Source organism: Dehalobacter sp. MCB1 (assembly GCF_003590275.1).
Classification (GTDB): domain Bacteria; phylum Bacillota; class Desulfitobacteriia; order Desulfitobacteriales; family Syntrophobotulaceae; genus Dehalobacter.
In genome coordinates, this window is record NZ_LXPC01000012.1 from 230,686 (window position 1) to 346,028 (window position 115,343).

The following is a 115,343-nucleotide window of genomic DNA, read 5'->3' on the forward strand; positions in this document are numbered from 1 at the left end:
GGTCGAATATTATCCATTATCAATTCCGCAAAGAGGCATTTGGTATTTAGAGAAACTTCATCCAGGCACAAGCATCGGCAATATTGCTTCAACCTTGAAAATTAAAGAGAGCATAGATCTCCGGCTTCTCGAAAAGTCCATCAACCTTGTGATCGAAAAAAATGAAGCGCTCAGGTTCAGGTTTCGGGAAAAAGACGGACAGGTATTCCAATATGTTGCCGAATTTACATATTCGAAAATAGATTTCTTTGATTTCAGCGAGGGTGGTCTCAAACGGCTGTATGTCTGGGACCAGGATGAGACCAAAAAACCATTTACCATTAATGACAGCCCGCTGGTTTATTTTTCTATCATTAAAATCAACGAAAAAGAGAATGTGATATACTGCAAAATCCACCATCTCATTTCTGATGGGTGGACTGTTGTTTATATAGGCAATAAAATTATGGAGTATTATAACATGCTGAAAGAAGGCGTTTCCTTTAATCAGGAAAATGACCCTTCTTATTTGGAATATGTCCATAGTGAACTTGAGTACATGCATTCTCCTAAGTATATCAAAGATAAGGAATACTGGGAAAATGTCTTTGCGGATACACCGGAAATGACCACACTGAAAAGCAAAGCAGCCAAGATAAACCATACCGAAGCTGTTAGAAAAACGTTTAAAATTCCCAATAAATTGTCCGGAAAAATTTCTCAATACTGCCTGGAAAATAAAACATCGATTTTTACCCTTTATATTTCCGCGCTCTGTATCTATATCAATAGAATATCCAATAAAGAAGATATCGTTCTTGGGGTGCCTGTACTGAACCGCGCCAATGCTCGGGAAAAGAAAACAGTCGGAATGTTCATCAGCACGATACCGCTTAGGGTCAATATCGATAACGATACAAATTTCCAGGATTTCTGCCATAAGCTGACTAGAAACTGGATGGATATCCTGAGGCATCAAAAATATCCGTATGATGAGATTTTAAAACATGTTAGAAAACACAACAGAAGTATCGAAAAATTATATGAAATTGCCGTATCTTACCAAAATGCCAAATTTGTTAAAAACAGTGATATTAATAGCTGTGAAGGCAGATGGCATTTTTGCGGTCACCAGACAGAATCACTTTATATTCATATTAACGAACGCGAAGACGACGGCAATATCATTATTGACTATGACTATCTGACGGATCTTTTCTATAGCAAGGAAATTGAATTTATTCATGACCATGTGCTGAGAATTCTTTGGCATGCATTAGACAATTCTGTAAAAAAAATCTCCAAACTAGAGATGATTTCAGAGAAGGAAAAGCAGAGAATCCTGTGTGAGTTCAATAACACCGGATTATTCTTCCCTCACAACAAAACGGTTGCCCAGTTATTCGAAGAACAAGCAGAAAGAACGCCGGCCAAAACAGCATTGATTTTTGAGGAGAGTAGTATCTCCTATTATGAGTTGAATCAAAGAGCGAACCGGCTTGCCAGAGTACTCAGGGACAAGGGCGTTGGGGCTAACAAATTTGTAGGAATTTTTGTTCCACGTTCTCTGGAGATGATTGTATCGATCCTGGCAGTACTGAAAGCCGGCGGTGCTTACCTGCCAATTGATCCTGACTATCCTTCCCAGCGAATCGATTATATGCTTGAAGACAGCCATACTACGATTCTGTTAACCTGTCAGAAACTCATGAAAGAGATCCATTTCAGCGGGGAAGTTATCGATGTTTTTAGTCACAATGAACAATTGGCTGGATTAGCTAACCTGCCGAAAGTCAATACACCACAGGATATCGCCTATCTGATTTATACATCCGGTTCGACTGGAAAGCCCAAGGGTGTCATGGTCCAGCATTCAGCCATTGTGAATCTGATTTCGGGAATAACGGCAAAGATCGACTTTTCTCCCGAGAAGGTCATGCTGTCGGTCACAACGATTTCTTTTGATATTTTTGTCGCGGAATCTTTATTGCCTCTCAGCAGGGGGCTCACAGTCGTAATCGCGAACGAAAAGCAGCAAATTATTCCGGAAGAACTTAATAAAGTAATGTATAATCATGATATTAATATATTTCAGGCCACACCTTCAAGGGTTCAGCTGCTGCTGAGTAGCGATCTGGAGCTTACGGGGATCAGAAATCTTACTGATATTCTAGTAACTGGAGAAGCAATGTCCACTGCGGTATTGAACGATTTAAAAAGGGTCGTATCGTCCTCAGCAAAAATATATGATTTATATGGGCCGACCGAAACGACGATTTGGTCGACTATGGCCGATGTTACTTATGAAAGGAAGCCCCATATCGGCAAACCTATTGCTAATACGCAGGTTTATATCCTTGACCACTATATGAATTTACTGCCAATTGGAATTCCAGGGGATTTGTTTATCGGTGGAACGGGTGTCTCGAAAGGCTATTTTGGAAAAGACGATCTAACCGCTGAACGCTTTATTGCCAATCCTTTTCTTCCTGGAGAAAGACTTTATAAAACAGGGGACCTTGCTAGGTGGTATCCAGAAGGAGATATTGAATACCTGGGGAGGACTGATTATCAAATAAAAATCAGAGGATACCGAATTGAGCTTGGTGAGATTGAAGACGAACTTCTTCAACATCCTAACATTAGGGAGGCCGTTGCGGTTGTCAAAGAAAATTTAAACAATAGTAAAGTAATATGTGCTTATATTGTTGCAGATACAGAAATAGGCAGTACTGAGGTAAAGGCCTATTTAGCACAGTATCTGCCTGATTATATGATCCCAAGCTATATTATCCCAGTTGATTTCATTCCTAAAACTCCAAATAATAAGATTGACAGGAATTCACTACCTGAGTGTGAGGAAAATGCAGCAAAACCTATTCTACCAAGAAATTCATTAGAAAGGACAATTGCGAAAGTCTGGTGCTCTTTACTGGGTAGAAAATCTGTCGGTATTGATGATAATTTCTTTGATCTAGGCGGAGACTCACTTACGATTGTCCAGCTTCAAGTCCTGTTGACGAAAAAAGGTATTGATATAGAGATTCAGGATCTTTATGAATATCAGACGATCAGACAAATATCCGAGAATATGGAGGCTCAAAAAGACAGTGCTCAAAGTGGTTTGATTAGTGAAAACCCGATCGAGGAGATTAGTCTTGATTATGATGTACAGCCTAGCCTGAAGAGGGCGCAGCACATCTTGCTGACCGGAGCTACTGGTTTTTTAGGGATACATTTGCTGGAACAGCTGTTTAAGCAAAAAGACTGTAATATTTACTGTTTATTGAGAGGAAAAACGATTCGGGAAGCGGAAGATAAACTGCGAAAACAACTGGACTTTTATTTCAATGGAAGATACAGTCAGGAGTTAAACCAGCGGATCATCATTATTCCTGGTGATATTGCGCAGGACCAGTTTGGACTGGATGGCAATATTTATCAATATCTTCTGGGAAAGATCGACCTAGTCATTCATTCAGCTGCAATCGTAAAGCATTACGGGTTATATAGGGACTATCTGAATGTCAACATTAAAGGCACAGAAAGAGTAGCTGAATTCTGTCTACAGGGAGATATTCGTCTGAACTATGTTTCTTCGATTACTGTGTCGGGAAACTATCTTACAAATAACATCCACGAGGAAAGGGTAGATTTTACAGAATCAGACTTGTATATCGGACAGGATTACAGCGGCAACGTTTACGTAAAAAGCAAGTTTGAATCGGAACGATTTATTTATCAGAACGTCAAAAATGGTTTAAAGGCGGATGTCTATCGCATCGGTGTTTTGACCGGTCGTTACAACGACGGGCAATTTCAGAAAAATATTCAGGAAAATGGTTTCTATGAGAGGATTAAAGCAATTATTGAGCTTGGTTTTGTTCCGAAAATCTGGACGGATGAACAGTTAGAATTTACTCCGGTCGATTATTGCAGCGAAGCGATAGGCAGGTTAATCAATTTATCTGCAGGAACACGTATCTTCCATTTGTTTAATCATAAAACGGTCAGCCTTGCCAAAGTAGTTGAGATGTTAAACAATTTGGGCATCCATATTGAAATTGTTCCTAATGATGTTTTTGTTCAGATTGTTGAAAAGAATATGAAAAAGCATAACGTCAGTCCTGCCGTTAACGAGCTGCTAAAGGGAAAGTTTTCTGCTTATTTTCAGACGGTGAATGTTAAATCAGAGATTACCCGGAATGAATTGAACCTAGCAGATTTTGACTGGCCGGATATTGACCAGGCTTATATTTCAAAAATTATTTGTTATATGAGCAAGATCAATTATCTAAATGAAAACCAGGTTAGAAGGAACATTGTATGTTAAAAAAGATGAAAGAGTCTTTTCAAAAGAGAATAAGTCTGCAGATAACACTTATCTATACACTCGTTATTCTTTGTACGGTACTCGCATTATATTTTATCATTCCGTTTGTATTCAACTATCCACCAGGATCCATCAATACCAGCTTTGATGTTGACGTATCCTATATATCCTACAATACTCAGTTTATTATTATTACGTTTTTGATTATCATTCCGAGCTTCATATTTTTTAAATTGTCGCTTTCCAATATTGATCAGTGGGCTTCTTTAGTAGCGGAAAATTCTGAGGAGTCACGTTTGAAACTGCACAAGATCAGGAAAAAATGTATTAACATACCCTATATTATTTATTTCGGACAAATCATTGTATCGCTCATTGTCTTGTTTATCATTCTATTTATCACAGGTAGTCATCCGTTAACCTTGATCTACCGAATTGTCATTCTGGTATTTTCTTTCGCAACGCTGGCAGCACTTTTCTCCTTCATTTTCTCCAAAAGAATGTTTACCAATATCCTATTAAAGACTTCCGCCAATAATGAGCTTCAAGGAATAAATCTAAGCATTCGAAGAAAAATCATACTTCACGTCTTGCCAACAATTATCATCGCCATTTTATTTACATCTTTAGTTGGCTATTCCAGATTGATTACCGAAAAAGGCGATCTTATTTATAAAATGTATTCAGAACAGCTAAAAACGAATGTTGTCATGGGGACTTATGATGAAAAAAAGGTAATAGAGGCTCTAAGTCGCATTGTCTTGGTGAATAAAGACCATGATTCGAGGTTTATTATTACACCAGAGGGAGATTATATTTCTCTTGATAATAAAAATGCAAGTAATTTTTTTATTAAATATGCCATTGAAGTATCGAACAACTATGACGGAAGAATCTATGAAGACTATACAGTCGAATCTCAGGGAACATCTGTAAGAGTTCCAGGCCCTAACGGCGATTATATTATTGGTATTAAATATGATATTTCTTCCTATAATACAATTGTTTATTTTTCTGTAAGCTTCATCCTGCTGTTCATGATTAACTTTATTGTCTTAAACTACTTCTCCAGGTCCCTCGGTGAGGACGTTTCGAGGGTTGCTAAAAACCTCTCGGACATCTCGCATGGCGTTAACGTTGATCTTGATCAGAAGCTGGCAATTACCTCCAATGATGAAATTGGGGATCTGATTATTGCCTTCAATAAAATCCAAGAAAAAGAAAAAGCAAACATTGAATCGATGAAAGAAAACCAGGCCATCATTCTGGAACAAGAAAGGCTGGCTTCGCTTGGCCAGCTGATTGGCGGAATCGCCCATAACCTGAAAACACCGATCATGTCGATTGCCGGAGGTATCGAGGCACTCAAGGATTTAACGAATGAATACAAGGAATCTATTGAAGATAAAGCTGTATCACCTGCCGATCATTACGAGATTGCAAAAGAGATGCAGGAATGGCTTGATAAGATGAAGCCATACTGTTCCTATATGACAGATATTATCAGCGCAGTTAAAGGTCAGGCAGTACAGATGAACTACGCCGGCTCAGATAAGTTCACCGTGGAAGATTTGGTCAAAAGAATTGACGTTTTGATGAAGCATGAGCTGAAAAAATACCACTGCAAGCTTAAACCTGATTTCCAAATTGATCTGCAGACAGAAATACGAGGAGAGCTGAACAGCCTGGTACAAGTATTTGACAATCTGATCATCAACGCAATGCATGCCTACGAGGGACAAATAGGAGAGATTGGTTTCAGCATTTACAAAGAAAGACATAACCTCGAATTTGTTCTAAGCGATCATGGTAAGGGTATTCCTGAGGAAGTGCAGAAAAAACTGTTCAAGGAAATGTTTACGACCAAAGGTAAAAATGGCACAGGTCTTGGACTTTACATGTCGTATTCTACAATTAAAGGACGATTTTCGGGTAATATGAGGTTTAAATCGCAGGAAGGCGTCGGCACTACATTCTATATCACAATTCCTTATCTATTCGCACACGTACAGGAGGCTAACGATGAGACGTTCAACTAATCGCGTTAATCTAGACTACAAAATTTTAATTGTTGATGACGAACAAGGAATTATTGATTCGCTGTCTGTTGTCCTAAAAAGAAGCGGCTACCAATTTGTTGGCCTGACCGATCCGTTGGAGGCTATTGAAAAAGTCCGTGAAGAGAAGTATGATTTGTTGATTCTTGACTATTTAATGTATCCGATCCATGGAGACAAGGTCGTAGAGAGAATCAGAGAGTTCAACAACGAACTGTATATTCTTTTGCTGACAGGCCACAAGGATCTTGCTCCGCCGCTGGAAACCATCAAAGCACTGGAAATCCAGGGTTACTGCGAAAAAGGTGACCGTTTTGACCAGCTGCTCCTGCTCGTTGAATCTGGAATCAAATCGATTTCCCAAATGCGGACGATCAAGAAGTTCCAGGAAGGCCTGAATAAAATTCTGCAGTCTGTTCCTAAAATATATCAGCTTCAGCCGATAGACAACATTCTGGAGGATATTCTGGCTGAAATCCTGCCTTTGGTCAACAGTAAAAATGCTTTTATTCTGGTCGATGATATCACCAGGATTAGTTCCGGCAATAACAGCATATTTAAAGGGATTGGGAAATATAAGAAAAAAGTGGCCGATTTTATGGAAATGCTTGATCCGGAACTAATGGAGTTTATTGGCAGCGCCAGAATCAATAAAAAGGTCGTTAAGCTTGATAAAAAAGTAATTATTCCTCTGATTAACGAATATCTTCAGGACATTGGCATCATTTTTGTAGAAGGGGACGATCTTGAGGATGGACTGAAACTGCTTGAGATCTATTCCAACCAGGCCTCCTCATCTATCAATAATGCGTTTCTACATTCCTTAGTGAATATTAAAAATGATGAGCTGAACAAAACGTATGATCAGCTCAGAGAAACCTACATGGATACGATTGAAGCCCTAAGAATGGTCGTCGATGCAAAGGATATTTATACCCGCGGTCATTCCGACAGAGTAGCCTATTTTGCCGTTAAAATCGGTGAGGCTTTCCATTTCTCCAAGGAGGAGCTCGAATTGCTGCGGATCAGCGGTATTTTCCATGATGTTGGGAAAATAGGTACTTCAGATGATATTCTGTTTAAGTCCCAGAAGCTAAACGAGAAAGAGTATGAAGAAATTAAAAAACACCCGTTGAAAGGGGCAAGAATTTTGTCGGCCGTATCGATGTTTAAAGAGGTGGTTCCGATTGTCAAATGTCACCATGAACGCATCGATGGCAAAGGATATCCAGAAGGGCTGACGAAAGATGAAATCCCGTTCCCGGCGAGAATTATTTCTGTTGCCGATGCTTTTGATGCGATGATTTCCGACCGGCGCTATCGCTCCAGACTGAAGTTTGAGGAAGCCAGGAATCAGCTCATTCAGGGATCCGGGACTCAATTTGATGCGGAAGTAGTCGAGAAATTCATTCACCAGCTGACTGATTTCGAACAAATGGCTAAGGAGGTTGCTTCAACGTTTGAATGAAATTCATAAAATCGTAATTGAAAGTTCACGTAACGGACATAATGAACCCTTACAATCGTAGATATCATCGTGCAGTTATGTAAGGAGAGAATCTGATGACGATACTTATACCGGCCTATGAACCGGATGAACGGCTTCTAAGGTTGATAGAGAATATAAAAGAAAAGTGCGATTTTCAGATTGTGATTGTAGACGACGGCAGTGGCAAGCCTTATGAGAGGATATTCAAAGGCGCAGGCAAATTGGGCTGCACCGTGTTAACACATCCGGTCAATCAAGGCAAAGGGGCTGCCCTGAAGACGGGATTTCGATATATTAAGGAAAAAGGTGAAAAAGAAGGGGTTATCTGTGCCGACAGTGACGGACAGCATTTACCTGAAGATATCATCAGAGTTGCCCAGGTTGCCAAGGAACACCGCGGATTTATCGTTCTTGGCTCCCGGAAGTTTTCCGGCAAAGTTCCTCCACGCAGCCGTTTCGGAAATACGGTAACCCGGGCAGTATTTTCTGTCTCTTCGGGTTCGCATTTGACCGATACGCAAACAGGTTTAAGAGGATATTCAGCTGATATGTTCGACTGGTTAGGCGGCATCCAGGGGAAAAGATTTGAATATGAAATGAACATTCTGCTCGAGGCGAAGGCAGCGGGCTATTGGTTCTACGAAGTATGGATCAATACAGTCTATGACGAAAAAAATAGATCCTCCCATTTCCGGACCTTTTCAGATTCGGCCAGAGTATATTACCCGATTCTTAAATTTTGTACCTCTTCTTTGATGTCCGGAGCGCTTGACTTTGCTCTGTTGCTATTGTTTCAATTCTCCACATCAAATCTACTGATCGCTGTAGTTGGGGCAAGAGTCTGCAGTTCCATTTTCAATTACAGCATGAACCATTACTTTGTCTTTTCCCGGAACCAAAACACGGAACATTATAAATCTGTCCCGAAATACTTTTCACTCGTCGTATTTATCATGGCATGTAATTACGGACTGATGTATCTCTTCCACATTCTGATCGGTACACCATTGGTTTTTGCCAAGATTATCACAGAATTAACACTTTTCTTATTCAGTTACTGGTTGCAGCGTAACTTTGTATTTAGTTCGAAAAAAGCCCCTGATCACGGCAAATAAAAAAACAAAAAAGATGATTTGCTCTGTAGTCCGTGGCCACGCCCGGCTTTTTTGTTTTTAGTGCAAGGTTCGATACCATATTGGGCATTGGTTTGGACATAGGTTCCTAATTCAGCACGCAAATAGGAATAAGTAGGAATGAATATGAAGAAATACGCGATGTATCCCCCCCACCAGGATTGTAAAAATTGAAGCGTAATTTATAATTGATCTAAGCAGTCCATGAAAAATTTACAGAAATATGGAGGTGCTGTAGAATGCATATGGCAGATGCTTTGATTTCGCCGGTAATTGGTGGAACCATGTGGGTCGCTACCGCAGGGGTAGCGGCTTATTCGATAAAAAAAATTCAGGATGATTTGGAGGAAAAAAAGGTTCCTTTGATGGGAGTTATGGGAGCTTTTGTTTTTGCATCCCAGATGATCAATTTTTCGATTCCAGGAACGGGTTCCAGTGGACATCTTGGAGGAGGGTTGATTCTAGCTGCTATGCTTGGGCCGTACGCTGGGTTCCTGGCCATGGCATCAATATTGTTGATACAGGCCTTGTTTTTTGGCGATGGCGGGCTTTTGGCTTACGGCTGTAATGTATTCAACCTGGGATTCTATACTTGTTTTATTACTTATCCTCTGATATTCAAGTGGTTTGTTAAAAAAGGGCTTTCGGCTAAACGCATCATGGCCGGCTCGATGATTGCAGCGATTGTCGGGCTTCAACTGGGGGCTTTCAGCGTTGTTTTGGAAACGTTCTTTTCTGGAAAGACGGAGCTTCCGTTTTCAACTTTTGTGCTCATGATGCAGCCTATCCATCTTGCAATCGGGATTGTAGAAGGGCTGGTTACCGCCGCAGTGCTTACTTTTGTATGGAAAGCGCGGCCTGAACTTATTGAAAAGCAGGTATCGGGGAAAATCTCAGACAATACTTCCCTCAAACGGATCATATACGGACTTGCTATTACAGCAGTCATTATCGGTGGGGGACTTTCCTGGTTTGCATCGTCAAATCCGGATGGCTTGGAATGGTCTATGAAAAAGACGGCCGGGATCACGGAGCTGGCAGAGTCTGGTGGAATTTATGGTATATTGTCAGATATTCAAAGCAAAACAGCATTTTTGCCGGATTACAGTTTTAAAAATGATGACAGTGTGAGCGAAGAACAGGCCTCAGAGACAAGCACTGAGGCAACATGGCCAGCTGTAGATGCAGGAACAACAGTATCCGGATTGGTGGGCGGTGCGATGACACTCGTATTGGCAGTCATGATAGGTTTTTTTATCCGCTACGTAAAGAAAAGAAAGAAGAAAGTTACTGCATGAACCATCTTACGGTGGGAAACGATATCAAACGATATCCTTGAATTATTATATTCCGGAAGTAGGCTTGAAAAGCAATAATGGCTGACTTTACAAGTTCGTTGTACAACATGAGGCTCATGGATGAGCTGGCCTGTAAGGACACGTTTGTCCATAAGCTTCATCCGCTGATTAAGATATTGACGACGATCGCATACTTATTCGTCGTGGTCTCCTATGACAGGCATGAAATTATCGGTTTGCTGCCCATGCTTTTCTACCCGGTGGTGGTTTTTTTTCTTGCAGAGCTGCCGATCAAACAGGTGCTGGCAAGATTACTCCTGATCGAACCGTTTATTATTGCAATCGGTATTTTAAACCCGTTTTTTGATTCTCAGGTCATTATCGTGGGTGGATTTGCAATATCCAGAGGGTGGATCACTTTCGCTTCAATCCTGCTGAAAAGTCTCTTCACGATCACAGCTGCTCTGATTCTCATTTGTACGACAGGAATGGATAAACTTGCCGCCGGTTTGCGTATGCTGAAGGTTCCACGGCTTTTTGTTTTGCAGCTGCTGCTGACATACAGGTATATTTCCGTCTTGATCGAAGAAGTATCCAGAAGCATAAGGGCATATAAGCTTCGAGCCCCCCAGCAAAAAGGCATTCACCCCAGTGTTTGGGGAACACTCGTTGGCCAGCTGCTCCTGCGGACGATTGACAGGGCCGAGAGAGTGTATCAGGCAATGTTTGTACGCGGTTTTACAGGGGAATACTATACAGGAGCCGACACATGGGTAACCTTAAGGGATGTCGCCTATTTCGGCGGCTGGCTGTCGTTTTTTATTTTAGCAAGAATGGTTAATATTCCATTAATGATTGGTCTATTAATATCAGGAGTGATAAGTTAAATGAGCCATCATAAGTTAGAGACCAAAACAATTAATTATGTTTATCCGGACGGCAACAAGGCGGTTAAGGATATCTCATTCACAATTCACCATGGGGAGTCGGTCGGTATTGTCGGTGCGAACGGTGCAGGAAAATCCACCCTACTCATGTTACTGATGGGTGTTCTTTTTCCGAGCAGCGGAGAGGTGTTGGTCGGCGATATTCACGTTACCAAAAAAACATTGCCGTTAATCCGCCAAAGACTCGGAATGGTTTTCCAGGACCCGGATGACCAACTTTTTATGTCGACGGTCTATGACGATGTGGCCTTTGGTCCCCGGAATTACCGTTATGATGAAAAGGAGGTGGAAAGCAGGGTTTTTCAAGCTTTGGAGATGGTCGGCATCTTACATCTGAAAGACCGTCCGCCTTTTAAACTGTCCGGCGGAGAAAAAAGAGCAGCAGCGATTGCATCTGTTCTTTCTATGCAGCCCGATGTCCTGATTATGGATGAACCGACTGCTTCGCTTGACCCAAGATCGCGCCGTAGAGTCATCAACTTGCTGAATTGTTTCGAACATACCAAAATCATTACGAGCCACGATCTCGATATGATCCTAGATATCAGCACGAGAGTCATCGTGATCAAGGACGGCGAAATTGCTGCCGACGGAGCGGCTGCCGAAATATTGGCAGACGAGGCACTGCTTGACCAATGCGGGCTTGAGGTGCCGATTTCGCTGCAAAAATGCCCGAAATGCGGTGCTGTTTTTTCATAATTTTGTAAACAAAAGTTCACAGAATTGTCATAAATAATGATTATAATAATAAATAATCTGTAACCCGATTATTTTGCATAAGCAAATTTAATTTAAAAGGTGGGGAATGACGTGGACTTTAACAACGATAACCATTATAAAGACAATAACGCTTATCACGACTATCCGTATAATGGGGAGCAGCCGCGGAGAAAGAAACCGGGGATCATGGTTATTGCAATTGTCGCGATCATCAGCGCCTTGCTTGGTGGGACGGCATCTCTCACTTTGGCCCCAATAATCTATCCTGAAATCATGAGTATCCAAAATCAGAGCGGCAGTTCGGCTAAGACAAATGCACTCGCCACAACCCCGGCGGTCGCGAATACTTCGACGAGTGCAGACAGCAGTGGCAGCACGTATCCGGTGGTAGAGATATCGAAAAAAGTAGGTCCGGCTGTCGTGGGGATTGCCAATTTTCAGAGCGGCGGCAATCTATTTGGCCGGTCAAGTGAACTTGCCGAAGTAGCCAGCGGGTCCGGCTTTATTATCGATGCGCAGAAAGGGCTTATTGTGACTAACAATCACGTTATCGAAGGTGCTGAGAAACTGGTCGTAAGTCTCGCTGATGGGCGTAATATCACAGGCAAACTCGTGGGAGGAGATGCGCGGACAGATCTGGCCGTTGTTCAAATATCAGCCGACAATCTGACTGCAGTCAGTCTTGGAGATTCCAGTACGCTTCAAGTCGGAGAACCTGTGGTTGCGATTGGGAATCCAGGTGGAGAAAATTTTGCCCGCTCTGTGACGACGGGTGTGATTTCAGCGACGAACCGTTTTCTGGAGCTGCAAGGAGAAGCAAGTTTTAATCTAATTCAGACCGATGCGGCGATCAACCCCGGAAATAGCGGAGGACCACTGGTAGATTATCATGGAAAGGTCGTTGGCATCAATGCAGCTAAAAACCAAGACACCGGCTATGAAGGAATGGGCTTTGCGATTCCGATTACGGACGCCTGGCCGACGATCCAACAGCTGATTAAGAAGGGCTATGCTGCCCATCCAGGCATTCTGGTCTCGATCGACGAACGGTATACTGTTGAATGGGCTTCCCAGCAGGGATGGCCTGCTGGCGCCTATATTTCAGCGGTTTCAACTGAAGGACCTGCCTATAAAGCTGGGATTCGTGCCGGAGATGTCATTACCAAGGTTAATGGCGTTGAAATCACCAGTTCGCTTGAAATGACCCATGAATTGTTTAAATTTGAGGTTGGAGATGCGGTCACCGTTACCTATTACCGTCAGGGGAACACAAAAGACGTTAAGGTTACACTGACAGAATTAAAATCCTGAGCAGCCGACCTTAGCGATCAGATAAGAAAAAACCTTGCACCGTTCTGAGATGCGAGGTTTTTTCTTATGTTGCTTATACGAAAGCAATTCCTTTGCAGGAGCTCGTTTCGATCAGCTATCAGGATCGGAATTCCTGCACCAGTTTTTCAAACGCAGGAATGGAATTCACGATGGTATCCATACTTACGCAGTAAGATATCCTGATATAACCGGGACAGCCAAATCCGTTTCCGGGGACAAGCAATAAATGATATTTAACGGCCCTTTTGACAAATTCAACATCGTCCTCGATCAGTGCTTTCGGGAAAAGGTAAAAGGCTCCCTGCGGTTTGACGCATTCAAAACCAAGTGCAGTCAAATGCTCATATAAATAATCTCTTTTCTTTTGATAATCCGCGGCATCTGTTTTGACATCAAGGGAATCACCGACAACTTTCTGGAACAATCCGGGAGCATTGACAAACCCAAGTGTTCGGTTACAAAAGCTCAAAGCGTTATTCAGCACGTCAGCGTCTTTAATTTGGCTGCTCGTTGCAATATATCCGATTCTTTCTCCGGCAAGGCCGAGCGATTTACTGAAGGAATTAACAATGATGCTGTTTTCAAAAATGGACAGGATGTTCGGGATTTTCATCCCGTCATAGACAATCTGGTCATAGGGCTGATCAGAAATAATATAGATAACAGTTTTATATTCATCTTGTTTTTTTAGCAGGACTTCTTTGATTTGTTTCAGCTTCTCCTTGCTGTAGACAATGCCGGTGGGATTGTTTGGGGTATTAATAATAATCGCCTTTGTTTTAGGCGAAATCACTTTTTCCAGGGCATCCAAGTCTGGCTCGAGTGTCCGGCGGTCCGGCGGTACAATGATTGGTTTCCCACCATGGTTATCTGTATAGAACATATATTCAACAAAATAGGGGGCGAAGATAATAACCTCTTCACCAGGATTCAGAAGCGCTTTCAGTACAACATTCAGTCCGCCGGCAGCGCCGACCGTCATGATAATATTATCTTGGGTAAGTTCGATTTCACTGTCATGCTGAAGCGACCGGGCAATTTTTTCTCTGACTTCGGGATAGCCGGCATTGTTCATGTATTTATGAATCCCTTTATAATTCCCGGTGACATAGTTTTTTAGAGATTCTATGACCTCTTCCGGCGGCTCAGAAAAGGGGTTGCCCAAACTGAAGTCATAGACGTTTTCGCGTCCATAAATTTTAGTGAGTCTTTCCCCTTCCTCAAACATTGCTCTGATCCAGGAGGCATTCTTTAAATTATTGACTACTTTTTCCGAAAACACGCACATTTCTCCTTTAGGAACATCTCATATTATTACTGGTATTATTCTACCTCATTTGATCTTGACAAAAAAGTCTATTTGCTGAAGTCTGGCAAAATATCCGTATCGATGAAAAAACGTCAGGAATAAAAGAAAACAGGAATATAGAAGAAAATGTCGAATTTTACAGTTAATCAGACGAGAAAAAGATTTGAGGGATTAAAATGTTCTATGCCTATTTAAATGATCAGGCTGCAGTCATTATCATTTTATGTTTTTCTTTTCTGAATTTGGTATTTGTATTTACCATGAACAAGGAAAAGAGTTTTTCAGCTCTTTTTGGATTCAGTTTTATTGTGCCGTTTCTATTAGCACTGCTTAGTATAGCCTATCCTGACATGGTACTGCGTATTAAAGTGCTTCATCATACAAATTTTGCTTTTCTCTGCTTGTTGTTTATACTGATATTATCATGGCGGTGGAAGAATTACGCTGCATCTGCCGCTTTAAGCGTAATTTTTCCCTTTTTGGTACTTTTCATAGTCATGAAGGCCGACCACCTGCCGGTTATTCTGACGATAACGGAATTCTTAAGCGGTGCGGATGTTGTCCTGACAGCCGGGATTATTGTATTGATGCATCAATTTCTCGGCGAAAAGCAGATGTCATTGACCTGGGGAGTCATATTTATGGGTTCTGGACAGCTGCTCCAATATGAATTTCCTACCAATTCCTCTTTCCTGATTCCGTTCTGTCAGTTTGCCGCGTACCTACTGTTTTACTGTTATATCCAAAAAACATCAAAGGAGCCATATCGTTTAAAATTGGCGAACGCTGAAGAGAAGATTGTAGACATCAATAAGACCATCAACTACGAAGTAAAGAGAAAAATGCTGGAAATGGAATTGCACAATGAACACTTGCTCAATATGGTCCAGAGAGATCCGCTGGTCGATGCGTATAATAAAAAGGGGATCATGAATTATTTTGGAAACCTGATTGATGATCCCAAGATAGGCGAATTCACACTCATGCTCTTTGACATTGATAATTTTAAAAGCATCAATGATAACCGTGGACATGTTGTCGGGGACATGGTCCTCAAAAAGGTCGTAAGTATTGCCAAGGAAAATATCAGGGAATTTGACATACTTGGTCGTTATGGAGGAGATGAATTCCTGGTCATTTTGCCGAAAACCAAAATAACGGATGCCCTGATTGTCGCCGAACGGTTCAGAAAAAGAGTCAGTGAAGAGCCGGGTATTTCGGTTTCTATAGGACTAGCTGCTTATCCGGAGGATGGCACGACAGCCCATAATCTAATTGAGACCGCTGATGCTGGCCTGTATCACTCCAAAAGGGTCGGCAAGAACGCAATAAGCCATGCAGGTTCAATGATATGAACTTTCACAGAATATTAATTGATCGTTCACGAAACGTACACATTTATTCCTTAAAATATCATCCAGGGATCAATCTCTCCTGAAACAAATAGCATTATAGACTGTTGGGGGGAAACTAAAGGGGGTTAGGCAATGGCTCTAGGGAATATACTCATTGCAGACGATGAAGCTAGAATGAGGAAACTGGTTGCTGATTTTTTAAAAAAGGAAGGGTATACCGTCATTGAAGCGGAAGATGGGAAACAAGCCCTGAATATTATTCATTCCGGGCAGCATATCAGCCTGGCCATCCTGGATGTTATGATGCCCGAGACGGATGGATGGACAGTATGTAGGGAAATCCGAAAGAGCGGCCAGATTCCGGTCATCATGCTGACGGCAAGATCTGAGGAATCGGATGAGCTGTTCGGTTTTGATCTGGGTGCAGATGAATATATTACCAAACCTTTCAGTCCGCTGATCCTGGTCGCGCGGGTTCGGGCCCTTCTTCGCAGAACCAGTGATCCGAAGGCTAGGGTTAAAAACTTTGAGGGTCTGGAGATTGATAAAAACAGGCGAGTCGTATGTATTGACGGAGAACGGGTAGATTTAAGCCCGAAGGAATATGAACTGCTTTTATATCTAGTAGATAATGAAAGCCTGGCTGTATCAAGGGAACAGATCCTGAATTCAGTTTGGGATTACGATTATTATGGTGACGCCAGAACTGTGGACACCCATATCAAACGGTTAAGGTATAAATTAGGGATCAAAGGAGATTTTATTCAAACCGTCAGAGGACTGGGATACAGATTTGAGGTAATCAGAATTTGAGGTAATTCTAATGAAATCATCAATCAAATTAAAACTATTTACTGCCATAAGTTGTCTGACCTTATTGTATGTTTTGCTTTCGTGGTTTTTAAACGACCAGTTTCTTGCGAAGTATTACTACTTGAACAAGGAAAGCACCTTGAAGGAGTACTACCATGAGATCAATGAAATCTATGATGGCGAGCCGTTCAATATTTTACTCAATCTGGAGAAAATTGAGAGGACCGAGGGCCTGAACATTACGATTCTTGATTCATCCATGTATATCAAATATATTTCTTCATTAAAAGAAGAAGAATTTTTTCATGAGCCGTTCAAAAAGCCTGGAGGCTCGGATTATGCGTTCATTCCTGATATTTCGATCCTTAAAGATGCCCAGAATTCAACGCAGCCTGTGATTGTTAAATCCACCGACCGCAGATTGAATTCCGATTTTATTAATCTGGTTGGACAGTTAAATAATGGAGACTATCTGTACCTGAACACTCCGGTGGTCGCGATCGAGGAAAGTGCGGCAATTGCCAATAAGTTTTCTCTTATTACGGGTTTGTTTATTATGGTTATCGGAGTTTTGATCGTATTTTTCTTCACAGACAGATTTACCAAACCGATTCTTCGTCTGAATGAGATTGCTCAATCTATGGTCAAACTGGATTTTGGCAAAAAATACCCGGTGCAGACCTACGATGAAATTGGTGAACTTGGGTCAAGCATTAACTCGCTTTCCACCCAATTGGAGAAATCGATCAATGAGCTTCGGCAGGCCAACGAAAAGCTCATGGAGGATATCGAAAGAGAAAGAAAAATAGACGACATGAGGAAAGAGTTTATTTCCAATGTTTCACATGAGCTAAAGACGCCGATTGCATTGATTCAGGGCTATGCCGAGGGGCTTAAGGTCAATGTCAATGAAAGTGAAGAGGATAAAGACTTCTATTGTAATGTGATCATTGATGAAAGCGCTAAGATGAATAAGCTTGTCAAACAGCTTCTGGAGTTATCGCAGATCGATGCGGGCTACACCCGACTGGAAAAAACTGATTTTGACTTAAACGAACTGGTTGAATTTGTCCTCAGAAAGAACATGCTGCTGATCAAAGAGAAAAATATTCAACTGACCAAAGAAATTCAGAATAAATTTATGGTTAATGCCGATATCGACAGGATTGAGCAAATCATTGTGAACTATCTGGTCAATGCGATCAATCATGCAGACCAGCGCAAAGAAATTAAAGTCAAGTTCGAAAAAACAGGACAAAAAGCCAGAGTAAGTGTTTTCAACTCCGGCACTCCCATTCCTGAAGAAGCTTCGGATAAGATTTGGACCAGTTTTTATAAGGTGGACAAAGCAAGAACTCGTTCTTATGGCGGCACAGGTCTCGGCCTGTCGATCGTCCGGGCTATTCAGGAACAGCATGGTAATGCGTATGGGGTTCAAAACGTGGAAAATGGCGTCGAGTTTTGGTTTGAGGTAGATTTAGCGGAATAACAAGAAAAGAGGAATTTGTGAGTGAAAAAGAAGTTATTGGTTGTGGGACTTGTTACCTTACTGATTGTGTTAACAGGGTGTTCGGCAAGTGCTTCTTCGACGGCAACGGACGACACGTCAACAGCGCAGATGGAAAGTACACAGACCGAGGGAGTTCGGCCAACCCGGCAGATGGATTTACTCGGAAAAGTGATCAGTGTGGGTGAAAAACAGCTGGTCGTCGCAGAACTGCAATCTTTGGATTCTTCACAAAGCAGACAGAAAGCAGCTCCGGGACAAGGAAATACGAGTGCAGAAGCTTCGTCAGCACGGGAAATGAATGATAAGGTGACCGGCATGAACTATACGATTGTCATTGCTGAAGATACGCCGATTTTCAGTAGAATGGCAGGTGCAGATGACGCTCAGGAAACCAGTATTAATCTGAGTGATTTAAAAGCAGGCGATACCCTGAGAATATGGGTGAATGGACTGAATACTTCAGAAAAATCCAATGCAGTATACGTGGAATTAGCGTCGCAGTAAACGACTTAAGTCAGAAGTTTCAAGAGAGAAAGTAGGATGAAGTATGAAAAAAATTGCTTTGGTCACTGATAGCACTGCGGATTTACCGGATGAACTATCAAAAAAGTGTCTGGCCCATGTTATTCCTCTTAAAATTCTATTTGGGAAAAAAAGTTTTGTGGATGGAGAGATTAGCCCCAAAGAATTTTATCGGTGTCTAGAACAGGAAGAAGAGCTTCCGAAAACCTCTCAGCCTTCCCCGGAACAGTTTGTTTCCTTATACTCGATGCTTCTTGAAGAATATCAGGAGGTGATTTCCATTCATATTTCTTCCGGCTTAAGCGGTACGTTGAACGCGGCCCATCTGGCTAAAGAAAAAATTAAAGGTGCCGTTCATCTTGTGGATTCTAAGACCATAAGCCTCGGTCTGGGATTGATGGTAATGGAGGCATCCCAAGCTATCAAAGAGGGTTTGGGATCCGTTCAAGTTCTGGATAAGCTTCAACAGGCCAGAAATAGCATTGAAACGCTTTTTACCCTAAATACGCTGGAATATCTTCAAAAAGGCGGAAGAATTGGCAGGGTATCAGGGTTTATGGGGACACTGCTGAATATCAAACCGGTAATCCGGGTAGGCAATGACGGAATTTACCAAAATTTTTGCAAAGTCCGGAGTCAAGAGAAGGCCTTAAAAAGCATCGTCAAGGCATTTCAGGACTTTGCTGGGAAAAGGACAAATATCAAATTTGCCGTTGCGCATGGATCAGCTCCCCAGGCAGGACTATATTTGAAAGAAGAACTGGAGAATGCTTTTCAAAAACCGGCGGAGATGTTTGCGCAGGTTGGAGCCGTAATAGGTGCCCATACAGGACCGGGGACAGTCGGAGCGGCTATTCAGCTGGAGTAGCCGGTGATAATACGACATTTGTCTAGTGAATTTTGAAGTGCGTCTTAAACTTTTTCTTGGGCTGTTGCAGCCTCGCACAAAATACATCGCTCACACGTTATCGCAGCTATAAACAGGAAGCCACGCTAACATTTCAAAACCTCTGGGCTTAATGTAAGTCGTCGCTCCTTGCCATCCATGGCACCACGACATTAGGCCATCCGTGGCCATGAACCGTTGAAATGTTTTAACGCTTAGGCTTCCTGTTTACTTAACGCTGCTACCACTAAAGTTTGCTTACGTATTTTGTGCAAGTCTGCAATATTTGAAGGAATTAGCATAAATAATTAGCATGGGGAGGGGGCGTAACGAAATAAAATCTTTATTTCGGTTGCGCCCCCTCTCACTTTATACGATGAAATTTTTACCGGCTGATTGCCACCACAGAGCCGCATATACATAATATTTTCGCGGGCCGCTTTCGCGATCCTGCTTGTTTATATGCTTTGGCTACTCCATCATTTCGCCCATCCGCGAGACATCATAGCCGCCCAATCCCTTGACTTCCTTGCGGTAGGCCTCAGAACGGATAATGGCCAGCAGGGTCTGGAAGTGCGGTTTATTCAGGTCTTCCTGGCGTATCACGAGGTCATATCTTTCCGTCTGCAACGGAATAAAGTCAAGCCCTGACGCCTGCATAGCTGCTTTTTCAATACCCAGCCCTACATCGGCTTCCCCCCGCGCAACTTTGCTGGCCACGGCCATATGGCTCATTTCTTCATCGTAGTAGCCATTGATTAAGTGATGTGGGAGACTCTCAAAGCGCAATTTTTCATCAAGCAAGACTCGGGCTCCTGACCCACGTTCGCGGTTAATAAACCGGACGTCCGGTCTGGTCAGGTCTTTCCAGGATATAATATCTTTAGGATTGCCGCGGGAAACATAAAAGCCTTCCTGGCGATAGACCAGATTAATCACGATTGTCTGGTGTCCGGGCATAAGTCTTCGGATATAAGGAAGATTATAATCATCAGCATCACTGTCCCAGAGATGGACAGTAGCAATGTTGGCTTCACCCCTGTAGAGTGCCAGCAGACCATCAATGCTGCCGATACAGCTTCTTAAGAATTTGATATTCGGGTATTGTTTCAAAAGGTGACGGGTCAGAATATCCAGTATGATATCTTGGCCGCAAATAACGACCGTATCCGATATAGAGACATCAGGAAAACGGACGGATTCTGAAGGACGCTCTAAGACTGGATATGGATAAGTATAAGCGTCAGTCGTCATTGAGGCACCTTTGCTTTTCTGAATATAGGCTTCGATATCCATGTCCTCTACTCTTACCTTACGTCCAACCCGGTATGCAGCAAGATCCCCGCGTTTGATCAATTCATAGACGGTATACTTGGATATTTTAAGTTTCTGGGCTACTTCTTCAGGGGTATAAGAAGTGCTTTCGAGCAATGCCAGTCACCTCAATTTTAAAATAATATTGTTTCATTATATCACAGGACAAAACAGTACTCAAAATAAAAGAACAAAACAATACTAAACACGGAAGAGTCTGCCTATTATACAAACTCGGCGCATTTTAACGTAATATAACAATAGCATAAGACAGGGAACAATGGAATGTTAGGTTATGTAAAAACGTTTATATTAGTCTACGTTGGATTAAGATTGGTATTGAAGCGCCAAAATATATACTGTATAATAATTTATGTTAGCTAGAGCTGGTTTGTATTTGTTCATGTTAAGGGAAGACCTAGAAATTGATCATATCATTTGTTTTTAGGAGGAAAATTCATGAAGAAAATGGGTGGAATTCTGGTTATGCTTTTGGTTGCGTGTTTGGTACTTGTCGGCTGTAGCAGCTCGGGCAGTTCAGCAAATCGTACTGAACAAAAAGAAACTGTTTCGGTTGAGAAAAAAGAGATTCTTGCATCAGCAGCGGCCAGTTTAAAAGATGTCATGACAGAAATAGAAACACAATATGAAACAAGAAACGCAGGGATTAATCTGACAATTAACTATGGCGCATCCGGTTCTTTACAGCAGCAGATTGAGCAGGGCGCACCGACGGATGTATTTATTTCAGCAGGAAAAAAACAAATGGACGCATTGGAAAAAGGGAATCTTTTAGCGGAAGGGACCCGGATGAACCTGCTTGGAAATGATCTTGTACTGATCACAGGAAAAGATAACAAAAGTATCACCAGTTTCCAAGATCTTGCCAAAGCCGATAAAATCAGTATCGGTACCCCGGAAAGTGTGCCGGCAGGGAAATACGCCCAGGAATCCTTAACCAGAATGAAATTATGGAACACGCTGCAAGCTCAAGATAAATTCGTGATGGCTAAAGATGTCACCCAAGTACTGACATACGTGGAAAGCGGAAATGTTGATGCAGGTATTGTCTATCAGTCTGATGCTCAGGGATCCGATAAAGTAAAAGTTATTGCAGTTGCACCGGCTGACAGCCATAGCGCCATTGTTTATCCTGCGGCTGCAATTGCCGGTACCAAGAATCTGACGGAAGCGAAGAATTTCTTAAATTACTTAAGCAGTGACGATGCTCAACAGATTTTTGTGAAATACGGTTTCAAAATAATGAAATAAAAAAGAATCATCAATATTCAATGGAAGCTGACAGCATGATAAATATTTAGTTGTTTTTTAGTTGTTTTATATCGAAATAATAGGTATGATAATACTTGCCCGAAATAAAGAATAAATATGCGAAAATTAGGGGATTATGGAAAACAGATTTATAGCAGCAAAGGAGCGTACGTTAACGCAGTATTGCTTAAAATCTGCTGTCATGTATTTCATATTTGGTTTAATTGGGTAATGTGATTAAGATATTTGTTTGGTACGGATCAGGAGAGACGCTCATGGGCTTTGACTACACACCGATTATCTTATCTCTAAAGGTTGCAATAGCAGCAGTTATCATTGTTGTTTTGTTGGGGATCCCTCTAGCCGGCCATATGGCCAGACGAAATTTTCCGGGGAAGGATCTGGTAGAGGCTTTTGTCACTCTGCCGCTGGTTCTTCCTCCTTCGGTTGTTGGCTTTATTCTTCTTTGGCTGTTCGGTAAGAATGGGCCTTTAGGTCAATTTCTGGCTGGTGTTTTTCATGTCAGCGTCGTATTCAATCTGGCCGGAGCAGTCATTGCTGCGGCTGTAGTGTCATTCCCTATGATGTATCAATCGACGAAAGCTGCAATGGAGGGAGTCGACAAAACGCTGGAGAATGCTGCCCGCACCTTGGGCGCAGGTGAGCTGCGCGTTTTTCTTACCATCACAATCCCGCTTTCCTGGCCGGGTATTGTCTCGGGGTTCATCCTATCCTTTGCGCGTTCGCTGGGGGAATTCGGAGCCACACTAATGATCGCAGGCAATATTCCCGGAAAAACGCAAACCATGCCGATTGCGATTTATATGGCCAATGAAGGCGGGGATACTGTCACGGCGATGATTCTGGTTACGATCATGACGGTGTTCAGTTTCTTGGTAATCTTTTGGCTGAACCGTTGGTCAAAAAGGCAGCAAAAAGGATTGATTCAGGAAGAGGGGAGTGAGTAAGTAAGATGCTAAAGGCAAAATTTAATTTAACGCTTCGCCATTTTGAGCTTGAGGCCGAATTAGAAGCTGAAAATGAAATACTTGTCCTTGTTGGGCCCTCAGGCTCGGGAAAAACAACGATCTTAAAATGCCTGGCCGGACTGAAAGCTCCTTCCCAGGGGATCATTCAAATCAACGATCGTATTGTCTACTTCTCGGAGAATAAAATTAATTGCCCTTCAAAAGAGAGAAGGGTGGGATACGTATTCCAGGAGTATGCCTTGTTTCCTCATATGTCGGTCAGAAAGAATATCTTGTACGGGGTAAGCAAGGAAAAGCGTCATGCCAAACCGCAGGCTGCTGAGGATATGATGGAGATGCTTGGTATCCTTCACCTCCAGAACCGTTATCCGCAGCATATTTCGGGAGGAGAAAAGCAACGGGTCGCTTTGGCCAGGGCATTAATGACCGAACCTGAGATCATGCTGCTTGATGAGCCATTATCGGCGCTTGATCAGGAAACAAGAAGCGGGCTGCAGCAGGAACTAAAGAAAATCCAGAAGCAGTGGAAAATTCCTTTTGTTTTGGTTACCCATGATCTTGCTGAAGCGGAATTGCTGGGGGATCAGATTATCCGCATAGATAAGGGGAAAACGTTTCCCATAGAAGAATATGATGCAAAGCTTTGGAGACATCAATCGCAAAATCCTTCCCGCTAAAAACGGAAAGGATTTTTTAAATGCTGCCAAAATGTTTATAAGTTGTAGACCATCCTATGGGTGTATGCGTTTAGAATTTGCGTTTCGGAAACCTTGAAGGATATTTGCTGTTATCACGGTTTCGGTGGAATCCTTGCTGCTGGTCAAACCTGCGGGGCTGCCTACTACGCAAAGGCGCTTCCTCGGTCAGCACGATCGGAGCAGTACTTGGCTCCTTCGTCAGCAGCTTCAGCGCAGCGGATAACAAAGTGATGGAATCGTTGTCCTCCAACAATTCTTCCGCCATTTCCTTGTAGCGTAAAATATCTTCGTCCTCGGCCGCTTTAAGAATTTTATCCATGGTCAGGCGCTGCTGACCGACCAGTACGTCATTAAAGGTTGGCAAGGGCTTGCGCGTAATTCTTCTTTTGGCGACCTGCTCAATCAGCCTTAAATGGCCGATCTCTCTCGGAGTAACAAATGTAATCGCCTGTCCGCCTTTGCCGGCCCTGCCGGTACGTCCGATTCTGTGGACATAGCTCTCGGGATCCTGGGGAACGTCAAAATTATAGACGTGCGTCACACCGCTGATATCAAGACCTCTGGCTGCAACGTCCGTAGCTACAAGAATTTCCGTAAAGCCTTCTTTAAAATGCCTCATAACCATATCGCGTCTGGACTGGGTCAGGTCGCCGTGGATTCCCTCTGCGGAATATCCTCTTTTGCTTAAAGCCTCAAACAGCTCATCGACCCGCCGCTTTGTCCGGCCAAAGACAATGGCCAGATCAGGAGACTGAATATCCAGTAAGCGGCAAAGTACATCGAACTTTTGTTTTTCCTGGACTTCCACGTAATACTGCTCGATTTGAGGGACAACGATTTCTTTCGTTTTCATACTGATAAATTCCGGGCTCTGCATAAAGCGCTGGGCTAGATCCAGAATGGATTTTGGCATCGTTGCCGAGAACAGCAGCGTTTGCCTTTGTTCGGGAACTTCCTTCAGAATGTTTTCAATATCTTCCACGAAACCCATACTGAGCATTTCGTCTGCTTCATCAAGCACAACCGTTTCAACCTGCTGCAGACGGATGGTTCTTCTTCTCATATGGTCCATCAGCCGTCCGGGAGTCCCCACAATAATCTGCGGCCGATTTCGTAGGGACCGGATCTGCCGATCAATATCCTGTCCGCCGTAAATTGGCAGGGCCCGGACACCTTTAAACTGACCAATACGGTTCAATTCTTCAGCTACCTGGATAGCCAGTTCCCGAGTTGGTGTGACCACAAGGGCTTTGATACTTTCTCTGTCAGGATTCATACGCTCAATCATCGGAATTCCGAAAGCGGCTGTCTTGCCTGTTCCGGTCTGGGCCTGCCCGATAATATCCTTGCCTTCCAGGGCAAGCGGGATCGTTCTCTCCTGAATCGGGGTGGTCTCTTCAAAGCCCATTTCAGAAATAGCTTTGGTCAGTACATTACTGAGGCCTATTTCAAAGAAATTTGACATGTTCAATGATTCTCCTTTTTTATTGAGTTTACCTATTTTATTATGACAAAAACTGCTTCATATCATTTATTCATTTTAATAAATGTTAATGAATAAATGCAAAAAGCAATCGTTATAATATCTAATCAGACCTATCTAAACATTTTAGCACATAACTGGAAAACAGGGAAGCTAAACACAACTGTTGAAATAAATAGGAAACAGAATTACATAAAAATAGAAGCATAAAAGAATAGAGACACTGCTTTCTTTCATTGCTCCTATGTTTAATACGTTCGGGAATTTGCTTTATTGAAGATCCACGCGTGCTGCGAATACCTTTTGGCCCTCCACAAACTTCAGGATGGCAGCACTTTTCTCAGGATTATGGGTTACGGGATCCACGGTGATTGTGCCGGTGATTCCTCGAAAATCTGTCAGGTTCTCGAGGGCTTCTCTGATCTTTTCCGTATCCATACTGTCCGCCTGCTCAATGGCGGTGATAATCATGTTCGCAGCGTCGTAACCAAGTGCGGCAAACATATCAGCATCCTGACCGTATTCCTTTTTGTAAGCAGCTGCAAAGTCTGCTAGGGCCGGATCATCCAAAGCAACCTGGTCCACATAATAAGCATTGCTCAATGCGGCTTTGCCGGCAATATCGGTAATTGGCCCTGTTCCCCAGCCATCACCACCAAGGAAGACTGTGTCAAACTCCATTTCACGGGCCTGCTTGATAATCACCCCGGCTTGATTGGCCCATCCGGGGATAAAGATCACATCAGGATTTTGAGTTTTGATTTCTGCAAGCATGACCCGAAAATCTGTATCCTGGCCGGAAGTGTATTCTTCGGAAGCGATAATTTGTTTGCCCGCTTTTTCAAAAGTATCCTGAAAGCCTGCTGCCAGACTTTTGGCAAAGGTGCCGTTCTGATCGATTATCAGCGCAGCTTTGGACGCATTCAGTGTGTTCAGCGCATAGGAAGCAGCAATTTTTCCCTGAAAAGCGTTGATAAAACAGCTCCGGAACACCCATTTGTTCAGCCCGGCATCGCCGACGGTAATGCTTTCGTCTGTACTGGTCGGCGTAATCAGCAGCACATTGTTGGCGGACACGACAGGGATTGCTGCAAGCGTATCCGCATTCGTCATCGGACCGATGATCGCAATGACTTTATCCTGCGTAACCAGTTTGGTGGTCGCTGCGGTTGATTCGGCAGCATTGGACTGATTGTCCGTACTGATGTATTCAATTTGGCGTTTAAGTACGCCGCCTTTTTCATTTGCTTCTTTAATGGCAAGCTTAGCTCCGTTTTCGCCGTTGATTCCAAACGCGGCTATTTCTCCGGTTAACTCAAAATTACCGCCAATTTTTATAGTCGCAGTTTGTTGAGCACTGCACCCGGATACAAGCATCAGACATAGTCCTGTAATCAAGGTGGCAGAACAAATTTGTTTAAATTTCATATTTTTTGATCCTCCTACGTTTCCAACCATTTTAATCGTATAGTTTATCGAAGAAAGTGTCAATAAGAGAATCATTTTAACAACGAAGTTTGCTTTTTACAATGTTTCTCTGCGTACAAGCAAAATAAAAAGAGACTTTAACCGAAGTAAAAGTCTCGCTAACAACCAAGTTGCCTCAGGACCGGGACATCATCTGCCGTAATGACGGTCTTGAAGCCGTTTCAGATAAGCTTGGGCTTCATTTTCTGTCGAGAATACTTCAACCCGGTCGTCCCCAATTTCAGCATCATCCCAGGTAAGAAATCTATCCTGCGAGAGTTTGGTGATATTCCAGCAAGTATCAGTATCGTTGTCCTTAAAGACAGTCGTTGTACTTGCAAGCATATGGCCATAATCCTCGAAGCCAAATGTCCTTGCAAAGGTGTCCTTCGTCATCACAACACTCCTCAGGTATCGTTTAAATCAACAACTTTATTCGCTAAATTTTTTTAAAACCTCATAATCTTTTATTTTAACCGTTGTACTGTGGAAATCAATCATCCCTTCGTCTCTCATTTTACAGAGCTCACGGGAAAGGGAAGGGCGGGATACGTTGATGAAATCGGCCAAATCATTCCGGTTGAGGTTTAACTGTAGTGTATGATGGCCTGTCTTCTTGTGCTCATCGAGTAAGTAGGTGCTGATCTTGCCCCGAAGACTCTTGATTGAAAGGTACTCTACCTGTTTATTGAGCATTAATGCCCTGTTTGATACGACCTTCAGCATATTCATGATCAATTTCTTATGGCTGATACATACTTTCTCACAGCAGCCAACAATTTTGTCTTGAGGAAAAAACATCACTGTACAGTTCGATTGGGCGATGACTGTGACGGGCCAGGATTTTGTACCGGAATAGGCGGTCATTTCTCCGAACATTTCTCCGGGTCCAAGAACACTGATTAAAACTCTGTTCCCAGAAGCTGTTTCTTTTGTGGAGGAAACATTCCCGTTTAAAACTACACCGATTTGGGAGAGCGTTTCACCAGCTAAGGTTAGGCATTCATTCTTTTTATAATCATGGATCTTTATATCCATGCAATGAAGAATACCTAGAATTTCGCTGGGCTCGATCCCGTCAAACAGCGCACAGCTGCTCAATGGCTTCAGCCATTTTTCATACATGCCCCACACACCTCTGAATCAATATCCTGTATCGTCTTTCATTTTGTCAGGATTTCTATGGATATTTTAATACAAGGATTATAACCTTTTTGACGGTGTATTTCCAGTGTTTTACCGACTAGTTATTCCAGATATTCCCCTCGTGGAGTCCGGATAACACGTTGGATTTTTTCCTCGTACCCACTGACCGCATTGATGTAGATTATAAATTCCTCCCCGCCTTTTTTTACCCGGAATTCATAACAGAAAGCTTCGGGCCAACCGGGCAGGGATATGACGGTCAGCCTGTACTCCTGGATGGAGACGTCAGAGCGGAGACGGGATTTGGCCTGATCGACCGTGATTTCCGGCAGAAGCGTGCGTTTGTGGTGAAACAGCCAGTAAGATGTTGCATCATAACCTGTGATTCTGCCATTATCCTTGGCAACAATCAACCGGATTTTATCAGGATAGACGCGAATGCCTTGTTCTTCAAAAACTGCGTCCAGCTGTATCATTCCACCAAAATCATTGACCGAAGTTTGAACAAGATTCTTCCATCCAAGATTTTGTAAGGTTTTCAAGGCCCGAGATGCTGTATTGTCTGCATCAAATCGCTGCAAACCAAGCGCTCTTTCATCCCGAAAATACGTAATTACCCCGCCTTTTTTGGCTACGTCGACCGTGGTGCTGTCAAATTTGAAAACATAAACGCTGAGAGTACCATTGGAGATGCCGGAAGACTGTGGATCAACGTTCGTGTAGCCAAGGGTCTGCAAAAAATCAGTGGCTGCAGCTTTTGCTTCTTCCTCTGTTACGGTCTTTTCAGGAAGGCCAAGCGGTTCCGACACAAAATGCGTATCGGCCTGACCCTCATAGGAATAGGGGGGATATTTCTGCAGGCCGGCATCGAGCTGCTCAAGCCCAGAGCTGACTGAGTCAGGGACTGTGGCAGTGCCTTCTTCTCCAATGGCTGAGGCAGGGGCAGTATTAGAAAGATTGGTTGCAGTACTCCGCTTATTTTTACTCATCCAGGAAATATTTCCTGTACTAAGACTGACATTAAGTTCTTGAACGGTCCGGTTAACGGAAATAAGTCTTTCCTGCATATTGGTCAGTGTTTTTTCCTGAGAAGCATCCATCTGCTCGCCTTTGGCGATTTGCTGCGTCATCAGATGGGTATATTCGCCGATTTGATTCAGAAACTGATCGACATAATTTAACCCGTAATCATCTGACGGCAGCAGAGAGAGATCCTTCACAGCCGTTTTACTCTGCTGCCAGGATTGACTTAAATACAATACCTGCTGGGTCGGGGTCCCTGCAGCCCTGCTTTTGGCCAGAGCAGTTTCCAAACCATCAAGATGGGTCACCAGGTCGGCAAAAGATCTTTGATATTGGTTTTCAGCAGCGAGGTCTAAATTTTCAGCTCTTTGGAATTGATTTCCCCCCCAGATCAGAGAGAGCGCGAGTCCTGCGGCTAAAGCCCACGGCCAAAATCTTTTCTTCATATTTTCCTCCTAACGACAAAAGATATGTTTGCCAATTTGAATAATTTGAGGTCGTGACCAGATATAATTGTTGCTTGTTTTGGCAGGGTTAAAAAAGAACAATGCTCCGTAGGCAGGGTCTGTCCCGTGTAACGCTTCATATACTGCGTTATAGGCCGAAGGAATAGGTTCATTCCAAATGGATCCGTCTGCCACTGGAGAAAAAGCACCAGGTTGATAAATAACATCCGGAATCGTATTTGGAAATGAGGAACTTTGGACACGGTTTAACACAACGGAGGCAACAGCAATTTGCCCGCGATAGGGTTCTCCTTTGGCTTCAGCGCTGACCAGACGGGCTAAAAGATTAATATCCGAATTCTTATATCCAATCGCTGTGCCACCGACTGTCACACTTTCCCCGGTTAAGCGTTTGAGCTCGCGTATGGTTCTGACTCCGGCTATACCATCTGCGCTCAGTCCGTGTTCTTTCTGAAACAAACGAACCCTGGCTTCAGTTTGACGTCCATAGATTCCGTCAATCGAACCGACCACATATCCTAGCATGGACAGCCTTTTTTGGAGTTCTGCTACCTCCGGCCCGCGGGATCCGCGCGAAAGATTGCGGTCTCCCAAGGCAGCATTGCTTAAGGAGGATGCACACAGCATGAGGGCCATCATTACAATAAGAATTCTTTTATACGTTGGATGGGGAGATAATGACATACAATCACCTCATGATTCTTTTTTCCATAGTCTGGCTTAAGATGCCCGATATTATCCGCTTTCCCATATTTTAATGTCATATGTTATAATACAATCGTACAACTATATTTTTATTGGATACCTGTGAGGGAGTATGGGCATGGATATCAAGCCGATTAAGAGCAGGAGAACTACAGAGATTATTCTTGAGCAGATCAAAAATTTTATGATTCAGGGTCAGCTGAATCCGGGTGATAAGCTTCCGACGGAAAGTATCCTTGCCGAAAAGTTTGAAGTAAGCAGAACTTCAGTCAGGGAGGCATTATCGGCACTTAGCCTGACAGGGATTCTCGACATTCGGCAGGGAGAAGGAATTTTTGTCAAACGTTCTCCATCCAATGCAGTGATTGAACCTCTAAGTTTTATCTTTCTGCTGGAAAATGATTTTGAAAAAATTTTAGATGTCTGCATTGCTCTGGAGACCCAAGCCGTTGACCTCGTTGCCCGAAACAGGGATAACAATGATATTGCCTTCTTGCGGGAGATGTTTGAAAAGATGAAACAGGATTTGCCTGAGGGTAAAAATGTTCAGAAGGATGATGTCTCTTTTCATCTTGCTTTAGCTGGGATGTGCAAAAATCCGCTTCTGGAACGAATGATTAATACCGTTCTGGATATATCTGATCAGGTTTTGCGATCGACGTATCAGCAGTGGGTGCGGACCTATTATTTTGAAAACAGACAGATGCTTTATCAGGAACATATAGAGATTTTTCAGGCTGTTGAGAATAAGGATAATGAATTGGCTAACCGATTGATGAATGCCCATCTTTCCAAAACTCAACAGGAACTGAAAAGGTTTGAAAGGATTAGGGATATCCTGGAATATTAAATATGCCCCCGGTATAACCGCGAAAATTCAATAAATATTTTAACTGCAAGCCCCTTGTTTTCAAGGAAACCTCCGGTTATAATGAAAAAAATTGACAAAGGAGGCGCTTTGAATGCAAAAGTACGAATGTACGGTATGCGGTTATGTTTATGATCCGGCTGAAGGAGATCCGGATGCGGGGATTGCTCCCGGTACAGCTTTTGAAGATCTGCCCGATAATTGGGTTTGTCCTTTGTGCGGGGCGGCCAAAGACGAATTCGAAGCTGCTGCTGAATAGAAGAATTGCAATTACTTTTTTTACTTTGATTTTAAATAAGGTCTGATCAGAGAGGATGTTATTTGGCATCCTCTTTTCATTTGAAAGCCCATGACAGAATTGGAAAAAAACTGATATAATAGCATCAGGTATAATAGTCTTGTCTAATTGGGCTAATTTATTTTTCCTTTCCGGAGTGCGGAGGTGAAAGATGGATGATAAGTATACTTGTCGTTGATGATGATCACAATATCTGCCAGCTGTTGGAACTTTATCTCTTGAATGAAGGATACCAGCTTCATATGGTTCATGATGGAAGTAGTGCGCTCGATGTCCTGCGAACAGAAAAAACAGATTTAGTGATTCTCGATATCATGCTGCCGGTCATTAACGGATGGGAAGTCTGTAAAATGATCAGACAGCTCAGCTCTGTTCCGATCATTATGCTGACTGCCTGTGATTTGATGGAAGATAAGATTCAAGGGTTCGAACTCGGCGTCGATGATTATATTGTGAAACCTTTTGAACCGAGAGAACTGGTGGCTAGGGTCAAAGCCAGACTAAAAAACGTTCAAGGAAATGAAACGAAGGATAGAGCAGATCAACAAGCCGAAACCAATGTTCTGAATATCGGAAATATCCAGGTGGATATGAACCGTTACGAGGCCAGACTGGAAGGCGAAAAAATAGAACTGAAGCCGAAAGAGATCCAGCTGCTGTATTTCCTTCTCAAGAACAGAAATATAGTTTTTACTAGAGACCAGCTGCTGGAAAAAGTCTGGGGCTATTCATATGAAGGAGATACCCGGACTGTTGATGTTCACATCAATAAACTCAGAGAAAAACTGGAGGGTATTTGTCCTAATTGCCGGATCAGTACCGTCTGGGGAGTAGGATACAAACTGGAGATTGATGGTTAAGAAAACAATTTTCTCAAAACTGTTTTTTACCTATCTGATCTTGATTATTGCGGTGATGGCTATCATTGCCGTTCTTCTCTCTTATGCGTTTAATAACTATGTATTCGGGGAAAAGCAGCAAGAAATGCATGCTGCGGCAGACGAAACGGTTCTGCTGCTCGGGAAGTATGAGCAGGCTGAGATAACCTATTCGGAACTAAATGATTCACTCGATATTCTGGGTTCGATGACGGGTTCGCGGATTTATGTAATCCGGCTGAATCAGGAGGTTCTTGCGAATAAGAATCTGGTACTGGATAAGAAACTGCTAGATGCATACCTGTTTGAAGATTTAAAAAGTATCCTGCAGGGCAAGGAGATTTCCAGGAAAAAGCAATACTCGGACAGGTTTGCCGCAGATGTAGCCTTTCTAGGGGTCCCCTACGGCCAGGGTAGCATGATTGAAGGAGCTGTTCTGTTTTTTGCTCCGCTTGACGAAATTTATGCTTATATTCAAAAGATCAATATGATCATATGGTGTTCTGCGCTGGCAGCAATTTTCTTAAGCGGTATCATGATTTATCTGACAGCTCTTAAAATCACAAGGCCGTTGAAGATCATGGAAGAGGGAGCTATACAGCTGGCTGCCGGTGAGCAGATCAATGATTTGGCAGTTCATTCAGGTGATGAGCTGGAAAAGATGGCAAAAGCCTTCAATAATATGAAAAACCAAATCAGTACGGCCGAAAATATGCGGCGTGATTTTATGGCAAGTGTGTCCCACGATCTGAGAACTCCGCTGACATCGATCAACGGTTTTGTCCAGGGAATGCTGGATGGATTGGTGAAACCTCAGGATTATCCAAAGTATTTGAATATCATTAAAACGGAAACAAACCGTTTGATGGGGCTAACAGGTGAAATCCTGGAATCAGCGAAAATTCAGACAGGGGAGATTACGCTTGCCAGGAAGTATTTCCTGGTTCGGAATACCCTGGAGGAGATTCTGGAAAACACAGGGATGAGAAAAAATCCTAAAAACATAGAGCTGATGATGGATTGTCCGGACGGACTGGAAATCTATGCGGATCAGCAGCGTTTTAAACAGATCATGATCAATATCCTGGATAATGCGCTAAAATATACCGGAAAGAACGGAAAAATCAAACTGACTGCAACACCGGAAGACTGCGGGATTAAATTGAGTGTTCAGGACAACGGGCAGGGAATTGCACTACAAGATCTGCCATTTATTTTTGAGAGATTCTACCGGGCAGATAGATCTCGGCAGGAGGTGGAAGGCGGAACCGGTCTTGGTCTTAACATCACCAAGATGCTGGTTGAGAAGCATGGCGGTAGAATTAGCGCTTCCAGCACCGATGGGCAGGGAACGGAGATTGTGATTTTCTTCCCTGGCTAGTACATAGAATTTTAAAAAGTACGGTCATAATTTTACGTATTATTTACAACTTATCTGTTTTGCTTTGATATTTTTTCTGTAAAATAAGGCTGTAGACCGATGGTCTGCCTGCCTGAAGTACCAGGAGGGTAGGGATGAAAGGTAGAGTGTTCTTAACAACATTCCTAATTCTTTTCCTTGTTATCATGCTGAGCAGCTGCTCGGGCCAAACGGATCAGTCGAAGAATTTTGAAGCGCCGCGAAACGGTGTTCAGACTGAAGGGCAGCAACCCGCGAACGAAGACGATCAGGTGCAAAGTGATGGAGTAGAAATTGATGAAGCAGGAACCGATGGAGCGGAAATAGACGGTACAGAAAATAAGGAATCTGATAATCAAGAAATTTCAGTGGTCGCAAAATCAGGAACACGGTCGGCAGATGAAGAAAAAGAAGCTGTATTAGACGAAATTTCCAGAGAGCTTGATGAAATCATTAACACTGTGAATGCAATGGATGATATTGAGGAAAATGATCTGAAATGATTGTAGGGAGGAAGCAATATGAAAAGAATAAAAATTGTGGTACTGGCTGTTATGAGTATTTGCTTAATCCTTAATAGTGCGCTTGTTTTTGCCAAGACAGATAAAATAACGGATGGCACGTCAAATAAACAGAATTTCGAAAGCAAGACTGTCCAACAATGGCAGAAGGAACTCAAACCCTTATTTGATGAAATCCGTGCCAATAAAACAGAGACGATCCATTTGCGCAATCAATTGATTCAGCTTCGCAATAACGCAGTTGCCAAGATCAATGATCTTAGGCAACAGAATGGGAATCTGACCGATGAACAGATGAAAGCCCTGCTTGCTCCGCTGAAAGACTTTTTACAAACGCTCAAGGAAGATAAAGCTGAGATAGATGGCCAGTTAGGTGACGTTCAGCAGCAAGTTGTTGATCTCAGAAAGGCTAAAAAAGAGCAGGATGTTACTCAGGCCAAAAAAACGCTGCATAATATTATTACGGTACAGGAACAAAGGATTACGGCGCTGAAAGCGACGATTGAAGATTTAGAGGATTTTCTGGATTAGATTCCTCGGTAAAATATTTGATGAAAGACCAAAAATAAGATTAACGATAAGCCTTGAGACACTGCGAATAGTAACGTACTATTGGCAGTATTTTTTTGTAATTTTTTGCAAAATGGACTGGTTTGCACTTCTGTGCATTTTTCGCTGGAAAGTATCAATAATATAGATCATAAAGCTAAGTACCGAGTTGACGAGGTACTGGGTCATCAATTTATAACAGATCACAAATATGGATCAAGATTAAGCTTAAAGGAGGTCTTTTGATGCCAATGAAAACGGCCACGATGGATGGCAATGAAGCTGCAGCACTGGCGTCCTATGCCCTGACTGAAGTTGCCGCCATCTTTCCGATCACTCCGTCATCTCCAATGGCCGAAGGTATTGATGAATGGTCGGCGCACGGCAAAAAGAATATTTTCGGTCAGCCTGTAAAAGTCGTGGAAATGGAATCTGAGGCTGGTGCTGCGGGAGCCGTTCACGGATCACTCGCTTCAGGAGCGCTGACGACTACATACACCGCTTCTCAGGGTCTGCTGCTGATGATTCCGAATATGTACAAGCTTGCCGGGGAACTGCTGCCAGCTGTATTTCATGTCAGTGCCAGAGCACTGGCAACTCATGCGCTGTCCATTTTCGGCGACCATCAGGATGTCATGGCCTGCAGGCAGACAGGTTTTGCGCTTTTGGCATCAACCAATGTCCAGGAAGCACAGGATTTGGGATATGTCGCTCATCTGAGCGCCATCCAATCCAGAATTCCGTTTCTTCATTTCTTTGACGGATTTCGTACGTCGCACGAGTATCAAAAAATCAGCTTAATTGAACAGGAAGCGATCCAAAAAATTGTAGACGATCAGGCGCTTCAGGATTTCAGGGATCATTCCTTATGTCCTGAACACCCCGTTGTAAAAGGATCAACGCAGAATCCGGATGTCTACTTTCAGTTCAGGGAGGTTTCCAATCCGTTTTATGAGAAGGTCCCGGATATTGTAGAAGGCTATCTGCGGGAAATAGAAAAAATTTCGGGGCGGGTCTATCACCCTTTTAATTATTATGGAGCACCGGATGCCGAAAATATCATTGTGGCGATGGGATCAGTCTGTGACACGGTTGAAGAGACGATTGACGTTCTGCAGAAGAGAGGGGAGAAGGTCGGGATGGTGATCGTTCATCTTTACCGGCCATTCTCGGCAAAATATTTCTTTGCTGTACTCCCGGCTTCCGTCAAAAAAATCGCGGTTTTGGACCGTACCAAGGAGCCGGGAGCTTTAGGCGAACCGCTCTACCTCGATATTCTGGAATTATTCAGGCACACCTCGGATGGGACTCCGGAGCCAATAGTCCATCAGCCGGTTATCGTGGGGGGGAGGTACGGGCTAGGATCCAAAGATACAACGCCTTCTCAGATCCTGGCGGTATACCAGAATCTGAAGCAGGACAAACCAAAGAATCATTTTACCATCGGGATTGTAGATGATGTTTCCGATACTTCCTTACCGGAGGGTGAATGGCTGGATACAACCCCGGAAGGGACCATCAACTGCAAGTTCTGGGGGCTTGGTTCCGATGGGACTGTCGGAGCAAACAAATCGGCGGTAAAGATTATAGGCGACAATACCGACCTTTATGCCCAGGCCTATTTCTCATATGACAGCAAGAAATCGGGAGGGACAACAGTTTCCCACCTCAGGTTCGGCACAAAACCGATTAAATCGCGCTATTTAGTCTTCAGTGCAGACTACATTGCCTGTCACAATCAATCGTTTATTTATCATTATGATCTCCTGAAAGGAATCAAAAAAAACGGTACCTTCGTTCTGAACTGCCCATGGCAGAGTGTGGATGAACTGGAAGAGCATCTTCCAGCGGACCTGAAGAAAACGATCTTTCAAAATAACATCCATTTTTATGTGATCGATGCAATTGATATTGCTTCCCAGATTGGGCTGGGCGGCCGGATCAACATGGTGATGCAGGCAGCATTCTTTAAGCTTGCGAACGTCATATCGATTGAAGATGCTGTCCGGTACTTGAAAAGCTCGATAGAAAAAACCTACGCCCGGAAAGGGCAGAAGATCGTCGATATGAATAAGGCTGCCGTCGACCAAGGTATCAACCGGCTTATCCGAATAGAAGCGCCTGCTTCCTGGGAAAACGCTCAGGACGAAAAAACGGAACGAAAAGAAGAGCCGGAGTTTATCAAGAAAATTCACCGGCCCATTGCACGTTCTGAAGGAGATGAGCTTCCTGTCAGCACCTTTCTGGGGATGGAAGACGGGACCACGCCTTTGGGGACAACAGCCTATGAAAAGCGCGGTATCGCAGTCCAGATCCCGGAATGGCAGATTGACAAATGCATACAGTGTAATCAGTGCTCCTATATTTGTCCGCATGCAACTGTCCGGCCCTTTTTATTGGATGATCAGGAAAAGGACCGGGCACCGGAGACATTTAAAACGAAAGAAGCTACCGGAAGAGGACTGGAGGGCCTGCATTACCGTATACAGATTGCGCCTCTGGACTGTACGGGCTGTATGAACTGTGCCGACATTTGTCCTGCTCCGGGAAAAGCATTAATCATGAAACCGGCCGAGCACGAAATCGAAATGGAAGCGGAAAACTGGGAATATGCATTGTCCATCCGGCCCAAGGAAGACCGGATCGACCGCTATATCTTGAAGGGAAGCCAGTTTATCCGTCCGCTCCTGGAGTTTAACGGCGCTTGTCCGGGCTGTGGGGAAACGCCGTACATCAAACTGCTGACCCAGCTCTTTGGGGAACGAATGATGATTGCCAATGCGACAGGCTGTTCCTCGATTTGGGGAGGAAGTTACCCTTCCATTCCGTATACGACCAATGCCGAGGGCAGAGGGCCAGCTTGGGCCAATTCACTTTTTGAAAATAACGCGGAGTACGGATACGGCATGTACCTTGGCGCTTTGCAGATCAGAGAGAGAATTTTCGCCCTGATGCAGGAAGCCTTAACGATGGAACTTTCCGAAGAAATTAAGACCGTTTTTAGAGAATGGCTCGATACGTACCAGGACGGGGAAAGGTCGCTGACCGCTTCCGCCAAAGTGCTTCAGGCATTGAACAGCAATGCTGCACCGAGTCATCCGCTTATCCGTGAAATATTGAAGAGAAAGGACTATCTCGTCAAACGCTCGGTTTGGGCAATCGGCGGAGACGGCTGGGCGTATGATATCGGCTATAACGGTGTCGATCATGTCCTGGCCAGCGGGGACGATGTCAACCTGTTTGTGATGGATACGGAGGTCTATTCCAATACAGGCGGGCAGTCCTCCAAAGCGACCCCGACGGCCGCGATTGCTAAGTTTGCTGCCGCAGGCAAAAAGATCCGGAAAAAGGATCTTGGCATGATGGCGATGTCCTATGGTTATGTTTACGTCGCTCAGATTGCGATGGGCGCGAATATGATTCAGACAATCAAAGCGATTACAGAGGCTGAAAGATATCGAGGTCCGTCCCTGGTTATTGCCTATTCCACTTGCTTCAATCATGGCCTTAAAAACGGAATGGGGATGAGCCTGGCTCAGCAAAAAAAAGCGGTCGAAGCAGGATACTGGCATCTTTACAGGTACAATCCGGATCTTAAGCAGCAGGGTAAAAACCCGTTTATCCTCGATTCCAAAGAACCTAAAGGGAACTTTAAAGAATTTTTGGAAAGCGAGATCCGTTATGCTTCTTTGAAAAATGTTTTCCCCGAGATTGCAGAAGATATGTTTCACTTAGCGGAACGACATGCGGCTGAACGTTATGAGAGCTACCGGAAGATGGCAACATCCCAATCCTAACTTACAATCATCCGGTATCCGGCCGGCAAAAATCTACGCCTTAAGCTTGAAAATACGTACTTACATCGCATGACAAGTTGTCAAGCCTTCCGGCAAGAATCTTCGATACAAAATAATTTTCGGACCTGAAGAATTTCCAAGCGCTTGGAGATTCTTCAGGTCCGAAAATATATGGGGCCGTTACAGACGAATTTACTTCCATTCGTTCGGCAACGGCCCTTTCAGTTATTGAAAGAAGATGAACTTCTGTCTATGAAACAACGGCCATTTTAACAGCGGTTTGTTCCCTTTGCTTTTTCGTTGCTCTGACGCTCAGCAATAGATTTACTGCAAGAAATACGACTGTGATTTATTTTTCATTGGAATCCACATATTCTTTGGCATCATGGACTTCAAGCTCTCCAGGAATGCCTACGTTTGATACAGGCTTCTTTGTTTCAAAGCGGCTGTTCCAGGCGGCGGTGGTATGTTTCTCAACAGGGTTCGCCATAAAAGTTTCCTTCTTTTTATTATTGACCACGTTTCTATTCCTCCGCTACGCTTTATCCGGGGACCGTCTTCGATCTTCAGCCATCCGGCCGATGGTCTGAAGACCGGTAAAAGCAATCGAACCTGCCGGCATCGGATGGGCATTGTTCAGGTGGCCCCAGGCAAGTGAGTTATTGGTCGTCAGTATTTCTTTGACTTTACGTCTGTCTTTTGCCATCGTGTGATTCACCTCACCAAAATGATTTGTTACATGTAGTTTCTGAAATTTGTTTAAAAAAATACACAGTCATCAATGGAAAATGATGACTGTGTATTTTTTTAGAAGTCGTTATTTTACCCGCATTTGGAATATCCGCAGTGAATACAGACCATGCAGCCGCTTTCGTGATTTACGGGCATTCCGCATTCAGGGCAGGCATTGTCGATCGCGACGGTGGCCTGAGCTTTTTTAATGACAGCTTTTTCAGTTTTTTTCAAATCATCCGAAAGAATAGGTTCTTCCGTTTTATTGCGGTTGATAATTGCAGAATTACCGTTTACGCCGATATCCTTATACTTTTTGATTACCCGCGAAATTGCATCAGGGCACGAGGTGACGTTGACACCTTCTCTTCGGATACAGGCGGGGCAGCGAATTCCACGAATCTGCTCAATGATAGCATCAACAGAGATGCCCGAACGCATCGCAATTGAGATTAGACGTGAGGTTGCTTCGGATTGGGAGGAACAGCCGCCGGCTCTTCCCGTATTGGTAAACACTTCACAGATACTGGTTTCATCGGCGTTTACGCTAACATAGAGATTACCGCAGCCAATTTTAATCTTTTCAGTGACGCCGACAGTCACCGGTGGGCGGGGCCTCGGCTTAATGGTCGGCACCGGTGCAGATACGGTTAATTCAGATTCAGCGGTGGTCTCGGGTTTTGCAGTTGTCCCGGGTTCAGCCGTTGTTTTGGAATCAGCCGCCGGATTGGTAGTTTCTTTCGTTCCGGCAGAAAGAACCTGCTGCTCACGGCTGCCGTCCCGATAGACCGTAATACCTTTGCAGCCAAGCTCAAAGGCCAGGCGAAACGCTTCTGCAACATCTTTGCAGGTAGCTGAGTTCGCAAAGTTAATGGTTTTGGAAACCGCATTATCCGTATATTTTTGAAAAGCAGCCTGAATCCGGATATGCCATTCAGGAGAGATCTCCTGTGCAGTAACAAAGACCTTCTGTACCCATTCCGGGACTTCCGGCAAACCGGAGACGTTACCGCGTTCGGCAATTTTGGCCATAAGATCCTTTGAGTAAAAACCATACTTATGCGCATAATCTTCAAAAAGCGGATTGACTTCAATAAGAGCCGTACCGTCCATGACCGTTTTGGTATAGGCCACAGCAAAAAGTGGCTCTACGCCGCTGGAAGAACCGCAGATCATCGATATCGTCCCTGTCGGGGCAACCGTAGTCAGTGTAGCATTGCGTAATTCAATCTTGCCGTCATAAATGGAACCCTGATAATTAGGAAAGGTACCGCGTTCCTTGGCCAGTCGCTGGGACTCTATACGGGATTCGGTACGGATGAATTCCATAATCTTTTCGGCGAAGGCTGTGCCTTCTTCGGAAATATAGGATGTCTGCAGAAGAATCAGCAAATCTGCAAAACCCATTACACCCAGGCCAATTTTACGATTTCCTTTGACCATTTCTTCGATCACAGGAAGAGGATATTGGTTAACATCAATCACATCATCGAGAAAACGGGTTGCGAGTCTTGTGACGTAACCCAAACGCTCCCAGTCAATGACGGTCTTTCCGTCCTTTTCCGCCGTCATTAGTTTTAAATTAATGGAGCCAAGATTGCACGCTTCATTGGGGAGTAAGGGTTGTTCGCCACAGGGGTTGGTAGCCTCAATCACACCGACATGCGGCGTCGGATTATCTCGGTTCATTTGGTCAATAAAGATCATGCCCGGCTCGCCGTTCCGCCAAGCATGGTCCACAATTTTAGTGAAAACTTGTTTGGCAGGGAGCTTGCCTGCCGGCTTACCCGAATGGGGATCAATCAGATCATATTCGGTGTTATTTTCCACAGCTTTCATAAATGATTCCGTTACAGCAACCGAAATATTGAAATTGTTGATATCCCGGTTATCTTCTTTGCAGCTGATAAATTCTAGTATATCCGGGTGGTCGATCCGAAGAATGCCCATGTTGGCACCGCGTCTTGTTCCTCCTTGCTTGACAGCCTCCGTAGCGGCATTAAAAACTTTCATAAACGAAACAGGACCGGAAGCAACCCCGCCGGTGGAACGCACCATGCTGTTCTTCTGGCGCAGCCGGGAAAAGTTAAAGCCTGTTCCGCCACCTGACTTATGGATGATTGCTGCATGTTTCAGTGCATCAAATATATCCTCCATACTGTCCCCGACCGGCAAAACAAAGCAAGCACTTAACTGTCCAAGGTCACGCCCGGCGTTCATCAGTGTTGGTGAATTCGGCATAAACTCCAAATTAGCCATGACGGTGTAAAATTCTTTGGTCAAATCCTGAATTTCCTGCGGATTCTTACCATACTTTTCTTCAGCGCCGGCAATGACCGAAGCAACCCGGTAAAACATGGCTTCCGGCGTCTCACATTTTTGGTCATTTTCCTGCTTCAAATATCTCCGTTCCAGGACAACTCTGGCATTCGGCGAAAGATTGGCTTTGGGCCACTTTTTCCAGACTTCCGTATTGTTACGCAATGTTTATACCTCCAAAATTCATTCGGACGATAAATCCGGTTAGCAGACTACAAGTAGTACTATATCAAGTTTACAGATACTATATCTGGTAGTCAAGGGGGTAAAATGGAAAATTAATCATAAAAAATAAATAGGCTCCCAAAACAAAAACCCTCCCAGGTAAGATACCCGGAAGGGTCTGATAACAATTAAATTACCAGTTGTTTCTGGAGCGGGGTTGGTAGCAATCCCGGCAATAAACAGGTTTGTCACCAGTAGGTTGGAAAGGTACTGTGGTTTCTTTGCCACAAGCGGAACAAACAGCAGGAAACATTTCACGTTGAGGGCGTGAATAGCCACCATTTCTGCTCTGCGCTTTTCTTGCTGAACGGCATTCGGGGCAGCGGCCTGGTTCGTTCGTAAATCCTTTTTCAGCGTAGAATTCCTGCTCGGATGCAGAAAAAGTGAATTCACGGCCACAGTCTTTACAACTTAGTGTTTTGTCATTATACATAAATGACCTCCTAGATTTATTACCCGCCTCATTGGAAGTTGATTCGACATCTTCCCTGAGCCTGAGGCAGTCGAGAAGGTCTTCTAATCCCTCAAATATTAACGAGCAATACTTAGTATAACTAAAAAAATGCAAATTGTCAAAACAAAGTATAAAGTATTCTGCCTGATTTTTCAAACGTCTCAGTATCTTTTCTATTAATCTTTAAATTTTGTCCTATTAAGTCTCAATATCTTTTCAGGCATCTTCCTGCGTATTTTTTTTCTACTTTATTCATGGTATGATTTTGATCATGAATGTTACTAGCTAACAAGGGAGGCTGCAGATGTGGAGTGTATCTGGCTTATATGGGGATATATTATCCTGGTAAATATTTATGGTTTTACCGTTATAGGGTGGGATAAATATAAGGCCAAACGGGGAGGTCGACGGGTTCCTGAACGCCATTTCTTTCTTACAGGACTGATATTCGGTGCTCCCGGGATCTATCTGGCCATGCGTTTCTTTAGGCATAAAACTCAGCATAAGGCCTTTGTATACGGCATCCCTGTCCTGATCATATTGAATATATCTGTTATAGCTTACTTTCTGCAAAAATGTTAGAGAAAAAATTGTAGAGATTCCAAGGATAAACATTTTTTATCTAGAATTTCCCATAAGAATGAGGTATATTAAGATATAGTGACCAGCCGACCGGCTAACTGGAAAAAGTCCTTGTTAATAAGCAGTTGACATGTGAAAGATTGGGAGGCGGATGAAGATAAATACTGATAGTATTTCAAGGGCCAGAATACTGATTGTCGACGATAATTCCGTAAATATTTTGTTACTTGAAAAACTGTTAAAGATGTCGGGATACAGCAATATCATGTCCACCACTGATTCCAGGGAAACCCTATCCTTATATCGGGAGCATTATCCCGATCTGATTTTAATGGATTTAAGGATGCCTTATCTTGACGGATTTGAGGTCATGGAGCAGTTAAATGCAGTCAAAGAGGATGACTTCCTTCCCATTATTGCAATTACAGCCTACAACGATCAGGAACACAGACTGAAGGCATTGACGCTTGGCGCCAAAGATTTTATTGGCAAGCCTTTCGATTATGCTGAAGTTCTGATGCGAATCAAAAATATACTGGAAATACGTTTACTGAACAACGAAATCAAACAGAACAATCGCAGACTAGTCAATAAAGTCCAAGAGAGAACAAAAGAACTGGAAGATCTGCAGGTCGAACTGATCCACAGGCTGGCGAGAGCCGCAGAATTCCGGGACAGCGAGACAGGAAATCACATTGTGCGAATGAGCAAATACACGTATGAACTTGGCAAAGCCTATGGACTGCCGGAAAAAGACTGTGAACTAATGTTTCATGCCAGTACGCTGCATGATATCGGGAAAATTGGCATTCCCGACGAAGTACTGCTGACACCAGGTAAACTCACGCCTGATGATTGGGAAAAAATGAAGACCCATACCGTTAAAGGGGCTCAAATCCTAGCCGGCAGTTCAGCGGAAATGATTAAGCTTGCTGAGCAGATTGCGCTGTATCATCATGAAAAATGGGATGGAAGCGGTTATCCAAACGGACTTCAGGGAGAAGGAATTCCGCTGGTGGGACGGATTACCGCCATTTGCGATGTGTTTGATGCTTTGATTTCGGAGCGTCCTTACAAAAAGGCGTGGGAAATCGATGAAGCTTCAGAGGAGATAGAAAAAGGTAGAGGCACGCACTTCGATCCTTCCCTTGTCGATCATTTTATGAAAATCATGCCGGTAATCAGGGAAATTACTGAGATCTATAAATAATTTTCTTTTTGCAATATCATTGAATGCAATAAACGGCGGTGTTGGAATGAAGTCAAAAGAGTCAAAAAGAAAGCTATCGCTTTTCCGGTGGATATTACGTACTTACGTCCGCGAAGCACTCATTCCATTGACGATCACAGGGTTGGTGTTTATTGCTATTTTTGTTCTTACACACTTTTGGCTGCAAAAAGAAGTATCAGGTATGCTGACAGCCGGTCAGGAAAAAAATCTCTATGCTGGACTGAATGGCTTAAACGATCAATTGTACCGTATTGGCCGTTTTATCATTGTAGGTCTTCTTATTTTTGATGGGATATTTATCATTATGATATACGTGAAAGCCCATCAAATAAACAAGGCAATCTCGGAGCCTCTGGCCGGGATTAAGCAGATGGTCCTTGATATTGGCACAGGACAGTACCACCAGGAACAACCAGAATTCTTCATTGAAGAGCTGCAGGATACGGCAGTCTCAGTCGTACAATTGGGTAAAAGGCTGCATTATCTTGATTCGAATCTATCGGTTTACCAGTCTGAACTCAGAAATAAGGAAAAAAATCTGCAGGCCCTGGTTAAATCTATTGATGATGCGATTTTTGAAGTTGATGAATTCGGCATTGTTCAAAATGTTTGGGCCAATGATCAGCATGTTTTGGTCAGACCGGTCGCTGAAATCATTGGTTCTTCCTTTTGTTCCGTTATGGATGAGGAGACCGCAAAGATTAACATAACCTTGATCAGCCGTGCTATTCAAAGCAAGGAGCCGGAGGTATTTGAGTATTTTCTGAACACTCCACAAGGGATCCGCTGGTATCAGGCACGGGTAGCCCTTATTGATAATGACAAGCATAGCGTTTCCATCTCTGTAAGGAATATTACCGATAGGAAGGCCCTGGAAAATTCGCTTATTTCAGCTATGAAGGAGGCTGAACGGGCAAGCCTGGCCAAATCGGAATTCCTCTCAAGTATAAGTCACGAATTTAAAACACCTCTGAATGCGATTATGGGCTTTGCTCAAATTCTGGAGATTGATACGGAGGCTCCTTTAAACGAATTCCAGAAGCAGAGTGTCAAAGAAATATATAAAGCGGGGAGCCATTTGCTTGACCTGATTAATGGGGTTCTTGATCTTGTGAAGATTGAGACAGGCAAATTTGATGTCGTAATTAAACCGGTAGAAGTCAAACCCATCGTAGAAGCTTCGATTAATTTAATCAAGCCTCTTGCTGATCTGAAAGCAATTGCGATCACGGCAGCGTATTCTCCATATGAAAATTATTGTGTTGCGGCAGATCAGGTTCGTTTAAAACAAGTGCTGCTGAATATTTTTTCAAATGCGATTAAATATAGTTATGATAATGGAATCATTGGATTTAGCTGTCAGGAGTTTGATGGGTGGCTGCGGTTCAGCATCATCGATAGTGGCTTAGGCATTCCGTTGGAAGAACAGGGTAAAATATTTGATCCTTTTTTCAGGGCATCAAATATCAACCATTTAATCGAAGGCACCGGGATTGGGTTGCCTGTTGCCAGAGAATTGATTGAACTGATGGGCGGAAATCTTGGATTTGACAGTCAAGAGGGAAAGGGAAGCCATTTCTGGTTTGAACTTCCGTTGGTTCACGCCAATTCGGCAGAAAGGATGACAAAATGGATAACATATTAGAGGAAATGCGTAAGGATATTTTTGCAAAATATGTAGGAATAGAAATACTCAAAGCCGAAGCCGGAGCGGCTGAGGCCAGGTTAAAGATAGACGAGCACCATTTGAATTCGCTTGGGATTGTTCAGGGAGGAGCCATTTTTACGCTGGCGGATTCGGCACTCGCTGCAGCGTCGAATTCCCGGGAGGGTACGGCAATTGCCGTAAATGTCAGTATTACCTATTGTCAAGCTGCCGGTCTGGGAATACTCACCGCCAGGGCCAAAGAAGTGTCCCTAAACCGAAAAATAGCGACCTATCTGGTTGAAGTCACAGATGAGAAAGATAATCTCATCGCCATGTTTCAGGGAACGGTTTACAGGAAACAATAAAATAAAAGCTCATGTTCGTATCATAGCACGGTGACATAATGCGAACATGGGCTTTGAAATTTCATACACCTGGTATTCATTACTTCTGAGGTTTGAAGGTATCACACTGTGTTTCTTCCGAGCCTTGGGAATACCTGACCCCGCTGTGATTCACCTGAATCATCGGTGCATCGCACATGACATCTTTATTGTAATGACACTCGGTAACTGTACATTTAATTGAACCCATTTATTTCACCTCCTTGGGCGAGTATCTATAACTCTAAATTTTTGGCATTTATATTTATTATTATGAACAAAAATTAATTTACTATGTGATAGCAAAGTCAATAAGTTTCTAAAGATGCTTCGGCGTCTTTTTTTATAAGGTTAGCATAAATGGAAAATTATTGAATAAGGCCGCATATATTATTATTGTCATGATCATTTTCTGGAATGGGGTGACTCACACGAATGACTTTAATTACAGATATGCCCACAGCAATCCGGTAAATCATTATCAACCGCAGCCGGGCAATCCTAGAAAGCTTTGGGGCTGTCCAATGCAGCAAAATAGCTGGAATAACGGTATCTATCCTCTCTTTAAACCTCCGGTCCCCTCCAGGGCCAATCCGATGTTGCTTACGCCGGCGATTTTTGGAGCTGCGGCCGCACTCACTGTCGGATTCAGTTTGCACGGACGCAGTTTTAGCAGCGGATATTCCAAATTTATTTTTTTTGTTAACATCTATGCGGTCATTGCTTCTCTGGGTGCCGGGGCTTATATCTTCGAAACGTTAACCCTCGATGAAAGTAAAGATGCCAAATTAAAGGATATTATTTTTCCGTTGATCACAATCATTCTGTTTTTTGCGCTGCTCTTTAATCTGGTCTACACGCTTTATCCATCTTCTTTTTCCGGGACAATCGGAAAAACGCGTGTAACTCAGTTTATTTCGTTTCTTTCTTTAAGCATTGGTAGTATTTCAGTGGGGGAAACTTTTAATGTGACACCGGAAAAAAGCGGGACACAAATCATGGCTGCTGTGGAATCCTTCTGGAATTTATTTGTTCTGTCACTTCTTATATCTTTGATCACATAGTCCTTAGTGGGATCTTCTCCGTCTCCTGACAGGAAGACAGATCATCTGGCCAATTCGCAGGTTCGTGGGATCGACTCCGGGGTTCAGTGAGATAAGCGAAGCTGTTGAAAGGTGGTATTTATCAGCCAATTTGGAAAAGGTATCACCTGCTTTGATAACATAACGGTTCGCTGGTGGACATGAAACAACGCTCCTCCTGATTGGAATGCAGATCAAGACCCCCGGTTTCAGGTTATTCGGGTTTACTCCTGTGTTCACCGATGCAATTGCCTCTGCAGTTGTATTGAATTTGCGGGCAAGGCTATAAAAAGTATCACCCGGCTTGATCTGATATGAGATTGTTCCTTTCGGACAGGTCATGGAAGTTCACTCCCCGCAGATATTTTTTCTCTTCTCATTGTATGAAAGGATTACCTGTCCGCCGGACAGAAGGACAAACCGAACCTCAAATTTTTTTCGCCTTTAAGGCTAGAATAAGAAAATCCATAAAGGGGATAGTGAAAATCCTCTAAAAATATTCAGACTAAACCAGGAGATATGCAAGTTGGTTTGAATACTAAAATATTTGACAACCAAATTAAAAATGAGGTAAACTTTGATTATGCGCTGAGAGGAAGTGAGAGGTTGGAAACAAATATTCGTACTGTTTTAAATGAACTTCTGATTGGAACATTTAATCAAATTCTAGATGTAGAGCAGAATGAGATTAAGAAAGGACCATTGAATAATCTGTCTATCTCAGAACTGCATGCGATCGAAGCGATTGGAATGTATCAGGAGAGGACAATGTCTCAGGTTGCCGCCGATCTGGGTATCACTGTCGGAGCGCTTACTTCTTTTATTAATAACCTTGTTAAAAAGGAGTACGTTTCCAGACAAAGGGATGAGGCCGACCGGAGAATTGTCAGGATCAGTCTGACCCGAAGAGGAAAGCTTGCCTACAGGATCCATGAAAAATTTCATCTGGATATGGTCAAGCATATGCTTCTTGGATTAGGGGAACAGGAGAATATTTTAATTGGATCATTGCAGAAACTCACTGAATTTTTTGATTCGAAGTATTCCTTTAATCCTTAAACAAGGGAAGAACAAAAGGTATATGAAAAGGTAAACCAACAGAAGGATTCATCATGGAATGATAATAAACGAAATAATATGAAGAGAAAAGGAAACTTGGAAATATGTATGATGTCGAGATAATTGGCACTGGCAGCTATGTTCCTGAAAACAGGGTGACGAATGATGATCTGTCTAAGATTGTTGATACAAGCGATGAATGGATCAGTACCCGAACAGGGATCAAAGAGCGCAGAATTTCACTGACGGAAACCACAGCGGATTTGGCAGTCGCAGCCGCCCGCAGAGCACTTGATGATGCCGGAGTTGCTGCTGAGGAGCTTGATCTGATTATTGTGGCCACGGTTACACCGGATTATTTTTTCCCATCAACGGCATGTTTTGTCCAGAATAGTCTCGGAGCCAGCCGGGCAGCTTGTTTTGACATCAGTGCAGCCTGTACCGGTTTTATTTTTGGACTCAGCATTGCCTCCCAGTTTATCAGAACAGGGATGTATCAGAAGGCACTGATCATTGGTGCTGAGGCCCTTTCCAAAATCACGGACTGGGAAGATCGCAGCACTTGTGTTCTGTTTGCAGACGGAGCGGGTGCGGCGGTTATCAAAAGAGGAGATCAGGGCATTATTTCTGAAGTAATTGGTTCTGATGGTAGCAAAGGTGAGTGTTTGGAATGTCCTGCCCTTCCGCTCAAGAACATCTTTATTGAGGCCGGGGAAGTGAAGCCTTCGTATGCCAAAATGAACGGACGGGAAGTTTTTAAATTTGCAGTCAATATTTTACCCGAGTGCATTTTAAAGACGCTTGAAAAAACACCCTATACGCTGGAAGACATTAACCATATCATACCGCACCAGGCAAACCTGCGAATCATTGATTCAGCGGCCAAAAAGCTGAAGGTGGATCAGGCGAAGTTTTATGTCAACCTTCCTAATTATGGGAATACTTCGAGTGCCAGTATCCCCATTGCTCTGGATGAAATGGCCAAAGGGAAGTTAATCCATAAAGGGGATCTGCTCGTTCTTGTCGGATTCGGAGGAGGACTTACCTATGGTGCAATGCTGATTAAATGGACCATAGGGGGTAAATGATGTCTTTTGACACGATCTGCAGGATTATCGCTTCCCAGATTGAGACTGAACCGGAGAAAATTCAGTTGGCCACCAAGTTCCAGCAAGACCTCGGAATTGACTCTCTAAGCATTTTTGAAATTGTCATGGAGCTGGAAGATGTATACAGGATTGAAATTCCGACTGAAGATCTTGAAGAATTAATCAGCGTAGCAGATCTGGTTGACTATATAAATAAGCGAACGAATTGAAGGAGAGAATGGCATGAATAACTTTGGTTTTTTTCATAAACTGGGTGTAAAATACCCGCTGATCCAAGGCGGTATGGCTTGGATTTCGGACAGCTCACTTGCTTCGGCCGTATCAAACGCCGGCGGAATCGGTATCATTGCGGCGGCCAATGCACCTGTCGAATATGTCAAAGAAGAGATTAGGAAGGCCAAAGCTCTGACAGACAAGCCTTTTGGCGTCAATATCATGCTGTTAAGTGAGAATGCCGAAGCCATTGCCCGTCTCGTCTGTGAAGAAGGGATAAAAGTAGTGACAACAGGCGCCGGAAGTCCCGGAAAATATATCAAAATGTGGAAAGAAAACGGCATCACGGTCATTCCCGTAGTTCCTTCCGTTGCGCTGGCCCGCAGGATGGAGAAGGAAGGGGCAGATGCCGTTGTGGCGGAAGGCGGAGAGTCCGGCGGACATGTCGGTGAACTGACGACCATGGCCTTGCTTCCTCAGGTGATTGATGCTGTAAATATCCCGGTGATTGCTGCCGGAGGAATCGGTGACGGCAGAGGGATTGCCGCAGCTTTTATGTTGGGTGCAAGCGGCGTCCAGGTTGGCACAAGGTTCCTAACTGCCGAAGAATGTACCGTGCATCAAAACTATAAGGATAGAATCCTGAAAGCCAAAGATATCGATTCAGTCGTTACAGGCAGGCCAACAGGTCATCCGGTCAGAGTCCTCAGAAATAAACTTACCCGGCAGTTTGAAGAGCTGGAAAGGACGGGGGCACCTCTGGAGCAGTATGAGACGCTTGGCGCCGGTGCGCTGCGTAAGGCTGTCAAAGAGGGAGATACGGATTATGGATCCGTAATGGCCGGGCAAATCGCAGGTCTGATTAAAAAAGAACAGACCTGTAAAGAAATTATTGAAGAAATGTTTGCCCAGGCAGGGGAACGTCTGAAAGCTATTAAGCCTGACAATATTACCTGCTAAAGGGATACGTGTCGGGGACAAAAGAACCATCCCTTTGTCCCCCGCATTTGGATGATTATCGGATATTATTGGAGGATACGGAAAGAATGGATAGAAAGACAGCGTTTATTTTTGCGGGCCAGGGTTCACAGTATGTTGGCATGGGCAAAGAACTTTATCAGCATAACGATGTTTCGCGGGCGGTCTTTGACCTGGCGGATCAGGAGCTCGGATATTCGCTGAGTGGCCTGTGTTTTAATGGCCCCAAAGAGGAACTGGATAAAACCGAACATACACAGCCGGCCATTCTTACAGTCAGTGTGGCAGCCGCAAAGGCGTTGATGGATCAGGGAATCAATCCTGATCTGACAGCCGGATTCAGTCTGGGTGAATATTCTGCCTTGGTCCTGAGCGGTGTATTGCCATTTGAGGCGGCTGTGAAGCTGGTCCGGAACAGAGGCAGGTATATGCAGGAGGCTGTGTCTCAGGGTGTTGGAGGGATGGCTGCAGTCCTCGGTTTGGAAACCTCTGGGGTCGAGGAGGCTTGTCTTGCGGCTGAGAGCCTCGGGGTTGTACGGATTGCCAACTATAACTGCCCAGGTCAGGTTGTGATATCCGGGGAAAACAAGGCCTTGCAAGCTGCTTCAGCCAGGGCTATGGAGCTCGGGGCCAAAAGGGTGATCCCGCTAGAAGTCAGCGGACCGTTTCATACGGGCTTGCTCGAATCAGCGGCCCGGAGATTGGCTGACGAGCTGGCAGGCATTGAATTTTCTGACCCCCGGATTCCGGTGATTTCCAATGTTACTGCAGATTATATGGCAGATAAGTCGGCGGTCAAGGAACTATTGCCGCAACAAGTCATGCGTTCCGTCCTTTGGGAGATGTCCTTCAGAAGGATGCTCGCCGACGGTGTAGATAGCTTTGTGGAACTGGGACCTGGAAGTGTCTTAAAAGGCTTCGCGAGAAAGATTGACAAGAACGTGAAGGTTCTGAATGTCGACGGCCCGACATCTCTCGAAGCCGCGGTGAAATACTTTAATGATTAAGAACGTAATTGAAATCAATATTGAGTTCCGGGAGGAGGCAGGATATGCTAAAGGGGAAAACGGCAGTTGTTACAGGTGCCAGCAGGGGTATTGGCAGAGCCATTGCTTTAAAGCTTGCTGAACAAGGTGCGAATATCGCAGTGAATTATGTAAGCAGCGAGCAGGAAGGATTAAAGCTTGCCCAGGAAATCGAAAACCTCGGAGGGCGGGCCTTAGTTCTAAAAGCAGACGTCAGTGTATTCAGTGAAGCGGAACAATTGATTGCGATGGCCAAAGCGGAATTTGGAACCATTGATATCCTGGTCAATAACGCAGGGATAACCCGCGACGGCTTACTCATGAGGATGTCGGAAGACGATTTTGACCGAGTTGTAGAAGTAGACCTCAAAGGGGTGTTCAATTGTACCCGGCATGCCGTTCCTATCATGGTCAAACAAAAAAGCGGCAGAATCATCAATATCACTTCTGTTGTTGGAATTCTCGGAAATGCAGGGCAGGTTAATTATGCAGCGGCTAAAGCCGGTGTGATTGGACTTACTAAATCCCTGGCCAAGGAAATCGGCAGCAGAAACATCACGGTGAATGCTGTAGCCCCTGGCTTTATCGAGACAGATATGACGTCAGGGTTATCGGATAAAGTGAGAGAACTGACCAAAGAGAGCATTGCTTTAAAAAGGTTCGGTAAACCGGAGAATATCGCCGATACGGTTTTATTTCTGGCTTCAGACGCCGGTGAATACATTACCGGACAGGTTATAAGCGTTGACGGCGGAATGGCATTTTAGGAGGAGACCAACAATATGAGAACACGCGTAGTTATTACTGGAATTGGGGCGGTTACTCCGCTTGGCAACGATGCAGCCACATTCTGGCAGGGCATCAAAGAGGGAGAATGCGGAATAGGTCCGATCACAGCCTTTGATACGACGGACCATAAAGTAAAAATTGGTGCGGAGATCAAAAATTTTGATCCTGAAATGCATTTGGACAAGAAAGAAGCCAAACGGATGGACCGCTACTGCCAGTTGGCAGTGGTGGCGGCAGAGCAGGCTTATGAAGACGCGGGTCTGAAAGCAGCCGAGATCGACCCGGAAAGATTAGGGGTTTTGGTTGGATCGGGGATAGGCGGTCTGCTAACGATTGAAGAACAGCACAGCAGACTGACCGAGAAAGGGCCTGGCAGGGTTTCCCCTTTCTTTATTCCGATGGCGATCAGTAATATGGCTTCAGGGAATATTGCGATCAAGCTTGGTGCCAAAGGAATTAACTACAGTATTGTCACAGCCTGCGCTTCGGCAACGCATTCCATCGGGGAAGCTTTCTGGAAGATCAGAGACGGTCAAGCGGATATGATTGTTACCGGTGGTGCCGAAGCCCCGATTACGCCTCTGGCGGTAGCCGGATTTACTTCCATGACCGCTTTGAGCAACAGCAATGATGTCAACAGGGCTTCCATCCCGTTTGACAAGGAGCGGGACGGGTTCGTGATCGGTGAAGGTGCGGGTATTTTGGTTCTGGAATCTTTGGAGCATGCTAGAAAGAGGAATGCAAGAATCTATGGCGAAGTAGTTGGTTATGGAGCTACCTGCGATGCCTACCATATGACCGCACCTGCACCGGGAGGGGAAGGCGCGGCCAGAGCGATGAAGCTTGCCTTAGCTGATGCCGGGATTGGTCCGGACGAAATATCCTATATCAATCCGCATGGAACAGGTACACCGTACAACGACAAGTTTGAGACGGAAGCGATCAAAGCCATATTTGGAGAAAAAGCTTATCAAATACCGGTGAGTTCGACAAAATCAATGACCGGTCATCTACTGGGAGCAGCGGGAGCTATAGAGGCGATTATCTGCGCCAAAGCACTGCAGGAGGGCTTTGTACCACCGACGATTGGCTATCAGGTTAAAGATGAGGAATGTGACCTGGATTATGTGCCAAATTGCGGACGTAACATGGACTTGACCTACGCCCTATCCAATTCGCTTGGATTTGGGGGCCATAATGCTACCATTATCTTAAAAAAGTGGTTAGAGGGATAAAGTGATGGATTTAAAAGAAATTCAAGAACTGATAAAAATGGTCGATGAGTCCGGGCTGACTGGATTTGAGTTAAAGCAAGAGGATTATAAAATTGTTTTAAAGAAAGAAAAGCTTCAGCCCATGTTTCAGCCTGCGCTTCAACCCATACAGAGCTTTATGCCCGGGGCTGCAGCTGGAAAAGAGGCGATGACTCCGGAACATCCAAGTTCTAAAACTGAAGCGCCGCAGACGATCAATGCCCCGATTGTCGGAACCTTTTACCTGGCACCGTCACCCGGAGAGAAACCCTTTGTTAATGTGGGCAGCAAAGTCAAAAAAGGGGATACGCTTTGCATTGTCGAGGCGATGAAGCTGATGAATGAGATTGAAGCTGAAGAAGACTTGCAAATCTTAAGCATTCTGGTTAATGACGGACAAATGGTCGAATTTGGCCAGCCACTGTTTGAAATTAATACCAAGTAGCGGTAAGGCTGCAGCGGAACTATTATGGAGGTAAGGATGCTGAACATCAAAGAGATTCAGGAGATTATTCCGCATCGGTACCCGTTCCTTCTTCTGGATCGAGTCGAAGAGCTTGAGGAAGGTAAAAGGGTCGTTGCTTATAAAAATGTTACGATCAATGAGTATTTTTTTCAGGGACATTTTCCGCAAGAACCGGTAATGCCCGGTGTACTCATTATTGAAGCGCTGGCTCAGGCTGGTGCGGTAGCTTTATTAAAAATGGAAAAATATCAGGGCAAGCTCGCTTATTTTACCGGAATTGACAATGCCAAGTTCCGAAGGAAGGTATTTCCCGGTGATGTGCTGAGACTGGAAGTAGAGATCATAAAAATCAAAGGCCCTGCCGGCATTGGTAAAGCCCTTGCCACGGTTGACGGGGAAAAAGCTGTCGAAGCCGAAATTAAGTTTTTTATCAGTTAATAAAGTTGGTGGGTGAAAACTTGTTCAAAAAAATACTCATTGCCAACAGAGGCGAAATAGCGGTCCGGATTATTCGGGCCTGCAGGGAAATTGGAGTTACAACAGTTGCGGTTTATTCGGAAGCTGACCGGAACTCCCTGCATGTAGATCTTGCTGATGAGGCGGTTTGTATCGGACCGGCCAGAGCAAAGGACAGCTATCTGAATACCAAGAATATTATTAGTGCAACGGTTCTGACGGGCGCGGAAGCCATCCATCCAGGATTTGGCTTCTTAGCAGAAAATAGCAAATTTGCTGAGATGTGCAAAGCGTGCCATATCGCATTTATTGGTCCTGACCCGGAAGTGATTGAAATGATGGGGAATAAAGCAAAGGCCCGGCAGATCATGGGTCAGGCGGGAGTCCCTCTCGTTCCCGGTATTGAAGGTGTGTTGGCCAATTTTAAACAGGCAGAGGCTTCTGCAGAGCGTATTGGCTATCCGGTTATGCTGAAGGCATCGGCCGGCGGTGGAGGCAAGGGTATCCGGATTGTCTGGAGCCGGGATGAACTGAAAAAAGCTTATGATATGGCCAAGAAAGAAGCCCAGGCTGCCTTTGATGATGATTCGATGTATTTAGAGAAATATCTGGTGGAGCCGAGACATATCGAATTTCAGATTCTGGCGGACCACTATGGAAATGTCATTCACCTCGGAGAAAGAGACTGTTCGATCCAACGCAGAAATCAAAAAGTCATCGAAGAGGCTCCTTCAACCGTTCTGAGTGATGAGCTCAGGCAGAAAATGGGGGATACTGCTGTCCGTGCTGCTCAAGCGGTAGGTTATAAGAGCGCCGGGACCATCGAATTTTTGCTCGACAACAACGGTGACTATTACTTTATGGAAATGAATACCCGCATCCAGGTTGAGCATCCCGTAACCGAACTGGTTACAGGAATTGATATTGTGAAGGAACAACTGAAGATTGCCTCGGGAGAACAGTTAAACATCCGACAGGACGATGTACAAGTCCACGGACATGCCATTGAATGCCGAATCAATGCCGAGAATCCCGCACTTGGATTCAGGCCGTCCCCCGGTAAAGTGAATATCCTTTTCTGGCCCGGAGGAAATGGTGTAAGACTGGACAGCGCACTCTATAGCGGCTATGATATCCCGCCGACCTATGATTCAATGATTGCGAAACTGATTACGCACGGCCAGGACAGGAATGAAGCCATCGGTAAAATGCGTAGGGCCTTGGATGAATTTATCATTGAAGGTATTGACACGAATATTGAATTCCTGTTTCAGATTCTGAATAACCCGAAATTTATCCGCGCAGAAATTGACACATCCTTCATTGCCAAAGAATTTGACTATGGAGCGTAATGACAGCCATAAAAAAATGATTACGGTTGGTGCTCATGTTTAAATTGAACAGGGTTTTTAAGAAACCGCGTTATCTAACCATACAACAGAATAATAGTCAGCCGGTACCGGCGGAGATAGAAGGGCAGAGGGAAAAGAGTGTTTTGCCTGCTATTCCAAACGGACTGTGGACAAAATGTCCGAATTGCGGAGAGACCGTCTATACAAAGGATCTCAGTAATAATCACAAGGTCTGTGTCCGCTGCGGCTACCATTTCAGGATGGGAGCCTGGGAAAGAGTCGAGTTGATCATGGACACAGGAACATTTAAAGAAATTAATCAGGATATGAAAAGTGTTAATCCGTTGGACTTTAATGGTTATGCAGAGAAAATTAGCACTGGTCAGGAGAAAACGGGTCTTTCGGAAGCCGTACTGACAGGGTATGGCAAGATTCATGGTCAGGATGCTGTGATTGCGGTGATGGACAGTAACTTTATGATGGGCAGCATGGGCTCGGTCGTCGGCGAGAAAGTGACCCGGGCGTTTGAATTTGCCGCTGAAAGGAAAATGCCGATCATTGCTTTTACTGCTTCAGGCGGGGCCAGGATGCAGGAAGGGATGTTTTCCTTGATGCAGATGGCCAAAACATCTGCAGCCGTTGGCAGACACAGTCGGCAGGGAGGACTGTATATCGCGGTTTTGACAGACCCGACAACGGGCGGCGTCACGGCCAGTTTCCCGATGCTGGGAGACATTATTTTAGCAGAGCCGGACGCGTTGATCGGCTTTGCCGGCAAAAGAGTCATTCAACAGACCATCAGGCAGGAGCTGCCGGAAGGCTTTCAGAAAGCAGAATTTCTTTTGGAACACGGTTTCATTGATAAAATCGTGGCCAGAGAGGACCTCAAATTAACCTTGTCTCGCCTGATTAAGCTTCATTACAGGCGTTAAGCAAAAAGACGGAGTGTGGCTATGCTCGAGCGGGAAAAAGAATTAGCGGAACTGAATAATAAACTGCGTGATTTGAGGAAGCTTGCGGAAGATAAGCAAGCCGACTTTTCATCAGAGATTGAGGGATTAGAAGAGAAGCTTACCAGGATGAAAGAGGAAGCATTCTCAAATTTGACGGCGATGGATAAGCTGACCCTGTCCCGAATGGTGGAAAGACCCACCACGCTCGATTATATCGAGCGGATTTTTCACTCCTTTATTGAGCTGCATGGAGACCGGATGTATCGGGATGATCCCTGCATTGTCGGCGGCGTTGCCAGACTGGGGGACCTGCCGGTAACGGTCATTGGCCAGCAAAAAGGCAGAAATATCAAAGAAAATGTCAAAAGAAATTTCGGGATGACAAATCCCGAAGGTTACCGCAAAGCGTTAAGGCTTATGAAGCAGGCGGAAAAATTTCATCGGCCAGTGATTTGCTTTATTGATACACCAGGCGCTGATCCTGGTATCGGCGCGGAGGAACGGGGCCAAGGGGAAGCAATCGCACGCAACCTGATGGAAATGGCCAGCCTGCGGACGCCTGTTATTTCTATTGTTCTGGGAGAGGGAGGCAGCGGCGGGGCGTTGGCCCTGTCGATCGCAGACGAGATCTGGATGCTGGAGCATTCGATCTATTCCATACTGTCTCCGGAAGGTTTTGCCAGTATCCTTTGGAAGGATTCCTCCAGAGCGAAAGAGGCAGCCCAGATCATGAAGATTACTGCGCAGGATTTGCAGCAAATGGGCCTAATCGACAAGGTTCTGCCGGAGCCTATGGGCGGTGCCCATCATGATCCTGAGGCTATGGCTGCCGTGATCAAGGAACATTTGTTAAAGGTCCCGTTCAGGACTATGCTGGAACAGCTCGACGATGTTCTTGAAAGGCGTTATCAGAAATACCGCAGGATAGGGGCTTATACCGAGTCATGAACGAATCTCTCAGCCCTGGAAAAATAACGCAATATCTTCGGACAACTTTTCTAGGAAGAAAGATCCTTTGTTTTGACGTGCTGGATTCCACCAACAGTGAAGCAGCCCGCAGAGCTTTGGCTGAAGAAGAAGGAACCGTGATCATCAGCGAACAGCAGACGGCAGGCCGGGGACGTTTTGGACGAAAGTGGCAGTCACCGGGAGGCAAGGGGATTTGGATGTCAATCATTTTAAAACCTCAACTGCCGCCGGATGTGATACCCCAGCTGACGCTGACCGGCGCAGCGGCAGTATGCCTGGCAGTGGACGAAGCAGCTATTTCTTTCCCAGGAAGAGGGATTACTATCAAATGGCCAAATGATCTATTCCTGAACGGAAAGAAGGCCGGAGGGATTCTGACGGAAATGTCGGTCAGCAGCAGGCGGACCTCGGTAGTGGTGATTGGCATTGGTCTGAATGTGAACCTTGCTGAGACGGATTTTCCTGATGGACTGAATTCTACAGCGACTTCTTTACGTCTTGAGACGGGCAGGGAACACGACAGGGCCAGACTGACAGCCGGAATCCTGAATGGGTTTGAACCACTTTACCTGGAATATCTCAGCACGGTTGATTTAGGCAGGACCTTAACCATTTGCCGGGAGCGTTCCGAAGTCATAGGCAGAAAAGTGGTCCTCGAAAACAGGGAGGGGCCGGCGCAGACAGCTGAGGTAATTGACCTCGGACCTAAAGGGGAATTGATCGTGAGGCTGGTGCAGACCGGAGAGATCAAAGCGATCATCTCGGGAGAAATTACTGTGGCCCTACACGATTAAACGAGAAGTACGTTCGCGTTTCCCGAAATGAATACAGTATTTACATAGAAAATGGCATTGAAAACGAAGCGTCCTAATGATATAGTACTGAGAATATAGTTTATTACATGAGAGAACAGAACGGAGGAATGATGATGATTCAAAATTTGCATACGCTCGAAGTTTACCGTCAAAAACGTTTGTCCTATTTCCAATGGCGCACGCAGTCAACGACGTTTGCCAAAATTGCTCTGGCAGTAAGTCTTGCCTGCCTGACCGGCCTGCTTGCGCAGGTAAAAATCTACCTGCCATTTACCCCTGTACCGTTGGTAGCTTCCCAGCTCGGAGTGATCCTGGCCGCCGTGCTATTGGGCAGAAAATGGGGCGGTATCAGTATGGCAATCTATGCTGTCGGCGGTTTGGCAGGAATTCCGTGGTTTGCGGGTTTCAAAGGCGGCGCGGCGGCGCTTGCCGGGCCGACAGTTGGTTATGTGTTCGGTTTTATCCTTGCAGCCCTGTTTATCGGCGGTATGATTGATTCCAGAACCCAAAACCGTAAAGCTTTGCCTCTGACCGGCATTATCCTTTTTGCCCAGCTTGTCCTCGTCTATGTTCCGGGGTTAATATCCCTGACCTTATGGCTCTGGTCGACCGGACAGACAGTTACCCTGGCCGGAGTCCTCTTGATGGGCTATATACCCTTTATTGTCGGAGATATTCTGAAGTCACTCGTCGGAGCAGCGGCTGCTAAGGCCATTGTCCCGATGGAAAAATACTAGCACAGCGTCCATTTGGGTTAACATTTGATTAAAGCAGCACTTCAATAATAATAAGTACAAGAATAATGACAACCAAGAACGCTGCACGCTGACCATATTTAAATGTATAGGCGTACATGCCGGATCCCTCCTGCGATTTGTAAGATATTTGATTTATTTTATTCTATGAAGGCAGGGAGATCAAGGTGATAAAGATAAACCTATGGACATATGAACATATGCACATAGGTTTATCTTTTGTGGTTTTTAATTCTTTCATTAGTCGGATTGGGATTCGAATTCTTTTCCTGCTTCTGGCATTAGTTTCTGCACAGTATCCCTGCAGAACCGGATCCGTTCCAGATCTGCATCCTTCAGAAGGGGATACAGTCCCGGATTATCCAGCGCAGCTTTGGCTGGTATAACCTCATAAATCAATTGATTATTCAGGCGTTTTTTATTCACCCAAGTAGGAACGGCATCCGCCTGGAGAACCTGATGGGTGTGATCTGGATATACCCTGATTGTCACATTGGCGATAATCCCCTGTTCAGTATAAATGTTATCGACGGTTTCCTGACGCTGATCGGAGATGAAATTTCCCTGAGAATAAAAAACCGGAACAGTTCCATTGTTGTCTGTGGCCAAAAATACCAAGGGCTGGAGCACATGCGGATGACCCCCAAAAATCACATCTGCGCCGCAGTCAGCCAGTACGGAGGCCAAGTCCTGCTGAAAAGTACTAGGCAGTCGCTGATATTCATCTCCCCAGTGCATACACAAAATGACAATCTCTGCTCCGGCCTGTCTTGCTTCAGCAATTCTTGCCTTAATGACTTCCACTGAACTGTCAAAATCCTGCGGGTCAAAGGTATCCAACAGTCCGGTCATGTTGACAGGAAGGATTAGACCATTGATGCTCAGGCTGCCATCGTTTTGCGGATAGCCGTAGCCAAAATTGACAAACGCCACTTTGACACCTTTGATGTGTTTGATGACATAGGTGGTTTCCTTCTCGGTAGCCTTGACACCGATAATATCCAGTCCCTTGTTTCTGACAACATCGATCGTCCGGTAGAATCCGGTGATATCCTGATCTAAACGGTGGTTGTTAGCCGCGGTTACAATGTCGACGCCTGATGTTTTGAGCGCGTCAATGATCGAATCGGGGGTATTGAATTTAGGATATCCTGAATAGCCCTGTTCAGGCCCAGCCAGCGAGGTTTCCAGGTTGGCCACGGCCATATCGGCTTTTTCAAGATACCGTTTAACATACTGAAACTGGCTGCTGAAATCATACAAACCTGTTGAAGAATCGTAAGCGGCCATATAGACCGTGTTATGAATCAGGATGTCGCCGACGGAAGCGATAGAGATATCCACATAGGAAGGCTCCGGCTCCGATTCCGGAAGCGGCGAAGGATTCGGAGGCTTTTGAAACGAGATCTGGTTGGCATATTGGTAGGCGATCATACCGCCAGCAATGAATACGGCAGCGACTGTGCAGAGGAGGATAATCAGGAGTCTTCTTTTCATAAGCATGACCTCAAAGGGTATTTTTATCAATTTTTGATCATAGATTTTTGAGTCATAGTCTGGCCTTGTTAGACTTGTCTGCGAATAGGATGGTTGCTTTTAGTCATTATAATACATTTACTTCAAAGCGAAAACCAATTATAATGACAGGAAGAATAAATGATGAATGTTGCCGCTAAAAGGCTTGGTGCCAGCCGAGCTTTCTTTATGGTCCAGAGGAGGTAGGGGAATGGAACAAACAGAGTTCATACAGTTCGAACAATTTGAAACAAAAATGTTTAAAGAACTGACGCAGAAAGCGATAGACAGCAGTAAAATTAATCCTGAACTATATAGTAAATATCAAGTAATGAGGGGTTTGCGTGATCTCGAAGGCAAGGGCGTACTCGTCGGTCTGACCGAGATTGGTGAAGTGCACTCTTATATCATAGACGAAGGAGAAAAGATCCCTGTTCCGGGAAGATTAACCTATAGAGGTATCGATATTAATGACATCGTCGACGGCTTTATCAAAGATGAAAGATACGGTTTTGAAGAAGCGACCTATTTGCTTCTTTTCGGGCATCTTCCGAATGCCGAGGAGCTGAAGGACTTTGAACAGATGCTGTCGGCATATCAAAAGCTGCCCGAGGACTTTGTTCGGGGCACTATCCTTAAAAGCCCAGGCAAGGATATTATGAATATGTTGGCCAGGAGCATCCTGAGCCTGTATTCCTATGATGACAACCCCGATGACAATTCCATCGAAAATGTCCTGAGACAATGCATGAAGCTGATTGCCTGGATGCCTTTGCTGGCCGTGTATAGCTATCACTCCTGTGCGCACTATCATGGAAACAAGAGCCTGTTCCTGCACAGTCCGCTGCCCCATCTCAGCACAGCAGAAAATATTCTTCATATGCTCCGTCCAGACAGCAAATATACGAAGCTTGAGGCGGCTCTGCTGGATATTTCCCTGGTCCTGCATGCCGAGCACGGCGGCGGGAATAATTCAACCTTTGTTACGCATGTCATTACCTCGACCGGTTCGGACACTTATTCGGTAATGGCTGCCGCTATCGGCGCTTTAAAAGGGCCCAAGCACGGAGGAGCAAATATTAAAACTTATGATATGCTCGAAGATATCAAACGGAATGTCTCAGACTGGCAGGATGAGGATGAAATTAAAACTTATCTGACTAAAATCATCAATAAACAAGCCTTTGACCGGTCTGGCCTTATTTACGGAATAGGCCATGCCGTCTACTCAATTTCCGATCCGAGGGAAGTCCTGCTTAAAGAATACGCCGGGAAGCTCGCTCAAGAGAAAGGTCTAGCTGAAGAGTATGATTTATTCTGCAGAGTGGAGAAACTTGCTCCCGATATTGTTCTGGGCCATAACAAGTCAGGCAAGGTCATCAGTGCTAATGTGGACTTTTATTCCGGCTTTGTCTATAAAATGCTGGGGCTTCCACTGGAACTGTTTACCCCGATCTTTGCGATCTCCAGAATGTCAGGATGGAGCGCCCACCGGATCGAAGAGATTGTGAATAATGGGAAAATCGTTAGACCGGCCTATAAAAGCGTTACTCCAAGGCGAGAATATATTCCGCTTTCCGGCAGGAATCTTCAAAAATAAACGGCTACATAAAACCAGAGACTAGGCTATGCAATGTACATCCAGCGACAAGCGGAGCACGGATTGCGCAGCCCTACCTTCTTTGGTTTCTTTGTCTTTTAATATTAAAGAAGGCGGTGTCGCCAACTACTTTAGTAGTTTTGCAGCACCGCCTTGCTTTTTGCGTAGAAATATTAACTTTGATGCGCTCTCTGATATTCTTTGACTTGAGGGCTTTCATACAGCAGCTGATCAGCCAACCCTACGATACTGCCCGGAGAAAGCTGTCGGGCTAAGTCCGAAGCATTCTTACGCATTTCTTCAAGTAAACCGGGATTTAGACAGAAACTGTCGATCAGGGGATTAAGTTCGGAGATCTTTGATGTTCTGACAGCAACACCTGATTTAACTAGAATCTCAGTATTTTCTTCTTCCTGTCCCGGAATAAAAAATGGAATAATGATGGGAATATTTTTATTGATTGCTTCTGAAACAGTCAGACCGCCGGGTTTTGTAATAATCACATCGGACTGGTCCATTAGATCATGAATGTTTGATGTAAAACCGTAAATGACGACATCTTTGCCGTTAAAAGTACCTGCGTACTTTTTCGCAAGATCAGTCCACAGCTTACGGTTGCTTCCGCATACAACCAGGACACGAAGATGATGCCGGTTCTCCATAAGCGTTTTCAGGCATTTTCTGATATAGGGGATGCCCATGCTCCCACCCATGATCAGCAGTGTAAATACGTCATTATTTCTGATAAGGCGGGGCTGGCGAAATTCTTCCCGTACCGGAATACCGAAAATGTGTATTTTGTTTTCAGGAACACCTTTTTCCGTAAGCGTATCTTTGGTGTAAGGTGAACCAACAATGTAGGCATCAACAAAACTATTCACATAAAACTGATGGGCCATATAATCTGTAACCAGCGAAATAAAAGGCAGATTTAAGCGTCCGGAAGCCTTCAAATAAGAAACAACACTGACATGAAGAGGATGGGTAGTAATAAGCAGGTCGGGCTTGTACTCCTGAATCAGCTGTTCGATGACATTATCCATGGTCCTGTTTAAAATTCTTTTGACATTTTTATTTAAAAACTCGTTATAGGTAATCTTATATAGTTTCCCGTACATTTTCGGTAATCTTGTTGCGAGTATATGATAACCGTCATCGATAAGGGCTTCCATGATCCAGCTTTCTTCTTTTTTTAAGGGTTCTACAATCCGGACGGAATAGCCTGAAGCTTCAAGCTCCTTTTTCAGACAGTCTGCAGCCTGATTATGTCCGTGACCTGTAGATGCAGAGAAAATCATTACTTTAGGCACGAATTAATTATTCTCCCTTCGAAAGCATAAGATGCTGAAAGTTGTCCTTTTATATTATAACAGCTTATGGTCGATAACCAACAAAAATTTATTTATTATTTTTTGGTAGAAAAAAAGCAGTACACTCTTTTTTTCATTGTGTCCTGCTTTAGAGACCGTCTGTGGGCGCAGTCTTGCGATCTAATGCTGAAACTCAATCTGAACAGACTTTTTCTCCCTGTTCTCTGTCTTGGGCAGAAATACATTCAGAACGCCGTTTTTATAAATTGCCCTGACATTATCACTGGAAACGGCCGCCGGAAGAGAGACGGAGCGGCGAAATTGACCGGTATACCTTTCTTTTTTGTGTAGCCGGTCTTCCTGGATCACGTGCTGTTCGCGGTTTAAAGTGCCGCTGATGGTTATCATGTTGTTTTCAATCTGAATGCTTACATCTTCTCTTCTCTGCAGTCCTGGCAGATCGCAGGAAACAATGATTTCTTCGTCGGTTTCATAGACGTCGGTAAATGGAACAGCTAAGCGCGGAGTAAACTCGTCTTCGAAAAGATTAAATGGGAAGCTATAAAGCCTATTGATTTCACGGCGCAATTGATCTGCATTCCGCATTGGATGGAACGGTATAAGATTCATACTTTCAAGCCTCCAGTACATTTATGGGATTGATAACAAGTACTTTTTTTCAAGCATACTAGTAAATACTCAAATATAGGATTGCGTTAAACTCCCGGGTTGGCCTGTGCGCCACAATTCCACTTTCGGCTGTTGTGCCATCCATGGCGCAAACAGCCGCGCTCCGCCTCCATGCTCCGCTTGACGCTGGAATTGTGGCCCCCAGACCTCATTTAGGGTAATCAAGCTTGCATGAATAATTTGAGCAGGGAATTTGAGAACGTCATACTAGGATTATTTTAACCGGAAAGATGATATATATTCTGTTCGGATGTTTAGACAAACGCACGATTGGTAATTAATCAAAATAATATAAAAAAATTATTATATGAAAGAAAGAAATCATTATATGAAAGAAATCAAATGATAGAACATAAACAAAAAAAGACCAAAATTCACCCAAATAATTTGACCTTTATTGACCTTTGTAATAAAATAGAGGCATATCAAAATTAACAATCAATGATGGAGGGAATAAATATGAGTTATCTTATCCCGATGGTAGTTGAACAAACGAATCGCGGTGAACGTTCTTACGACATCTATTCTAGGCTCCTCAAAGACCGTATTATCTTCTTGGGCGGAGCAATCGATGATAACGTTGCTAATGTTGTCGTTGCGCAATTGCTTTTCCTGGAAGCAGAAGATCCTGAAAAGGACGTTTTCCTCTATATCAACAGCCCTGGAGGGTCCATTACTGCCGGGATGGCCATCTACGATACGATGCAGTACATCAGGCCTGATGTACAGACTATTTGTATTGGAATGGCCGCCAGTATGGGTGCCTTCCTGCTTGCAGCCGGAACGAAAGGAAAACGTACGGCCCTACCCAATGCTGAAATCCTGATCCACCAGCCGTTAATTGCAGGGGGAGGTTTATCGGGGCAGGCTACAGAAATAGAAATTCACGCCAAACAATTGCTGAAAACGAAAAACAAAATGAACAGGATTCTCTCCGAAAGAACTGGCCAGCCTTTGGAAAAAGTCGAACAGGATACGGACCGTGACTACTATATGTCCGCTGAAGAAGCCAAAGAATACGGAATTGTTGATCGGGTGCTGGAAAAAGCAGCACTGCTCGAGCAAAAAAAGAAGAACCCGCTAAAATAAAATCTCTCAAGGAATAAGTCTTAATTTCCATAAGAGAATCTTGAAGAAAATCTTGGATATCAAAACGCCTCATTTGAGTCAATCATTTGAGGCGTTTGACGTCCACGGATGGACTAATGCCGCGGTTCCATGGAGGGAAAGGAGCGGCAAGTCCACGGATGGACTAATGCCGCGGGAAAGAGCAACCATCAGAAAAAAACATAAAACTTCAATAAATTCGGCATACTAAACCCAGATTGTCGGAAAACGACCAAAGCAACAACAAATAAGGAGGAAAAATCTTGCAGAAAATTCGTAAAGCAGTCATACCAGCGGCTGGATTGGGTACAAGATTTCTTCCTGCAACCAAAGCTCAACCCAAAGAAATGCTGCCAATTGTGGACAAACCGACCATTCAGTACATCATTGAAGAAGCGGTCCACTCCGGTATTGAAGATGTCATTATTGTCACAGGAAGAAACAAAAGAGCCATCGAGGATCATTTTGACCGTTCTGTAGAACTTGAACTATTTCTAAAAAACGGAGAAAAGTCCGAACTGCTCGATATGGTCAAACACATTGCTGAGATGGTCGATATCCATTATGTCCGTCAAAAAGAAGCTCTGGGGCTCGGTCATGCCGTCTACAGCGCTAGAAGATTTATAGGTAATGAGCCGTTTGCCGTTCTTCTGGGAGATGACGTGATCTATTCGGCTGAGCCTTGTCTAAAACAAATGATCAGGTACTACGAGCTTTATAACAGCAATCTAATTGGCGTACAGGAAGTACTGCCGACAGAAGTGTCGAAATACGGGATTATTGATGGTAGCAGAATATCCCCGAGACTGTACAAGGCGGAAACGATGTTTGAAAAGCCGGCTCCACAAGAAGCGCCTGATATTCCACTTGCGATCATGGGCCGGTATATTCTTAATCCGGAAATTTTTGATATCCTCGCGGAATTGCCTCCGGGAAGAAATGGAGAAATTCAGTTGACGGATGCGATTGCACAGTTGAGCAAGGTTCAGGATGTGTATGCCTACAATTTCGAAGGGAAAAGATATGATGTCGGGGACAAACTTGGTTTTGTCAAAGCAACCATTGAATTTGCGTTAAGACACGAAGAAATTGGCGAAAGCCTGATGGATTATCTGACCGATATTGTCAGCCGGTATCAGAAAGGAGGTCAGGAGCTTCGCCTGCTTTCGGCAGACAATCATTTGGACAAACTTTATGATATTATGAAGAATTACAGTTAACCAGGTAAGTAAATGGATGCTGTCCGGAAAAAACGGCGGAAAATAACGTACTTTCACAGAAAATAGGCTGTTTGCTATCCTCAATGTGACAAGCTTTTCTCTTTGCTATTGGTAATATTATACAGAAAATACCTATAGTAAGGAGGAAAAAGGATGAATTTCAGCCGCAAAAGTATTCTAACTCTTGCAGGGGCTGTTGTTCTGGCGGGGGTAATCATTATCGGCGGAATTTATGGGCCTACGGCCTGGAAAGTATTCCGTGGCCAGATAACCGGCCCAGAGGACCAAGTAGTTATCCAGACGCCGCCGGTCAATTATGCCGGTGGAGAGACAGATGCTGATCAGACCACGGCTCAGGGTGAAGACAGTACGGTTTCATCCAATACCGGGGGAACACCGGCTGCAGAAGGGACTGCGGGAGATACCGTTACAGCACCCAATCAGGCTGACGGCACAGACAATTCTGCCAGCAGCACGAATGAAGTCAAAAAGTACAGGGAACCGGATCTAAGTCTTTTGAATATTGCGCCTTCGCTTGAGGAGTATTTTGGTGAGGGAGCGCTCAGCGATGCATCCAGGACTCTTGCCTTCGGAGCCGCCTGGAACATCCACCAGTATACGGATGGTTATCTGTACGGTGTCACAGCAGGGCCTCAGATGAACGAACAGGATATTAAGAAGTATATTGTTTTCCATAAGACCTTATGGGAAAAACAAATGGAGAATGAAGTCAATTCCAGTCAGGCGTCAACCTTTGATGTGTATCTCAGGAATCTTCTGAACAGAGGGATCGATGCCTTTGACAGTAAGGACAAAGTAAGAATTGAACAATTCCATCTCGAGATTCATGATTTGGACGCGCATCTGCTGCGGGATGATATGAGTTCCAAGGTTTACGGGGCAACTCCTTTTGCCACGAAACGTTCCGAATAGCATTCCTAATGCATTAATAGGCGGCCTGGAATAACATTAAAGCGCTTTCGAAAAAGTTATCCTGTCTTAAACCTCCATGAGATTAGGATAACTTTTTTGATGTCTAAATCTTGACAATTTTAACAGAGCATATATAATAATAGATGTTTAGATTATTGCCTAAATATCTAAATATTATCAATAAGGAAGTGGATCACAAATGTCGCCGTATAACGATACGTTTAAAGCTTTGGCTGATCCGACCCGGAGGGAAATGATCCGCTTTTTGAAAGAACGGGATATGACGGCAGGGGAAATTGCAGAGCAATTCAAGATCTCCAAACCAAGCATCTCCCATCATTTAAATATTTTGAAGCAGGCCGGGCTGGTTACAGACGAAAGAAAAGGGCAGACCATCGTCTATGCATTGGATACCTCTGTGTTTGAAGAAGTCATGCGAATGATGTTTGATCTGTTTTCCAGAAAAGATGAATCATAAGAAAGGGTGCTGATGCAATGTCGGAGAACAAAGAATTATGGATGCGCAGAATGCTTATTTTTGGCAGTCTGATGGTTCTCATAAGTTTGGCGGTCAGCTTGGTTGTTTATCCCCGTCTTCCGGATAAAGTTCCAGTGCACTGGAATGCAGCCGGAGAAATCGACGGTTGGGGCAGTGCTTTTCAGGGAGCTTTCCTGTTTCCACTGATGATGGCAGCTATGCTGATCCTGCTCGTTTTCCTTCCGAAAGTGGATCCTAAGAAAAAGAACTATAGCCGGATGAGCAAGCCGTATACCATTATTGTGCTTGTCATAATGCTGTTTTTTATGTTGATTCATTTTGGCTCGCTGGGCACGGCGCTCGGATATTTTAACAGCTTCCCTTCCTTGATTCAATTGGGAGTCGGTGCCTTGTTTGTAATTATTGGAAACTATATGGGCAAACTAAAGCATAATTACTTTGCCGGAATCAAGACTCCATGGACGCTGGCCAATGAGCAAGTCTGGTACAAAACGCACCGGATGGCAGGACCACTCTGGGTCATTGGCGGACTGATCTTTATGGCGGCAAGCTTCCTGCCTTCCCAGTTTCTGACCGTCATAGTAATGATTGTGATTGCAGTCCTGCTTATCGTTCCAATTGGATATTCTTATTGGATCTTTAAGAGATTAGATAAGGAAGAATAGGTCCACAATCCTGTAATAAAAATAGACTGAAGTATGTTTAAAATCCCCGCAGAACGGATAGAATGGGAATAGTTACCATTCTATCCGTTATTGAGGGGATTGTGATTTTATGCGTAAAAAATTTTGGTTGATTACAGTACTGGTATTTGTTCTGGGGGTGTGCTTCGGTGCGGGAGGACACTTTTTATGGTCAACGACATTGAACCCGGAAGTAAATTCTCCGGCTGAAAAGGGCAACGCAGCCAAAGTAGGTACCGTTCAGAGCGGTGATGCTGTTCAGAATGTTCTTCCGGATCTGTTTGCCGAAGGAAATGGCATTGTTGACAGTATAGCTGATGGTACAAATAACGGTACAAATAACAGTACTGACGAAAGTACAAGTGCCTTGACTGAGACAGAACAGGAAGCAATTATTGCACAGTATAAGCAGGGACTGGGAATGCTTTTTGATGCCTGGAAAGCCAAAGATATGACTGCGTTCAGAACTGCGATTGCCAATGCTTACACTGGAGACTTGATGGAAAAGCATATCCAGAAGGCAGAAGAGTTTATTTCCAGAGGAATCGGACTGGATGTCGGCAACATCATTTTTGATGACGTGCAAATCGAATCTGCCGACAAGCTTTCGGCGACAGTCAATGCTGTTTACCGTTACACGGCTAGAGATTATGACTTGGACGAGCAGTACCCTTTGGGGGAAGAGCAGGAACATCAGGTCCATGTCAGGGCGAATTTGATTAAAATGGGTCAAAGCTGGCTGATTACGGGCGAAACGGCAATATAGCAGGCGGAGTATTGCAGGATTTAACTGAACGATGGCGAATTCTAGAGGATGAAAAAATTTTGTCTTAAAAAGATTAAGACAGGGAGAGAAACAGATGTTCAAAAAAAAGCCAAGGGCACTTGCGGTTCTGTTGATCGTATTGTTGGTTTTGCCGGTCTATAGTTCCGGTGCATCTGGGGCAGAGATTCAGACGTACCAAAATCCTGCCCTGGAAGTCATTGCCCAGAAGCTTGAGACGATTTCCAGAAGCAAGGGAATTCCGAGCGTACTGCTAAAAACAATTGCCTATTGTGAATCGGGTTGGAGACAGTTCGATCAAAATGGTGAAGTAGTAACCGGCAGCACCAACGGAACCTCGAATCCTGCCCTCGGAATCATGCAGGTTACCAGCTATGATCCCGGAGATACCGAAGAAGTTAATAAACTTAAATATGATATTGATTATAATATTTCCCGCGGCGCGGATCTGCTGAATCAAAAATGGCAGATAGTGCCGAAGATTGGTGATGGGGACCGCAACAAGCTGGAGAATTGGTATTTTGCGCTTTGGGCCTATCATGGCTGGTTAGCATACAATAACCCGAACAATGCTGCTGCCAGAGGCGAGGTAGCTTATCAGGACGCAATCATTCGCAAAGCCGCGACAGCATATTTTCCGGGCCTGGTCTCACCTGTCCAAATCACGCCGGTTCCCGCCGAACTTCTGCCGCTTGGCACGCTGCCGAGCAGCAGTCAGATCTGGAATACGCCTGAACCGTATACCCTGGGAGACTTAACTTCCAGTACGGTTGGCACAACCACCCGAATCTCAGGTCAGGACAGGATAGACACGGTTAATCAAATTGCCTTGAACGGATGGCCGAGTGGGGCCCAGACCGTCATTATAACCCGTTCAGATGCGTTTCCCGATGCTCTGGCCGGTGTGCCTCTGGCTAAAAAATATAATGCACCGATTTTGCTCACGAACCCGGACCAGCTTGATCAGGGTGTCATTGAGGTATTGAATACCTTAAAGCCGACAAAAGTAATTATTCTGGGTGGAGAGAAAGCCGTCAGCAAATCCGTCGAGACTAGACTCAAGGCCGTTTTGACCTGGACCTCTGATGTTTCGCGGATTGCCGGAGCGGACCGTTATCAAACCGCGGTACTGATTGCCGCTGATTTCCCCAAAGATGCCAGCGTGGCTGTTGCTACGGGTCTGGATTTCCCGGATGCATTAAGCCTGGCCACAGCTGCAGCTGCGAACGAAATGCCTCTGCTGCTGACTTCAACCCGGAGCCTGCCTGAGGTTACCAGACAGGACTTAAGCAAACGTTTACCGGGAAAAATCTATATTGGCGGCGGGGAAAAAGTCATTACCGCAGAAGTAGTGGCAGCCCTGACTCAGACAACCGGATTGTCTGCGGGGAATATTGTTCGTTTTGCCGGAAGCAACCGTTATGAAACTTCGGTAATGATTGCGGAAGCGTTCTTTCCCAGTACGCAGGAGATTTATATGGCTACCGGACTCGATTTTGCAGACCCTCTCGCCGCTGGCGCCCTGGCTGCAACGAAGAACGCTTGTCTATTGCTGATTTCTCCGCAGGGCTTTACGACAAATGGTCCAACAGAAAATTATCTGAAAAAGATGGCTTCTTCCACAAATGTTAAAGTAATCGGCTCGGAAGCTTCTATTTCTGAATATACGGTTACCCGTGTAAAATATTTACTCAGACAGATGTGATTCAATCCATAAATCAATGATAGATTCGTCAAGAATCTGTCAATAATCAGTCCATAACCAGTCAATTTAATGAGAAGGGTTTGCAAGCATCATCATTCATTAAATGGAATAATATTGACCTTTTCCGGCAAGCAGCACTTCTTGTCGGAATTTTGTTTATGAGCGTTTATGCGGCTTCCAGCGATTTGGAAAAATTTTGGGGAAGGAAAATCTGTCTCTAAGACGAATTTATTTACTCTAAACTTCTTTCAAGTTTTGTGACAAAGCATTTGACTGGTCTAATGTCTAATGTCGCGATGTCCATGGATAGCAAGGAGCGGCGGTTTCTGTGTTTCTGATTAGGAGGTAATTAATGCGTTCGAAAAAATATATCCGGTTATTCCTAGCTGTGCTTTTCAGCATTTTGCTGCTGATTCCGGCCAGGCCGCTGCCTGTTCAGGCAGCAAACCAGAATCCTACTCCCGAGGAGATATCCCGGATCTTTGACCAGGTGGCCCTGGAGGAGAAAGTTCCTGCGGAGATTCTCAAAGCGATTGCGTTCAAAGAATCAGGCTGGCGTCAATGGAACAGTTCAGGCAATGTTGTGACGGGGGGCTCAGGCAGCAGGCCTTACCTCGGCATTATGCAGATTGGGGTATATGATCCTTCCGATTCGGAGACGATTAACCACCTGAAAACGGATATTACCTATAATATTGCCTACGGGGCTGAAGTCCTGAAATCCAAGTGGAACATGACACCAACGATCGGAGACGGCGACCCCGGAAAACTGGAAAACTGGTATTTTGCGATTTGGGCTTACAACAGCTGGTCTACCGTCAATAATCCGAATACTGCGGCTGCTTCAGGCAGGGTAGCCTACCAGGATAAAATCTTGAAACTGATTGCCACCGATTATTATGAGGGTCTGACTGATCCTGTCAGTATCACACCGGTGTCGAAGTCACTGCTGCCGGCGGGGACACTGCCGTCAAAGAATTCTGTCTGGAAGACGCCCGAACCGATTCACTATGCTGGTTACACGCTGGGGCTTCCCATGATCTCCAGAAGTCAAAACAATTTGCTGCTTTCAACTGTGAAAAGAATTTCCGGCATAGACCGGATTGACACAGCTGTAAAAATTGCTTATGAAGGATGGCCTTACGGCTGTGAGACGGTCGTCATCGCGAGATCCGATGCTTTCGCAGACGCCTTGGCCGGTGTATCCTTGGCGAAACAGAATCATGCGCCAATTCTTCTTACTTCAAGGGACCAGCTTGACCAGCGGGTGGAAAACGCTTTAACCGTTCTGAAACCACTGAAAGTGATTATTCTTGGTGGTGAAACTGCGTTGTCATCCGGGGTGGAGAACAGACTGAAGGAAGTTGTTTCCTGGACAGAAGATTTTGAGCGGATAGCAGGTCAGGACAGATATGAGACCGCAGCGCTCATTGCGTCCCATTTTCCTGAAGGCAGCGGAGTTGCTATTGCGACCGGATCCAACTTCCCGGATGCTTTAGGTATTGCTTCAGCTGCCGCGGCCAAAGGATATCCGCTGCTATTGACGGCAAAAGACAGCCTGCCGCAGGCAACCGCAGAACGTCTACAGACCCTGAAACCGTCTGAGTTATATATTGCCGGCGGGGAAGGGGCGGTATCGGCCGGGGTCGCCGGCAGCATCACCGGCATCGCAGGTCTCTCCGCAGATAAAGTCCGGCGTTTTGCCGGGAATAATCGCTACAATACTTCGCTTGCAGTCGTGCAGTCCCTGTATCCTGATGCCCAAAAAATCTATCTGGCAACCGGGGAGGGTTTCCCGGATGCTTTAGCGGGGGCAGCGCTTGCTGCGAATATGGATACGCCGCTGTTGCTGATTCCGACGGAAGGGCCTGCAGCCGGTTCCGATACCGAGAAATATTTTCAGAGTATCTCGCCGGACGTGGAACTGGTGGTTTTCGGAGGCAAATCCGTCATCAGTGACAATGCGATTATCCGGATCAAATACCAGATGGTTAAAATATAGCATGAGGGGGGACAAGGAGACGGATCTTTGTCCCCCTTTTGAATTGTAAAATGAGGAAAACTGTAGTAAACTGATAAACGGTGAAAACGAATTACGTCCTGAAAGGTCGGAACCGATAACGTGGCACATCCCAAACGCACCCTATTTTTCATGCTTACCGATGCTATATTGATTAATCTTGCCCTTTTTTTAAGCTTCTACCTGCGCCTTTCCGAAGAGGCTGATCTGCAGGTGGAGTTTGTTAAATATTTGGGTACTTATTTGAATGCCGCGATTGTGTCAACCTTCGTGCTGATCGTGGTGTTTCACTTCTTTGGGTTGTATAAAAATATTTGGCGATATGCCAGTGTCAGAGAGCTTCTTTCTATCGTCTACGCTGTAACCGTCGGTGCGGCGCTTACAGTCATGGTGGTCTATTTTATTTCTCCGCTCAGACTTCCGCATTCGGTCAGCGTTTACTTCTGGCTGATGCTGATTGTTTTGATCGGCGGACTGCGGTTCAGTCAGAGGATGCGCCAGGAGAATGCTATTTTTGCCGTGTCCAACAAATCACAGCGAAAAGTGCTCATCATCGGAGCCGGTGACGCGGGTGTTCTTGCTTTGCGTGAGCTCAAGAAAAGAGATTTTCAGGAAGGTGTACCCGTCGGTTTTATTGACGACAGCAAAAGCAAGATTAATCTTCATGTGCAAGGATTTCCGGTGTTGGGTTCCCGTGACGACATCCCACGGATTGCAGAGGACTATGCTGTTGACGAGATCATCATTGCGATCCCTTCTGCCGATGGAGAGGCTGTCAGGGAGATCGTGGAAATATGTAAGGAAACCCGGGCGGCCTTAAAGATTATGCCCGGCGTATACGACATTCTGAGCGGCAAGATTACGGTCAGTTCTTTAAGGGAAGTACAGGTCGAAGACCTGCTGGGACGTGAACAGGTATCGGTGGATCTGGAAGAGGTGGCAGGCTACCTGAAAAACCAGGTTGTCCTGGTGACCGGTGCCGGAGGTTCCATCGGATCGGAACTTTGCAGACAGATTGTCAAGTTTTTCCCCTCTAAGCTTATTCTGGCCGGGCATGGGGAAAACTGTATTTTTGATATTGAGCAGGAATTGAAGAATTTCCCAATCGTGACGGAGATTTTTGATATTAAGGACGCCGGCAAGGTGAACCTTGTTTTTGAAAAATACAAGCCTTCCGTGGTTTTTCATGCAGCTGCGCACAAGCATGTGCCGCTGATGGAGGTAAATCCTGAGGAAGCATTGAAAAATAATGTGATGGGCACGAGCAACCTGGCTGCAGCGGCCGACAAAAACGGAGTCAGGACGTTTGTGCTGATCTCCACGGATAAGGCGGTTAATCCGACCAGCATCATGGGCGCATCTAAAAGGATGGCCGAGATGGTGATCCAGGACTATGACAAGAGATCCGAAACGAAGTTTGTCGCCGTACGCTTTGGCAATGTCCTCGGAAGCCGCGGAAGCGTCATTCCGACATTTAAAAAGCAGATCATGGCGGGGGGACCGGTAACGGTGACGGATCCGAGGATGACCCGTTACTTCATGACCATCCCCGAAGCAAGCCAGCTGGTTATTCAAGCCGGCGCGATGGCCTCAGGCGGAGAAATCTTTATTCTTGATATGGGCAAGCCTGTGAAGATCGTTGATCTGGCCAAGGACCTTATCCGTTTATCAGGTTTTGAACCGGGCAAAGATATTCAGATTGAGTTTACCGGCGTGAGACCCGGAGAGAAACTTTTTGAAGAAATTCTGACTTCGGAAGAAGGTACGACAGCAACCAAACATAAACGCATTTTTGTAGCGAGACCCAATCATATCGATCATGAGGCGATCGAAGGACTGGTGCAGAAAATACGCGAGCGTGGCAGCTATATGGACAGGGAGGAAATCAACACTTCCATCAGGACACTTCTTCCTGACTTTGGGAGACCATAAAAACTTAGGCAGCGCAGTCTTGACCATCATGAACGCTTGCATCACAGATAAACGCTTGCACCACAGATATAAGGAGGAACTTCTATGTTGGAAGTTAAAAATGTCATTACGCAGAATCATCCTGTTGCCCTGGAACTCAAAAAGAAAATTGAAAACCATACCGCCCGGATCGGCGTGATCGGTCTTGGTTATGTTGGCCTGCCGCTGGCAGTTGAGAAAGGCAAGGTTGGTTTCCCGGTTCTCGGATTTGATATTAATGCAGAGAAAGTTGCCATGGTATCAGCCGGAGAAAACTATATCGGAGATGTCAAGGACGAGGAGCTTAAAGAACTTGTCGAGAAAAAGATCCTTCAGGCAACCACTGACTTTTCCAAACTTGCCGACTGTGATGTGGTGATCATTTGTGTGCCAACACCGCTAACCATTACGAGGGATCCGGATATTTCTTATATGAAGGCTTCCGCTGAGGAAGTCGGAAAAACCATTCGTCAGGGACAGCTTGTCACACTTGAGAGTACGACATATCCTGGAACCACACAAGAAGTGATCCTGCCGATTCTGGAACAGTCGGGGCTTAAAGTCGGGAAAGACTTTTTCTTAGCCTTTTCGCCGGAAAGGGTTGACCCCGGTAACAAGCGTTTTTCAACGAAGAACACCTCCAAAGTTGTAGGCGGCGTAACGCCTTACTGCCTGGAGATTGCTTATACCTTATATGCACAGACCATTGTAAATGTCGTACCGGTCAGTTCACCGGCGGCAGCGGAACTTACCAAAGTATTTGAAAATACCTACCGCGCAGTCAATATCGCACTTGTGAATGAAATGATGCTGTTATGCGATCGGATGGGGCTTGATGTTTGGGAGATCGTCGAAGCTGCTTCGACGAAACCTTTTGGTATCCATACGTTTTATCCGGGACCAGGTGTTGGCGGACACTGCATTCCGATTGATCCGTTCTACCTTACCTGGAAGGCCAGAGAGTATGACTTCCATACCCGCTTTATTGAACTGGCCGGCGAGATCAATGTTGAAGTCTCTTCTTATGTCGTCAATAAAGTATACCGGGCTTTAAACTCCATGAATAAAAGCGTTAAGGATGCCAAACTCCTGATCGTAGGTGTCGCTTATAAAAAGGATATTGAGGATGTCCGCGAATCACCGGCCCTGATCATCATGGAACTTCTGCGCAAGGAGGGGGCCATCTTAAGCTACCATGACCCTTACGTACCGGTGATCGAGCCGCATGGCGGCAGCACCATGCATCTGGAAAGCATCGCGCTGACCCCGAATGTATTGCAGGAGGCCGACTGTGTCCTGATTATCACCGACCACAGCACGATAGACTATGATCAAATCGTCCAATATGCACCGTTAGTTGTCGATACACGCAATGCAACCAAAGACGTCCGGCAGATGCGTGAAAAAATATTCAAAATCTAAGTAAGGTAGCGGGGACAAAAGAGACGCTTCTTTTATCCTTCCTTTATGATTGGAGCGTGTGGAAATTTGACAGGAGACAAAATAGTATTTGGCGTAATCGGGTGCGGAAGAATTGCCTCGAAACATACGGAATCGATTATGGCTATTCCCGGCGCAGAGCTGGCTGCTGTCTGCGACATTGTGCCGGAAAGGGCTGAAGATTTTGCCAGCAAGTACAAGGCGCAGGCGTATCTGGATTATCGCGACCTTTTGAAGAGAGAAGATATCGATATTGTCACGATCGCAACCCCGAGCGGAAGCCATGCGGAAATCGGGATTGCAGCGGCCAGGGCCGGTAAGCACGTGATGGTCGAGAAGCCTATGTCCATGACGCTCCGCGAAGCAGATCTGCTGATCCGGATATGCAGGGAGAACGGCGTCAAACTGGCGGTCATTCACCAGAACCGCTTTAATCAATCAATTAAACTACTCAAAAACGCTTTGGAAGCAGGACGTTTTGGGAAACTGACACACGGTCAGGCGACAGTCCGCTGGAACCGGGGCATGGACTATTATCTGCAGGCACCTTGGAGAGGGACCAAACTGCAGGACGGCGGCGTCCTGATGAATCAGTCCATTCATAACATTGACCTGCTGCAGTGGATGTTCGGGCCGGTCGAATCCGTTTTCGGCTATACCCATACCGCGTTAAGAAATATTGAGATGGAAGATGTCGCCGGAGCGGTACTGAAGTTTAAGAACGGCGCAATCGGGCTGATCGAGGCCGCTTCCACGATTTATCCAAAGAATATCGAGGAAACGCTGAACGTTTTTGGGGAAACAGGCTCAGCTGTGATCGGCGGGATTGCAGTGAACCGCGTCGAGGTATGGGAATTCCCTGAAAGTGAAGCTGAAAAGGAGCAGATCTTTGCTGCCCAGGAGACCGATCCGCCCAATGTGTACGGATTTGGCCACCGGGAGATCATTGAGGATATGATCCAGGCCGTTCAAACCGGTGGGACTCCCGCTGTACCCGGTGAAGAAGGACGAAAAGCATTGGAAATTATTTTATCCATCTATAAATGCCAGGAAACCGGGGTGCCGGTTAAACTTCCGTTAATTGAAGATTAGAAAAGCCATGCACTTCCTTTTCGGTTGGTACATATTTGTATAGTACACTAAAACCGGAAAGGAGACAGGAAAAATGAGACCTCCTTATGATGAGATGGGACCGGGAACATATCCGATGATGCCGAACTATCACCAGACAATGATGCAGGTAGAGCTTGCTGTCAGGCATGGAATGAGAGAAGCGGGGACTGTAAATGTTAGACATGGTGTTATGGAAGCAGCTCTTATTGCTTACCTGCTAGGCAAAGGCTTTGACTATTATCAGGCAGTCCGGATCGTAGAATCCTGGGAACGGAATGAAACTTTCCCTATGTAAATGTTATTTATCAAGGTGAAAGTCACTACATGTGAGGATGTTTATGGCAAAACATCCTCGTTTATTTGTTTCAGAAAGTATAAGCACTTTCAATACATCTAAAGGCAACTAAGGCTTGGTGCAAGCCAAGTATTCTTGTTCTTAGAATATCAATAAATTAAATTGTATAGAAAGAAGGGTTTGATTTGGCAGCTGAAATTCATTCCGGAGCGGTTATCGCGGCTAGCGCTATGATTGGGAAACAGGTGAGCATCGCCCCTTTTTGCGTAATAGGGGAGAATGTCATGATTGAAGACGGGGCAATACTGGAGCCGGGGTGTGTACTGGCGGATGGAGTGAAGGTCGGTAAAGATGTCAAACTTGGATGCCATGTCACCTTGGGAAATCAGGCAGTTTTGGAAGCCGGGGTCACCGCAGGGGATCATACCGCGGTATATCCGGGGACAGTGATTGGGGAAGGTACGTTTATCGGCAGCAATTCCGCCGTAGGGCGTCCGCCTCGCGCAGCAGCAACCAGTACGGTCAAAAACACGGAAGATCTGCCGCCGCTTACAGTTGGTAAAAAGTGTACCATTGGCTGCGCATCCGTGATCTACTCCGGTACAGAGCTCGGCGACGGGGTCTTCATCGGAGACAGGGCCTTGATCCGGGAGCGTTGCACGCTTGGTGATAAAGTTGTTGTCGGCAGCGGCAGTGCTGTCGAGAATAATACCAGGATCGGATCTTTTACGAAGATCCAGACAGGCTCCTACATTACCGCATATATGGAGATTGAAGAAAATGTCTTCATTGCGCCGATGGTAACAACGACGAATGACAATTATATGGGGCGGACCGAAAAACGTTTTAAACATATCAAGGGAGCCGTAATCCGCAGGGCAGCGCGGATCGGAGGAGGAGCGATCCTGCTTCCGGGCATTGAGGTGGCAGAAGAGACGTTTGTTGCTGCCGGTTCACTCGTTACAAAGGATACAGCCGCCGGAAAGGTCTACAAAGGATTTCCCGCCAAAGCCGTCCGGGATGTCCCGGAAGATGAGCTGATCTAGCTAATGTATTACCGAGACCTACCAGGATAAACAATATATTAATTCTTGAAATTAACTCGTGCAGGGTGTACCCTAAATATATTGTCAGCAGTTGCTCCATGCCATCCATGGAATAAGCGAAGCGCCAATTCTATCCACACGGTATGATGAACTCTAAACAAGGCAATTTGTATTCATAGGATATTTGTTCGACATTAGGCCATCCGTGGTCGTCAGAAAGGGAGGATGCATATGTCCATTCCACTTTTGGATTTAAAGGCGCAGTACTTATCGATAAAAGAAGAGATTGATCAGGCGGTACTCGGGGTTCTGGACTCCTGTCATTTCATTCTCGGACCGAATGTAAAAGCAATGGAGGAAAAAACAGCAGCGTACTGCGGGACAAAGCACGCAGTTGCTGTTGCTAATGGTACGGATGCACTTGTACTGGCTCTCAAAGCCTGCGGCATTGCACAGGGTGATGAAGTCATCACGACACCGTTTACTTTTTTTGCTTCAGCAGAGGCAGTTGCGAGTCTCGGGGCAACACCTGTATTCGTAGATATTGATCCGGTCACGCTGAATATGGATATTGACCAATTGGAAAGCAAAATTACCTCCAGGACAAAGGCGATGATTCCTGTTCATATTTTTGGCCAGATGGTCAATATGGATAAGGTCATGGACCTGGCCCAAAAGTATGAGCTTAAGGTTATAGAGGATGCCGCACAGGCGATCGGGGCCGAATACAAGGGCAAAAGAGCCGGAGCCTACGGAACGGCCGGAACATTCAGCTTTTTTCCAACCAAGAATCTCGGCGGCTATGGCGATGGCGGCATGGTGGTGACCAACTGTGATGAAATTGCGGAAAAGGTCAGACTGTTCCGTTTCCATGGCTCCAAGACAAAATATTTCCATGAAGAGATTGGCTATAACAGCAGACTGGACGAGATCCAGGCTGCTATTCTCCGCGTCAAGTTTCAGTATCTGGATGAATGGAACAAAGCCCGCAGGCAAAAAGCCGAACTCTACGACAGCCTGCTTAAGCCGCTGGCCGATCAGCAGAAACTAATCCTTCCCGGCAGAGACCCGGAAGCCTATCAGGTGTTCCATCTGTATGTCATGAGAGTCCAGCAGAGAGAAAAAATCATGGAGAAATTGAAGGAAGCAGGCATTGCTTCAGCGGTCTATTATCCGCTTCCGCTTCATCTGCAGAAAGCTTTTGCCTATTTGGGCTATAAAATCGGCGACTTCCCTGAGGCGGAAAAAGCCAGCGAACATGCACTGGCGATCCCGTGTTATCCCGAACTGACCCCACAACAGCAGGAAGAAATTATACATGTTATCAACGACTGTTTAATACAGAGCTAAACTGGCATGCAGACTTAATATTCTTGAAATCAGTCTGGGAGCCACAGTTCCGCTGTAAGCGAAGCAGGATTGCGTAGCGCGGCTTTTTGTGCCATGGATGGCACAACAGCCGAAAAGCGGTATTGTGGCTTACAGACCAGCCCCAAAAAGAGTACAATTTAAACAGGAGGCACAATGTTTTGGAATAACGGCATTACGAGAAGGAATGATACCAGGCTTTTTATCTTAGCAATGGCCATGCTCTCAGCAATGATCCTGCCTTCTTTTCCTATTCATCCTTCTCTTCCAAATATTCGATTGGACGAGCTGCTGCTCTTCGGTGTCTTTGGCCTGAACATCCTGCTGTTTGCAGCGAAAGGATTCCGCTTCAGCCCTGAAGAAAAAGAGCAATTGTTAAAACGCAAACAAGAACATAAATGGATTCTGCTCATTTTTGTTTTACTCGTATTCTCCTACGCCATTTCCAACATCTATGGCGTGATCGTCAAAGGAGCAGGTTATTACGGTCTCCGGGATGTCATGGAACTGGTGACATTCTGTAAATATTATCTGGCCGTAACGCTGGCCTTATCCATTGATCTGCGAACAGAGGAGTTTGATTTCCTGGGTAAGGCTTTCCTCGGAGGCCTGGCTTTTCTGATTATTTTTGGCTGGGGACAGCATTTCAACGTGCTGAATATGAATACCTGGCTGTCGCCCTATTTTGACCAGCAGCATTGGCAGCTGCTTTTGGTCGGCAATCCGGCCAGGGTGCAGGGCACCTTTGACAACCCGAATTTCTTCGGGATATTTACAGTAATGACGCTGGCTTATCTGACCGTTCGCTATTATTTCGGTGAAGATCACGGAGAATTTCCGGTCCTGCTGTTTATTTTGATCGGCTTTGTGATCAAACTGGAATTTCTGACGATATCGCGGACAGCTCTGGTCGGTATTGGGTTGCTTTTCCTTATTTTAAGCATCTGGGCGTTTAGTTATCACCGGCATAATAAAAAAGTACTGGTTAAAATAGCGGCGCTGTTTATGTTGACGGTCGTTCTTTTCCTGACAGCTTCAGGTGATTTCTTCTACAGGCTGCAAGAAGGGTTGGATTTTTCCAACAGCACATCGTTCCAGGGTCACCTCGACCGCTGGGGAAAGGCAATTGGCAGCATTTGGGATTCTCCCGTCTTTGGCTGGGGTACGCAGAAATACGTAATGACAACACTTGTAGATAATGAGTATGCGCTGTATGCCAGAAGGTACGGTTTATTCGGGCTGGCGATTTATCTGAGCTTCTTTTTGCTTCCGTTTATTCTTGGCATCAGAAACCTTCGATCTAAGATTACTGTCACTGGACGAGAGCTCGCATTCAGCCAGCCGATGCAGTTTATGGCAGCGTATGCCGCAGTCCTGCCGTCCATCTTTGTGTTTAACATCATGGCGGGGATATTCTACAATCTGCAGCTGATGACTTTTTTTGCAATTTGTATGGGTCTGGCTTATAATTCGTTTGCGGAGCAAAGGGGGATAAACGATACGTCCTTAAGGCCCCTCAGTTCCCTCGAGTAAGGTGGTTTAACGGTGAAGATATTGGTGATCTCTCATATGTATCCTTCATCTCAGAATCCGGCTTACGGCATTTTCATTCATAAGCAGGTTAAAGCGCTGCAGGATCAAGGCTGTGAGATTAAAGTCGTATCGCCTGTGCCTTATGCACCTTGGCCCCTGCCGGCACTCCAGCCGAAGTGGCGGGCCTACGCGTCCATACCCGATCACGATGTGGTGGACGGAGTTGAAGTATACTATCCGCGTTATCTCGAGTTTCCGCGCTCCTATTTCCTGGAGCAGTCGGGCTATTTCATGTACAGGGGAATCCGCAGGCAGATCGCCCAGATCCGCCGGGACTTTCCATTTGAGCTGATTCACGCCCATGTGGCCCTTCCTGACGGCCATGCGGCATTCTTATTAAAGAAAGACGATGATGTGCCGCTTGTGGTTACCATCCACGGGCAGGATTTCCAGTCGACAATGTCGAAAAATGAAAAATGCCGTCGGAGACTGTTTGAGGTGCTGGAAGGTACAGACAGGATCATTACAGTTAGCTCCAAACTGAAGAACATCATTAGGGACCAGGCTTTTTTTTCGAAGACAGAGGTTATCAATAACGGCATCGACCTGAATGACTGTGTACCGCCGCCAGATATTTCCGATAATACCCGAAAAGAAATAAGGATCCTGAGTGTTTCAAATTTGAAGAAAACCAAGGGCATCGATCTGAATCTCCGGGCAGTTTCATCTCTGACCGGAAAATATCCTTCACTCAAATATTTTATTGCAGGTGACGGTGAAGAAAGACAAGCTCTGGAGGATTTGACGGAAAGTCTGAACCTTAAAGATAAGGTTATTTTTCTCGGAAAGCTTACCCATCCTGAAGTGATGAAAGAGATGGCAGAGGCCGATATTTTCAGTCTGCCAAGCTGGCAGGAAGGCTTTGGCGTCGTCTATATTGAAGCGATGGCCCAGGGGTTACCGGTTATCGGTGTCCGCGGCGAAGGGATCGAAGATGCGTTGATCCATGGCCAAAACGGTCTGCTTGTCGCTCCTCGGAATGTCGAAGATCTCACCGGAACACTTGATTCACTGCTCAGAGACGCTGTTTACTGCCGAAGGCTCGGTGAAGCAGGCAGGCAAACGGTGCTTGACCGGTTTACCTGGTCGAATAATGCGGCCCGAACAGCCGGGGTCTATCAAACTTTAACAGGAGGCAGGAAAGTTTGAAAATATGTATTCTCACAACGGGTCATCCGGCCCTCGATAACCGAATATTTTACAAGCAGGCTTTGTCTCTTAAGAAAAAATATGATGACATTACCCTGATTGTTCCTGATGAGAGAACTGAATATATGGAACAGGGGATCCGGATCATTGGCGTGCCAAGAGCGGGGTCTCTTTACGGCCGTTTTAAGCTCGGGGATACCGTCGTTGCCAAAGCGATCGAATGTCAACCGGATATCTGCCATTTTCACGACTTTGAACTGATCTACAAAGTGTTAAAGATTAAAAAAGCGCTGCCTGCGTGCAAGCTGATTTACGATGTCCACGAGCATTATCCGGACATGATGCGCATGTCCAGGAAGATCCCGCGGATGTTGAGGCCCTTGGCTACTTTTTTGGTCGATAAAAGTGAACTGTATTATGCTAAAAGATTTGATCAGATCATCACGGCTGACGGTGCGGTCAAAGACCGGTTTGCAGGCAGGAATCCCAGAGTTGATGTGATCTATAATTTTACGGAATTTATACCGGAAGCTGACACTTCGCCAAAAGAAACGGAGCTCCCGGAAAAGGAATACGATGCCATTTACCAGGGGGATATTACGCTGGAGCGCGGCGTATATATGACCGTCCAGGCTATCAAGCTGCTGAAGGAGAAGTATCCGGACATCCGGATGGTTTTTGTCGGTCCTTTTAACGACGCTGAAGGCAAAGAACTCGTCACCCAATACATCGAAGAAAATGATCTGAGCAAAAATATCCTTTTCACAGGAAGGATACCCCATATCGAGGTCCAGGAGTATATCCGGAAGTCTAGGGTTGGCGTTGTTACGCTGCTGCCGCTGCCCAAATATTTTAAGAACATACCGATTAAACAGTTTGAATACATGAGCTGCGGCATCCCTGTTGTCGGCAGCAATCTTCCTCCGATCCAGCATTTTTTAACCAGCTACAACAGTGGGATCATTGTTGATCCGACCAGACCTGAGGATATTGCCAAGGGCCTCGGCATTCTGCTGGCCGATCCGCGGCTCTGCAAAGAAATGGGCGATAACGGCATCAAGGCTGTCAGAGAAGAGTACAACTGGGGCAAAATGGAGGAAAGTCTGCTGAAGATTTACAGCAGATTGGAGAACTAAGACTTAAGGAACATACAGAAAAGATGGAAATAGATCGAAGCGTCCAAGAGAGACCGTAATGCCGAATGAAGAAAAGCTAAAGAAGAAGTGATAGAGTTTGGATACCCGCCTGATCGTCAAAAATGCTGCGGCCCTGGGAATATCCGGAGTTCTTGCCAAGGCCATCGCCGCCGTGGTGGGTATATTTGTTACCCGCTATCTTGGCCCGGGACCATTTGGAGATTACTCCACAGCGTACGCGTTCGCCGGAACGTTTATCCTATTTGCGGAGCTTGGAATCAGTCAGCTCATGGTGCAGGATTGTTCGAGGAACCTGACCGAACTGCCGCGGTATTTTGGTAACACGCTGTTTGTCAAGGCCGTAATCTCCATTATATGTTTTCTATTAATGGTCATCTTTATGTTCCCGGCTGGATACAATACGTCGACCAAAGAAATGGTCGTCGTTTTGGGCGTGGCTGTATCTTTCAATGCGCTGAACCAGTCGGTCTATAACTATTATCAAGCCGTTCAAAAGCTCTATCTGGCTGCAGCCTTTCAGTTTTTGACCACATTTCTGATTGGAGGACTGACCATTGCGGTGATCTTTGCCGGGATGGGAGTCGTCGCAATTACGTTTACCCATTTGTTTACGTATATACTGATTAGTATGCTCCTATTTTTTGCCCTCAGAAGGGAAATCAGGCCGCGCGTTGAACGGAGCAGCCTGATACTGATGGTCAGGAACGGATTACCGTTCGGGATTCACCGGATATTTTATAACATTTTTTTTCAGCTTAGCATTCTGGTTTTATCACTGACGGCCAGCAATGTCGAGGTAGGGATTTATTCCGCGGCGTACAAGCTTGTCCTGATGCTGATTTTCCTGCCGAGCCTGATGACCAGCGCACTTTATCCTGTGTTGTATCAGCTCGGGGAAACGGATAAGGACGGTCATCGTCATACGACTGAAAAGGTCTTTAAGCTGCTTTCCGGGATTGGGATCCCAGGCAGTATCCTGATTTTTGTTTTAGCAGGACCGCTGACAACATGGCTGTATGCCGGAAAATTTGATGAATCGATTCCGATCCTGATGATCGTGTCCTGGTTCTTTGCACTGGAATGCATGAGTTTTTCCCTGGGCGATGTCCTAACGACCACCAACCACCAGTGGCAGCGAACCATTGTGCAGGGCTCTGCGCTTGTCCTGATGTTTATTCTGATTATGGTCCTGAATCCGCTGTTCGGGATCAGCGGCACAGCGTATGCGCTGATCATTGTCGAGATCTTTATCTTTTGCGGATACTACCTGTTGGTCCGAAAAGGGGTTTATAAGATTCGGATCTGGCGCCAGCTGCCGTCAATCATGCTTGCTTCCTTGCTGATGGCAGGGACCGCCTGGTTGACAAACAGCTTTCATCCGCTGATATCTGCTGTAATGGCTGGAATCATTTATTGCCTGGCGCTCGTGATATTGGACAGGGATTTCCGGAAGATCGGTGAATTTGTCATTCAGAAGGGTCTTCGAAAATAAAAACTGGGAGGAATGGAACATGCTTCAGTGGCCGGTATTCGTGTTGACCATCATACTTCTTGGTTACCTGGCTGTCAAAAAGCCGCTATGGCTCGTGCCGTTGCTGGCAGCGGCAGTCGCGCTGGAAATATCAATTAGCTGGTATCCGAACCTTGGCTTCCTGGAAAAAATTTTGGGAGAAGTCTCCCTGACCAGGCTTACCAGTATTGTTATGATTCTGGCGGCATTTTCCCGCGTGCTTTTTTCGGAGGAGATGCGCAAAAAGCTTGGGGCGGTTCTAAAAGATCCACTGACACTTGTTTTATTGGCTTTTATCATTCTCGGTGGGATAAGTGTTGTATACTCGGCCAACTTTGGCAACACTGTTACTGAGACCATCCGGCTGCTGATTTTATTTGCTGTGTTTATCTCTACCGCACTTTTGATGGATAAAGAACGTGCCCTGCTGCCTTTTAAAGCCGTACATATCATGGCACTCCTGCTTGCGCTGGTCAGTTTCTATGAAGGAATTACGGGGAACCTGATCTGGCAAGGAGACAAATTGCTGGTTGAGCAGACGCTGCGGGTCAATGCTACCTTTGTCGACCCCAATATTTTTGCACGTTACATCATTCTGGGGGTTGCGTCGAATTTTGTTCTGCAGATTTATACCCGGGAAAGAAGCCATAAACTGATTTATATGGCGTGTCTCGCTGTCCTACTGGCAGAATTAGTACTGACGGGTTCGCGCGGTGGATTCCTGACGCTTTTGGCAATTCTGATTGCCACGCTGATCTTTTTGCCGAACAAAAAAGCTGTTCTCTGGGTTCTCGGTTTAGGTGCCCTTTGCGGGGCGATTGTGATCTTCCTGCGTCCGGAAATCTGGGAGAGGATGCTGACGATGACGAAGGGTTTCGCATATTCAAGCGAGCAACGTTTATACCTCTGGAAGGCTTCAATTGCAATATTCAAGGACCATCCGCTGATTGGCACCGGCCTTGGCACTTTCGAGACAGTGTTTAAACAGAGTTATTTTGATTTCATGAATATCCCCGGCGGAGCGACACGCTCTCATACCACCATTCTGACGATCGCTTCGGAACTAGGGGCCGTGGGGTTGGCCGTACTTACGGCGATCTGGGCAACGATCCTGTACAGGCTGGCCAAATTGTTCAGCCTCGGACATGATTACCTCGGTATGTTTAAGGAGCAAAATGAATACTTTGCCGGCACGGGCTATGTGCTGTGGGCTGCAACCGTATTTATCAGCTCTCAAGCTGAGGGACGCTTCTTTGAGGATCCGATATTCTGGCTCAGCTGTGCGATGCTTGTTGTGTTGAAGCTTTCGCGGAAGTACCGGCTGGAGCTTGACTAATTTGTTAGAGCTTTTCTCTGTGGGGTAGCGGACTAATCTAATTCTAGGGCTTGTCTGTGGGCCACAGATTGATTGCATTTTTAGGGCCTGTCTGCGTGCCACAATTCCGCTTTTCGGCGAATTGCGCCATCCATGGCGCAAATGCCGCGCTCCGCACTCCTTGCTCCGCTTTTCGCGGAACTGTGGCACGCAGACTGATCATAAGTTCATTATCATTGTTCTGTGGCCCACAGACTGATTATAAGGTCGTTTATGTAAGTCTGCATGTATTAGACCTTCCATGGCTTGCGTTCATGGTATCACGGCATTAAGCTATCCGTGGCCGTCGCCGCGTTCCGCATCAGCAGACCAGCTGGACGCGCTTAGTACATCTTTTTATTACTAGCACAACGTTCTCAAATTCCCTGCTCAAATCATTCATACAAGCTTGATTACCCTAAATTAGGTCTGTGTGCCACAGTTCCAGCGTTAAGCGGAGCATGGAGGCGGAGCGCGGCTGTTAACGTCCATGGATGGACTAATGTCGCGGTGCTATGGAGGGCAAGGAGCGACAAGCCACGGATGGCGCAACAGCCGAAAGCGGAATTGTGGCGCACAGACCAGCTTGGGAGTTTAACGCAATCATATATTTGAGTATTTATTTCAGGAACGTTGTACTAGAAGAGGCAGCCAAAATAGGTTTAGTAAAGTAAGTTTAACCTAGGAGTAAAGATAAATATGCGTATTTTGCTTTTGACGCAGTATTTTCCGCCGGAGAAGGGGGCAGCTCAGGTAAGGCTCTGGGAGCTGGCCAAAGGCCTGCGGAATCAGGGGAATACCGTTACGGTCGTGACAGCCTTTCCGAATCATCCCGCAGGGATCATCCCAGATGAATACCGGGGGAAAGTGTTTACTCGTGAGGATATGGAAGGGATCGTTGTTCTCAGAACCTGCATCTATCCGGTGAAGCGGGGCAGATTCTGGCTGCGTTTGCTGAACTATTTTTCTTTTGTGTTTTCCGCTTTTTTAGGGATCTGCCGCAGCGGTCCCCAAGACTTGATCATTGTGGAATCTCCACCGCTTTTTATCGGTTTTACAGCCGTCATTGCTTCTTTCTTCAAAAGGGCACCCTATATCTTCAATGTCTCCGATCTGTGGCCGGAATCCGCAGTGCAGCTCGGACTTGTCACGAATAAGCAGCTTATCGGCATGTGCGAGTGGCTGGAACGTTGTTTTTACCGCAAGGCATTTAAACTTTCGGCGCAGACCCAGGGGATTGTGGAAGGGTTGAAAAAGAAAGGGGTCAAAGCTGAAGATATCTTATTCCTGCCTAACGGCGTTGATACCGAACTTTTTAAACCGAGGCCCAAAGACCCGGTGCTGGAACAGCAGCTTGGTCTGCAGGGAAAATACGTGATCCTGTATGCTGGGACGATGGGGTATGCCCATGGGATTGAGACAGCGCTTGAGGCTGCCGATCTGCTGCGCGCCGAGCCGGAAATATTTTTTCTGTTTGTCGGCGACGGGTCCGAAAGACCCCGGCTCGAACAGATTGCCCGGGAAAAGGATCTGCCCAATGTCCGCTTCATCGATTTCCAGCCGCTCGAAGAGATTCAACGTTATTATTCGTTAAGCAGTATCAGTCTTTCGACCCTCAGACGCTATAAGCTCTCGGAAGGGGTAAGGCCTTCCAAAGTATTTCCGGCGATGGCCAGCGGTCAGCCGCTGATCTATGTCGGAGAGGGCGAAGGCGCCGAGATTGTCAAAGAAAGCGGCGGCGGAGTGGTGCTCGAACCCGAAAACCCCAAAATCCTTGCCGAGACGGTCTTGCGCCTAAAGGCAGATCCGGAAACCTGCAAGGTACTCTCCGAAAAGGGCCGGGAATATGTCATCAGGCACTATTCCTGGGACAGTATCGTCAGAAACTGGCTTGAGCAGCTTTATTTGAAGAAAGCCTAACGTTGTTTTTTGGCCAAAGCGTAGTAAAATAAAGTAGTCAATGAAAAATTAGCCAATGAACAAGGAATTAAAAATATTAAAGAATAAGCGAAGTATAAAAACAATTAATGGATAAATTAAAAAGACAAAAATCAAATGAAAAACTATAGAACAACATAATAACATGATAGCAGACACTGAAACGAAGAAAGAGGCGTAAATTTATGAGTCCACGACGCGAACAGTTCCTTCCCTATGCGCTGCCGCTGATTGAAGATGATGATATTGAAGCTGTTGTCGACAGCCTGAAATCAAATTGGATTTCCAAGGGTCCAAAGACCGGAGAGTTTGAAAAGCGTTTTGCTGAATATATCGGTGTTAAACACGCCATTGCGCTAAATTCCTGCACCGCAGGCCTGCACATCGCCCTGCTGGCTGCCGGAGTCGGAGCAGGCGATGAGGTGATCACCACGGCCATGACGTTTGCAGCCTCAGCGAATGTGATCATTCACTGCGGGGCAACTCCTGTTCTGGTGGATATTGACCCGCGAACCATGAATATTGATCCGGCCAAGATCGAAGAGAAGATTACTGCCAAGACCAAGGCAATTATTCCGGTTCATTTGACCGGACTGCCGTGCGAGATGGATCAGATAATGGTGATTGCGAAAAAATACAACCTTTTTGTATTGGAAGATGCGGCCCATGGCACGTATACGAAGTATAAAGACAGAATGGTCGGCACGATCGGCGATGCGGCGGCCTTTTCGTTCTATGCGACGAAGAACCTGGCAACCGGAGAGGGCGGTATGGTAACGACCAACGATGATGCGCTTGCCAACAAGATGAGGGTTTTGAGTCTCCACGGCATGAGCCGGAATGCCTGGAACAGATTTTCTGAAAAAGGCTCCTGGTATTATGAGATTGAATACCCGGGATATAAATACAATATGACGGATATTCAGGCTGCGATGGGGATGACCCAACTAGCCAAACTGGAATCGATGCAGGCCAGAAGAGAAGTCATCTGGCAGCGTTATAACGCTGCTTTCAGCAAGCTTCCCGAGATTGAAGTTCCGACTGATTTTACGTATGCCCGTCATGCCCGCCATTTGTATATGATCAGGCTGAATCTCGATAAACTTACGGTGGACCGGGCTGCGTTTATTGAATTGCTTAAGGAAGAAAATATCGGCACAAGCGTTCACTATATTCCACTTCCGTATCATCCGTACTACCGGGATACCTTTGGCTACAAACCCGGAGATTTTCCAAAGACGGAAGCGCTCTACGAGAGAATTATTTCCCTGCCGCTTTATCCTAGAATGAGTGATACCGATGTTCAGGATGTCATTGAAGCCGTACAGCGTGTTATTGAAAAGATCAGGTCATAAGAAGGAAGAACAGACTTTTTCCTCTGTTTCTTATAGAATTTAGGAAATTGTTCAAAATCATCTACGAAAGATAGTAAGAATATTTGTAAGATGTGAAGGAGTAAAATCCCAAGGAGTGGTAATTTGTTAGCGAAAAGGGTTTTAGACCTATTGATTTCCATCCCGCTGCTCATTATTTTATCCCCATTGTGGCTGATGATTGTTCTTTGGATCAAAGCCGATTCCAAAGGCCCCGCGGTTTTCAGGCAGGAAAGAGTCGGACGGAATGGAGCGCTCTTCACAATCTATAAATTTCGGACCATGGTTCCGAATGCCGATGCTGTGATGAAGGAAAAAATCGAGCAGCTGAAAAAAGAAGGCAAGTTTGATCCGGACAATTTCTTCTTTCAGGACAAGGATGATCCGAGGATTACGAAGAGCGGCAGATTCTTAAGGAAAAGCAGCCTGGATGAACTGCCCCAGCTTTTGAATATCATCAACGGTACGATGAGCATTGTCGGTCCGAGGCCGGAAGTCCCGGAAATTGTGGACCAGTATACGCACGAACAGCGTCATCGTCTGGACATGCCGCCGGGCGTGACCGGTCTAGCCCAGGTCAATGGCCGCAGTGAGCTGACACTCACGGAAACCCTGAAATATGACGTGGAATACGTCCAAAACTGGCGTTTAGGTTTAGATTTAAAGATACTCTGGAAGACAATCTTTCTCGTTTTAAAGGGGACAAATGCATATTAGGTATGTTAGGTAAGGGGTTTGGTTTACAAAAGACTGACTGCGTTAAAATATGAAAATAGAAAAGCAGTGGGAGAAAGGAATTTTTCTTTCTCCCACTGCTTTTCTATCTTACAATGTGCTTTATTAGAAAATTCTTTTTGATGTGATGAGGCTGTAATCGACATGTAACTGAATTGTGACAGCAATCGTGTATCTTAAACTTAGAAGAAATACTTACCGGACTGGGGAAAGGCATAATGAACAAAGAACATACCGGTTCCAGGCAAAAAAAACCACTTATCGGCACTCAGGAAGCATCATTCATTCTACGGGTATCCGCAATGGAGGACTATGACCTCCAAGGGAGAGTCGAACATGTCGGATCAGGTGATTTCCAAACCTTCAAAAGCTACGGCGATATGGTTAGGCTAATGCACAATAAAGTTGAAGAAGTTGGAATACCTCAGTCCGGCAGCATATTACGCAAATGGTCTTGATTAATTTCTAAAAAGGTGGTGGCACTATGTCTGAGGAGAAAGAAAAACAAACTGAATCCAGCAACACGGAAGCTTCATTTTTGATTCGAATTCAGTACAGACAGAATGCCAGTTGGCAGGGGACGATACAGTGGCTGGAAGAAAAGAAGACCAAACAATTCCGGAGTGAACTCGAAATGATGATGTTAATCAATGAAGCAGCAGATAAAGTAAATATCCAAACAGATCGGACTAAGCTCGGTTCCTGGAATAAGAAGGAGGAGGTATCGTAAACTTAGGGGAAACTATTTTGTACTTATTACTTTTTAATATCAAATAAGAATAGGAGGAAAGAAATGTTAATAAAGAAAACACGTTTTTCAAAAGTGCTCGTATTATGCTTAATCTTTACATTGATTTTATCATTTAGCACGGCATTCGGAATAACGTTACCGGCAGGTCATACCTGTACTTACCCCGATGCTGCTAAAACTGTTACTCCAGACCCAGCTGGTGCTACGAAAGGCAATATTACAGGTCCGGCAATGCTTACAGCAAGTGGTACGATAGATGTTGGAGCCGATTCAGAAGTTGAGGTTATTATCGAGGGTACTGAGGCTCATATTAAAGTTACAAAAGGAGCAATTTCACAAGTTGCTGTTAAGGCGGCCCACTCTTTCCGCTATTGGACTTTTAGTCCCAGTATGCAAGTGGGAGATTGTGTTATTGTCACCACTGCAGGCTGCTTTTCTAATGATAGTGAAAAGAGTACTATTGGGGAATCCGCTTTACACGGTATTAGCCATCTTGTTTTTGGTGAAGGGACTGTTGTAGAAGAAAAAGGTTCTATTACCATCAGCAAAGACTATGCCCCTGTACTTGTTGATGAAACTCCAGTAGCAATTTTTCAATTGTTTGATGAGCAGAAGAATGCTGTAAAAGACGCTCAAAATGATGATGTCACTGCAACAATCAACGGAAAAAACAGCGCAACAATGAGTAATCTGACATTGGGCAATTACTATTTGAAGGAAATCACAAGTCCTTCAGGATACACACTATTATTAAAAGTCGGCAGCACGACACTGATCCCGGATGCAAATGGTTTTTACGGTCCGATAGCTGTTGATTCAAGTACAGCTGTGGTGTTGGATGCGCTGAATGCGAAACTTGGGTCTGTTCAGATTATGAAATCATACGAAGGCAAGCCTACAGATGCAAACGAGGAAGCAACCTTCCAACTGTTTACTGAATCAGACGGTAAACTTGCTTCTGCCGCTAAAGATATCAATGGAAATCTAGCAAAGGTTACGATCACAAACGCATCTACAACTCCTTCGGTAATCAATAACTTGGTTATTGGCAAATATTATCTGAAAGAAATAGGTCCTATTGGATATGATCTCTCTGTCACGATCAATGGTGTTGGTCCAAAAACGGCGAATAGCGATGGTCTTTACGAGATTGATGTCAATACAAGAGCAGCAGTAGAAGTCTCTGCCCTGAATACAAAGACCGAGGATACAGGCACGATTCAAATTTATAAATACTGGCGCGGAGAAGGTACTTTTAGAACTAATGTTGTTTCGGATCCACCATCCGCGACGTTCAAGCTTTGTACCCATGATAGCTTAGGATATCATACGGTTAAGACAATCACCGTCACCGGAGATGGTAGCTTTGAAAAAGTCACTGTGCCTGTTGGCATGTACTATCTACAAGAAATATCCACAAACAAAAATGGATATGAACTGACCTCACTGGAAATCGATGTTAATGGGGATGGCATTTATGATCCCGTAGATCCAGTAGATGGATACTACCCGATTAAGGTGGAGAAAGATCAAGGAACAACAGCAGCTATACCATCTGTAGTCATTCATGCAACAAATACCGAAGAAATTGGTGAAATCTCAATTACCAAAGTGTATAGCGGCACGGTATATGACAAGGATGTTAAGTTCAACCTGAAAGAAAAAACCGCTACCGGCTATGAAGATGTTGTAAATCCATTCTATCTAGGCAGTGGTGAAACAACAGAACCATTTGTGTTGCCGGTTGGAACGTACTACCTCGCTGAAGAGATTCCTTCCAATTACTCATTTAGCGTCAAACAAGGTGATACGGTTTTAGAGAAAGTCGACAACTATTATGTAATCAAGGTAACAAAGAGAACTTATACAGAACAGGGGGATGGACAAATACCTGTAGTCGTTAATTTCACCGCGCTGAACAGCTACAATCCACCTCCACCGCCCCCACCGCCGGGAAAAGTCAATATCCAGATCAACAAAGCTTATACAACTGATGTAACCGCAATAAATCCGACGGCAACTTTCACACTATACACAAAAGCCGGAGAAACTTATACAGCAATTAACTCAGTTTCTATCGTAGGCCCGCTAAGCGAGACAATTTCCAATCTTGATCCTGGTACCTACTATCTGAAAGAATCTGCTGTTCCTACAGGTTTTACCTTCCAAAACATGAGTATCAATAATACCGTACAGACACCGGATACTCAGGGCTATTATGTCATCGATGCAACTGCAACTGGAACAACAGTAACGGTAACTGCGACAAACGCAGAAAACCCGCCTGCTAGCCCGCCTGAAAAGAATGAGTCCATTAAGATTAAGGAAGAACTTCCGAAGACCGGCGGAAATACAGCAGCCTACCTCCTGAGTGGATCTATACTTGCAGCCGTAGGAGCCCTGCTTCGTAGGTTCCAAAAATAAGCGAGACGAATAAGTATTCAAAATAAGTATTAAAAGAATAGCTTTCAATCTGACCGGGATATCTTTAGATATCCCGGTTTTATATTTTTCTACCTTTCTAGGATCAATGAAGATTACTTTATAGTAACATCATTTCATCGTTGTGATTTACTTGTGACTAAGTTGTAACAGGCATTGTGTATAGTGATGATAATAAAATTGTAAATTGAGTTGTGACTATATGATAGAAGGAAATCAAACGGAGGAAAGAAAATGAAAAAAATGATAAATAGCATCAGTAGAAACTTTAAAAAGAGAATGATTCAAATCGGCGCCGTATGCATGATTTTTTACCTTGTTTTTTCTTTCAATGTGGCGTATGCCAAGAATGACGATAATGAGGAAAAAGAAAAGAACATTCCCAATACCAAAATCAATGTGCATTTTGAAGGGGAAATCACAGGTATTTCAGCAGTAAGTGTCACCCTAAGTAACGAGACAGTCATTCCGATGATGGAACAGGAACCAGGCTTTTGGAAAGAAGCAGATAATAAAGAAAAACTTGTGAATCAGATCAAACAGATCGATGTAGTTAAAAATGACCATACAATGACCTTCTCTACCTGGAGAAATAGCACGGAAGCAGAAGGGTCACTGAACATCTGGATCACGCTTCAAAGTGAACAAAATAATGCAGGAAGCAGCGACGAGAATCAAGGTAGCGGAAGTAGCAACGAGGTTCAGGGCAGCGTAGGCATCGACGAGACCCAGAATCCTGTTGAGGATGAAACTTCGAGCGACAATCAATATCAAACCCAGATTATTGATGGTAATGAAGCGATTACTGTGATGGATGAAGAAGTATTTAGCCCTTCTGAAGAACAGAAAGAAAAAATTGCTGTAGCTGCACAGCCCGAAAAAATATTACCAACCAAAGATCTTCCCAAAACAGGCGGCAACACGACAGCCTATTTAATAAGCGGTCTTTTGATAGCCGGTTCAGGATTAATACTTCGCAGAGTTCAAAAATAAGTTTATAATTGGATAAAAAAGACTACCGTTTGTTTTTAAAAATTGTTGAGTAAGTAGAGATTGGGTCAGGCAGGTGAAAGACCATGAAAAGTAGGAACGGCAAAATAATAATAAAAAGAGTATCTTTGATTCTGATTATTGTAGGGATACTCATTGCGCTTTATCCCTTGTATACGAACCTGAAAGCTTACTATCAGCAGTCTATCCTGGAAAAAGAACTTAATTCACAGATTTCGGCGATAGAACCGACAAGTGCAGACCAATTAAGTACGGAATCCCCGGTTATTGAGGACGCTGCCACAGCAGCCGAGACAAAGCCTCAAACTGTTCAACCAAAGAAGATCAACGCGATGATGCGTATTGAAATACCGAATATTCACCTTTCTTCCATCGTCGTGGTTGGAACATCCAAATACATGCTTTCGTACGGACCAGGTTGGTACGAAGAGTCGGCATACCCTGGGGAAGGCAATACGGCGATTGCTGCCCATAAAGATATGTACGGATCATGGTTTAGAAATTTATATAAACTGAATCCCGGGAATCAGATCTATCTCACTTACAAAGGGAAAAAGTACATTTATTTTGTTGAAAAGGTTTATCCGATTATGACCAATGATTGGAGCGTTATCGCTCCCACCGAAGAGCCGGTCCTCACCCTGACCACTTGTTACACGAAGACAGAGCGGCTGGCCTGCAGGGCTGTTTTGAAAGAAATACAAGAAAAATAAAAAGAGGTAAAGCCTCTTTTTATTTTTGTTCTAAAATAATCACAATTTTAATCAATATTTTCTTATCCTATATTGTATTAAAGAGGGACTTAATTTATAATAAATTTACATATAGCATAGCCAATATTTGGATAGGAATGGTTATTGTGGCACTGGAAAAAGAAGAACTTCAAAATATCATTGAAGAAGGACCCATCTATATTCGTACCTTTGGACAGTTCTGTGTCAAAAGGGGTAGTGTTGTTTTGTCCGCGGAGTCCCACAAGTCTCAAAAAATGTGGGATTTGTTCAAATATTTTATCACCAACCGCGGAAAAAATATAATGCCCGAGACCATTCAGGATACGCTCTGGCCTGATCAGGATTACGAGTATTCCAATAAGGCTTTCCGAACAATGATTTACCGTCTGCGTAAGGCACTGAATAAAGGTGCCTTGGACAATGATGCTATGAATGAGGATCAGCTGATTATATATACCCATGGCTGTTATGGCTGGAATCCGGACATTAATTATCGGCTGGACGCTGAAGAATTTGATCAATATTTTACGGCAGCCAGGCAAAATAAATCTGTTGATCCGCAAAAATCCATGTCGTACTATCAAAATATCTTAGCGTTGTATCTGGGCAGTTACCTTTCAGAATCCATATACAACGAATGGACAATACCTCTGAGAAATCATTACCGGCGTTTGTATCTCCAAGCGATGTCGGATTACTGCTGCCTTCTCACAGCACAAGGAGAGAACAAGCTTGTGATCGAGGTTTGTGAAAAAGTGATCATTAATGAACCGCTTGAGGAAGAATTTCATGTTATCCTGATGGAGGCACTTCTCAAAGAAGGAAAAGTGAAAGATGCCAAACAGAATTATGAATATATCACAAGTAAACTGTATCAGGAATTTGGTGTCAGGCCATCTACCGAATTGAGGAATCTATATAGTAGGATTACAGCGAAGGATAAGACTGTGCGGGCTGACATCGAATCCGTACAGGAGGAAATTGCCGGCACGGATGGTGACGGACCATTTTTCTGTGACAGAGCAACTTTTAAATCTGTTTATGATCTCGAAAGGCGAAGAGTAGAACGCAGCGGCCAGTCAATGTTTACAGTGCTATTGACCTTGCAGCCCAGTGAAAAAACGGTACTGAACAAAGACGCTGCCGACAAAGCTTTTCAGACATTAAAAGAAATTGTCGCCAGAAGTCTGCGAAAGGGAGATGTCTGTGCAACCTGGGATGAACTCCAGCTGGTCCTTATCCTACAGGGCATTAATGTGGAGAGTACGCGGATGGTTGTTGGACGTCTTGAGAATGCCTTCCGAGAAAAGACACGACAGAACGATGTCATCTTGAAGGCAAGATACCAGCCGATCGTTGCCAATCAGACGATTGCCAATGAAATGATTTGAATGACTTCATCAATAAATCCGACATCATCATGGATGATGCCGGATTTATTATTATCTTATATGATTTGACAGGAGATTTCTTAGTAAAGGGTTACTGAAGTATTTTTATGGGTCTTCGCAAAGGTTCCCGCATCCATGTTCAGATATTTGGTCGTGCTGGCCGTTACGAATTTCTTGTTCTTAATATAACCTGCATCCCAGGTAGTATCGATGCTGATCCATTCTCCGTCAACCAGAGCTTCATTCCAGGCATGTTTTTCGTAGGCCTGCTGCGAGCTGCTCCAGGCATCTCCATATACGACTCTGGTTTGCACACCGGCTGCTCTGGCCAGTGCTGTGAAGGCGAAGGAATAATCTCTGCATGTTCCTTTTTTGCTTCTGATGACATCTGTCGCTGTATTGACGCCGATATTTCCGCTGTAATACGCATTGGTATCATAAGCAATATTCTTTGTAACCCAGCTGTGTATGGCGATTACTTTATCCATATCCGTTGTGCATGTTTTCGTAAGGGAAGCTGCTAGGTTTTTGATGGTAGGATTGTCACTATTTACAAAACCGGAAGGAGTTAGGCAAAAGTAATTTTCTGTTGAAGTATTCTGTACCTCGAAGCGAATGCTACCGTCAAACTGTTTTCCGTTGTCTCCAACCCAGATCGTATATAGACCGGCTCCAAAACGCAGCCAAATTACTTTAGAGAACACACCTTGATTCACAGAGACGGGGACCGTTGTGATTTCCCCATTGGGTCCTCTCAGGCAAAGCCAGATCTTACTCAGAGTGCTTGTCCCTTCGATGGTGAAGGAACGGTCATATTGGGTGCCACTAATTGAAGGAGAGGTCACCTGTATGGTATCTGTCTGGAACGCTACGTTGTAAGCCGCTTCTGCTTTTGTTGTGCTAAGGGTTATAAACATCAGAGCTGCCAAAACAACTGATATTACTTTCAAAGATAATTTTCTTTGCATCGTGTTGAACCACCTTTCTCGGTTAAAAAAAATCCCTCTTCAGGGGCTACCTGAAGAGGGCAATCATTATGTCAAAATGATAAAGACTTGTCCTGCACTTTCGGTAACCCGGCTGCCATAACCTTGCGGTGTTAGGCCCGTAGCTTTGCGTCTCCGTCTTTCGGCGGGTTTGCCATTATCGTCTGCTATTTAGTTTTGAAAATCGTTTAACTATTAATACAAAATACCTGTTCCGGATACCGAAACAGGCGTTATAAGCACTATAACTGCACTTTCGGTAACCCGGCTGCCATAACCTTGTGGTGTTAGGCCCGTAGCTTTGCGTCTCCGTCTTTCGGCGGATTTGCCATTTATCGCTTTTGCTTATCCAAATTATAGTATACAAATTGCCTCTTGGCAATAGTTTTTTAAAAAGATGTAACTAGTATGTGACATTTTTTAGCAAAATAATTCCTGCAGCAGCGGGTTTAATTTTCGAGCACTTTCTTGATCTAGCCAGGCCAGGGACCAGCAGCCGGCCCCGCCAAGGCCGAATGTGTTGATTAAGGAAAGTTTTGCCTTCCAGCTTTGACAGTCGTCAAAATAAACTGTCCACTGGAAGCCATGCTCATCCGTATAGAAAAAAAACGGTATGCCTAGGGGGTCTGAAGGGACGGTCTTTCTGGTAACTTTTCCATGATAGCGAGAAGCGGTTTGTATGGCAACGGTAAGCCCAAGTGCCTTGGATGCCCAGCGGGTGCCGTCTTGTCGCCAAGCCCTTCCGTAATAGGGCATGCCCATTAGAATTTTTTCGCAAGGAATCCGGGTAACTGCGTAAGCCATGACCTTGCTTACCCAGTCCAGTGGGGCGATTGGACCTGGAGCGGATGTAGCATAATGCAGATCGTAGGACATGATCTGTATATAGTCGACATATTTGGCGAGTTCAGGGTAATTATACTGAACGCACCAGGGCTCTGCTGTGTCGGAAGTCCGGGACATCACAGAGACGAGGGTGAGCTTTCCTTCGGCGGATAACTGCGCATAGAGGGTTTTCATTAAAGCGGTAAGTCCCGGTCCGGTATCGGACGAGAGCGCTTCAAGATCGACCAGAATCCCGTCCGCTCCGGTATCCCTGATGAGCTTCAGGCAGCTTTCCTTAAAAATACTGCGTTTCAGAGGATCACGCAGCATATCCCCGGCAGTCTTGCCGCTACCCAGCACCATCGGAACCACTTTGGCGCCGCTGCGTTGTCCGAGAGCGACCAGGTACTTCGGTATTTCAGGATCGGTAAAGACACAGCCAAAACTGCCATCCGCTTGCAGCGGCCCTGCAAAATTTGGGACCAGGATATCAATTGATTTCAGAAGATTGCCGGAAACGCAGGCCAATTGTTTCTCGTAAGCCGCCTTACTGCCGTATCCATCCCAGAACTGAAGGTTAGTTATCATCTTGAAACCCCACTTCTTAGTTTCTTATCTTCTGATATCAATATTCAGTAAGAAAAAAGAGGGTGCGTGAACACCCTCTAGTACTAAATAGTAAATTACAGTCAGACTTAAGTATATCGGGCCTGTCTGCATGCCACAATTCCGCTTTCGGCCGTTGTGTCATCCTTGACACGTCGCTCCTTGCCATCCATGGCATCGCGACATTAGGCCATCCGTGGCCGTCAAAAGGCCGCGCTTCGCTTCCTTGCTCCGCTTGACGCTGGAACTGTGGCATGCAGACTCAACGTCATGGAGTCTGTAAAAAATTAGTTGATCCGCTCTTTTAGCAGCGGGTATAGCTCCGGAGTACTGACTTCGTTGATCCAGCCCATGGACCAGCCGCCGATGCCCCCGAGATTGTATTCGTCCATGATATCCAATTTTTCTCCCCAGCTCAGCCGGTCATCAAAATAAGCTGTCCTGCTGTAGCCGCTTTCATCGACATATTTAAAGGTCGGTACGCCGATCGGGTCTGTCAACGTGGTCTCTCGGGTGATTGTAGCACAGAACTGGTCAGCGGTCTGCGTCGCGACTGCCCAGCCAAAGACCTTGGACACCCAGCCGCTTCCTTCTGTTCTCCAGGCTCTTCCGTAGTAAGGTACACCCATCAGAATCTTTTCCGAAGGGATTTCAGTCACAGCATAAGCGATAACTTCTCTGACCCAATCCAATGGCGCAATCGGGCCGGGAGCAGACGTCGAATAATGTTTGTCATAAGACATAATCTGAATATAATCTACAACCTGCGCAAGGTCACTGTAATCGTACTCGTCGTACCAGGGCTGATCGGTTGCAGAGGTTTTGGACATGACAGAGACCATGACCAGCTTCCCTTGCGGGTGAAGCCGCGTATATAAGTCCTGCATCAGCGCAGTCAGGCCTTCTTCAGAGCTTTCGGAGAGTGCTTCCATATCGACCAGAATGCCGTCGGCATTGGTTTCCGCAATAAGTTTGACAGCACTGTTGATAAAGGTACTGCGCTTGGCCGTGTCCTGCAGCACGGAATCAGCCGTACTGCCGCTGCTCATGACCATTGGTACGACTTGAGCGCCTTTACTCTGTCCCAAGGCGACGAGATATTTTGGTGTTTCGGCACTGCTGAACCTGTAGGCAAAGCTGCCGTCGGCCTGAACGGCTCCTGCAAGGTTCGGAACCAGAACATCGATATAGTCCGCCAGATCACCCGGAACATAGGACAGCTGGTTTTCATAGGTTGTTTTATTGGCATAGCCATCCCAGAACTGCAGCGATATTTTGGAACTGGTGCTCCCGATCCGGACAATATTTTGTATTGCCGTACTGATTACATCAAAACCGCCCAAGAAAAAGAAATTATTTACACTGGCTCTGTTTGATCCAAGATAAGCTGTAGTCGGCGTATTCAGCAGGGCATTTTCATCCTTCGGAACCAGTAGGATCGGGTTATTGTTTCTAGCGGCGAGCACAGAGCCTGCCAGTGCATCCGGGAAGGAACCGCCTGTCGCGACAACCATTTTGTCCATATTATATGGAAGATTTTTTAATATCGCCACATTGGTCTTGTAGCGGTCCAGGTCACTCAGTCTGCTGACAGTATACCCGGCTGTTTTGAGCTGATTTGCAGCCGAAGCGCTAATTGCGCTTTCACCGCCGATCAGGGTAATTTCAGTAACGCCAAGTTTCTGGAGTGCATTCAGGGTTGCTGTGGGGACTTTCTGCGTATCGGTCAGCAGCAGCGGGATTCCATTGGCTGCTGCGTAGGAAGAAATGCTCAGCGCATCGGCAAAGACTTTGCCTGAAGCTAGAAAAGCCCGGGTACTGTTTTCAACGGATGTCGTTGAAATATTAGCCGCCGTTTCATAGCGGTCTTTTCCCTGGATCCGATAGGTCGTCAAGCCGTTAGCCTTCAGCGCATTTTCCACGCTCGCCGATATCGCCCCTGTCCCGCCAAGGATGAAAACGGAGGAAGCATTCAACCGTTGGATTTCCTGAAGGACTTCCGGGCGCAGCCGGTTGGGCTCGGTCAGCAGCAGCGGCCCGCCGCCTACTACAGCGCTATTGGCCAAAACAGCACCGGCCAGGGCATCCGGAAACGCATCTCCGCGGGTCAGGACAACACTGCTGGCATTGGTCCAGTTATTTGAAGATATCTCGACTGCGGTCTCATATCTGGTTTCTCCGGCAAAACGGGTAAAGGAAGTGGTGCTGCTGTCCGCGGCATAGGCGGATTTAAGCGTTTCCCCCATTCCCATAAACAGACTGCACGTAAAGAAAGAAGCCAGGGTCAGAGCCGCTATTCCTTTTCTAACCAGGCTTGTCGTTTGTTTTTCTCGATGATTATTCATTTTTAACTTGAACATAAAGATTCTCCTCCGTATATTCTGTCTGGCAAAAATCTGGATATCTTTCTATTTCGCCGTCAGACTCTAAAATCCTGTTCAAAATGCAGGAAAATATAAGATCTTGCCGAATTTGTGAAAAACATACAAAAACACAAAAATGTGAGGACAAAAAAATGCTGCCTATAAGCACCAGGAATCCGCAAAAACAAAGAATGATCCTACTGCGAGGACACCTAAGAGCCATCCCTTCACTAAACATAAAAGCTTGTTTGGCAGTTCTGATTTGCCTTGCCCTGGTGTTTCAGGGCATCCCGGGCGGTCAGGAGAAGGTTGCAGCGGCTTTGGAGATATCCAGCGGAAAGCTGCCTATTACGGAAGAATACGACCCTGAAGCCGCCCGTCTGGTGGTTGAGACCACTCAGGGTACCGATCTGGGGACACTGGAAGAAGCTGTTGGGGGCGAGCTGGTAAGGACCGGTCCAATGGATTATTGCACGCTGCAATTTCAAGGGACGAACGATGCAAATAAAGCTGAGGATATCCTGCAGAAGACACTCCAATATCCGGGAGTACTAAACGCGTCATGGAGCAAAAAATATCAGACCGAAGGGACTGCCAACACGGAGGTTTTCACAACTGCCGTCAGTGATCCCGAATACAGTTACCAGTGGGGGCTGCAAAGGGTAAGGGCCGACCAGGCCTGGAAAGAGGGAACAACAGGCCAGGGGGTCATCGTTGCTGTGATTGATACCGGCGTAGACCTCGATCATCCCGACCTGGCAGATGGGACGAACAGTAATCTTGTCAAAGGGTACAACGCAATTACACGAAGTACTGCGGCCACGGCAGCACAGGATGATAACGGACACGGTACTTCTGTGGCCGGATTGATTGCTGCCCTGAATAACAATAAAGGTATTATTGGGGTCGCTTATAACGCCAAGATCATGCCGATCAAAGCCATGGATAGGAACGGTGAAGGTGAGGATACTGTCATTGCGGACGGCATTATCTGGGCCGTCGATAATGGGGCCAAGATTATTAATATGAGCATCGGCTCTGATGAAGAAACCAAAATACTTGATGATGCGCTGCAGTATGCAGCCAATAAAGGGTGCCTGCTGATCGCGGCTTCCGGCAATGTGTCCGGAAGTACCTCACAGGCCTATAGCCACCAGACTGTAACGGGAACGAGTGAGGTATCCTATCCTGCGGCGAATCCGAACGTTCTTGCCGTCTCGGCAGTGGATTTCTCTGATGTGATTACGGATTTTTCACTGACTGGGCCGGAGGTACTGCTGGCCGCTCCGGGCAAAAGAATACTGACTGATTACTGGTCAGTTACGGAAACGGGCTGTGCCTATATGACGGGGACATCCATCGCGGCACCTTTTGTCACCGGGGCGGCTGCCCTGCTTTGGAGTAAATATCCCGGGCTGACGGTAGATCAAATCAAACAGGCCCTGATAGAATCTGCCTATGATCTCGGACAGGAAGGCCAGGATAATGACTATGGTTATGGCAGACTGGATATCTATCGTGCCCTAAAGACATTTGGAACTCTGCAGAGATATGCCGCCCCGGCTGTTTTGGGATGGGAAGGCGGCGTCGTAGCTGCTGGAAACACCGGTGAGGAGCCCGCGATTGAACTGACCGTTCCGACCGGAGCCTTTGCACTGCAGGTCGACAGCACCGGAACGGAAAAAAAGATCAACATTTCCATATCTGAAGTAAAATCTCCGGGCAGTTTTCCTGAAGGGATTATTTCCGGCAGTGGGGTGTATGCAATCAGTTGGGGAGAAGTACTGCCTGAAAAAGTCCTTAACCTGACGGTCAAAGCAGAGTTGCCTGCCGCATACGCGTACGGATCAGAAACCGGCTATCTTGCCTATTTATATCGGTGGAGCGGCTCAAGATGGATCAGAGTTGGCGGCGGATTCTCAACGAACGCCGCAAAGGTGGAAGTCTCCATCTATGAGCCCGGTACTTACCGGGTCGGCTGGAGTCCGGCTCCTGCTAACGACCGGATCGCCGGATCGGACAGGATCACGACCGCGCTGGCCATTGCGAGGGAGGCGTTCCCTACCGGCGCGGATACCGTCGTGATTGCCCGGGCTGATGATTTTCCCGATGCGCTGGCTGGAGCACCGCTTGCTTACAAGTACCATGCACCGATCCTGCTGACGTACCCAAACGAACTGCCGCAGGAAGTCTATCAGGCAGTGCAGGACTTGAATCCGAATAAAGTTATTATTCTTGGCGGCACGGGGGCTGTTTCAGCTGCCGTCGAAGCAAAGCTCGCCAATATTGCCGCTGTAAAGCGGCTGGCCGGAAATAACCGATATGACACTGCTGCGGCTGTCGCCGACATGCTTGGCACAAAAGGGCAGGCAGTCGTGGTCAGCGGGATCAACTTTCCGGATGCGATAGCAGCGGCTTCTTTCGCAGCAGTAGAGGGCAAACCAATTTTGTTGACGTCTTCCGGGATCTTAAACAGCGAGACACTGCTTGCTCTGAAGAAAAGTTCTATTACCGCTACGGAAGTGATCGGCGGGAGTGAAGCGGTCTCCGGAAATATACTGTCAGAACTGCCTTCCCCGATCAGAATTGGCGGTACGGATCGTTATGCAACGTCTGCAGGCGTTCTCCGAGAACATAAAACTGCAGGACAGGTACTATATATAGCTACAGGAACAAATTTTCCCGATGCACTGACCGGAGGAATATTGGCAGCGACAGGCTCATCCAATATTTTGCTCGTTTCCCAAAGCGGTCTGTCTGCAGGTCAAAAAACTTTGCTGTCATCCTACAAAGGCAAAACCGTGATAGCGATCGGCGGGGCAAAAGCATTGCCGGGTAGTGTCTTGACGGAGATACGGCAGCTCGGATTACTGTAAAATAAGAAGCAATTTGTCCCCTGCGTCAGGTAAATGCCTCAAAATCCGTCTTATAGAGGGACGGTGAACAGAATGTCACTAAAAAAACAGTGGAAATTTTTGCGCGAATATTGTAGAATAACATAGCGCGATTAATTTGGGTGATTATGTCAATTTCTTAAGGAATACCAATGTTTCCTGTGAAAAAAGTTGCGTGCTTATGCAGGAATATTGAGTTCTTTAAAGAATAATATATGGAGGTATGAGAAGCTCATTACATAAGCTTCTCTTTACCCATAGAACGTCTAAAGGGATAACCGCCCCTGAGGAACGAGGCTCAGAGGGGGGACGCCCCCGGGTTGGGTGGTGCCTTTAGATATTGCGCAATGTCTAAGGATAATCTTTGCGACACTGTTAAGGGGGGTGAAGAAAGAGATTCCGCATTCGAGTAAAGGGAGACTGATTCCAAGACAGATATAAAAATACCACTGATTGAATCGGTTTTGCCCGAAGACAAAAAAACCCTTTTTAAAGAAAGAGAGGAGATTTGACTAAATGAGTAGAACGAAGAAGATAGCCGTATTAGCTATCATTGCTATGGTTCTGACCCTGATGCCTGCTGCTATGTTTGCTGCTACAGCTGACAGCACCAGACTTTCCGGTGCAGGCCGTGTAGAAACCGCTCTCGATATCGCCAGTGCAGGAACTTGGGGTACATCAGTTGTACTTGCTCCTGCCGATCAAGCTAACCTCGTTGACGCTCTGGCTGCCGCACCTTTAGCAGGCCAGGAGAATGCCCCGATCCTTTTGACCTTCAAAGGTTCCTTAGATGCTGCTGTAAAAGCTAAAATCGCAGCTCTCGGTGCAACCAAGGTTTATGTTGTCGGTGCTATTTCCGATGCTGTTGCTGCTGAAGTTGATGCCATGGCTGGTGTTACTGTTGAAACATTGAAAGGCGCTGGCCGTCAGGCTACTGCTGCTGCGATCAATGCTAAATTGACCAGCCCTGCAGGTACTTTTGTAGTTGGCTATGATGCTATTCCTGACGCTTTGTCAGTTGCATCCTATGCTGCTAGAAACAAATTTGCGATTGTTCTGGCTAGCCAGGATGGAAGCGTTGCCAGTTCCAGTCTCGTTGGCGCTACCAAGTACATTGTTGGTGGTACTACTAAAGTTGATGACATCGCTGGCGTAACCCGTATTGCTGGTGCTGATCGTTTTGCAACCAATAATGAAGTTGCTAAAGCCCTCACCTTCACCTATGACAGAATTTATATTGCCAACGGCTTGTCCTGTGTTGATGCTCTGTCTGTTGCTCCCTTAGCAGCTAAATACAATGCTTTCGTAGCTCTGGCAAGTAGCAGTGATGTTGCTGCAGCTGCTACAGTAAATGCTAAGCTTTCTGCTACCAGTAAAGTTATTGCTGTTGGTGGAAGTACTGCTGTATCTAATACTGTTGTAGGTATTGTTATTTACGGCGGATTAGCAGTAAAATCAGTAAGCTCAATAAACGCTACTCAAATACAAATCGTATTTAATAAAGTAGTTGACAAAGCAACTTTATTTGCAGATGGTGTAAGTGGTGCATTCGTAGCTAATACTGTAGCTATTAATACATTAGATACTATCGCTTCAGGTGCTTTAACAGGCAAATTAAGCGATGATGGCTTAACCTTAACAGTAACTGCTACAAATGCTCTTTCCAAACGCTATGATGTTGTTGTTGATCTTATTAAAGCTAAAACTGGTGAAACAATTACAAAGTATACCCAAATGTATACTTTTGCAGCAGATACTACTGCCCCAACGATTGTTTCAACAACTAAAGTTTCTTCTAGCGTTTACAAAGTGATTTTCTCTGAACCAATGAAAACTTTAGGAACTGTAACTTATACTTTTGCTGATAACACTGCTGCTGTTGTTGCTACTGACTTTGCAGCTGGCAAATCAGAAGTTCTCTTTACAATTGATGCTGGTGTTGCTGTTGGTAAAGTCATTACTGCACAGTTCATCGGTGCACAGGACCAAAATAATAATATTCTTGCAACTAATCCTGCTACTACCACATTCACTAAGGGTGCTCTTGACGGTACCAAACCTACACTTGTTTCCATTACTCAAACAGGAGCGATAACATTTAATGTTAAGTTTTCTGAAGAGTTAGCAGCGAATCCGACTGTAGCTATTGTTGGAAATGCAACCACAAAAACTGAAAAAGATACATCTGATGCAACGAACTACAAAATTACTGTAACTAATCCTCTTGAAGGAGCAACAGTTGTGGGCGTAACTGCTTTCACAGACTTAAGTGGTGAAGCTGGAGACAACACATCAAGAGTAATAAGTTTTGTAAAAGATATTGCTAGCCCTAAAGTTACTTCTACTGCAGTTGTTGCTGACACTGCTGATGGAAAACAGTATCTTGAAATTACTTTTGATAGAGATGTAACTGTTGTTGGCGGTTCTACAGTTGATGCTGTTGGTTCCTATGTTAAAGACTATGTAACCACTAACATTGACCCTGCAGCTGTAGCTGTAGCTTATAAGAATGTTGACAATAAGAGGCTTGTTCGTGTAGCTTTAGCTAACCTTGTTGCTGGAGCTGATACCAAAGCTGCTGTCTACACTGTAGATTTAGCGTTTGCAAACCTAAATAGTACTGCTGGAATAGCTGCTGATGCTGTTAAGGCTGTATCCTTCACCCGTGGTGAAGATGGTGTTGGTGCTAGTACAGCTAAAGTTGCTGTAGTAGCAGGTACTGTAAAACAAGGTGTTGATAACAATAAGGTTGAAGTAGTTTTTGATAAAGCAGTTGATGGGGCTTCCGCTACTGCTGTTAATAACTATTCTGTTGCTGGTGCTGTAGTACAATCAGTCACTCTGTTAGCAGTTGGAGCGGATACTCCTGCAGGAACAGTTACCGCTGCTACTGAACAGGCTGTTGTTCTTAACCTGCAAGCTGGCTCAAACCTGTTCACAGGTCTCCGTAATATCACTATTACCAATGTTAAAGCATTAGGTTCTTCTGTAGCCATTGATGCATACACTGGTACTGTAAATATCAAAGAAAACGTTGTTCCGACAATCACCTCTGCGAAGTTAACTGCATTAAATAAAGTTACGTTAACTTTCTCAGAAAAAGTTGATACACTTGCAGTAGACACTGATTTCGAACTTTACATCGGTGGATCCAAATTAGCTGCAAATGATCTAGTTTCTACGGCTGCTGGAGATGATGTAACTACTGTAGTTCTGACATTAGAAGCAGATGTTACAGCAGCAAATATTGCTTCTGGATTAACACTTAAAGCTATCTCTGGTACTATCAATATTGTTGATACAGCAGGCAATAAAATTTCTGTACCATCTACAGGTGTTACAGTAACCCAATAATTGCTAACCAATTCTAATATAGATGTTAGAAAACTGATAGCAACTTTTAAGGAGTCGACTCAAAAGAATTTTGAGCTCGGCTCCTTTTTAGTGTGCCACGCATAGCGGTTAACTGTAAGGTAAGCGTCTAATGACAAGGTGTATATTTCCATGGGACTTTTTTTCGACAGTTCCGAATATTGACGAAACAGCCTGCACGAAGTATGATGGTTGTTAGAATCAGATGTCAATACTTCTTGGAGGAATCTTAATGCGTTCGAGAAAGTTAATAATCATGACCTTAATAGCATTCTTGGGACTTTTATTTCCAGTACAAGCATTTGCTGATACCGTGGCAACACTTGATTTTGATAAAATTGAATCATTGATGAATGCCAGAAATCCGATAATTTCTGAAAATATGAGTACATATACTAATGCTGTAAATGGAAAGACACAGGGAATTGCTGCAATGGATGCACTTCTGGCTCAATGGAGCGCGGTGAACGCAGCTTATGGCGGGGGCACCGGCGCAAACCCACAATATGAGGCTGCTATCAGCTATTTGCTTGCTGCTCAAAAAGCTGCTCTTGATCAGCAAAAATCGTCCTATACATCCATCAATACGACAAACACGCTATTAAATATTGAAAAAGGGAACAATACACTGATCTGGAGTATGGAGATGCTGTATATCTCCTATAATGCGATCGGTTACCAGTTGGACGATTTAATGGTGAAGAAGTCTTTGGCTGAACGGCAGGTAAAGATATTAAAACTACAGCAGAAACTTGGGATGGTAACTCAGCTGACTGTCGATGAGGCAGAAAATAGTCTCCTGGCACTTGAATCAGCGGTACAGAACCTGAAAGAGGCTAAGGAGTCCATTCTCCAGCAGTTTAATTTAAATCTTAACCAGGATTATGATTGTGTACTTACGGTTAATGATGTTCCTAATGTAACGAAAGACCAGATTGCCGGCATAGACGTCGATAAGGATTATCTGGATGCCAAGGGCAAAAGCTATGATTATATTCTGGATTCCTACTCGCTTGATTCCGAACGGAAGTTTAAAAACAATTTCTATAGGGCCTATCAAACTGTTCTGGACAAACAGCAAGCCTTGGATGTCGAAACCAAAAAGATGGCAACAGCCGAAAGCAAATGGAAGATTGCCCAGCTCAAATACAAATTGGGAATGATTTCGGAAATCCAGTTTGAAACAGAAAGAAGCACGTATATGAGTCAGCAGACAACGACCGAGATTGCGAAAGATACAGTGATGCAGGCTTATCGCCAGTACGAGTGGGCTAAGAGAGGATTGATTGTATCTTCGAGTACAGGTGCATAAATTCAATGTATATGTCTAAGAAGTGTCAGTAAGACACTTCTTAATTTCAGGAAGGACTAATTGAGCATAAAGGACGGTGGGACAGCGATGAAGGGCAAAGTATATAAGGTTTTGGTGTTAGCGGCAGCATTTATACTCCTGGTTACGTTTACGTTGCCCTTACCGATTTCTTTGAAAAACATATTGACGGAGGATACATCTTCAAAAAATATGTCTTCTGGGGAAAAGGCACCGATCACTACGGCAGTCTCGGCTCAGGAAGATCTTAGCACGTTGTCGGATGCTAAATCAAAACCACAGGAGCAGATTACATCAAAGACAATAGATCAGGCAACCGAAGAATCAATCGATTCTTCAGAGGCAGACAGCAAAACGCTTAAACAAGCAGTAGTACAAGTCCCGGAAACGATATCAGAAACGCCGAAAAGCTCTAAAACAAGCGTACCACAAACAAGCTCTTCAGAAGAAGCCAATCCTAATCCACCCGAACCTGCGGCCAGCCCCAGCACCAACTCCGAAATCCAACAAATGCTGGCTCTGATTAATTCTGAACGCTCCAAAGCCGGAATTTCTTCGCTTGAGCTTAACCCGAAGCTGACAAATGCCGCGCAGCTGAAAGCGGAAGATATGGTCAGTAACAATTATTTTTCCCATATATCGCCTACCTGGGGATCCACTTTCACGCTGCTTCACAGCTTAGGTATTACATACAGCAGTGCTGCAGAAAACCTCGCAGGAGACAGTTCGGTTGAAGCTGCTCATCTTGACCTGATGAATTCGGAGGGGCATAGAGACAATATCGTGGATGCCTCCTATGCTTCAGTCGGCATCGGCATCTCAAAAAGCCCGGTGTACGGTTATGTGTTTGTACAGATCTTTACAGACTGATCGGATAGATATCAAAAATAATTGTATAAATTTCGAATCATTTTCTGAGACTAAAGTCTCATTTTTTGTACCCCATTGGTCTGAAAAAGGACCCAAAACAATTGAACTTTTAAAGTAGCTATACTATAATGACCTCAGCCAAAACGATAATGGCAAATCTGTCGAAAGACAGAGACGCAAAGCCACGGGTCTAAGGCCGAAAGGTTATGACAGCCGGGTTACCGAAAGGGGTAAATAGAATGATCCATAAAAAGATTCTGGTTTCGATTCTCTGTGTCCTTTTAATTATTGCGGTCGCACCTTCTTGTGTTTTTGCTGAAACAACAACCGGCGAAAGCACGGTCACTGGGGAAATCTTAGCAAGTACTCCCAACACGACCGTAGATCCTACTACTGTAGATCCAACCGCCACAGATCCAACAGATGAAGCAGCTGTTGAAGATGAAGCCGGTGTAACACCGGACAGCTGGCTCTATTCAATCGAACAGATGATTGAAAATGTCCAGGTTGCTGTAACTTTCTCTGATGAAGGAAAAGCGGAACTGCTGGTTGAGTTTGCCAATGAAAGACTGGCCGAAGCGGAAATCATGTCCGAAGAGAACCAGCTTGATTTGATGGAGCAGGTTCTGAGAGCATATTCAGATACTATTAAAAAAGCAAACTTTCAGGTGCAACAAATCATTGAAGATACCGAAGCAGCTGAAGGAACTGAAACCGATGGTGCAGATAATAATGCTGTAAATGAAGAAGCTGTAGCAACTTCTACGGAAGAAACAACTACTGATGAGACAGCCACGGATGAAACGGCGGCAGTTGACACAGAAGAAAATACCGTCATCAGCAATCTACTTGCCAGCATTGAACTTGTCCAAAGTGATGCCGACAAGATCGTCCTTAAAATCACCGGCGGTCTGACAGAAGAACAGGCTGAAATCATGCAGAATATTATCCAAGCCGAAGTCCAGAATACCATTGCGATTAAAGCCTATGTAGCCGCGAAAGAAGCCTATGCAGAAGCTGTGCAGGAATTTACGGCAGCCAAGGCAGAATTGGGACAAGCCCGTGCTTCAGGTGATGAGGCTGCCATTGCAGCTGCCCTGGAAAAAGTCGGGCAGGCTGAACAGTACAAAAACGACATGCAGGAGCTTAGGAAAGATATTCAGAAAATCAAAGTAGAGACGAACAAAGAAACGAAGGAAGCCTTGAAAGAGCAAGCCAAAATTATGAAGGAATACAAGAAAACCATTAGGGAACAAGCCGTGAGCGACCAGGAAGATAGCCTGGAAGCAGGGGACGAACAGGATCCAACAGTTGCAGACGATCAGAATGCCACAGCCGATGGCCAGTCTACTTCGGATGAAACAACAGTGGATGCACAGGCCGTTCAGAACACGGTCATAAATACCTCTTCAAATAACGGGCATAACGATAAAGGGCAAGGAAAAAGATAGGACTTTATATTTTCGATAACTGAGAATCATTCAAATCACATTAAATACCTCCTTAGAAGAAACAGACAGCTATCAGGCAGATAAAGTGCCAGGGCTGTCTGTTTTGTGGTTTACATCTTTTATGCCGGTACTGCCCGCTTACACTTGCGGAGGATCATAAAGGTCATTGGTCGTGGTTTCAATGACCTTTATATCCTTTACCCCTGTAAGGGCACCGTTTGTCGTGAGGAATATCCCGCTTGCTATAAGCGAGTTCATAACGTCCATGGCTTCAGTTAGCAGGATATCCTCTCGCGGTTGGGGAACCGTTAGGGAAAACGTGTTCCCTCCGGTGGTCGCGAAAGTTAATCTTGCTGTTCGGTTGGTGGTCACAGCCAATTGAATCACCTCCTTGACGCCTGAAATTGCCCTCCGCTTTACGCTTCGTTTGTCAATTCATCCGTTCTTCTGAAGTAAACGTCAAGCAGCGTATATTCCGACAGATCGAAGATGGCGTGAGCCGCCTCATAGACAGCTTGATTCGAAGCATTGTAAACAATATTGTTAAGGGTTCGCTGTTTGGTTATCGGAGCACCGGAGGTGCTGACTCCGGTCTGATAAACCAATACCAGAGCGGCGCCGGATGGCGCTGAAACAACGGCCATTCCCATCATCTCCTTTCCCTTTTATTGGACAGCTTACGGCTGTCTTGTACATACTATGCTTGGCTTGTCCAAAGGTTCCCAAAAAAAATCAGGAACTAAATCTAAGCGGCTTCTTGGGGGGCGGCCACTCTTTAATCGTCTCTGCCATGTATTCAATCAGCCGGTTGGCTTCTTTTCTTTTTTCTTCTTTCAGGTTCGGATCGATATGCGCCAGATTGGTGAGCGCTGTCGTCAGATCGAAGAAGGTATCGGCGATTGTTTTGCAGCAAGTGTCGCATTTTTCTACATGCTTGATGTGAGCGTCGGGGTCATGTTCGGTTTTAAGGTTGTGGGTCGGCAGGGCGGGTTGACCGGTAGAGAAGGCTTCTGCATTGACATTTTCCGGATTCGTTGGCCTTGACGCAGCCTTAGCCTGCTCATTTTTTAATTCGGAGATGGTGCTGTCGATCGTCTCCAGCCCTTTTTTAAGTACTTGATTCTCCTGAAGAGCCTGGTCCTTTTCCTGATTGGCCTTGTCTCTGTCCTGAAGTGCCTGCTGCAGCTTCTTGGTGGTCATACCGCCGACATCATTCTGCTCGATGAATTCCTCCCGCTCCTCTGCCGGTAAACCCAGAAGGAGGAGGGCCTGGGTGTAAGTCATATTCGACATTGATGTCGATTTTGACGTGTCGGATCCGTCAGAAAATTTAGGCCCGTACTCTTGGTAGAGCTTTATCAGTCTTTCGGCAGTTTTCTGGGAATAGCTCACAGACTCCAGCCACTTACCCCATTCCCCGTGTTTAACCAGAGCCTTGGCTTCCAGCAAACGACGGCCGATTTCAATGGCGCTGGCAAGTACTATTTTTTTGGTTTGGCAGGTTATCATCTTTATTTCAGCCGCTATGACAAGCGGCGTGCGTTCGGTGGTCAGATTATCCATCCCGCCCACCCTTTCATTATGAGTCTAATTGCAGCATATGCAGATGGGCTTCGGGTGGTGAAGGCTTGGCTTTATATTAAAATTGAACTCTCAATTTCTGTGAATCAATAAAGAGATTCTTTCCGGTAAAAACAGTATCTAATTTAAACCCATTGACCAGGAAGACAAAGAAAGATAAGATAAGAGGAGTGATAAGCCGACCGACCAGTCAGTCGCGACGGGCACGGTCGCATCATTCATGAAGATGTCCCAATAAGAATACACTTATAAAGATATTAATTATCGGGGGAGTAGAAAAATGGCGCTGAAAGACATACTTAAAATCAAACGGCCTGAGCCGAAACAGGACGGAAGCCCGGATCTTAAAAAACCTGTTGGGAAGAAAAAAATGATCATCACCGTGATCGCAGTTCTGGTTGTCCTGCTGATCGGTGTTAGAATCTCCGGTGCAGTGAGATCAGCTGCTGAGCAAAAGGCGGCGGAACAAAACCGGCAAAATTATGTCCCGGTTGAAGCGATAACTTTGCAAAAACAGAGCATTTCTTCGGCGATCACCTTAAGTGGTAAAGTCGAAGCGGATAAAGAAGCTTCTATTTATGTTACCACCCCGGGTAAAGTGACTGCGGTCCATGCCAAAGTAGGGGACCAGGTCAGCAAGGGGCAAGTGCTGTTCAGCCTCGATAAATCCGACCTGATGGCAAGCTATAATCAGGCAGCTGCTGCCTATCAGCTGGCGCAGGGCGCCTATCGGACCAATATGGCCAATTATGAGAACAATAAGAAGAATTATGAGAATATGAAGCAGCTCTATGAAATCGGGGCGGTAAGCAAGTCTGAGCTTGATCAGGTTGCCGTCCTGGCTTCCGATGCCGTTCTGGAAACGTATCAAGGCCAGCTGGCCCAAGCCAAGGCTGCTTATGATGCGGCTCAGAAAGCCTTGAATGATATGGATGTTAAGGCGCCGATTGGCGGCGTACTTACGGCGTTGGATGTGAAAGTAGGCGCTATGGTTTCAAATGCTGTTTCGCCGGCCAGGGTGGTGGATCTGAGTAAAGTATTTGTTACCGTAAGCATCAGTGAGCAGGAGATCAATAATGTGCACGGCGGCCAGTCAGTGGAGATCGTGGTGCCTTCGGCTTCGGTCAAGGTTAAAGGGGTCATTGACAGTTTAAGTGTTGCAGCCAATGCTCAGGGGAAATATACGCTTAAAGCCTACATTGAGAATAAAGACAGCGTGATCAAACCCGGTATGTTCGCCAATT

Annotated in this window: 100 protein-coding genes and 3 riboswitches (2 of these 103 only partly in view); of the genes, 77 read left to right on the top strand and 23 right to left on the bottom strand. The window is 45.1% G+C overall.

The genetic code is table 11. The features are described 5' to 3' along the window. The 8 genes from A7K50_RS08915 to A7K50_RS08950 form a co-directional block, all read left to right on the top strand. Window positions 1-4,312 carry the 3' portion of a thioester reductase domain-containing protein gene (locus A7K50_RS08915; protein WP_119775672.1) on the top strand. The gene continues 2 nt to the left of window position 1, outside the view, so 4,312 of the gene's 4,314 nt are visible here — the last part of the coding sequence; only part of the start codon is in view: it crosses the left edge, with 1 base visible at window position 1; it ends in the stop codon at window positions 4,310-4,312. After that, window positions 4,306-6,351, top strand: coding sequence for a HAMP domain-containing sensor histidine kinase (locus A7K50_RS08920; RefSeq protein ID WP_199698263.1), 2,046 nt, complete (start codon window positions 4,306-4,308; stop codon window positions 6,349-6,351). Before A7K50_RS08915 ends, A7K50_RS08920 begins: the two co-directional genes overlap by 7 nt. Further along, complete coding sequence (locus tag A7K50_RS08925) at window positions 6,335-7,837, top strand: HD domain-containing phosphohydrolase (protein WP_020492447.1); 1,503 nt, start codon at window positions 6,335-6,337, stop codon at window positions 7,835-7,837. The genes A7K50_RS08920 and A7K50_RS08925 overlap by 17 nt, the downstream gene beginning before the upstream one ends. A gap of 95 nt (window positions 7,838-7,932) precedes the next feature. Beyond that, window positions 7,933-8,973, top strand: coding sequence for a bifunctional glycosyltransferase family 2/GtrA family protein (locus A7K50_RS08930; RefSeq protein ID WP_119775674.1), 1,041 nt, complete (start codon window positions 7,933-7,935; stop codon window positions 8,971-8,973). 257 nt (window positions 8,974-9,230) lie between these two features. Next, window positions 9,231-10,289, top strand: coding sequence for an energy-coupling factor ABC transporter permease (locus A7K50_RS08935; protein ID WP_119775676.1), 1,059 nt, complete (start codon window positions 9,231-9,233; stop codon window positions 10,287-10,289). A 77-nt stretch (window positions 10,290-10,366) separates the two neighbouring features. Continuing rightward, window positions 10,367-11,176 carry a cobalt ECF transporter T component CbiQ gene (gene cbiQ / locus A7K50_RS08940; RefSeq protein WP_020492444.1) on the top strand — a complete coding sequence of 270 codons (810 nt, stop codon included), beginning with the start codon at window positions 10,367-10,369 and terminating at the stop codon, window positions 11,174-11,176. Beyond that, complete coding sequence (locus A7K50_RS08945) at window positions 11,177-11,935, top strand: ABC transporter ATP-binding protein (RefSeq protein WP_119775678.1); 759 nt, start codon at window positions 11,177-11,179, stop codon at window positions 11,933-11,935. A gap of 111 nt (window positions 11,936-12,046) precedes the next feature. Continuing rightward, the gene (locus tag A7K50_RS08950; protein WP_119775680.1) at window positions 12,047-13,267 is read left to right on the top strand and encodes a trypsin-like peptidase domain-containing protein; all 1,221 of its coding nucleotides are present in this window, start codon (window positions 12,047-12,049) and stop codon (window positions 13,265-13,267) included. 118 nt (window positions 13,268-13,385) lie between these two features. Here A7K50_RS08950 and A7K50_RS08955 read toward each other — a convergent pair whose 3' ends face one another. Then, entirely contained in the window at window positions 13,386-14,570 is a 1,185-nt protein-coding gene (locus A7K50_RS08955) for a pyridoxal phosphate-dependent aminotransferase (RefSeq protein ID WP_119775682.1), read from the bottom strand. Window positions 14,571-14,773: 203 nt separating this feature from the next. Here A7K50_RS08955 and A7K50_RS08960 point away from each other — a divergent pair, with 203 nt between their 5' ends. From A7K50_RS08960 to A7K50_RS08980, 5 genes are all read left to right on the top strand, one after another. Continuing rightward, on the top strand, window positions 14,774-15,952 hold the full coding sequence (locus tag A7K50_RS08960; protein ID WP_119775684.1) for a GGDEF domain-containing protein: 1,179 nt from the start codon (window positions 14,774-14,776) through the stop codon (window positions 15,950-15,952). A 132-nt stretch (window positions 15,953-16,084) separates the two neighbouring features. Beyond that, complete coding sequence (locus tag A7K50_RS08965; protein WP_119775686.1) at window positions 16,085-16,765, top strand: response regulator transcription factor; 681 nt, start codon at window positions 16,085-16,087, stop codon at window positions 16,763-16,765. Window positions 16,766-16,775: 10 nt separating this feature from the next. Then, window positions 16,776-18,254, top strand: coding sequence for a HAMP domain-containing sensor histidine kinase (locus A7K50_RS08970; protein WP_119775688.1), 1,479 nt, complete (start codon window positions 16,776-16,778; stop codon window positions 18,252-18,254). Between the two features lie 21 nt (window positions 18,255-18,275). Next, a complete protein-coding gene (locus A7K50_RS08975) occupies window positions 18,276-18,779 on the top strand; it encodes a hypothetical protein (RefSeq protein ID WP_119775690.1) in 504 nt (167 codons plus the stop codon). Between the two features lie 43 nt (window positions 18,780-18,822). Then, on the top strand, window positions 18,823-19,665 hold the full coding sequence (locus A7K50_RS08980) for a DegV family protein (protein WP_119775692.1): 843 nt from the start codon (window positions 18,823-18,825) through the stop codon (window positions 19,663-19,665). Between the two features lie 489 nt (window positions 19,666-20,154). On the opposite strand, the gene A7K50_RS08985 is transcribed toward A7K50_RS08980, so the two are convergent. After that, complete coding sequence (locus A7K50_RS08985) at window positions 20,155-21,114, bottom strand: helix-turn-helix transcriptional regulator (RefSeq protein ID WP_119775694.1); 960 nt, start codon at window positions 21,112-21,114, stop codon at window positions 20,155-20,157. Between the two features lie 342 nt (window positions 21,115-21,456). On the opposite strand from A7K50_RS08985, the gene modA reads away from it, so the two are divergent. The 3 genes from modA to A7K50_RS09000 all read left to right on the top strand — a co-directional run bounded on the left by modA (window position 21,457) and on the right by A7K50_RS09000 (window position 23,935). Then, window positions 21,457-22,269 carry a molybdate ABC transporter substrate-binding protein gene (modA, locus tag A7K50_RS08990; protein WP_119775696.1) on the top strand — a complete coding sequence of 271 codons (813 nt, stop codon included), beginning with the start codon at window positions 21,457-21,459 and terminating at the stop codon, window positions 22,267-22,269. A 275-nt stretch (window positions 22,270-22,544) separates the two neighbouring features. Beyond that, a complete protein-coding gene (gene modB / locus A7K50_RS08995; RefSeq protein WP_119775698.1) occupies window positions 22,545-23,237 on the top strand; it encodes a molybdate ABC transporter permease subunit in 693 nt (230 codons plus the stop codon). Between the two features lie 5 nt (window positions 23,238-23,242). Further along, entirely contained in the window at window positions 23,243-23,935 is a 693-nt protein-coding gene (locus A7K50_RS09000; RefSeq protein WP_119775700.1) for an ATP-binding cassette domain-containing protein, read from the top strand. Window positions 23,936-24,005: 70 nt separating this feature from the next. Here A7K50_RS09000 and A7K50_RS09005 read toward each other — a convergent pair whose 3' ends face one another. From A7K50_RS09005 to sleB, 6 genes are all read right to left on the bottom strand, one after another. Then, window positions 24,006-25,421, bottom strand: coding sequence for a DEAD/DEAH box helicase (locus A7K50_RS09005; protein ID WP_119775702.1), 1,416 nt, complete (start codon window positions 25,419-25,421; stop codon window positions 24,006-24,008). 288 nt (window positions 25,422-25,709) lie between these two features. Further along, on the bottom strand, window positions 25,710-26,867 hold the full coding sequence (locus tag A7K50_RS09010) for an ABC transporter substrate-binding protein (RefSeq protein ID WP_119775704.1): 1,158 nt from the start codon (window positions 26,865-26,867) through the stop codon (window positions 25,710-25,712). A 189-nt stretch (window positions 26,868-27,056) separates the two neighbouring features. Further along, a complete protein-coding gene (locus A7K50_RS09015; RefSeq protein ID WP_119775706.1) occupies window positions 27,057-27,302 on the bottom strand; it encodes a hypothetical protein in 246 nt (81 codons plus the stop codon). Between the two features lie 36 nt (window positions 27,303-27,338). Then, entirely contained in the window at window positions 27,339-28,031 is a 693-nt protein-coding gene (locus A7K50_RS09020; protein WP_119775708.1) for a Crp/Fnr family transcriptional regulator, read from the bottom strand. 122 nt (window positions 28,032-28,153) lie between these two features. Beyond that, on the bottom strand, window positions 28,154-29,521 hold the full coding sequence (locus A7K50_RS09025) for a PepSY1/2 domain-containing protein (RefSeq protein WP_119775710.1): 1,368 nt from the start codon (window positions 29,519-29,521) through the stop codon (window positions 28,154-28,156). Between the two features lie 9 nt (window positions 29,522-29,530). Next, the gene (gene sleB, locus A7K50_RS09030; RefSeq protein ID WP_119775712.1) at window positions 29,531-30,226 is read right to left on the bottom strand and encodes a spore cortex-lytic enzyme; all 696 of its coding nucleotides are present in this window, start codon (window positions 30,224-30,226) and stop codon (window positions 29,531-29,533) included. 139 nt (window positions 30,227-30,365) lie between these two features. Between sleB and A7K50_RS09035 the strand changes: the two genes are divergently transcribed. The 7 genes from A7K50_RS09035 to nifJ all read left to right on the top strand — a co-directional run bounded on the left by A7K50_RS09035 (window position 30,366) and on the right by nifJ (window position 38,557). Further along, complete coding sequence (locus A7K50_RS09035; protein ID WP_119775714.1) at window positions 30,366-31,097, top strand: FadR/GntR family transcriptional regulator; 732 nt, start codon at window positions 30,366-30,368, stop codon at window positions 31,095-31,097. 112 nt (window positions 31,098-31,209) lie between these two features. Beyond that, window positions 31,210-31,374, top strand: a complete 165-nt coding sequence (rd, locus tag A7K50_RS09040) for a rubredoxin (protein WP_083916792.1) — start codon at window positions 31,210-31,212, stop codon at window positions 31,372-31,374. Window positions 31,375-31,568: 194 nt separating this feature from the next. Next, complete coding sequence (locus tag A7K50_RS09045; RefSeq protein ID WP_020492416.1) at window positions 31,569-32,273, top strand: response regulator transcription factor; 705 nt, start codon at window positions 31,569-31,571, stop codon at window positions 32,271-32,273. Beyond that, on the top strand, window positions 32,266-33,672 hold the full coding sequence (locus A7K50_RS09050; protein WP_119775716.1) for a HAMP domain-containing sensor histidine kinase: 1,407 nt from the start codon (window positions 32,266-32,268) through the stop codon (window positions 33,670-33,672). The genes A7K50_RS09045 and A7K50_RS09050 overlap by 8 nt, the downstream gene beginning before the upstream one ends. A 134-nt stretch (window positions 33,673-33,806) precedes the next feature. Continuing rightward, window positions 33,807-34,193 (top strand): hypothetical protein, encoded by a 387-nt coding sequence (locus A7K50_RS09055; RefSeq protein ID WP_119775718.1) that lies wholly within the window; start codon window positions 33,807-33,809, stop codon window positions 34,191-34,193. A gap of 18 nt (window positions 34,194-34,211) precedes the next feature. Beyond that, window positions 34,212-34,742, top strand: a complete 531-nt coding sequence (locus A7K50_RS09060) for a hypothetical protein (protein ID WP_119775720.1) — start codon at window positions 34,212-34,214, stop codon at window positions 34,740-34,742. 263 nt (window positions 34,743-35,005) lie between these two features. Next, a complete protein-coding gene (nifJ, locus tag A7K50_RS09065; protein WP_119775722.1) occupies window positions 35,006-38,557 on the top strand; it encodes a pyruvate:ferredoxin (flavodoxin) oxidoreductase in 3,552 nt (1,183 codons plus the stop codon). Window positions 38,558-38,906: 349 nt separating this feature from the next. Here the strand turns inward: nifJ and A7K50_RS09070 are convergent, their stop codons facing one another. The 4 genes from A7K50_RS09070 to A7K50_RS09080 all read right to left on the bottom strand — a co-directional run bounded on the left by A7K50_RS09070 (window position 38,907) and on the right by A7K50_RS09080 (window position 42,266). Next, window positions 38,907-39,077 carry a DUF3787 domain-containing protein gene (locus A7K50_RS09070; RefSeq protein ID WP_119775725.1) on the bottom strand — a complete coding sequence of 57 codons (171 nt, stop codon included), beginning with the start codon at window positions 39,075-39,077 and terminating at the stop codon, window positions 38,907-38,909. Between the two features lie 15 nt (window positions 39,078-39,092). Continuing rightward, window positions 39,093-39,263: a hypothetical protein gene (locus A7K50_RS14195; protein ID WP_165904942.1), complete on the bottom strand. Its 171-nt coding sequence runs from the start codon at window positions 39,261-39,263 to the stop codon at window positions 39,093-39,095. A 116-nt stretch (window positions 39,264-39,379) separates the two neighbouring features. Continuing rightward, entirely contained in the window at window positions 39,380-41,773 is a 2,394-nt protein-coding gene (locus tag A7K50_RS09075; RefSeq protein ID WP_119775727.1) for a vitamin B12-dependent ribonucleotide reductase, read from the bottom strand. A gap of 193 nt (window positions 41,774-41,966) precedes the next feature. Continuing rightward, window positions 41,967-42,266 carry a zinc-ribbon domain containing protein gene (locus A7K50_RS09080; protein ID WP_021315824.1) on the bottom strand — a complete coding sequence of 100 codons (300 nt, stop codon included), beginning with the start codon at window positions 42,264-42,266 and terminating at the stop codon, window positions 41,967-41,969. 327 nt (window positions 42,267-42,593) lie between these two features. On the opposite strand from A7K50_RS09080, the gene A7K50_RS09085 reads away from it, so the two are divergent. From A7K50_RS09085 to A7K50_RS09100, 4 genes are all read left to right on the top strand, one after another. Continuing rightward, window positions 42,594-42,869: a DUF1294 domain-containing protein gene (locus A7K50_RS09085; RefSeq protein WP_119775729.1), complete on the top strand. Its 276-nt coding sequence runs from the start codon at window positions 42,594-42,596 to the stop codon at window positions 42,867-42,869. Between the two features lie 151 nt (window positions 42,870-43,020). Beyond that, a complete protein-coding gene (locus tag A7K50_RS09090; protein ID WP_020492407.1) occupies window positions 43,021-44,079 on the top strand; it encodes an HD domain-containing phosphohydrolase in 1,059 nt (352 codons plus the stop codon). 46 nt (window positions 44,080-44,125) lie between these two features. Next, complete coding sequence (locus A7K50_RS09095; RefSeq protein WP_119775731.1) at window positions 44,126-45,745, top strand: HAMP domain-containing sensor histidine kinase; 1,620 nt, start codon at window positions 44,126-44,128, stop codon at window positions 45,743-45,745. Then, window positions 45,730-46,113, top strand: a complete 384-nt coding sequence (locus tag A7K50_RS09100; protein WP_021315806.1) for a hotdog fold thioesterase — start codon at window positions 45,730-45,732, stop codon at window positions 46,111-46,113. The genes A7K50_RS09095 and A7K50_RS09100 overlap by 16 nt, the downstream gene beginning before the upstream one ends. Window positions 46,114-46,192: 79 nt before the next feature. Here the strand turns inward: A7K50_RS09100 and A7K50_RS09105 are convergent, their stop codons facing one another. Beyond that, window positions 46,193-46,342 carry a DUF1540 domain-containing protein gene (locus A7K50_RS09105; protein WP_021315835.1) on the bottom strand — a complete coding sequence of 50 codons (150 nt, stop codon included), beginning with the start codon at window positions 46,340-46,342 and terminating at the stop codon, window positions 46,193-46,195. A 190-nt stretch (window positions 46,343-46,532) separates the two neighbouring features. Here A7K50_RS09105 and A7K50_RS09110 point away from each other — a divergent pair, with 190 nt between their 5' ends. Continuing rightward, window positions 46,533-47,195 (top strand): hypothetical protein, encoded by a 663-nt coding sequence (locus A7K50_RS09110; RefSeq protein WP_034379051.1) that lies wholly within the window; start codon window positions 46,533-46,535, stop codon window positions 47,193-47,195. Window positions 47,196-47,198: 3 nt separating this feature from the next. Here A7K50_RS09110 and A7K50_RS09115 read toward each other — a convergent pair whose 3' ends face one another. Then, a complete protein-coding gene (locus A7K50_RS09115) occupies window positions 47,199-47,555 on the bottom strand; it encodes a LysM peptidoglycan-binding domain-containing protein (protein WP_034379027.1) in 357 nt (118 codons plus the stop codon). 264 nt (window positions 47,556-47,819) lie between these two features. On the opposite strand from A7K50_RS09115, the gene A7K50_RS09120 reads away from it, so the two are divergent. The 14 genes from A7K50_RS09120 (at window position 47,820) to A7K50_RS09185 (ending at window position 59,387) form a co-directional block, all read left to right on the top strand. Next, window positions 47,820-48,272: a MarR family winged helix-turn-helix transcriptional regulator gene (locus tag A7K50_RS09120; protein WP_026156498.1), complete on the top strand. Its 453-nt coding sequence runs from the start codon at window positions 47,820-47,822 to the stop codon at window positions 48,270-48,272. Between the two features lie 104 nt (window positions 48,273-48,376). Further along, window positions 48,377-49,360, top strand: a complete 984-nt coding sequence (locus A7K50_RS09125; protein WP_119775735.1) for a beta-ketoacyl-ACP synthase III — start codon at window positions 48,377-48,379, stop codon at window positions 49,358-49,360. Next, complete coding sequence (gene acpP, locus A7K50_RS09130) at window positions 49,357-49,590, top strand: acyl carrier protein (protein WP_242831470.1); 234 nt, start codon at window positions 49,357-49,359, stop codon at window positions 49,588-49,590. The genes A7K50_RS09125 and acpP overlap by 4 nt, the downstream gene beginning before the upstream one ends. 13 nt (window positions 49,591-49,603) lie before the next feature. Continuing rightward, the gene (fabK, locus tag A7K50_RS09135) at window positions 49,604-50,554 is read left to right on the top strand and encodes an enoyl-[acyl-carrier-protein] reductase FabK (RefSeq protein ID WP_021315815.1); all 951 of its coding nucleotides are present in this window, start codon (window positions 49,604-49,606) and stop codon (window positions 50,552-50,554) included. Window positions 50,555-50,640: 86 nt separating this feature from the next. Further along, entirely contained in the window at window positions 50,641-51,579 is a 939-nt protein-coding gene (gene fabD, locus A7K50_RS09140) for an ACP S-malonyltransferase (protein ID WP_119775737.1), read from the top strand. Between the two features lie 44 nt (window positions 51,580-51,623). Continuing rightward, window positions 51,624-52,364: a 3-oxoacyl-[acyl-carrier-protein] reductase gene (gene fabG, locus A7K50_RS09145; protein WP_021315831.1), complete on the top strand. Its 741-nt coding sequence runs from the start codon at window positions 51,624-51,626 to the stop codon at window positions 52,362-52,364. A gap of 15 nt (window positions 52,365-52,379) precedes the next feature. Then, window positions 52,380-53,621, top strand: a complete 1,242-nt coding sequence (gene fabF, locus A7K50_RS09150; RefSeq protein WP_021315816.1) for a beta-ketoacyl-ACP synthase II — start codon at window positions 52,380-52,382, stop codon at window positions 53,619-53,621. 4 nt (window positions 53,622-53,625) lie between these two features. Continuing rightward, window positions 53,626-54,084 (top strand): acetyl-CoA carboxylase biotin carboxyl carrier protein, encoded by a 459-nt coding sequence (accB, locus tag A7K50_RS09155; RefSeq protein ID WP_021315813.1) that lies wholly within the window; start codon window positions 53,626-53,628, stop codon window positions 54,082-54,084. A 36-nt stretch (window positions 54,085-54,120) separates the two neighbouring features. Beyond that, on the top strand, window positions 54,121-54,543 hold the full coding sequence (gene fabZ / locus A7K50_RS09160) for a 3-hydroxyacyl-ACP dehydratase FabZ (protein WP_021315851.1): 423 nt from the start codon (window positions 54,121-54,123) through the stop codon (window positions 54,541-54,543). A 20-nt stretch (window positions 54,544-54,563) separates the two neighbouring features. Next, complete coding sequence (locus tag A7K50_RS09165; RefSeq protein WP_021315852.1) at window positions 54,564-55,913, top strand: acetyl-CoA carboxylase biotin carboxylase subunit; 1,350 nt, start codon at window positions 54,564-54,566, stop codon at window positions 55,911-55,913. A gap of 35 nt (window positions 55,914-55,948) precedes the next feature. Beyond that, complete coding sequence (gene accD, locus A7K50_RS09170) at window positions 55,949-56,845, top strand: acetyl-CoA carboxylase, carboxyltransferase subunit beta (RefSeq protein ID WP_021315802.1); 897 nt, start codon at window positions 55,949-55,951, stop codon at window positions 56,843-56,845. Between the two features lie 21 nt (window positions 56,846-56,866). Next, window positions 56,867-57,814, top strand: coding sequence for an acetyl-CoA carboxylase carboxyltransferase subunit alpha (locus A7K50_RS09175; protein WP_021315847.1), 948 nt, complete (start codon window positions 56,867-56,869; stop codon window positions 57,812-57,814). Then, window positions 57,811-58,629 (top strand): biotin--[acetyl-CoA-carboxylase] ligase, encoded by an 819-nt coding sequence (locus A7K50_RS09180; protein WP_021315817.1) that lies wholly within the window; start codon window positions 57,811-57,813, stop codon window positions 58,627-58,629. The genes A7K50_RS09175 and A7K50_RS09180 overlap by 4 nt, the downstream gene beginning before the upstream one ends. 107 nt (window positions 58,630-58,736) lie before the next feature. Continuing rightward, window positions 58,737-59,387, top strand: a complete 651-nt coding sequence (locus tag A7K50_RS09185; protein ID WP_243103702.1) for a biotin transporter BioY — start codon at window positions 58,737-58,739, stop codon at window positions 59,385-59,387. Between the two features lie 258 nt (window positions 59,388-59,645). Here the strand turns inward: A7K50_RS09185 and A7K50_RS09190 are convergent, their stop codons facing one another. Further along, window positions 59,646-60,902, bottom strand: a complete 1,257-nt coding sequence (locus A7K50_RS09190; RefSeq protein ID WP_119775739.1) for a CapA family protein — start codon at window positions 60,900-60,902, stop codon at window positions 59,646-59,648. Window positions 60,903-61,131: 229 nt separating this feature from the next. Here A7K50_RS09190 and A7K50_RS09195 point away from each other — a divergent pair, with 229 nt between their 5' ends. Further along, window positions 61,132-62,520 carry a citrate/2-methylcitrate synthase gene (locus A7K50_RS09195; protein ID WP_119775741.1) on the top strand — a complete coding sequence of 463 codons (1,389 nt, stop codon included), beginning with the start codon at window positions 61,132-61,134 and terminating at the stop codon, window positions 62,518-62,520. A 173-nt stretch (window positions 62,521-62,693) separates the two neighbouring features. Here the strand turns inward: A7K50_RS09195 and A7K50_RS09200 are convergent, their stop codons facing one another. Further along, window positions 62,694-63,818 (bottom strand): glycosyltransferase, encoded by a 1,125-nt coding sequence (locus A7K50_RS09200; RefSeq protein ID WP_243103703.1) that lies wholly within the window; start codon window positions 63,816-63,818, stop codon window positions 62,694-62,696. A 192-nt stretch (window positions 63,819-64,010) separates the two neighbouring features. Further along, window positions 64,011-64,460: an Hsp20 family protein gene (locus tag A7K50_RS09205; RefSeq protein WP_021315807.1), complete on the bottom strand. Its 450-nt coding sequence runs from the start codon at window positions 64,458-64,460 to the stop codon at window positions 64,011-64,013. A gap of 519 nt (window positions 64,461-64,979) precedes the next feature. Here A7K50_RS09205 and clpP point away from each other — a divergent pair. From clpP to A7K50_RS09345, 28 genes are all read left to right on the top strand, one after another. Next, on the top strand, window positions 64,980-65,609 hold the full coding sequence (gene clpP / locus A7K50_RS09210; protein ID WP_020492387.1) for an ATP-dependent Clp endopeptidase proteolytic subunit ClpP: 630 nt from the start codon (window positions 64,980-64,982) through the stop codon (window positions 65,607-65,609). 281 nt (window positions 65,610-65,890) lie between these two features. Then, the gene (gene galU / locus A7K50_RS09215; protein ID WP_021315805.1) at window positions 65,891-66,847 is read left to right on the top strand and encodes a UTP--glucose-1-phosphate uridylyltransferase GalU; all 957 of its coding nucleotides are present in this window, start codon (window positions 65,891-65,893) and stop codon (window positions 66,845-66,847) included. A gap of 153 nt (window positions 66,848-67,000) precedes the next feature. Further along, window positions 67,001-67,780: a hypothetical protein gene (locus tag A7K50_RS09220; protein WP_020492385.1), complete on the top strand. Its 780-nt coding sequence runs from the start codon at window positions 67,001-67,003 to the stop codon at window positions 67,778-67,780. Window positions 67,781-67,979: 199 nt separating this feature from the next. Then, window positions 67,980-68,258, top strand: coding sequence for an autorepressor SdpR family transcription factor (locus A7K50_RS09225; RefSeq protein WP_020492384.1), 279 nt, complete (start codon window positions 67,980-67,982; stop codon window positions 68,256-68,258). A gap of 17 nt (window positions 68,259-68,275) precedes the next feature. Further along, the gene (locus A7K50_RS09230) at window positions 68,276-68,944 is read left to right on the top strand and encodes an SdpI family protein (RefSeq protein ID WP_020492383.1); all 669 of its coding nucleotides are present in this window, start codon (window positions 68,276-68,278) and stop codon (window positions 68,942-68,944) included. A 109-nt stretch (window positions 68,945-69,053) separates the two neighbouring features. Beyond that, a complete protein-coding gene (locus tag A7K50_RS09235; protein WP_020492382.1) occupies window positions 69,054-69,728 on the top strand; it encodes a hypothetical protein in 675 nt (224 codons plus the stop codon). Between the two features lie 94 nt (window positions 69,729-69,822). Further along, complete coding sequence (locus A7K50_RS09240; RefSeq protein ID WP_020492381.1) at window positions 69,823-71,451, top strand: cell wall-binding repeat-containing protein; 1,629 nt, start codon at window positions 69,823-69,825, stop codon at window positions 71,449-71,451. A 352-nt stretch (window positions 71,452-71,803) separates the two neighbouring features. Beyond that, on the top strand, window positions 71,804-73,453 hold the full coding sequence (locus tag A7K50_RS09245) for a cell wall-binding repeat-containing protein (protein WP_119775743.1): 1,650 nt from the start codon (window positions 71,804-71,806) through the stop codon (window positions 73,451-73,453). 120 nt (window positions 73,454-73,573) lie between these two features. Beyond that, on the top strand, window positions 73,574-75,403 hold the full coding sequence (locus A7K50_RS09250; protein ID WP_020492379.1) for a nucleoside-diphosphate sugar epimerase/dehydratase: 1,830 nt from the start codon (window positions 73,574-73,576) through the stop codon (window positions 75,401-75,403). A gap of 84 nt (window positions 75,404-75,487) precedes the next feature. Next, window positions 75,488-76,843 (top strand): nucleotide sugar dehydrogenase, encoded by a 1,356-nt coding sequence (locus tag A7K50_RS09255; RefSeq protein WP_020492378.1) that lies wholly within the window; start codon window positions 75,488-75,490, stop codon window positions 76,841-76,843. 66 nt (window positions 76,844-76,909) lie between these two features. Beyond that, the gene (locus tag A7K50_RS09260; RefSeq protein ID WP_119775745.1) at window positions 76,910-77,953 is read left to right on the top strand and encodes a Gfo/Idh/MocA family oxidoreductase; all 1,044 of its coding nucleotides are present in this window, start codon (window positions 76,910-76,912) and stop codon (window positions 77,951-77,953) included. A 73-nt stretch (window positions 77,954-78,026) separates the two neighbouring features. Further along, a complete protein-coding gene (locus A7K50_RS09265) occupies window positions 78,027-78,269 on the top strand; it encodes a hypothetical protein (protein ID WP_020492376.1) in 243 nt (80 codons plus the stop codon). Window positions 78,270-78,454: 185 nt separating this feature from the next. Further along, complete coding sequence (locus A7K50_RS09270; protein ID WP_119775747.1) at window positions 78,455-79,315, top strand: N-acetyltransferase; 861 nt, start codon at window positions 78,455-78,457, stop codon at window positions 79,313-79,315. Window positions 79,316-79,546: 231 nt separating this feature from the next. Next, a complete protein-coding gene (locus tag A7K50_RS09275; protein ID WP_119775749.1) occupies window positions 79,547-80,665 on the top strand; it encodes a DegT/DnrJ/EryC1/StrS family aminotransferase in 1,119 nt (372 codons plus the stop codon). A 174-nt stretch (window positions 80,666-80,839) separates the two neighbouring features. Then, a complete protein-coding gene (locus A7K50_RS09280) occupies window positions 80,840-82,216 on the top strand; it encodes an O-antigen ligase family protein (protein ID WP_119775751.1) in 1,377 nt (458 codons plus the stop codon). Between the two features lie 12 nt (window positions 82,217-82,228). Continuing rightward, window positions 82,229-83,425 carry a glycosyltransferase family 4 protein gene (locus A7K50_RS09285; protein WP_119775753.1) on the top strand — a complete coding sequence of 399 codons (1,197 nt, stop codon included), beginning with the start codon at window positions 82,229-82,231 and terminating at the stop codon, window positions 83,423-83,425. After that, the gene (locus tag A7K50_RS09290) at window positions 83,422-84,561 is read left to right on the top strand and encodes a glycosyltransferase family 4 protein (RefSeq protein WP_119775755.1); all 1,140 of its coding nucleotides are present in this window, start codon (window positions 83,422-83,424) and stop codon (window positions 84,559-84,561) included. The genes A7K50_RS09285 and A7K50_RS09290 overlap by 4 nt, the downstream gene beginning before the upstream one ends. 97 nt (window positions 84,562-84,658) lie before the next feature. Next, the gene (locus A7K50_RS09295) at window positions 84,659-86,074 is read left to right on the top strand and encodes a flippase (RefSeq protein ID WP_119775757.1); all 1,416 of its coding nucleotides are present in this window, start codon (window positions 84,659-84,661) and stop codon (window positions 86,072-86,074) included. Window positions 86,075-86,093: 19 nt separating this feature from the next. Continuing rightward, a complete protein-coding gene (locus A7K50_RS09300; RefSeq protein WP_119775759.1) occupies window positions 86,094-87,428 on the top strand; it encodes an O-antigen ligase family protein in 1,335 nt (444 codons plus the stop codon). A 717-nt stretch (window positions 87,429-88,145) separates the two neighbouring features. Further along, window positions 88,146-89,366, top strand: a complete 1,221-nt coding sequence (locus tag A7K50_RS09305) for a glycosyltransferase family 4 protein (protein WP_119775761.1) — start codon at window positions 88,146-88,148, stop codon at window positions 89,364-89,366. A 203-nt stretch (window positions 89,367-89,569) separates the two neighbouring features. Continuing rightward, window positions 89,570-90,739, top strand: coding sequence for a DegT/DnrJ/EryC1/StrS family aminotransferase (locus tag A7K50_RS09310; protein ID WP_119775763.1), 1,170 nt, complete (start codon window positions 89,570-89,572; stop codon window positions 90,737-90,739). A 123-nt stretch (window positions 90,740-90,862) separates the two neighbouring features. Beyond that, window positions 90,863-91,474: a sugar transferase gene (locus tag A7K50_RS09315; RefSeq protein WP_119775765.1), complete on the top strand. Its 612-nt coding sequence runs from the start codon at window positions 90,863-90,865 to the stop codon at window positions 91,472-91,474. Between the two features lie 236 nt (window positions 91,475-91,710). Next, complete coding sequence (locus A7K50_RS09320; protein ID WP_119775767.1) at window positions 91,711-91,950, top strand: hypothetical protein; 240 nt, start codon at window positions 91,711-91,713, stop codon at window positions 91,948-91,950. A gap of 26 nt (window positions 91,951-91,976) precedes the next feature. Next, entirely contained in the window at window positions 91,977-92,222 is a 246-nt protein-coding gene (locus A7K50_RS09325) for a hypothetical protein (protein WP_020492365.1), read from the top strand. 63 nt (window positions 92,223-92,285) lie between these two features. Further along, on the top strand, window positions 92,286-94,667 hold the full coding sequence (locus A7K50_RS09330) for a SpaA isopeptide-forming pilin-related protein (protein ID WP_119775769.1): 2,382 nt from the start codon (window positions 92,286-92,288) through the stop codon (window positions 94,665-94,667). Window positions 94,668-94,919: 252 nt separating this feature from the next. Then, on the top strand, window positions 94,920-95,678 hold the full coding sequence (locus A7K50_RS09335) for an LPXTG cell wall anchor domain-containing protein (protein WP_020492362.1): 759 nt from the start codon (window positions 94,920-94,922) through the stop codon (window positions 95,676-95,678). Window positions 95,679-95,761: 83 nt separating this feature from the next. After that, a complete protein-coding gene (locus tag A7K50_RS09340) occupies window positions 95,762-96,409 on the top strand; it encodes a class E sortase (protein ID WP_020492361.1) in 648 nt (215 codons plus the stop codon). Between the two features lie 146 nt (window positions 96,410-96,555). Further along, window positions 96,556-97,821: a BTAD domain-containing putative transcriptional regulator gene (locus tag A7K50_RS09345; RefSeq protein ID WP_020492360.1), complete on the top strand. Its 1,266-nt coding sequence runs from the start codon at window positions 96,556-96,558 to the stop codon at window positions 97,819-97,821. An 80-nt stretch (window positions 97,822-97,901) separates the two neighbouring features. On the opposite strand, the gene A7K50_RS09350 is transcribed toward A7K50_RS09345, so the two are convergent. The 3 genes from A7K50_RS09350 to A7K50_RS09360 all read right to left on the bottom strand — a co-directional run bounded on the left by A7K50_RS09350 (window position 97,902) and on the right by A7K50_RS09360 (window position 102,598). Then, window positions 97,902-98,789, bottom strand: coding sequence for a transglutaminase-like domain-containing protein (locus A7K50_RS09350; protein ID WP_119775771.1), 888 nt, complete (start codon window positions 98,787-98,789; stop codon window positions 97,902-97,904). A gap of 99 nt (window positions 98,790-98,888) precedes the next feature. Further along, window positions 98,889-98,973, bottom strand: a riboswitch (cyclic di-GMP riboswitch). A gap of 89 nt (window positions 98,974-99,062) precedes the next feature. Then, window positions 99,063-99,147, bottom strand: a riboswitch (cyclic di-GMP riboswitch). A gap of 80 nt (window positions 99,148-99,227) precedes the next feature. Next, window positions 99,228-100,220, bottom strand: coding sequence for a glycosyl hydrolase family 18 protein (locus tag A7K50_RS09355; protein WP_119775773.1), 993 nt, complete (start codon window positions 100,218-100,220; stop codon window positions 99,228-99,230). 305 nt (window positions 100,221-100,525) lie between these two features. Continuing rightward, on the bottom strand, window positions 100,526-102,598 hold the full coding sequence (locus tag A7K50_RS09360; RefSeq protein WP_119775775.1) for a cell wall-binding repeat-containing protein: 2,073 nt from the start codon (window positions 102,596-102,598) through the stop codon (window positions 100,526-100,528). Between the two features lie 251 nt (window positions 102,599-102,849). On the opposite strand from A7K50_RS09360, the gene A7K50_RS09365 reads away from it, so the two are divergent. From A7K50_RS09365 to A7K50_RS09390, 5 genes are all read left to right on the top strand, one after another. Continuing rightward, window positions 102,850-105,477 (top strand): S8 family serine peptidase, encoded by a 2,628-nt coding sequence (locus A7K50_RS09365; RefSeq protein ID WP_243103704.1) that lies wholly within the window; start codon window positions 102,850-102,852, stop codon window positions 105,475-105,477. 534 nt (window positions 105,478-106,011) lie between these two features. After that, window positions 106,012-108,849 carry a cell wall-binding repeat-containing protein gene (locus A7K50_RS09375; protein ID WP_199698265.1) on the top strand — a complete coding sequence of 946 codons (2,838 nt, stop codon included), beginning with the start codon at window positions 106,012-106,014 and terminating at the stop codon, window positions 108,847-108,849. A gap of 250 nt (window positions 108,850-109,099) precedes the next feature. Next, window positions 109,100-110,179: a TolC family protein gene (locus A7K50_RS09380; protein WP_158582045.1), complete on the top strand. Its 1,080-nt coding sequence runs from the start codon at window positions 109,100-109,102 to the stop codon at window positions 110,177-110,179. 60 nt (window positions 110,180-110,239) lie between these two features. Beyond that, a complete protein-coding gene (locus A7K50_RS14350) occupies window positions 110,240-111,067 on the top strand; it encodes a CAP domain-containing protein (protein WP_243103705.1) in 828 nt (275 codons plus the stop codon). A 141-nt stretch (window positions 111,068-111,208) separates the two neighbouring features. After that, window positions 111,209-111,293, top strand: a riboswitch (cyclic di-GMP riboswitch). After that, entirely contained in the window at window positions 111,274-112,518 is a 1,245-nt protein-coding gene (locus tag A7K50_RS09390) for a DUF5667 domain-containing protein (protein WP_243103706.1), read from the top strand. Its footprint overlaps the riboswitch before it by 20 nt. A 138-nt stretch (window positions 112,519-112,656) precedes the next feature. Here A7K50_RS09390 and A7K50_RS09395 read toward each other — a convergent pair whose 3' ends face one another. From A7K50_RS09395 to A7K50_RS09405, 3 genes are all read right to left on the bottom strand, one after another. After that, on the bottom strand, window positions 112,657-112,896 hold the full coding sequence (locus tag A7K50_RS09395) for a DUF2922 domain-containing protein (RefSeq protein ID WP_119775784.1): 240 nt from the start codon (window positions 112,894-112,896) through the stop codon (window positions 112,657-112,659). Between the two features lie 38 nt (window positions 112,897-112,934). Continuing rightward, a complete protein-coding gene (locus tag A7K50_RS09400) occupies window positions 112,935-113,162 on the bottom strand; it encodes a DUF1659 domain-containing protein (protein WP_119775786.1) in 228 nt (75 codons plus the stop codon). Window positions 113,163-113,250: 88 nt separating this feature from the next. Next, on the bottom strand, window positions 113,251-114,081 hold the full coding sequence (locus A7K50_RS09405) for a DUF3102 domain-containing protein (protein ID WP_119775788.1): 831 nt from the start codon (window positions 114,079-114,081) through the stop codon (window positions 113,251-113,253). Window positions 114,082-114,379: 298 nt separating this feature from the next. Here A7K50_RS09405 and A7K50_RS09410 point away from each other — a divergent pair, with 298 nt between their 5' ends. After that, a protein-coding gene (locus A7K50_RS09410) for an efflux RND transporter periplasmic adaptor subunit (RefSeq protein WP_119775790.1) crosses the window boundary here: on the top strand, window positions 114,380-115,343 show its 5' portion. The gene runs 320 nt beyond the window's last position; the window shows 964 of its 1,284 coding nt (coding positions 1-964); its start codon is at window positions 114,380-114,382; its stop codon lies off the right edge, out of view.

Coding starts and splice junctions, on each gene's coding strand:
- A7K50_RS08920 (WP_199698263.1), top strand. CDS start 4,306: ATGTTAAAAAAGATGAAAGAGTCTTTTCAAAAGAGAATAAGTCTGCAG.
- A7K50_RS08925 (WP_020492447.1), top strand. CDS start 6,335: ATGAGACGTTCAACTAATCGCGTTAATCTAGACTACAAAATTTTAATT.
- A7K50_RS08930 (WP_119775674.1), top strand. CDS start 7,933: ATGACGATACTTATACCGGCCTATGAACCGGATGAACGGCTTCTAAGG.
- A7K50_RS08935 (WP_119775676.1), top strand. CDS start 9,231: ATGCATATGGCAGATGCTTTGATTTCGCCGGTAATTGGTGGAACCATG.
- cbiQ (WP_020492444.1), top strand. CDS start 10,367: ATGGCTGACTTTACAAGTTCGTTGTACAACATGAGGCTCATGGATGAG.
- A7K50_RS08945 (WP_119775678.1), top strand. CDS start 11,177: ATGAGCCATCATAAGTTAGAGACCAAAACAATTAATTATGTTTATCCG.
- A7K50_RS08960 (WP_119775684.1), top strand. CDS start 14,774: ATGTTCTATGCCTATTTAAATGATCAGGCTGCAGTCATTATCATTTTA.
- A7K50_RS08965 (WP_119775686.1), top strand. CDS start 16,085: ATGGCTCTAGGGAATATACTCATTGCAGACGATGAAGCTAGAATGAGG.
- A7K50_RS08970 (WP_119775688.1), top strand. CDS start 16,776: ATGAAATCATCAATCAAATTAAAACTATTTACTGCCATAAGTTGTCTG.
- A7K50_RS08980 (WP_119775692.1), top strand. CDS start 18,823: ATGAAAAAAATTGCTTTGGTCACTGATAGCACTGCGGATTTACCGGAT.
- modA (WP_119775696.1), top strand. CDS start 21,457: ATGAAGAAAATGGGTGGAATTCTGGTTATGCTTTTGGTTGCGTGTTTG.
- modB (WP_119775698.1), top strand. CDS start 22,545: ATGGGCTTTGACTACACACCGATTATCTTATCTCTAAAGGTTGCAATA.
- A7K50_RS09000 (WP_119775700.1), top strand. CDS start 23,243: ATGCTAAAGGCAAAATTTAATTTAACGCTTCGCCATTTTGAGCTTGAG.
- A7K50_RS09005 (WP_119775702.1), bottom strand. CDS start 25,421: ATGTCAAATTTCTTTGAAATAGGCCTCAGTAATGTACTGACCAAAGCT.
- A7K50_RS09010 (WP_119775704.1), bottom strand. CDS start 26,867: ATGAAATTTAAACAAATTTGTTCTGCCACCTTGATTACAGGACTATGT.
- A7K50_RS09015 (WP_119775706.1), bottom strand. CDS start 27,302: ATGACGAAGGACACCTTTGCAAGGACATTTGGCTTCGAGGATTATGGC.
- A7K50_RS09020 (WP_119775708.1), bottom strand. CDS start 28,031: ATGTATGAAAAATGGCTGAAGCCATTGAGCAGCTGTGCGCTGTTTGAC.
- A7K50_RS09025 (WP_119775710.1), bottom strand. CDS start 29,521: ATGAAGAAAAGATTTTGGCCGTGGGCTTTAGCCGCAGGACTCGCGCTC.
- sleB (WP_119775712.1), bottom strand. CDS start 30,226: ATGTCATTATCTCCCCATCCAACGTATAAAAGAATTCTTATTGTAATG.
- A7K50_RS09035 (WP_119775714.1), top strand. CDS start 30,366: ATGGATATCAAGCCGATTAAGAGCAGGAGAACTACAGAGATTATTCTT.
- rd (WP_083916792.1), top strand. CDS start 31,210: ATGCAAAAGTACGAATGTACGGTATGCGGTTATGTTTATGATCCGGCT.
- A7K50_RS09045 (WP_020492416.1), top strand. CDS start 31,569: ATGATAAGTATACTTGTCGTTGATGATGATCACAATATCTGCCAGCTG.
- A7K50_RS09050 (WP_119775716.1), top strand. CDS start 32,266: ATGGTTAAGAAAACAATTTTCTCAAAACTGTTTTTTACCTATCTGATC.
- A7K50_RS09055 (WP_119775718.1), top strand. CDS start 33,807: ATGAAAGGTAGAGTGTTCTTAACAACATTCCTAATTCTTTTCCTTGTT.
- A7K50_RS09060 (WP_119775720.1), top strand. CDS start 34,212: ATGAAAAGAATAAAAATTGTGGTACTGGCTGTTATGAGTATTTGCTTA.
- nifJ (WP_119775722.1), top strand. CDS start 35,006: ATGCCAATGAAAACGGCCACGATGGATGGCAATGAAGCTGCAGCACTG.
- A7K50_RS14195 (WP_165904942.1), bottom strand. CDS start 39,263: ATGGCAAAAGACAGACGTAAAGTCAAAGAAATACTGACGACCAATAAC.
- A7K50_RS09080 (WP_021315824.1), bottom strand. CDS start 42,266: ATGTATAATGACAAAACACTAAGTTGTAAAGACTGTGGCCGTGAATTC.
- A7K50_RS09090 (WP_020492407.1), top strand. CDS start 43,021: ATGAAGATAAATACTGATAGTATTTCAAGGGCCAGAATACTGATTGTC.
- A7K50_RS09095 (WP_119775731.1), top strand. CDS start 44,126: ATGAAGTCAAAAGAGTCAAAAAGAAAGCTATCGCTTTTCCGGTGGATA.
- A7K50_RS09100 (WP_021315806.1), top strand. CDS start 45,730: ATGGATAACATATTAGAGGAAATGCGTAAGGATATTTTTGCAAAATAT.
- A7K50_RS09105 (WP_021315835.1), bottom strand. CDS start 46,342: ATGGGTTCAATTAAATGTACAGTTACCGAGTGTCATTACAATAAAGAT.
- A7K50_RS09110 (WP_034379051.1), top strand. CDS start 46,533: ATGATCATTTTCTGGAATGGGGTGACTCACACGAATGACTTTAATTAC.
- A7K50_RS09115 (WP_034379027.1), bottom strand. CDS start 47,555: ATGACCTGTCCGAAAGGAACAATCTCATATCAGATCAAGCCGGGTGAT.
- A7K50_RS09125 (WP_119775735.1), top strand. CDS start 48,377: ATGTATGATGTCGAGATAATTGGCACTGGCAGCTATGTTCCTGAAAAC.
- acpP (WP_242831470.1), top strand. CDS start 49,357: ATGATGTCTTTTGACACGATCTGCAGGATTATCGCTTCCCAGATTGAG.
- fabK (WP_021315815.1), top strand. CDS start 49,604: ATGAATAACTTTGGTTTTTTTCATAAACTGGGTGTAAAATACCCGCTG.
- fabD (WP_119775737.1), top strand. CDS start 50,641: ATGGATAGAAAGACAGCGTTTATTTTTGCGGGCCAGGGTTCACAGTAT.
- fabG (WP_021315831.1), top strand. CDS start 51,624: ATGCTAAAGGGGAAAACGGCAGTTGTTACAGGTGCCAGCAGGGGTATT.
- fabF (WP_021315816.1), top strand. CDS start 52,380: ATGAGAACACGCGTAGTTATTACTGGAATTGGGGCGGTTACTCCGCTT.
- accB (WP_021315813.1), top strand. CDS start 53,626: ATGGATTTAAAAGAAATTCAAGAACTGATAAAAATGGTCGATGAGTCC.
- fabZ (WP_021315851.1), top strand. CDS start 54,121: ATGCTGAACATCAAAGAGATTCAGGAGATTATTCCGCATCGGTACCCG.
- accD (WP_021315802.1), top strand. CDS start 55,949: ATGTTTAAATTGAACAGGGTTTTTAAGAAACCGCGTTATCTAACCATA.
- A7K50_RS09175 (WP_021315847.1), top strand. CDS start 56,867: ATGCTCGAGCGGGAAAAAGAATTAGCGGAACTGAATAATAAACTGCGT.
- A7K50_RS09180 (WP_021315817.1), top strand. CDS start 57,811: ATGAACGAATCTCTCAGCCCTGGAAAAATAACGCAATATCTTCGGACA.
- A7K50_RS09185 (WP_243103702.1), top strand. CDS start 58,737: ATGAGAGAACAGAACGGAGGAATGATGATGATTCAAAATTTGCATACG.
- A7K50_RS09190 (WP_119775739.1), bottom strand. CDS start 60,902: ATGAAAAGAAGACTCCTGATTATCCTCCTCTGCACAGTCGCTGCCGTA.
- A7K50_RS09195 (WP_119775741.1), top strand. CDS start 61,132: ATGGAACAAACAGAGTTCATACAGTTCGAACAATTTGAAACAAAAATG.
- A7K50_RS09200 (WP_243103703.1), bottom strand. CDS start 63,818: ATGATTTTCTCTGCATCTACAGGTCACGGACATAATCAGGCTGCAGAC.
- A7K50_RS09205 (WP_021315807.1), bottom strand. CDS start 64,460: ATGAATCTTATACCGTTCCATCCAATGCGGAATGCAGATCAATTGCGC.
- clpP (WP_020492387.1), top strand. CDS start 64,980: ATGAGTTATCTTATCCCGATGGTAGTTGAACAAACGAATCGCGGTGAA.
- A7K50_RS09220 (WP_020492385.1), top strand. CDS start 67,001: ATGAATTTCAGCCGCAAAAGTATTCTAACTCTTGCAGGGGCTGTTGTT.
- A7K50_RS09225 (WP_020492384.1), top strand. CDS start 67,980: ATGTCGCCGTATAACGATACGTTTAAAGCTTTGGCTGATCCGACCCGG.
- A7K50_RS09230 (WP_020492383.1), top strand. CDS start 68,276: ATGTCGGAGAACAAAGAATTATGGATGCGCAGAATGCTTATTTTTGGC.
- A7K50_RS09235 (WP_020492382.1), top strand. CDS start 69,054: ATGCGTAAAAAATTTTGGTTGATTACAGTACTGGTATTTGTTCTGGGG.
- A7K50_RS09240 (WP_020492381.1), top strand. CDS start 69,823: ATGTTCAAAAAAAAGCCAAGGGCACTTGCGGTTCTGTTGATCGTATTG.
- A7K50_RS09245 (WP_119775743.1), top strand. CDS start 71,804: ATGCGTTCGAAAAAATATATCCGGTTATTCCTAGCTGTGCTTTTCAGC.
- A7K50_RS09255 (WP_020492378.1), top strand. CDS start 75,488: ATGTTGGAAGTTAAAAATGTCATTACGCAGAATCATCCTGTTGCCCTG.
- A7K50_RS09265 (WP_020492376.1), top strand. CDS start 78,027: ATGAGACCTCCTTATGATGAGATGGGACCGGGAACATATCCGATGATG.
- A7K50_RS09275 (WP_119775749.1), top strand. CDS start 79,547: ATGTCCATTCCACTTTTGGATTTAAAGGCGCAGTACTTATCGATAAAA.
- A7K50_RS09280 (WP_119775751.1), top strand. CDS start 80,840: ATGTTTTGGAATAACGGCATTACGAGAAGGAATGATACCAGGCTTTTT.
- A7K50_RS09300 (WP_119775759.1), top strand. CDS start 86,094: ATGCTTCAGTGGCCGGTATTCGTGTTGACCATCATACTTCTTGGTTAC.
- A7K50_RS09305 (WP_119775761.1), top strand. CDS start 88,146: ATGCGTATTTTGCTTTTGACGCAGTATTTTCCGCCGGAGAAGGGGGCA.
- A7K50_RS09310 (WP_119775763.1), top strand. CDS start 89,570: ATGAGTCCACGACGCGAACAGTTCCTTCCCTATGCGCTGCCGCTGATT.
- A7K50_RS09320 (WP_119775767.1), top strand. CDS start 91,711: ATGAACAAAGAACATACCGGTTCCAGGCAAAAAAAACCACTTATCGGC.
- A7K50_RS09325 (WP_020492365.1), top strand. CDS start 91,977: ATGTCTGAGGAGAAAGAAAAACAAACTGAATCCAGCAACACGGAAGCT.
- A7K50_RS09330 (WP_119775769.1), top strand. CDS start 92,286: ATGTTAATAAAGAAAACACGTTTTTCAAAAGTGCTCGTATTATGCTTA.
- A7K50_RS09335 (WP_020492362.1), top strand. CDS start 94,920: ATGAAAAAAATGATAAATAGCATCAGTAGAAACTTTAAAAAGAGAATG.
- A7K50_RS09340 (WP_020492361.1), top strand. CDS start 95,762: ATGAAAAGTAGGAACGGCAAAATAATAATAAAAAGAGTATCTTTGATT.
- A7K50_RS09350 (WP_119775771.1), bottom strand. CDS start 98,789: ATGCAAAGAAAATTATCTTTGAAAGTAATATCAGTTGTTTTGGCAGCT.
- A7K50_RS09355 (WP_119775773.1), bottom strand. CDS start 100,220: ATGATAACTAACCTTCAGTTCTGGGATGGATACGGCAGTAAGGCGGCT.
- A7K50_RS09360 (WP_119775775.1), bottom strand. CDS start 102,598: ATGTTCAAGTTAAAAATGAATAATCATCGAGAAAAACAAACGACAAGC.
- A7K50_RS09375 (WP_199698265.1), top strand. CDS start 106,012: ATGAGTAGAACGAAGAAGATAGCCGTATTAGCTATCATTGCTATGGTT.
- A7K50_RS09380 (WP_158582045.1), top strand. CDS start 109,100: ATGCGTTCGAGAAAGTTAATAATCATGACCTTAATAGCATTCTTGGGA.
- A7K50_RS09390 (WP_243103706.1), top strand. CDS start 111,274: ATGACAGCCGGGTTACCGAAAGGGGTAAATAGAATGATCCATAAAAAG.
- A7K50_RS09400 (WP_119775786.1), bottom strand. CDS start 113,162: ATGGCCGTTGTTTCAGCGCCATCCGGCGCCGCTCTGGTATTGGTTTAT.
- A7K50_RS09405 (WP_119775788.1), bottom strand. CDS start 114,081: ATGGATAATCTGACCACCGAACGCACGCCGCTTGTCATAGCGGCTGAA.